General features: G+C 61.2%; 80 protein-coding genes and 3 pseudogenes. 33 read left to right on the top strand and 50 right to left on the bottom strand.

Annotation, left to right across the window (positions count from 1 at the left end; genetic code table 11):
- Positions 1-36: 36 nt before the first annotated feature.
- Together CXY73_RS09255 and CXY73_RS09250 are read left to right on the top strand one after the other, a co-directional pair.
- Positions 37-2,010 (top strand): hypothetical protein, encoded by a 1,974-nt coding sequence (locus CXY73_RS09255; RefSeq protein ID WP_255411375.1) that lies wholly within the window; start codon positions 37-39, stop codon positions 2,008-2,010.
- The gene (locus CXY73_RS09250; RefSeq protein ID WP_104177560.1) at positions 1,997-2,722 is read left to right on the top strand and encodes a M48 family metallopeptidase; all 726 of its coding nucleotides are present in this window, start codon (positions 1,997-1,999) and stop codon (positions 2,720-2,722) included. Before CXY73_RS09255 ends, CXY73_RS09250 begins: the two co-directional genes overlap by 14 nt.
- A gap of 87 nt (positions 2,723-2,809) precedes the next feature.
- On the opposite strand, the gene CXY73_RS09245 is transcribed toward CXY73_RS09250, so the two are convergent.
- The gene (locus tag CXY73_RS09245; RefSeq protein ID WP_104177559.1) at positions 2,810-3,406 is read right to left on the bottom strand and encodes a hypothetical protein; all 597 of its coding nucleotides are present in this window, start codon (positions 3,404-3,406) and stop codon (positions 2,810-2,812) included.
- A gap of 674 nt (positions 3,407-4,080) precedes the next feature.
- Here CXY73_RS09245 and CXY73_RS09240 point away from each other — a divergent pair.
- Positions 4,081-4,509 carry a prevent-host-death protein gene (locus CXY73_RS09240; RefSeq protein WP_104177558.1) on the top strand — a complete coding sequence of 143 codons (429 nt, stop codon included), beginning with the start codon at positions 4,081-4,083 and terminating at the stop codon, positions 4,507-4,509.
- Positions 4,510-4,627: 118 nt separating this feature from the next.
- Here CXY73_RS09240 and trpS read toward each other — a convergent pair whose 3' ends face one another.
- Positions 4,628-5,650 (bottom strand): tryptophan--tRNA ligase, encoded by a 1,023-nt coding sequence (trpS, locus tag CXY73_RS09235; RefSeq protein WP_104177557.1) that lies wholly within the window; start codon positions 5,648-5,650, stop codon positions 4,628-4,630.
- Positions 5,651-6,562: 912 nt separating this feature from the next.
- Between trpS and CXY73_RS09230 the strand changes: the two genes are divergently transcribed.
- Positions 6,563-7,093 (top strand): hypothetical protein, encoded by a 531-nt coding sequence (locus tag CXY73_RS09230; protein ID WP_104177556.1) that lies wholly within the window; start codon positions 6,563-6,565, stop codon positions 7,091-7,093.
- Between the two features lie 1,021 nt (positions 7,094-8,114).
- Here CXY73_RS09230 and CXY73_RS09225 read toward each other — a convergent pair.
- From CXY73_RS09225 to CXY73_RS09185, 8 genes and pseudogenes are all read right to left on the bottom strand, one after another.
- A complete protein-coding gene (locus CXY73_RS09225; protein ID WP_104177555.1) occupies positions 8,115-8,735 on the bottom strand; it encodes a bifunctional 4-hydroxy-2-oxoglutarate aldolase/2-dehydro-3-deoxy-phosphogluconate aldolase in 621 nt (206 codons plus the stop codon).
- Positions 8,732-9,457, bottom strand: a complete 726-nt coding sequence (locus CXY73_RS09220; RefSeq protein ID WP_104177554.1) for a creatininase family protein — start codon at positions 9,455-9,457, stop codon at positions 8,732-8,734. Before CXY73_RS09220 ends, CXY73_RS09225 begins: the two co-directional genes overlap by 4 nt.
- Positions 9,458-9,465: 8 nt before the next feature.
- Positions 9,466-10,380 carry a phosphotriesterase gene (locus CXY73_RS09215; protein ID WP_104177553.1) on the bottom strand — a complete coding sequence of 305 codons (915 nt, stop codon included), beginning with the start codon at positions 10,378-10,380 and terminating at the stop codon, positions 9,466-9,468.
- 20 nt (positions 10,381-10,400) lie between these two features.
- Complete coding sequence (locus CXY73_RS09210) at positions 10,401-11,693, bottom strand: PTS ascorbate transporter subunit IIC (RefSeq protein ID WP_104177552.1); 1,293 nt, start codon at positions 11,691-11,693, stop codon at positions 10,401-10,403.
- Positions 11,694-11,698: 5 nt separating this feature from the next.
- The gene (locus tag CXY73_RS09205) at positions 11,699-11,986 is read right to left on the bottom strand and encodes a PTS sugar transporter subunit IIB (RefSeq protein WP_104177551.1); all 288 of its coding nucleotides are present in this window, start codon (positions 11,984-11,986) and stop codon (positions 11,699-11,701) included.
- Positions 11,987-12,021: 35 nt separating this feature from the next.
- A complete protein-coding gene (locus CXY73_RS09200) occupies positions 12,022-12,462 on the bottom strand; it encodes a PTS sugar transporter subunit IIA (RefSeq protein ID WP_104177550.1) in 441 nt (146 codons plus the stop codon).
- A 29-nt stretch (positions 12,463-12,491) separates the two neighbouring features.
- Positions 12,492-13,217, bottom strand: a complete 726-nt coding sequence (locus CXY73_RS09195) for a GntR family transcriptional regulator (RefSeq protein WP_104177549.1) — start codon at positions 13,215-13,217, stop codon at positions 12,492-12,494.
- A gap of 326 nt (positions 13,218-13,543) precedes the next feature.
- Positions 13,544-13,881, bottom strand: a pseudogene (locus CXY73_RS09185) (integrase core domain-containing protein); the annotation flags it as partial.
- Positions 13,882-13,948: 67 nt separating this feature from the next.
- On the opposite strand from CXY73_RS09185, the gene CXY73_RS09180 reads away from it, so the two are divergent.
- From CXY73_RS09180 to CXY73_RS09100, 17 genes are all read left to right on the top strand, one after another.
- On the top strand, positions 13,949-14,254 hold the full coding sequence (locus CXY73_RS09180; RefSeq protein WP_158254087.1) for an integrase core domain-containing protein: 306 nt from the start codon (positions 13,949-13,951) through the stop codon (positions 14,252-14,254).
- A 479-nt stretch (positions 14,255-14,733) separates the two neighbouring features.
- Positions 14,734-15,630 carry an ABC transporter substrate-binding protein gene (locus CXY73_RS09175; RefSeq protein ID WP_233198241.1) on the top strand — a complete coding sequence of 299 codons (897 nt, stop codon included), beginning with the start codon at positions 14,734-14,736 and terminating at the stop codon, positions 15,628-15,630.
- Positions 15,631-15,667: 37 nt separating this feature from the next.
- Positions 15,668-16,516: an ABC transporter ATP-binding protein gene (locus tag CXY73_RS09170; protein ID WP_104177546.1), complete on the top strand. Its 849-nt coding sequence runs from the start codon at positions 15,668-15,670 to the stop codon at positions 16,514-16,516.
- Entirely contained in the window at positions 16,509-17,291 is a 783-nt protein-coding gene (locus CXY73_RS09165) for an ABC transporter permease (RefSeq protein WP_158254086.1), read from the top strand. Before CXY73_RS09170 ends, CXY73_RS09165 begins: the two co-directional genes overlap by 8 nt.
- Complete coding sequence (locus tag CXY73_RS09160; RefSeq protein ID WP_104177544.1) at positions 17,284-18,123, top strand: ABC transporter permease; 840 nt, start codon at positions 17,284-17,286, stop codon at positions 18,121-18,123. The genes CXY73_RS09165 and CXY73_RS09160 overlap by 8 nt, the downstream gene beginning before the upstream one ends.
- Entirely contained in the window at positions 18,123-18,797 is a 675-nt protein-coding gene (locus tag CXY73_RS09155; RefSeq protein WP_104177543.1) for an isochorismatase family protein, read from the top strand. The genes CXY73_RS09160 and CXY73_RS09155 overlap by 1 nt, the downstream gene beginning before the upstream one ends.
- 463 nt (positions 18,798-19,260) lie before the next feature.
- Positions 19,261-19,974, top strand: coding sequence for a GntR family transcriptional regulator (locus tag CXY73_RS09150; protein WP_104177542.1), 714 nt, complete (start codon positions 19,261-19,263; stop codon positions 19,972-19,974).
- The gene (locus tag CXY73_RS09145; protein WP_104177541.1) at positions 19,971-20,690 is read left to right on the top strand and encodes an SDR family NAD(P)-dependent oxidoreductase; all 720 of its coding nucleotides are present in this window, start codon (positions 19,971-19,973) and stop codon (positions 20,688-20,690) included. The genes CXY73_RS09150 and CXY73_RS09145 overlap by 4 nt, the downstream gene beginning before the upstream one ends.
- Positions 20,691-20,830: 140 nt before the next feature.
- Entirely contained in the window at positions 20,831-22,069 is a 1,239-nt protein-coding gene (locus tag CXY73_RS09140) for a Rieske 2Fe-2S domain-containing protein (RefSeq protein ID WP_158254085.1), read from the top strand.
- Complete coding sequence (locus CXY73_RS09135; protein ID WP_104177539.1) at positions 22,066-22,584, top strand: 3-phenylpropionate/cinnamic acid dioxygenase subunit beta; 519 nt, start codon at positions 22,066-22,068, stop codon at positions 22,582-22,584. Before CXY73_RS09140 ends, CXY73_RS09135 begins: the two co-directional genes overlap by 4 nt.
- Complete coding sequence (locus tag CXY73_RS09130; RefSeq protein WP_104177538.1) at positions 22,581-22,781, top strand: ferredoxin; 201 nt, start codon at positions 22,581-22,583, stop codon at positions 22,779-22,781. Before CXY73_RS09135 ends, CXY73_RS09130 begins: the two co-directional genes overlap by 4 nt.
- 104 nt (positions 22,782-22,885) lie before the next feature.
- On the top strand, positions 22,886-23,869 hold the full coding sequence (locus CXY73_RS09125; RefSeq protein ID WP_104177537.1) for an ABC transporter substrate-binding protein: 984 nt from the start codon (positions 22,886-22,888) through the stop codon (positions 23,867-23,869).
- Between the two features lie 5 nt (positions 23,870-23,874).
- Positions 23,875-24,738, top strand: a complete 864-nt coding sequence (locus CXY73_RS09120) for an ABC transporter permease (RefSeq protein ID WP_104177536.1) — start codon at positions 23,875-23,877, stop codon at positions 24,736-24,738.
- Positions 24,739-24,869: 131 nt separating this feature from the next.
- Positions 24,870-25,607, top strand: coding sequence for an ABC transporter permease (locus CXY73_RS09115; protein WP_199185322.1), 738 nt, complete (start codon positions 24,870-24,872; stop codon positions 25,605-25,607).
- A 13-nt stretch (positions 25,608-25,620) separates the two neighbouring features.
- Entirely contained in the window at positions 25,621-26,421 is an 801-nt protein-coding gene (locus tag CXY73_RS09110) for an ABC transporter ATP-binding protein (protein ID WP_104177534.1), read from the top strand.
- Entirely contained in the window at positions 26,414-27,337 is a 924-nt protein-coding gene (locus tag CXY73_RS09105; RefSeq protein ID WP_104177533.1) for an alpha/beta hydrolase, read from the top strand. The genes CXY73_RS09110 and CXY73_RS09105 overlap by 8 nt, the downstream gene beginning before the upstream one ends.
- Positions 27,338-27,412: 75 nt before the next feature.
- Positions 27,413-28,840 carry an NAD-dependent succinate-semialdehyde dehydrogenase gene (locus tag CXY73_RS09100; RefSeq protein WP_104177532.1) on the top strand — a complete coding sequence of 476 codons (1,428 nt, stop codon included), beginning with the start codon at positions 27,413-27,415 and terminating at the stop codon, positions 28,838-28,840.
- A 288-nt stretch (positions 28,841-29,128) separates the two neighbouring features.
- On the opposite strand, the gene CXY73_RS09095 is transcribed toward CXY73_RS09100, so the two are convergent.
- The 9 genes from CXY73_RS09095 to CXY73_RS09055 form a co-directional block, all read right to left on the bottom strand.
- A complete protein-coding gene (locus CXY73_RS09095; RefSeq protein WP_104177531.1) occupies positions 29,129-30,649 on the bottom strand; it encodes an aldehyde dehydrogenase family protein in 1,521 nt (506 codons plus the stop codon).
- A 40-nt stretch (positions 30,650-30,689) separates the two neighbouring features.
- Positions 30,690-32,372: a thiamine pyrophosphate-binding protein gene (locus tag CXY73_RS09090; RefSeq protein WP_104177530.1), complete on the bottom strand. Its 1,683-nt coding sequence runs from the start codon at positions 32,370-32,372 to the stop codon at positions 30,690-30,692.
- A 16-nt stretch (positions 32,373-32,388) separates the two neighbouring features.
- Positions 32,389-33,237, bottom strand: a complete 849-nt coding sequence (locus CXY73_RS09085; RefSeq protein WP_158254084.1) for a VOC family protein — start codon at positions 33,235-33,237, stop codon at positions 32,389-32,391.
- Between the two features lie 33 nt (positions 33,238-33,270).
- Complete coding sequence (locus CXY73_RS09080) at positions 33,271-34,233, bottom strand: ornithine cyclodeaminase family protein (protein ID WP_158254083.1); 963 nt, start codon at positions 34,231-34,233, stop codon at positions 33,271-33,273.
- An 8-nt stretch (positions 34,234-34,241) separates the two neighbouring features.
- Positions 34,242-35,255, bottom strand: a complete 1,014-nt coding sequence (locus CXY73_RS09075) for a dihydrodipicolinate synthase family protein (protein WP_146071708.1) — start codon at positions 35,253-35,255, stop codon at positions 34,242-34,244.
- Entirely contained in the window at positions 35,255-35,920 is a 666-nt protein-coding gene (locus tag CXY73_RS09070) for a DUF4286 family protein (protein WP_104177526.1), read from the bottom strand. Before CXY73_RS09070 ends, CXY73_RS09075 begins: the two co-directional genes overlap by 1 nt.
- Positions 35,917-36,492: an amino acid synthesis family protein gene (locus tag CXY73_RS09065; protein WP_158254082.1), complete on the bottom strand. Its 576-nt coding sequence runs from the start codon at positions 36,490-36,492 to the stop codon at positions 35,917-35,919. Before CXY73_RS09065 ends, CXY73_RS09070 begins: the two co-directional genes overlap by 4 nt.
- A 70-nt stretch (positions 36,493-36,562) precedes the next feature.
- A complete protein-coding gene (locus CXY73_RS09060; protein WP_104177524.1) occupies positions 36,563-37,747 on the bottom strand; it encodes an amidohydrolase family protein in 1,185 nt (394 codons plus the stop codon).
- A complete protein-coding gene (locus tag CXY73_RS09055) occupies positions 37,744-38,910 on the bottom strand; it encodes an NAD(P)/FAD-dependent oxidoreductase (RefSeq protein WP_158254081.1) in 1,167 nt (388 codons plus the stop codon). Before CXY73_RS09055 ends, CXY73_RS09060 begins: the two co-directional genes overlap by 4 nt.
- Positions 38,911-39,357: 447 nt before the next feature.
- Here CXY73_RS09055 and CXY73_RS23545 point away from each other — a divergent pair.
- Together CXY73_RS23545 and CXY73_RS09040 are read left to right on the top strand one after the other, a co-directional pair.
- Positions 39,358-40,770 (top strand): annotated as a pseudogene (locus tag CXY73_RS23545) (IS3 family transposase).
- A gap of 365 nt (positions 40,771-41,135) precedes the next feature.
- Positions 41,136-42,224: pseudogene (locus CXY73_RS09040) on the top strand (IS1380 family transposase); the annotation flags it as partial.
- An 85-nt stretch (positions 42,225-42,309) separates the two neighbouring features.
- Here CXY73_RS09040 and CXY73_RS21540 read toward each other — a convergent pair.
- Positions 42,310-42,540 (bottom strand): GNAT family N-acetyltransferase, encoded by a 231-nt coding sequence (locus CXY73_RS21540; RefSeq protein ID WP_146071706.1) that lies wholly within the window; start codon positions 42,538-42,540, stop codon positions 42,310-42,312.
- A gap of 149 nt (positions 42,541-42,689) precedes the next feature.
- Between CXY73_RS21540 and CXY73_RS09035 the strand changes: the two genes are divergently transcribed.
- Positions 42,690-43,013: a hypothetical protein gene (locus tag CXY73_RS09035; RefSeq protein WP_104177521.1), complete on the top strand. Its 324-nt coding sequence runs from the start codon at positions 42,690-42,692 to the stop codon at positions 43,011-43,013.
- Positions 43,014-43,170: 157 nt separating this feature from the next.
- On the opposite strand, the gene CXY73_RS09030 is transcribed toward CXY73_RS09035, so the two are convergent.
- On the bottom strand, positions 43,171-44,565 hold the full coding sequence (locus CXY73_RS09030) for an IS1380 family transposase (RefSeq protein ID WP_104177520.1): 1,395 nt from the start codon (positions 44,563-44,565) through the stop codon (positions 43,171-43,173).
- A gap of 88 nt (positions 44,566-44,653) precedes the next feature.
- The gene (locus CXY73_RS09025; protein ID WP_104177519.1) at positions 44,654-45,118 is read right to left on the bottom strand and encodes a GMC family oxidoreductase N-terminal domain-containing protein; all 465 of its coding nucleotides are present in this window, start codon (positions 45,116-45,118) and stop codon (positions 44,654-44,656) included.
- A 166-nt stretch (positions 45,119-45,284) separates the two neighbouring features.
- Here CXY73_RS09025 and CXY73_RS09020 point away from each other — a divergent pair, with 166 nt between their 5' ends.
- The 7 genes from CXY73_RS09020 (at position 45,285) to CXY73_RS08995 (ending at position 53,365) form a co-directional block, all read left to right on the top strand.
- A complete protein-coding gene (locus tag CXY73_RS09020) occupies positions 45,285-45,947 on the top strand; it encodes a TetR/AcrR family transcriptional regulator (RefSeq protein WP_104177518.1) in 663 nt (220 codons plus the stop codon).
- Positions 45,948-46,469: 522 nt separating this feature from the next.
- On the top strand, positions 46,470-47,678 hold the full coding sequence (locus CXY73_RS09015) for an ATP-binding protein (RefSeq protein ID WP_369831230.1): 1,209 nt from the start codon (positions 46,470-46,472) through the stop codon (positions 47,676-47,678).
- Positions 47,679-48,105: 427 nt separating this feature from the next.
- Entirely contained in the window at positions 48,106-49,308 is a 1,203-nt protein-coding gene (argE, locus tag CXY73_RS09010; RefSeq protein WP_233198238.1) for an acetylornithine deacetylase, read from the top strand.
- A gap of 38 nt (positions 49,309-49,346) precedes the next feature.
- A complete protein-coding gene (locus tag CXY73_RS09005; protein WP_104177563.1) occupies positions 49,347-50,660 on the top strand; it encodes an MFS transporter in 1,314 nt (437 codons plus the stop codon).
- 502 nt (positions 50,661-51,162) lie between these two features.
- Positions 51,163-52,122: an ABC transporter ATP-binding protein gene (locus CXY73_RS09000; protein WP_369831229.1), complete on the top strand. Its 960-nt coding sequence runs from the start codon at positions 51,163-51,165 to the stop codon at positions 52,120-52,122.
- Between the two features lies 1 nt (position 52,123).
- On the top strand, positions 52,124-52,288 hold the full coding sequence (locus CXY73_RS22750; protein ID WP_233198237.1) for a hypothetical protein: 165 nt from the start codon (positions 52,124-52,126) through the stop codon (positions 52,286-52,288).
- A gap of 57 nt (positions 52,289-52,345) precedes the next feature.
- Positions 52,346-53,365 (top strand): ABC transporter permease, encoded by a 1,020-nt coding sequence (locus CXY73_RS08995; protein WP_233198236.1) that lies wholly within the window; start codon positions 52,346-52,348, stop codon positions 53,363-53,365.
- Between the two features lie 174 nt (positions 53,366-53,539).
- Here the strand turns inward: CXY73_RS08995 and CXY73_RS21955 are convergent, their stop codons facing one another.
- The gene (locus tag CXY73_RS21955) at positions 53,540-53,926 is read right to left on the bottom strand and encodes a hypothetical protein (RefSeq protein ID WP_158254080.1); all 387 of its coding nucleotides are present in this window, start codon (positions 53,924-53,926) and stop codon (positions 53,540-53,542) included.
- Positions 53,927-54,124: 198 nt separating this feature from the next.
- The gene (locus CXY73_RS21535; protein ID WP_146071705.1) at positions 54,125-54,949 is read right to left on the bottom strand and encodes a hypothetical protein; all 825 of its coding nucleotides are present in this window, start codon (positions 54,947-54,949) and stop codon (positions 54,125-54,127) included.
- 642 nt (positions 54,950-55,591) lie between these two features.
- On the opposite strand from CXY73_RS21535, the gene CXY73_RS08980 reads away from it, so the two are divergent.
- Positions 55,592-56,740, top strand: coding sequence for a hypothetical protein (locus tag CXY73_RS08980; protein WP_146071704.1), 1,149 nt, complete (start codon positions 55,592-55,594; stop codon positions 56,738-56,740).
- A gap of 139 nt (positions 56,741-56,879) precedes the next feature.
- On the opposite strand, the gene CXY73_RS08975 is transcribed toward CXY73_RS08980, so the two are convergent.
- From CXY73_RS08975 to CXY73_RS08850, 26 genes are all read right to left on the bottom strand, one after another.
- The gene (locus CXY73_RS08975) at positions 56,880-57,224 is read right to left on the bottom strand and encodes an HPF/RaiA family ribosome-associated protein (RefSeq protein ID WP_104177513.1); all 345 of its coding nucleotides are present in this window, start codon (positions 57,222-57,224) and stop codon (positions 56,880-56,882) included.
- Between the two features lie 26 nt (positions 57,225-57,250).
- Positions 57,251-58,423, bottom strand: coding sequence for a serine hydrolase domain-containing protein (locus CXY73_RS08970; protein WP_104177512.1), 1,173 nt, complete (start codon positions 58,421-58,423; stop codon positions 57,251-57,253).
- Positions 58,424-58,425: 2 nt separating this feature from the next.
- Positions 58,426-60,087, bottom strand: coding sequence for an ABC transporter ATP-binding protein (locus CXY73_RS08965; RefSeq protein ID WP_104177511.1), 1,662 nt, complete (start codon positions 60,085-60,087; stop codon positions 58,426-58,428).
- Complete coding sequence (locus CXY73_RS08960; RefSeq protein WP_104177510.1) at positions 60,084-60,956, bottom strand: ABC transporter permease; 873 nt, start codon at positions 60,954-60,956, stop codon at positions 60,084-60,086. Before CXY73_RS08960 ends, CXY73_RS08965 begins: the two co-directional genes overlap by 4 nt.
- On the bottom strand, positions 60,953-61,909 hold the full coding sequence (locus CXY73_RS08955) for an ABC transporter permease (RefSeq protein ID WP_104177509.1): 957 nt from the start codon (positions 61,907-61,909) through the stop codon (positions 60,953-60,955). The genes CXY73_RS08960 and CXY73_RS08955 overlap by 4 nt, the downstream gene beginning before the upstream one ends.
- Positions 61,909-63,429, bottom strand: coding sequence for an ABC transporter substrate-binding protein (locus tag CXY73_RS08950; RefSeq protein ID WP_104177561.1), 1,521 nt, complete (start codon positions 63,427-63,429; stop codon positions 61,909-61,911). The genes CXY73_RS08955 and CXY73_RS08950 overlap by 1 nt, the downstream gene beginning before the upstream one ends.
- Before the next feature lie 163 nt (positions 63,430-63,592).
- Positions 63,593-64,048 carry a thioesterase family protein gene (locus CXY73_RS08945; protein ID WP_104177508.1) on the bottom strand — a complete coding sequence of 152 codons (456 nt, stop codon included), beginning with the start codon at positions 64,046-64,048 and terminating at the stop codon, positions 63,593-63,595.
- The gene (locus CXY73_RS08940; protein WP_104177507.1) at positions 64,045-65,022 is read right to left on the bottom strand and encodes a 3-hydroxyacyl-CoA dehydrogenase NAD-binding domain-containing protein; all 978 of its coding nucleotides are present in this window, start codon (positions 65,020-65,022) and stop codon (positions 64,045-64,047) included. The genes CXY73_RS08945 and CXY73_RS08940 overlap by 4 nt, the downstream gene beginning before the upstream one ends.
- A gap of 4 nt (positions 65,023-65,026) precedes the next feature.
- A complete protein-coding gene (locus tag CXY73_RS08935) occupies positions 65,027-65,914 on the bottom strand; it encodes a 3-keto-5-aminohexanoate cleavage protein (RefSeq protein WP_104177506.1) in 888 nt (295 codons plus the stop codon).
- A gap of 40 nt (positions 65,915-65,954) precedes the next feature.
- Positions 65,955-66,842 (bottom strand): TetR/AcrR family transcriptional regulator, encoded by an 888-nt coding sequence (locus CXY73_RS08930; protein WP_104177505.1) that lies wholly within the window; start codon positions 66,840-66,842, stop codon positions 65,955-65,957.
- Positions 66,843-67,873: 1,031 nt separating this feature from the next.
- Complete coding sequence (locus CXY73_RS22745) at positions 67,874-68,197, bottom strand: VOC family protein (protein WP_233198235.1); 324 nt, start codon at positions 68,195-68,197, stop codon at positions 67,874-67,876.
- Between the two features lie 30 nt (positions 68,198-68,227).
- Entirely contained in the window at positions 68,228-68,590 is a 363-nt protein-coding gene (locus CXY73_RS22740; RefSeq protein ID WP_233198234.1) for a VOC family protein, read from the bottom strand.
- Between the two features lie 41 nt (positions 68,591-68,631).
- Positions 68,632-69,087, bottom strand: coding sequence for a hypothetical protein (locus CXY73_RS21530; RefSeq protein WP_146071703.1), 456 nt, complete (start codon positions 69,085-69,087; stop codon positions 68,632-68,634).
- A 14-nt stretch (positions 69,088-69,101) separates the two neighbouring features.
- Positions 69,102-69,911 carry an ABC transporter permease gene (locus tag CXY73_RS08910; RefSeq protein WP_158254078.1) on the bottom strand — a complete coding sequence of 270 codons (810 nt, stop codon included), beginning with the start codon at positions 69,909-69,911 and terminating at the stop codon, positions 69,102-69,104.
- A complete protein-coding gene (locus CXY73_RS08905; RefSeq protein WP_104177501.1) occupies positions 69,911-70,702 on the bottom strand; it encodes an ABC transporter ATP-binding protein in 792 nt (263 codons plus the stop codon). Before CXY73_RS08905 ends, CXY73_RS08910 begins: the two co-directional genes overlap by 1 nt.
- The gene (locus tag CXY73_RS08900) at positions 70,699-71,790 is read right to left on the bottom strand and encodes an ABC transporter substrate-binding protein (protein ID WP_158254077.1); all 1,092 of its coding nucleotides are present in this window, start codon (positions 71,788-71,790) and stop codon (positions 70,699-70,701) included. The genes CXY73_RS08905 and CXY73_RS08900 overlap by 4 nt, the downstream gene beginning before the upstream one ends.
- A gap of 102 nt (positions 71,791-71,892) precedes the next feature.
- Positions 71,893-72,498, bottom strand: a complete 606-nt coding sequence (locus tag CXY73_RS08895; protein WP_104177499.1) for a helix-turn-helix domain-containing protein — start codon at positions 72,496-72,498, stop codon at positions 71,893-71,895.
- A 99-nt stretch (positions 72,499-72,597) separates the two neighbouring features.
- Positions 72,598-72,825, bottom strand: coding sequence for a hypothetical protein (locus CXY73_RS08890; RefSeq protein WP_104177498.1), 228 nt, complete (start codon positions 72,823-72,825; stop codon positions 72,598-72,600).
- A complete protein-coding gene (gene fdxA / locus CXY73_RS08885; RefSeq protein ID WP_104177497.1) occupies positions 72,822-73,154 on the bottom strand; it encodes a ferredoxin in 333 nt (110 codons plus the stop codon). The genes CXY73_RS08890 and fdxA overlap by 4 nt, the downstream gene beginning before the upstream one ends.
- A 1-nt stretch (position 73,155) precedes the next feature.
- Positions 73,156-74,589 carry an aldehyde dehydrogenase family protein gene (locus CXY73_RS08880; RefSeq protein WP_104177496.1) on the bottom strand — a complete coding sequence of 478 codons (1,434 nt, stop codon included), beginning with the start codon at positions 74,587-74,589 and terminating at the stop codon, positions 73,156-73,158.
- 26 nt (positions 74,590-74,615) lie between these two features.
- Complete coding sequence (locus CXY73_RS08875) at positions 74,616-75,389, bottom strand: SDR family oxidoreductase (protein ID WP_104177495.1); 774 nt, start codon at positions 75,387-75,389, stop codon at positions 74,616-74,618.
- A complete protein-coding gene (locus CXY73_RS08870) occupies positions 75,389-76,315 on the bottom strand; it encodes a dihydrodipicolinate synthase family protein (protein WP_104177494.1) in 927 nt (308 codons plus the stop codon). Before CXY73_RS08870 ends, CXY73_RS08875 begins: the two co-directional genes overlap by 1 nt.
- The gene (locus CXY73_RS08865) at positions 76,312-77,112 is read right to left on the bottom strand and encodes an enoyl-CoA hydratase-related protein (protein WP_104177493.1); all 801 of its coding nucleotides are present in this window, start codon (positions 77,110-77,112) and stop codon (positions 76,312-76,314) included. Before CXY73_RS08865 ends, CXY73_RS08870 begins: the two co-directional genes overlap by 4 nt.
- On the bottom strand, positions 77,109-78,302 hold the full coding sequence (locus tag CXY73_RS08860) for a CaiB/BaiF CoA-transferase family protein (protein WP_104177492.1): 1,194 nt from the start codon (positions 78,300-78,302) through the stop codon (positions 77,109-77,111). Before CXY73_RS08860 ends, CXY73_RS08865 begins: the two co-directional genes overlap by 4 nt.
- Positions 78,299-79,663 carry an FAD-dependent oxidoreductase gene (locus CXY73_RS08855; RefSeq protein ID WP_104177491.1) on the bottom strand — a complete coding sequence of 455 codons (1,365 nt, stop codon included), beginning with the start codon at positions 79,661-79,663 and terminating at the stop codon, positions 78,299-78,301. The genes CXY73_RS08860 and CXY73_RS08855 overlap by 4 nt, the downstream gene beginning before the upstream one ends.
- 11 nt (positions 79,664-79,674) lie before the next feature.
- Complete coding sequence (locus CXY73_RS08850) at positions 79,675-80,973, bottom strand: MFS transporter (protein WP_104177490.1); 1,299 nt, start codon at positions 80,971-80,973, stop codon at positions 79,675-79,677.
- A 526-nt stretch (positions 80,974-81,499) separates the two neighbouring features.
- Here CXY73_RS08850 and CXY73_RS22735 point away from each other — a divergent pair.
- Positions 81,500-81,574: a hypothetical protein gene (locus CXY73_RS22735; protein ID WP_233198243.1), complete on the top strand. Its 75-nt coding sequence runs from the start codon at positions 81,500-81,502 to the stop codon at positions 81,572-81,574.
- Positions 81,575-82,130 lie beyond the last annotated feature (556 nt).

Here is an 82,130-nt window from a genome sequence, read left to right as displayed (position 1 = left end):
TGATTCCTTGCCTCATGAGCCGAGCATATTCAACACGTGTCTCGGCCATCGGCAGCGCGCCGGTGCCCTTTTTCCGGGTTCTTGAATTGTCTTTCATCGCTATTCCTAAACGTTAGGTGTTGCGACGTTGGCTGGAATACGCCGCTTCTGCCGGGCGCCATGTTTATTGGCTTCACGGGTACACCTCTGTTGAAGGCCGATAAGACCACCAGCATCGAGACGTTTGGGAGCTTCATCCACACGTATAAGTTCGATGAGGCGGTGGCCGACGGTGTTGTGCTCGACCTTCGCTATGAGGCCCGCAACATTGATCAGGCGCTCACCAGCCACGCTCAGGTTGACCAGTGGTTTGATGTCAAGACTCAGGGTATGACTGACCTCACCAAGGCGGAGCTCAAAAAGCGGTGGGGCACCATGCAGAAGGTTGTCAGTGCCGAGCCGCGCTCAAAGCGGATTGTTCAGGACGTCTTGCTCGACATGGAACTTCGCCCCCGGCTCATGGATGCGCGCGGTAACGCCATGCTGGTCGGCTCCAGCATCTATCAGGCGTGCAAGTTTTACGAGATGTTTGTTCAGGCGGGTTTCAAGGGCAAGGTGGCCATCGTCACCAGCTATGTGCCGTCGGCCAGCGACATCGCCAAGGAAGACGGCGGTCATGGTGCTACCGAGAATCTGCACCAGTACGAGATTTACCGGCAGATGCTTGCCGATTACTTCGACGAACCGGCCGACAAGGCAGTGCTTCGTGTTGAAGAGTTTGAGAAAGACGTCAAGCGTCGCTTCAAAGAGGAACCGGGCCAGATGCGGCTTCTCATCGTCGTAGACAAGCTGCTGACCGGGTTTGATGCGCCGTCCGCCACGTATCTCTACATCGACAAGAAGATGCGTGATCACGGACTCTTTCAGGCCATTTGTCGGGTCAACCGTCTCGATGGCGATGATAAGGAATACGGCTACATCGTCGACTACCAGGACCTCTTCAACTCTCTCGAAGGGGCCATTACGGACTACACGTCGGGGGCGCTCGACGGCTATGAGAAGAAGGACATCGAAGGGCTGCTGAAGAACCGGACGGTTCAGGAGCGCAAGGATCTCGATGAGGCGCTGGAGCGCATCCGGGCGTTGTGTGAGCCCGTCGCGCCGCCGAAGGAGACCCTGCAATATCAGCACTACTTCTGCGCGAAGAATGCAGGTGACCCTGATCAGCTCAAGAAGAATGAGCCTAAGCGCGTTGAACTGTATAAGTCGGTGAGCAGCCTCGTTCGGGCTTTTGGAGTTATCGCCAATGACTTGGTAGCCGCCGGCTATACGGATCATCAGGCGGCCTCCATCAAGAAGGAGGTCACTCATTATGTTGCTGTGCGCGACGAAGTGAAACTTGGTGCCGGCGAAAACGTCGACTTCAAACAGTTCGAAGCGGGCATGCGCTTCTTGCTGGACACTTACATTCAGGCCGGCAACTCCGAAGTCGTGGCGAACTTTGAGGACGTCGGGCTGGTCGAGCTCATCGTCAATCAGGGTATGGCTGCCCTTGACGTGTTGCCTCCCGGCATCAAGAAAAACAAGGATGCTGCTGCCGAGACCATCGTGAATAACGTGCGGAAGACGATCGTAGACGAGCACGCCATGAACCCGAAGTACTACGAAACGATGTCGTCATTGCTCGACGCGTTGATTGAGCAGCGGCGTGAGCAAGCCATCGAATACAAGGAATACCTTGAAGGGCTGATTGCTTTGGCGACTAAGGTCGGCACGAAGGAATCGGACACGGTGTACCCGGAGTGGGCGAAGAACGGTGCGCAGAAGGCACTCGTCGACTTCGGTTGGGCGGATACCACGACGGTCATTCAGCTCGATGCTGCGATCAATGTTTCCAAGCCTCATGACTGGGTTGGCAACAAGATGAAGGAAAAAGTTGTCGCCATCGCGATCAGGAAAGTTATCCCGACGGACTTTGATCGCTTTGACGAACTCTTCGATCTGGTGAGAGCTCGCGATGAGTACCGGTAGCGACTACCTGACTGTCGCCGGGATCAACGTCGACGTCGTCTACAAGAAGATCAAGAACATGCACATCTCGGTTTACCCGCCGATGGGCCGGGTTCGGGTGGCTGCGCCGGAGCGTCTCGATGAGGACGCCATCCGTTTGGCAGTTGTGCAGCGTCTGCCCTGGATCAAGAAGCAGCGGGAGCAGCTTCAATCCGCCGAGCGCCAGTCCGAACGGGAGATGCTCACGGGGGAATCTCACTACGTCTGGGGCCAACGGTTGCGGCTCGCACTGGTGGAGACCACCGGACGCCCGCACGTCGATATTGCAGGGTCCAAGCTCCGGCTCACCGTGCGCGCGGGGGCCGACGAGGCTGAACGCCGAAAGCTTCTCGAGTCCTGGTATCGCAAGCAGATTAAGGCAGCCATACCGCCTCTGATCGAGAAATGGGAAACCATAATTGGTCGTGAAGTGAGTAACTGGATTGTCCGTCGCATGAAGACAAAATGGGGCACCTGCAATCCGGACACGGCCCGACTCTGGTTCAACATCGAGCTGGCGAAGAAAGCGCCGGGGTGCCTCGAGTACATCGTGGTACACGAGATGACCCACTTACTCGAACGCACCCACAACGATCGTTTTGTTGACTTGATGGACAAGAACCTGCCCAACTGGCGCGCGCTCCGCGACGAACTCAACGGGGCACCACTGGCGGACGAAGACTGGTTGACCTAAGGGTCGGAGAGACTGGACGGGTTATCCGTGACCTCACAGCCAGTGTGTGCAGGTCCAGAGCATCAGATGCGCGCTGCTGGCGATTCTTCAGCCTCTCACTCGGGAGATGAGGAGTTCGGCCATTCGTGCCTCGGTGATGCCCCACGACCTGAGGGTGCTGTGCAGGAGTCGTTCCATTCGCTCGGGGAGCCGTTTGTCGCGGAGGAGTCGTGACGTTTCAATGAGGCCGAACGCAGCGGAGACGAGCTGAACGGAATGCTCGTGGAGCCCAGCGTGCATGGTCGGGTCGACAAGATCGGATTGACCGGTTGCAGACAGCGACTCACGGAGCCATTTCTCGGTCAGGTAAACCCAGATCTGCAGCGGCCTGGCACCTGGAGTTTCCGGCTGGGTGGCCTCGCGAAGTATTCGCAAGGCGGCCATGGCAACCACATCAGTCGATGCGGATATGGCCAGTTTTCGGAAATAGAAGACGAGATCGGGAAGACCCTTCATATTGGGCCGGACCTCGTAGACAAACGGAATTCCAGCAATGGCCTCCTCGAGGAATCTCGTTATGACTGCGTCGAGCGTGTGGCTCGGCCCAATCGGAAATCCGGAGTTGGCGGGTAATTCGTCGAGGATGTCCTGCGCGCTGGTTTTGAGAATGCCCCGCGCGTAAAAAACGTGGGCAACGGCCGTCATCGAGTCCGAGTGAATCGCCTGCTCGTGCCAATCCCAATGTTCTGGGGCATTCGTTGGGTCCGCACTTCCACTCCCTGTCGGGGTTGTCGGATGAAACATGGGTACCACCGCCTTCGGAACTGGTCAGTCCAGTCCTCAACGAATACCCTGCGGCGGGTTTTCGGTGACAACGGAATGTTCGACAGATTGATCCACCAGATCGGCCTTTTGTGCTAATTCCTGGAGTGCCAGTTGCGCCCATCAACGCAGCTTGCGGACGGACCGGGGCGTGGTCACTGATCGACGCGCTGCCCACTTCAACGCGGCGGAACCTCGAAGCGTATACGACCGTATAGCATACGGAATTTACGGGAATCAGCCCCATTTCCGCTGCTGCATCGGGAATGGAGACTCGGTTTGCGCGTCCGAGTGAGCAGGCTGGTGCTGACTGCGATCTTGCAATCAGGTGCGGGGCAGGGTTGTCACGCCATGGATGGTTGAGGGAGCCGCCGGCCGTGGCTTCATGACTGCGACCGTGATGGCCTCGACTTTTCAAGCAGGATTGGAGCACAGCGGCCGCGTCCTAGGTGGAGTGGGGCGCGAGGTCAGCCCCGGTCGACGGTTGAACTCGGCGGTGCAAGCGGTACCGTGAATCTGACGCCCATATGGGCGACCAGACCGAATGAGAGATTCCAATGCCCCTTGTCCCCGATTACGGCACCTTCACGGAGGTGCGCACACACCTACACCTCAAGGAGGTGCTGGACGCGTCCGCTCGTGGCCAGACGGTGACGATGCAACGCGGCGGACTCGTTTCCGTGGTCATGTCGGCGGAGTTGCTCCGAACACATCTTTTTCGTGTCGTCTCGCCGCGGTTACGTGTCAGCAGGGATGACAGCGACCGCACAACGGCACTGATGGAGGGCCGTCCTTTCGTGTCCGAGGGCATTGACGCGGACGGGGCCCTCGCGGACCTTGTGCTTTCTCTTCGGGAGTATGCCAACGATTGGGAGGACCGTTTGGGGTTCGCGTCAAATCATTCCGGCAACTGGGGTCTTATTCAGCTCATCACGTTATCCACGGATGAGCAGCTTGTCGAATGGCTTGAGCGCGGCGGCGAGTAACGTCTTGGGGAACTGCGAGAAGGACGAACGCTTTCTTTCTGCGGGACGGAGAGGGCGGCGACCCGCAGAAAGAATGCAGCAGGAAATTCGGGATGGTTCACGGGCCCGCATGGGGAAATCAGTAGCGGGTGCCCATGACGGTTCTCACTTCGTCCAGCGTCGTTGCAGCAATACTGTTGGCACGATCATTGCCGCGTCGAAGCACCTCGGCAGCCAGCCCCGAATCCTGCGCGAGTTCGGCACGTCGCGCTCGAAGTGGAGCAAGAAAGCTATTGACAGCATCGGTGGTTAGGCGCTTCAGGTCACCGCTGCCTTGGCCTCCGATCTGCGCTGCGATCTCCTCCGGCTGTTTGCCGAAGCAGAGCGCAGCCGTCGACAGGAGTGCTGAGACCCCGCGTCTAGTCTGCGGATCAAAAGAGATCAGACGGTCACTGTCGGTGATAGTTTTCCGGATGGCTGCCGCGGTTTCATCCTCGGTCATAGACAGGGCGATCGCGTTTCCGTAGCTTTTGGACATCTTGCGACCGTCCAGCCCGGGGATCTCTGGCGACGCTGTGATCAGTGCGTCGGGTACCGGGAAAACATCTCCATAGCGCTCGTTGAATCTGCGCGCGATCACACGTGTCATCTCCACATGGGGCAGGTTGTCTTTTCCGACAGGGACGAGGTTCCCCTTGCAGAACAGGATGTCAGCGGCCTGGTGCACGGGGTATGTCAGAAGAAGACCACTCAGGGCTCGATTCGAGGAGGCAAGTTCCGACTTCACGGTCGGATTTCGACGTAGCTCGGCGTCCGTCACGAGACTCAGAAACGGGATGATCAACTGGTTCAGGGCCGGCACTGACGAATGCGTAAAAATCGTCGTTGCTTCCGGATCTAGGCCCGCAGCGAGGTAGTCGAGGACGGCGCTGTAGACGTTCTGTTGAACGTTCGCCATTGTGTCCCGGTCGGTGATGACCTGATAGTCAGCCAAGACCAGAAACGTTTCGACCCCGGCCTGTTGAAGCCTGACTCGTTCAATGATGGTGCCGAAATAGTGGCCGAGGTGAAGCAGGCCGGTTGGTCGCTCGCCGGTGAGCACGCGATAATGCTCCGGATGGGCGTCAATGTCTCGGGCGATGATAGCCGAACGCTCGGCCATGGTCGTAAGGGATTCCACTTTGCACTCCTTAAAATAGGAGGGCTGTACGAAGTCCTGACCTGAGGTTCACGGGCGGCGTACAGCCCGTGAACATGGTTCAACCGGCTGCTAGCGCAGCCACCACCACCATGAGGAACGGTTGAGAGTCATTCCAGGAGCATAGCCGAGTGGCAACGGCAAGGATTACCCAGTTCACGCGTTCCGAATAAGCCACAACGTTGGACATGACGTTGGTGGAGTTTGTCACTCTTCCCAATCTCGGCCGGAACATGCTCTCGAGAGTTACTCACGGCCTCTGCGGTGACTGTCATCGGCGAAGTAGCCGAAGAACGCGTTGTTGAGGAGGATTCTGTAGTTGCTTTCGTTGCTGTAACTCAGGCAGAGCACGACGAATCCAGTAGGGCCGTGCGCACAACCGGCACGCTCGCACGGGAGTTGTGTGACTGCTTGACGGCCACACCCGAGGAATCGACTCCGATTCCGGTGTCGCGTGAATTTTCGCTTCCGTGAGTGCCCGGGCACGGTGACGCGATTGGTGCGATTGGTGCGACTGAGCACCAGGGCCGGCGTGGTTCAGCACCACTTCGATTGGCTACACCGGCAGTAATACAGTCTGGATTGAGCAGCGCTGCGACAGTTGGCGTGAGCGGGCCTCACCTGAACGCGGGTCGGTCTGCAAGGGTGTTCGTTAGCTTCCGGACGTTCGCGCCTCTCGGACCATGAAGCTGCGGTCCAGCGATTGATGCGTCGGCCCAGACTCGAGTCCTCATCACGCGCTGCAATTCATGCCGCTGCCCCGCAGCGTGGCGATCGTGATCCCGAATTCACCCGACAGGTCCCGACGGGGTGTCGGTGGGAGGTGCCATGCTGGCCATGGCGGCGGGATACCGCTCCGAATGCCGAGGAGGGCACATGACCAGAGAGACCACCAACCCGAAAGACGAATCCGAAACCGACGAACTAACCCAATGGGACCCAGCGAGTGACGCCGACGGGTACACCTTGGATGACGTTCGCCCCAAGGACTGGTTCCTCGACACGGTGCTCAACTTCGTGCACGGATTCAACGATGAGACTCCGGGCGGCTTCGTCGGACTGACCGTGACGAGCAACGGGGTGTTGGTGTCCGGCCTCGCGATCAGCCGTGCCGAGTGGATCACCGTGATGGTCGAGCTGTACAAGCAGGCCGGCGCGGACGAGACGGCAGATCACGTCAGGACGCTGTTCACACAGGCACATGATGGAGTGCTGGATCAGGCGAAGGCGCGCGACGAAGCTGATCTGCCTTCTCTCGCTCGCGGATTCCTTCACATGAAGGACGTTCGTATCGGTGTTGGCAACGTGACCACTCAGGTGCCGCTGTGGCGTGGGTCGCTCGCAGATATCAGTGGGTGGTCTCTCGGGTCGTGGAATCCCAAGCAGGACGAAGACGGTGACGAGTAGCGCGCCTCGGAGCGGGCGGACTGGGGGTTCGGGAAGATGAGCCCTATGGGTCTATTCCGCAGCAGTCCATCCCCGCCAAGCGAACGGCGCAGGCGCGTGGCGCTGCTGAACGCCGAGGCGGACATACAGCGCGAAGTAGCTGCAGAGCGAGCACGGTCCCGCCCATTCGTTGCCGCGCACCTGCTTGCCACCGCCGGTGACAATGCAGATCGCATCACTACTAAGGCTCAGTTCGCAGCCCTCTGCGGCGTCGCACCGATATAAGCATCCTCCGGAACATGGCAGCGACTCCGTCTCTCGCGCGGTGGTGACCGGCAAGCCAACGCAGCCCCGCACCGCATCGTGCTGCTTCGCAAATGCCACAAGGAACCCCGCACAATGGCTTTTATCGCTCGAGGAACCGATGAAGGCCTTTCCGACCGCGACATCGTCCGTCGCCGCAAACGCAACGTCGCCAACGAAATATTCGCATTGCTCACCCAGAATCCCAACTTCGCGCTGCCCATCAGACCCCTACCCGCGACTACGCCGACTCGAGAGAGGACAACGAGCTGTCGTGGATCTGGAAGTCGCCTTCAGCGCATGGCTCGACGACCCAACTCGACACCCCAAGGCGGCACAAAAAGTTGTTTGACAACAATAGGAGCATCCACTCAGCGAGACGTGACCCTAGTAGGTCGGATACCACGTCTCACAACCCGAGGGCGGCGAGACACATTGACGAGACAGATCGCCCATGCACGATTGTGGAGAGCGCGGCAGAACGCCTTCCGTCCGGTGACCGGGATCGGGGCATCATTGTCCAGGGGCGACAGATCAGTCGGCGTGTCTCGAAACGCGTGTTTTTACTGGCATTACCATTCTTGTAAGCAAGGACGGTTGCCAGACATTAGGAGGCGTCGATGGGAAGCTGAAAGCGTCGAAGCAAGCAAGGAACTGTCAATTTAGCGTGTACCCCACTGGGCATTTCAATCGAACGACCTCGGGAAAAACAGACAACAACACTGCGAAACACCGCCACTTATCGTTGCGCATCAAGGGCTAGCTCTCGTAGGACGAACTGAATCTGTTCGCGTGACGGAGGTGCCTCGCCGAACAGCGATGAGCCGAGCCCGACATAGTCGACCCCGTGAGATAATATCTCGCCCATGTTCGCGATGGAGACACCGCCGACGCCCATGATTGGTACGTCGCCGAGCGGCGCACGAACGTCCTTGATGTAGCTCGCAGGGAGCTGCCCGATCGGGAACACCTTCACGATATCCGCCTTGTTTCGGACGGCCGTGTAAATCTCGCTTGGAGTGTAAGCGCCAGGAACGACGAGCAAGCCCGCCGCATGGCACAGGTCGACGACGCTCCGGTCGAGGACAATGGGCGACAATACGAACCGGCAACCCAGATCGATGGCCGCCTGAGCGTCCGCGACGTCGAGCACGGTGCCGGCCCCGATCGCGAGCTGCGGATGCTCTCCTGCATAGCGTTCAATGTCACTAAAGTTGGCGCTGTTACGCGTGATCTCCACCGCGATGCCCAAGCGTTCGTCTGCGATCGTTTGTACTACGGCGTCCGCGAGTTCGACGGCCACGTCGCGCAGAATCACCGTGGCGCGTGGGTAGGTTGCCACGGTTAGTTGCGAAGTCATCGCCGCGCCCCGTTGATGATCTGAACAGCATCTTCAACGAATCGATCAAGCATGACCCTCCCCTTCGCGGCAGTGGCTAGGGTGGCGTCTCCGAACACACCGCTCTTGCTGATGTTTCCGAGCTGTTCAGCCCCGTACTCGTACGCATCGGATGCGTCTGGATATTCCCGCACGGCTTTTGTCATATCGACGAGGTCTGGGTGCGAGGCGAGCATGAGGGATGTCTCGAATTCGCAGGCGTGGATCATGCCGTGCCAGGTGCCGGACTCGCAGTTGCTGCGTCGCACGTCGTCGAGGTCGGGATAGAAGAGTCGCACGACGGGAAATGTGGAGTGCGCCGCGTACTCTCGAACCACGAACTTCATGGATGTCTTGTTCGAGTCATGGCCATCGACGAGCACAAGCATCCCGAACCCACTGCGCTCTGCGCTCTCGATAACATCGGCGAGCAGCGCCTCAAGGGTGCGGTGGCCCACGGTGATGGTGCCAGGAAGGTCCTGCCACACCCAGGAGTACCCGAACGGGATGGATGGCAGGATTACGCCATCAACCCGTTCGGCGATGCGCATCGCATACGCCTCGGCAAGTTGGATGTCGGTGCCGAGCGGCAAGTGGTGGCCGTGCTGTTCGGTTGCGCCGAGCGGCAAGATCGCGATGGGTGTGCTGGAAAGTCGAGCCTCGACCTCGTCACGTGTCATATCTGCAAGCAGGTACTTTGTCACGATAACTCCTAGAACTTCCCTAGCCATGCGGCCGGATTCTCGTGGAAGATCTTGTGGACGATATCTTCTGGGATGCCCTCTTCGATGAGTCGCGGGACGAAGATCTGTTTGATGAAGCGGAACCCGGGGCCACCGCCGTAGCCTTCGAGATAGCTTTTTCGGCCCATGTCGCCGGAGATCACGAGCTTGTCCGCAAAGCCGTGGTCGATGACGTTCCGTACCAGGTCGACACGCACGCTGTCTGGGTAGTACTTCACTTTCCCGGGTCCGTCGAACTCGATATAGGCACCCCGCTCCAGCATTTGGAGGTGGTATCGAGGGTCAGCGTTTCGGTCGGAGTGGCCAACGACGACGGTCTCGAGACCAACGCCCTCCCCCTCAATGATGTCGAGCATTTCCATACCCATGGTCCCCGCCTCTGTGTGCAGCCAGATGGGGGCACCCGTCTCCAATGATGCTCGCGCAAGCGCAATCGTCGTCTTCCGTTCCAGCGGGTGTACGAGGTTGTACCAGGACCCGCCCTTGATGAGACCGGCCTTGGCGTCTGAACCATCCATGCCAACGGTAATGTCCTTCACCATGCGCTCGACAAGGAAGTCGATCGGCACGACCTGCACCCAGTCTGGGTAGTAGACGTGCTTGTTAAAGCCCGTGAGTCCGAGCACGTTGACACCTGAGTCAATCGCAAGCTGCTTCAGCATCCGGCCGTCACGGCCGTAGTCGAGTGGTGACCCGTCTACGACCGTTCCGCCGCCCACCGATTTGAAGAGTTTGAGCTCATACAGCGAAGCCTCATAACTAGTGAGCTCGAGATCGCGGTCCTGCTGCGAGGCTGGTGGGCTGCACCACAGGTGCTCGTGCGGGTATGTAAAGCCGAGCTTCTCCGGCTCGATGTCGCCCAGAACTGTGCGGATCTTTCCCATGATGTTCTCTCTTTCTTGTATCAGACGCCGAAGAGCAGGCCGACGGCTCGCATGAGTGCGACGACGAGTATCGCGTCTGGCGACGCGAACCACAGCCCGACAATGCCGTAGTCGCCGAGCCCGATCAGCGGGTATGCGAGTGCAACGATGAATTGGAATAGGAAACCGAGTAGGAACCCGGCAATGATGGCGCCCCTGCGCCCGCCGTAGGCATTACCGAAGACACCGGCCGCTGCTCCCATGAAGAACAGGCCGATGACTGACGGCAACACGACGACCGACAAAAAGCCCGAGACGACTGTGGCGAGCGTTCCGCCGATGAGGGCCATCAGGAATCCGATTGTCGTCGCGTTGGGCGCGAATGAGTAGAAGACCGGGATGTCAAGCGCGGGTTTGGCTCCGGGCACGATCTTTTCGCTGAAACCCTTGAAGGCCGGAACGAGCTCGCCGAGGAACATGCGTACGCCCTGCAACAGGATGAGGATGCCGACAACGAAGGTCAGCGCCTGTGTCAGCACCATGATTGCTACCGGTTTGCCACCGCTGACCTCGGTGAGCACGCCTGGGCTCGTGAACGCGGCCGTGACAGCGAATACAATGACCATGACCATGCTCATGAGCACCGACATTTCCTTCAGAAAGTCCCACTTCTCGCTGATCTGGATATCTTCTGTGGTTTTCAGCGGCCTCTGAACTCTTGTTCGCCCTCCGGGCATGTTGCCCAGCTTTCCACCGATCCAACCACTGAGCCAGATGAGTGATGAGCCGTAGAATCCCAAAGCCACGTTGTCGTTGCCCGTTACCTTTCGCACAAATGGTTGTGCAAGTGCGGGGAACACCACCGAAGCGAGGCCTTGGATGACTGAGCCGATACCAATGGCGAGCCAACCAGATACGCCCATCTGGTCCAAGGTGATAGCGATCGTCGCTGCCATGGAGAACATCATGTGGCCGGTAAGGAAGATGTACTTCAGTGGCGTGACTCTGGCCAGCAGCACGTTGATGAGAAAGCCGAACACGAGAATGAGCGATGTCTCGAAGCCGAGCACCGTCTGAACGGCCGCCGCAATGGCGTTGTCTTCGGCGACGACCCCATCGAGGCCAAAGGCGTCCTGAAACATTGTACTGAACACCAAGAGGCTCGCCACGATTATTCCCGCGCCTGCTTGCAGGATCATGAAGCCGAGAACCGTCTTTAGCGTGCCCTTGACGACGGCCGATGCCGACTTGCGCAGCGCTATCAATCCGACGAGTGCGATAAAGCCGATGATGAACGCAGGTGTCGATAGAAAGCTGGTGATGAAATCAAGCATGCTCGCTAACCCTTTTCTGATCCGGTCGACTTGATGAGCTCGAGCAGCTTGGCCTCGATCTCGGCCTTGTCGAGGATGTTCTTGATTCCGACCACGGGGACCGTGATGCCATCGAGCGACTTGACGATCTCGTTCGATCCAAAGATCGCGTCACAGTTTTGGCCGTGGACGCTTGAGATGTCGAGTGCCTCGCCCTCGATAGCGATTCCGTGCTTCGCACCAATGGATTGAAGCTCCATGAGCAGCATCAGGCTGGTGCCGAAGCCCATGCCGCAGGTCGTAATGATCTTCATTGTTCATTCCTCCAGGTTGTGATGAGCTTCATTGTTCAGTTCTGCAAGTCGGTGAAGAGCGCGGTGACTGCAGCGGTGTCCTCGGTAGTGAGAAGCGTGTTGACTGCCTCAGGATCCATCAGCACTCGCGACAGGCGCTTCAGCAGATCGATGTGCGAATGGTTATCGCTGCCGACGAGCGGGATCACGAGACGAACGGGGTCGTTCTCTGGGTGACCGAACTCGACCGGCTGCGCCAAACGAAGCACAGCGAGGCCATCGCGAATCGCGCCGGCCTCGGGGCGAGCATGTGGCATCGCAATACCGGGTACCAGCACGATGTACGGGCCGAGGTCGCGGAACGCGTCGATCATCGCCTCCGAATAGCGGGGTTCCGCAATACCGTCATTAACGAGCAGCTGCCCCGCCGCACGGATGGCATCATCCGGCGTCAGCGAGCCATCATCGAGGCTGACACGTACATTACTGAGGTGCATGGTTGTCCTAACCTGTCCTTGCCTGTTCTCTACCTACGCTTCCGTAGCGCTCCTGCGAGCGTCGCGTGGTACTTGTACTTGTCGCCCCGGGCGGCCATATCGACGACCTCAAACGGCACGTTGCCCCGAAGTAGTGTCACCCGTCGCACGTTCAGTAATGCCGACCCCTCCGGCACCTCCAGCAGTGAGGCTTCGGTTGCAGTCGCTTCACGGGCGCCTATCGTTTCCTCACCACCAGCGAGCGATAGTCCGTAGCGGTCGGTGAGTTCGTCGTAAAGCGATTCAGCAGGCAGACCGCGTTCGACGAGGTCTGGCACATACCGCTCCCGCAGGGTGTTCACAATCAACGCGATAGGCGCGCCCTTTACCAACTGCAGTCGTGAGATCACCACGACAAGTTCATCAGCGCTCAGTCGAAGTTCTTGCGCGATACGACGTGATGGTTTGTCGCGCCCAATGCTGAGTAGTCGACTCGAGGACTCGACGCCGCGACGTGCCATCTCCGCTTTCCAGCTATATACCCGGCCGACGTCTTGAGCCTCTGGATGATCGCGGATGGTCGTACCGCGTCCCTGTCGCTTCTCGAGCACGCCACTCTGAACGAGGTTCTCAATCGCGCGACGAACTGTGGCACGACTCACGCTGAATTCATGCTCTAGCTCTGGCTCAGGGGGGAGCATCTCACCGATCTGCATCCGGTTGATTCGGTCGAGGAGCGACTCCTGCACCTTGCGGTAAAGCGGCGTCTGTGCCATGCGTCCCTCGATCTAAACAAACGTATCTTTGATGCTTTTTAAGGTAACTCATACGTATGTTTAATGTCAATCAATCGCGTTAACTAATAAAACCTCCGCGGTAGCTGTATTCAAGGCCTAACGTGAAAACCTCCGAATCTTGTGGTCGTGTTTTGAAGTTCTTGGTTGGCGGCACCGGCTGGGTTTATGTCGTGGATTTCGTGGCATGTTGTTGTCGGCGGTAGCGCGTCGCTCTGCTCCAGCCGATAAGTCGGGCTGCTTGCCCCGCTGTCTTTCCTGAGGCTCGCGACTGCGGAGTTTTCAAGGCGGATGAGGCCAGTGGGAGTTTAGGCGGCTAGTTCGAGGCGGTCATTCTTGGTGGGTTTGTCGGCTGGTTTGTTGATCCAGGCCGTCTCGGGAATGGACAGGATCTTTGGTGCCTGGGTTGTGCTGAATCGCTCTGGGAAGCGCGCGCGGCGTCCAGCGTCGCTGCTCGTTCGATGGCTTTCGCTGCTGCGAGGCCGTAGTGAACGTCGGCGGGGGTGTTGAGTCCGATTCCGGAGTGGCGATGTTCGTGGTTGTAGCCGTCGACGAAAGCGGCCATGAACGTCTTCGCGTCGGTGAGGGAGCCGAAGCGTTCGGGGAAAGTCGGAGCGAATTTGAGGGTCTTGAACCACGCCTCGCTATTATGCCGAATTCGGGATAACAGATTATGCCGAATTCGGGATAACAGCGAAGCGCACTTAAAGACTTTGAAGTATCGGACCGAGTTTCCCGACGAGTTCGAAAGCCTCGCCGTTGTGCGCTCATTCTGCACCGATTTCTACGGCTGGTACAATCACGAACATCGCCATTCGGGTATCGGGATGCACACCCCGTTCAACCTGCACCACGGCCGCGCACCCGCCATCCACCACGCCCGTGGCTGTATTCTCACAATCGCTTACGACTCGCACCCGGAACGCTTCGTCCTGTACCACCCGCTGCCCCCAACGTTCCCGACAGCGTCCTGGATCAACGGACCCGAGAAAGAAGGAATGAACTCAATGACCGGCTAAAGAAACTGACTCATATACGTTGACATCTTCCGCTCCGCTCTTGTGTTGGCGGCGGTTGATTGTGGCATCAACCGAGCCGCTAGCGCACCTAAAGTTATGGTTGCTGTTTCCTCATAGGCGTGCGCCTGATAGCGGACTGTGGTTCCTTCGTCGAGTCGCTAGTTTCGGATAGATGAACATCGGGACGATGATGCGTCGGCTTCTGATATCGGGCCTCTCGCCAACTATGAATCACGAGATGCCGCGACAATTAGGTGAATACAGTTGACAGATTTCTCCGAAGTTCGATAAGTTCTGTGAAACAGGCGACGAGGAGGCCACCTATGAAGTCGATGCGTGTAGCTGTATTTGGAAGTGTTGCATTGCTCGCGCTATCGGGTTGTAGTGCGGTCGGCGACGCAGGCGAGACTGTCAGTGGATCATCGACGTGTGCGGACGTTGACCTCAGTGAGGCGCCGGCCGAGTCTACGATTATTCGCATGGGCCATGGCGCCGCCGCAGAGGAGCCTTTCTGGCTCATGACTGCCGGCGGGAGCACAAGTCAGTATGACGGTGTGTGGTATGACATGGAGCTGTCCCCATTCCGAGGTACTGCCGAACGACTCACTGCCTATCAAGCGGGTGGCCTCGATGCGATCGTGATCAGTCCGCAGGCGCAGATTATCGGGACGGCTCGAGGCGCGCTCGATCTCTATAGCATTTCGACGATCATGCGCGAGGCAGAGCCGGACTCCTTCAGTACGAGCGCGGTGGTACTCGAGGACTCAGGGATCAGTTCGCTTGACGACCTCAAGGGGGCGGCTATCGCCATCGTCGACGAAGGCTCGCAACCCGATTTTATCGCACGTCAGGGTCTGCGTGAGGCGGACCTCGACCCCGCAACCGACGCAGAGTTCGTTGTTCTTCCATACCCGTCCCAGGCGGAGGCCCTGCACAATGGCTTGATTGACGTCGCGGTTCTGCCCGAGCCGTTCTACACGTTGGCGCTCAGTGAGGGAGGAGTGAAACCGCTCTTCGATGCAGCCGATCTGACCGACTTTGCGTACGACCTCCTGACGATCTCGTTCGACAGGAAGTTTGTGGAGGACAACATTGGTGCGGTATGTGCCTGGGCGGCTGATTACGCCGCCTCCATGGACGCCTACATTGCCGACCCCCAGGCCGGAAAGCGCGTCTTGGTCGGCAGTGATTTCGTCACGCTTCCAGAGGATGTCTACCTCCGCTCCACCGAGTACGCGCGTCCCGCCGGCGGCGTTGTCGACGCTGAGGGCACTGCACAGATGATGGAGGCCATGATCGAATTCGGCGTGGTCGAGGAATCCGATCGGATCGATGTCGGGACGCTCATTCGTGACGGCGTCACATTGGGACACTGAGTTGCGTTCACTCACAGCAGCATTGGAAAGGACCCTCATGGAACGGGCTCATGCCGACGACCTCACGGAAGTGGCAGCGGGGCTAACGCACTCTCTCGATGAGCTGAGCGTCTCGGTGACCGATCTCACTAAAGTTTTTCGCCGCGGTAACCGCGAAGTTACCGCCCTCGATGGGGTGAACTTCACAGCAAGACCGGGCGAATTCGTCACAGTGCTGGGCCCTTCAGGATGTGGTAAGTCCACCCTGCTCCATATTCTTGGCGGATTCGAGTCCGCAAGCACAGGAAGCGTTGAGGTGTTCGGCAAGTCCGTCACGGGGCCCGGCAGAGAACGGGGAATGGTCTTCCAGAGCGCCACACTGTTTCCTTGGTGGACTATCCAACGCAATGTCGCTTGGCCGCTCGAAGTCGGGGGCATGGGACGCAAGGCTAGTCGCGCTCGCGCAGACGACCTTCTCGAACTCGTCGGATTGACCGGATTCGGGGATGCATACCCCGGAGAGCTCTCCGGCGGGATGCAGCAGCGTGCGGGTATTGCGCGCACCCTGTCGCTCGAACCCCAAGTGTTGCTCATGGACGAGCCATTCGGAGCGCTGGATGCGCAGACGCGCGAACTCATGCAGGAGGAGCTAAATCGGATATGGCAGGCGTCCGGCACGACTGTGGTGTTCATTACGCATGACATCTACGAAGCCGTTTTCCTCGGCGACCGGGTTCTGGTCATGAGCGGTCGTCCTGGGCGTATCGTCGCCGATATCTCGATCGACCTGCCCCGCCCCCGCGGTCACGATGTCAAAGGCAGTCCGGAATTCTCGGACTATCACGCGAGATTGTGGAACCTGCTGCGGGACGAGGCGATCGCATCGGAGTTCCTCTCCCGTGATTGACGCGATCCTCGACCGCAAGTGGCTCGCCTCGCTGCTTTTCGCACTGTTGCTCATCATTTTGTGGCAGTGCATGGACGTGTTCGAGTTGCTTCCGTCGTACGTCTTGAGTCCGTGGGACATCCTGGACGCGCTCGTCGCTACGACGGTGGACGGCACGTTGCCGCTGGCGAGCGTGCAGAGCGTTTTGCTGCAGCTGAGTGGTTTCGCGGTGGGCGCGATAGCGGGCGTAGTGCTCGGGCTCACAGCCGGCGTAAGCCGGTGGGCCGAGGACTTCATCGATCCGGTCGTCTCGCTCACCTACCCGTTGCCCAAGATCGCACTTTTCCCGGTGGTAGTCATCTGGTTCGGATACACCGATTTTTCTCGAGCCCTCGTTATCGCCACATCCTGCTTCTTCCCCGTGTTCGTCAATGCGTATGCCGGTACTCGTAGCATCGAGCCGCGGCTTCTGTGGGTCGCGCGTAATGCTGATGCTGGCAAAGCGCGCATATTTCTGCAAGTGATCCTCCGCGCTGCGATGCCTGCTGTGAGCAACGGCATCCGCATCAGCCTTGCGCTGTCTTTCATCCTCACTTATGCAACTGAAACGCTAGGAGCCAGCGCAGGAGGGTTGGGGAACATGATCGAAGATGGATTCAACGACCTCCAATACGGACCGCTCTGGGCAGGCATCGTCGCGTTCGCGATACTCGGACTAGTCGCCGACCGAATTTGGGGTCGGCTGTCGGCCCTGTGGACTCGAGGACAGTTAGTGGAGGCGATGGGTCGTGTCTGAGAAAGTCATCGATCGCGTCACCTCGACGACCGGTCAAGAGCCATCAACCCCGTCGGGCTATCGCGCGGCCGAGTCGCAGCGGCGCTGGGCGCGGCGTGCGCGCCGTACCGTCGCCGTCCTGCTTCCCTTCGTCGTATGGTGGACCTTAGCCGAGATCGCCAACAACAGGCTCTTTCCCGGACCTATCGAGGTGATCGCGACGCTCGTCGACGTCACCGCCGATGGCACGATCTGGTTCCACGCTCAGCAGACGGCGCAACGTGGCCTCACTGGCCTTGCGATCGCCGTGGTAGGAGGCGTCTTTCTGGGCGTGGGAATGGCCTCCGTGCGGTGGATGGATTCGGTCCTCGAACCTCTCGTGTCGGCGACCTATCCCATCCCGAAGCTGGCACTGTTCCCGCTCTTGGTTCTTGCTCTCGGTTTCGGCGCCGAGTCGAAGATCGTCATGGTCACCCTGGAGTGTGCATACCCTGTGATCCTCACCACATACGCAGCGACCCGGGGAGTCGACAAACACTATTTGTGGCTCGCCCGTAACGTTGGTGCAGGGCCTCTGGCGCGTTTCGGAATCATCATGCGCGCCACGAGCACGTCGATGGTGGCAACCCTGCGGATGGCGCTACCCATCATGCTTGTCATCATGGTCGTCACAGAACTGATCAGTGAGAGCCGCGGACTCGGGTATCTCCTCCGACGCGCCAGCTCCGATTTCGACCCGGAGCTAACCATGGCCGTCGTGCTGCTGCTAGCCATCGTCGGGTTCGTGCTCGACCGGCTCGTCGTGCTTCTCGGCGACTTCGTAGGCCGCTGGGCCGGAAAGGTGCAATTGTGATGCGATCCGCGCTAGGAAACCTGACTAGGATCCCCGAGGAGGACGTCAGGGCGTTGCGGAAGATGTGGAGCGGCGAGATTCCAGCGCCGCGACCGCTCGGTCAACGGCCAGCGCTTCTCATCGTAGACATGACGGAAGGGTTCGTCCGCGACGAGTTCCCGACGGGATGGGCAGCGACCGGCGAGCCCTGCGCGCAAGCCATTGCACGGCTGAGAGCTTCCGCCAAACTCGCCGGGCTACCGGTCCTTTACACCGTCAGCGCCGAAATGGGCCATAGCGCCCAGATCGGTGACTGGCTCAAGCGCGACGAGCCGACCATGTTCCCCTTCGACCGGGCCGGGCGACACCACGACGTTGTGCAAGAGCTCGCACCCGCAGAGGATGACATCGTCTTCGTCAAGCCGAAACCCTCGGCGTTCTTCGGCACGCAGTTGGAATCAATACTCAACGCCTTGAAAACGGACTGCGTGATCATCACCGGGATGACGACCAGTGGATGCGTGCGCGCAACGGTGAACGACGGATTCATGCTCAACCGTCGGGTAATCGTGCCGGTGGAGTGCGTCGCCGACCGATCACAGCTCTCGCATGAGGTGGAGCTCTTCGACATGGGCGCAAAGTATGCCGATGTCGTAGAACTCGACTCACTCCTTGCTGCCATCGACGCGTTATGAACCATCTTCCTCAAGAACCGACTCCGAGACCGGCTACGATGACAGCCAAATCACGAGGTCGTGGCCGCGAGCACGGTGAACTCACCCGGTTGAAGACGGTGCCGACTCCGGTCCGGTGACAGCTCACGAAGTACGCAGAGAGTCCACCCGGAGCAATGCCGAGAGCGGCCTGCCCGGCAAGAATAGACTCGCCACAGGCGAATAGCGCTTAACAACTCCCGGGTCGAGGTCTTGAAAGAACTAGGCGCGACCGGGTGGGCAGAAATGAAGATGATTGAAACCGACGGAGGAGTGACATAAGCAAGCGAACAACAGGATGACCGTGTAGTCCTTGCACGGGTGTAATCGGAATGCCCGATCCTGATGGGACCGCACAAATCCTAGCCGAGAGAGGATTCCAACGCTTTGTCAATCGCGGATAACAATATTCAGACAGATCCCGCTGAAGGTGTATTCTGCATACATGTCACGTCGCCCCGATTTAAACGGTATTAGTATCACGCGCGTCCTCTCCGACCGACGGATCACGGCCGACTACATTGCCGACGCTATCCGAGATGCCATCAATTCTGGATCCCTCGGAGACGGCGCCGTTCTGAACCAGGCTGACCTCGCGACGTACTTCGGAGTGTCGCGGGTACCGGTCCGAGAAGCTATGCGGCAGCTCCAAGCTGAGAGCCTCATCGACTCACGTGCGCACCAACAGGCCGTGGTTCGTGGTCTAGACATTGACCGGCTGGTCGAGGTCTATACGCTCCGCTCGGTGTTGGAAGGCTGGCTGATCGAGCAGGCGATACCCAACATTACCTCGCAACAAATCGAGAAGGCACGGGAATTGAACGCGGAACTCGAGATCGAACAGTCCCACGCGCGATGGCTAGAAATTAATGCGGCGTTCCACCGGGAACTATACGAGCCCTCGGGAGCCTTGATTACGCTGGAATTGCTCGACCAACTACGCGCTCGCGCAGAACGGTATGCCCGGATGTGGAGCCAAGGAACCGGAATTCACCGACCCGCCGAGACCTGTCAGGAGCACAACACAATCCTCGATCTCGTAGAGAGTGGTGCCGTTGCCGAGGCGAAGGACGCAATCCAAGAGCACGTCCTGCACACTCGAGATCGCGTCGTTCACTACGGCGTGTCGCTCGGACTAAAGAATCTCGAACTCGCATGACGCGCTCTGACGATTTCGTGGAGAAAACTATCGTCGTAACCGGTGGAGCGGGCGGAATCGGCGGAGGAGTCGTGCGAGCTCTTCGTGCTCGCGGGGCCACGGTTGCTGTTCTCGACATCGCGCAGTCGAGCGATGCGACCCTCTCGATCACGTGCGATGTCACTGAAGCGCGCGATGTTGCTGCGGGGATGCGCAGAGTGCGCTCGGAGTTTGGGGATCCCGAGCTATTAGTTTGTGCGGCGGGAGTCGTGAAGGAGTTTCCTTTCGAAGACCTCGAACTGGAGGAGTGGCAACGCGTGATCGATGTCTCACTCACGAGCGTGTATCTGATCACCCGTGAAATGTTGCCCGGTATGGTACGCCGTGGCGGAGGAGCGGTCGTGACGATGTCGAGTGGATGGGGGCGAAAAGGCTATCCGTTCGGGTCAAACTATGCGGCTGCGAAGAGCGGTGTTGAGGCACTCTCGAAATCATTAGCCCTTGAGTACGCGCTCCGCGGCGTCCGTGTCAACAGTGTCGCGCCGGGCCCGGTCAAGACTGCGATGATTCAAGACAATCCCGCCTTCGATGAGCACAAGAAGGCCGCGGCTATTCCCATGGGCCGGCTGGGTGAGATCGACGATATAGTCGCACCGATCCTCTTCCTTCTGGGCGAAGAATCAGCTTATATCACCGGTCAAGTTCTGCACGTTAACGGTGGATTACTAATGCCGTAAGAGTCTTCATTGAATCTTTACTGGCAGAAAAAAGCAGAAAGTGTATTCTGTGTACTATGCCTCAAAATAGCAATGACAGGCGGATGGGCGTCACAGAACGTCTCCGCAATACAGTAGAACCCGAGCAAGGTTGGGTCCCGATGTTCGTCTACTCGGATCCGGACGTGTATGAGCTCGAACTTGAGCGCGTCTTCCCTCACACCTGGCTGTTCCTCGCCCACGCGTCGGAGCTCTCAGGGCCCGGTTCTTTCGTGGTACGCGACATGGGAGAGCAGTCCGTGATTGTTGGCCGTGGAGACGACGACGTTGTGCGCGTGTTCCTGAATTCGTGTCGGCACCGGGGAATGAAGCTCGCGTGCGAAGACTTCGGCCAGGTCGACATGTGGCGGTGCCAGTATCACGGGTTCACTTACGGATCGAAGGGCGATTTCATGGGCACACTGCTCGGCGCCCCGTTCGAGCGCCAGGCGTATCCACAAGGGCTCGATCGGAAAGCGCTGAGTTTGATCGAGGCGAGGGTGGAGACCTATCAAGGGCTGATCTTCGCCACTTGGGACAAGAAAATCGCCCCTTTGTCCGATTTTCTGGGCGATGTGCGGTGGTACCTCGATCTCCTCTTCGGTCGTGCCGAGATGGAGGTCGTTGGCGTGCCTCAGAAGTGGGTGGTGCCATCCGGATGGAAGCTGCCCGCTGACAACTTCACATCCGACGCTTACCACACAGCCACGGCACACTCGTTTATGGCCCGGCTCAATCTCACGAAAGGGGTCGACTTCGGCCGTGACGGTTATCACGTCGCGCCCGATAATGGCCACGGGCTCGGAATCGGAACCCATTCCGACGACGAGTCATACTTTCCGCCGGAATTGCAGGAAGAATACCGCAGTAGATTAAGCGAAGAGCAGTACGAATTGCTTAGTCATTTGAAGAATCTGCACGGGAACGTGTTCCCTCACATGTCTTTCCTGCAACCTAACTTCATCGACATCGACGGCAAGAAGGTGAGCGGTCTGATGCTGCGAGTCTGGCAGCCTATCGGTCCAGACAAGCTGCAGGTCTGGTCGTGGCACCTGATCGAGAAGAACGGTCCGGATTGGTGGAAGAAGGCCGCTAAGGCCGCCTACGTGCAGACCTTCGGCTCATCCGGGATGTTCGACCAGGACGACACGGAGAACTGGGAAGCTCAAACACGGAATTCAAACACCGCGCTGGCGCGAGACGAGGAGATCATGCTTCATTACGGCATGGGACTGGGAATGGAGCCGTTGACCGAATTCCCAGGCCCCGGACATGTCTTCGACGGAAAGTTTTCTGAGGCGGCCGGCCGGAAATATTGGCGCACTTGGCTGGACTTGGTTCTGAAGGAGCCGGAGAAATGACGCGCTCGGCCATACAAGTTGACCTCGAGACCCGGCTCGAGATCTCCGATTTCCTCGTGCAAGAGGCGGAGTACCTTGACGATCGGCAGTATGAAGAGTGGCTCACGATCTTCGCTCCGGACATTCACTACACCGCACCGATCCGGGTCCACCGGAAGTCGCCAGCTTCCGATATCGTCGACGACATCGGCCACTTCGACGACGACTTCGCCTCGCTGACCATGCGGGTCAAAAGATTGCGCACCGATGTCGCATGGGCGGAGGATCCGCCGTCGCACACCCGTCGCCTGATCACCAATATCAGAATTCGTCTGACGGATATAGCTGACGAACTGGATGTCCGATCCAATCTTCTGATGTTTCGAAGCCGCGGCGACCGTGGTTCCTATGACCTAATCGCCGGAGAACGTCAGGACCGTTTCCGCAGGATTGGACAGGAGTGGAAGATCGCCCGCCGACGGGCGATCCTCGACCAGTCCTCTCTCGGCACGAAGAATCTCGGAGTATTCCTATGATCGACGTGACGATTGATCTGAGCAGGTGCCAGGGCTACGGTAACTGCGTGTCTGCGGCCCCTGAGGTCTTCGATATTAACGACGAAGGGCATGCTTTCCTGCTCATGTCCGACATCGGCGAGGAACGCCTGACCGAGGTCCAGGCTGCAGTAAAAGTGTGCCCAGTGGCCGCGATCAGCGTGGCAATGCGCGCTTAAACTCAGCTCACTAACGTGGTCGATTGACTTACTAGTGAGATAGTGACTACTGTATACACGTACTAGTTTTATGCTCCTTTACAAAGAAGTTACGGAGGCAACAAATGGTCACAGCAAATAAGACCCGCACCAACGCCGGCCGAGCTGCGCTGGCTGCGATAGCGTCAGCTGCGCTCCTGCTCGCCGGTTGCGCCCAATCCGACGTTGAGGTAAAGACGCCAGCAACGGCTGAAGGTGCCCTGGAACAGACGTCAGTCAAGTTCGGGATCCTTCCGACTCCAGACTACGTAGCGATCCAAATCGCACTCGATCAGGGATTCTTCGAAGACGAAGGGATCGCGGCGACCACAGAGGTTATGAGTCCCGGCGGAGCGATTCCGGCAGTACTCGGCGGCAGCTTGGACGTCGTCGGTGTCAACTGGGTCGGATATTTGCAGGCCGTCAGTCAGGGTATTGAGATCTCTGCGGTCGCTGAGGCGGATCGAGGTGGGCCCGGCTATGCCGAGATCATGGTTCTCGAGGACTCGCCAATTAAAACGTTGGCCGACCTCGATGGTAAAAAGGTTGGCGTAGTTGTAACACCGGGTAACTGTGATCAGATTCCGTTGGCAGCCCTGGCGAATTCTGGCTCTGATGCCCAGCCGGATTTCGTGACCATTGCTATTCCCGACATGCCGGGCAACGTGCAACGTGGTGGCATCGACGCCGCATGCGTCCCCGAACCCACGCTCAGTGCGATGAAGGCAGCTGGCGGATTCCGGTCAATTAATGATCTCTTCTCGGGAGACTACGAACAGTTTCCGATCGTCGGATTTACCACGTCGGAGAAATATGCGTCCGCCAATCCGAATACCGTAGCGGCTGTGAAGCGTGCGCTTCAGAAGGCGACGGATTTGGCGCGGACCGATCCCGACATAGTCCGCGTAGCCATTCTGCAGTACACGCAAATCCCGGAGGCTGCGGCGGCAAACATGACGCTGCCGTCGTATCCGGAGGAGTCCGATTTCTCGAAGCTTCAAATCGTCGTAGACGTTCTGGGCGACACCGGTCTGGTGCCGAACGCGACCATCCCGGGTGCAGATAAGTAGCCCCCGTGCAATCCCTTGGTAGTGGAGTCGACACCCTCGACCGGCGGAAGCCGGAGGGTGTCGGCTCCGAGGCATCCTCTTCCCGCAAAGGAAAGCGTCGCATCAGTACGAAGCTCGTCTACGGCGTCTCGGGGGCGATCGGATTTCTCCTGATCGCCGAGATGGTCTCGAGACTCGGCATCGTCGACGAAAAATACCTTCCCCATGCGTCAACCGTCATCGTGCGCGCATTGCAGCTCATCGTCGACCCGGTGTTCCTGCAAGAGGTCGGCTGGACGCTATGGGGATGGGCACTGTCCCTCGTCCTCGCCGCTGTGATTGCGATTCCGGCGGGCGTGGCGCTAGCGTCATCAAAGCTGGCGTACGCTGCCAGCTCGTCAGTCATCAACGCGCTCCGTCCCATTCCTGCCGTCGCACTCATCCCATTGGCGATTTTAGTGTGGGGGCAGGGCACCGAGATGAAAGTAATGCTCACGACCTTCGGCATTATTTGGCCAGTACTTTTTAATACCATCTATGGGGTTCGGGACGTCGATCCGGTCGTGAAAGAGACCGCACGGAGCTTCGGGATCCCACGTTTTGCGATCCTGAAAGAAGTTGTCCTACCGAGCGCCGCACCGTTCATTTTGACAGGAATACGGATCGCCGCGAGCCTCGGCCTCGTAATCATCGTCGGTGCCGAGCTTGTAGCCGGCGCTACATCAGGCATTGGGTCCTTCATCCTCCAAGCGAGTAGTGCGGGTGACGACGTCGCCACCGTTCTTGCGGGGGCTATTTGGGCTGGAGTGCTCGGTTTGGCGATCAATGGCATCCTGAGCTTGGTCGATCGTCGATTTTTTCGCTGGGTACGGCGCGGAACGGAGAACTAATGGCGTCAATATTGTCGGGAACCGCATCACGTGCCGTTCGTCCACCCGCGTCGGGCGCGCCCAAACTCCAAAACGAGTTCATGTCTGGGGCCAAGTTCGTAATCATCAGGATCGCCGCCCCGGTCATTCTCGTGGTGCTGTGGCAGATCGCAGCTGTTGCGGGCGATTCGCTTTATTTCCCCCCGCCCTCGGAGATCGCGGTACGGATGTACGAGCTGTGGTTTTCCGGACCGTCACCCTGGTTTGTCACGCCGGCACTTGTGGCAGATATCGGCTCAAGCCTGGGACGGATGTTTGCGGGGTGGGGCATCGCTGTCGTCCTCGGCGTGGCCCTCGGAATTGCGATTGGACGGTCCCGGGTGGTGTCGCAGCTCGTCGACCCGATAGTCCACTTCTTGCGGTCGACCCCCGGTCCCGCACTGATCCCGGTGTTCCTCATCCTTCTCGGTACCGACAATCTGATGCGCATCTCTTTGATTGCATTCGGTTCTATTTGGCCTGTTCTCTTGAACAGCATCGACGGCGTCCGCGCGATCGACTCGACTCAGCTTGAGACGGGTCGCGCTTTCGGCCTGCCGTGGCGCGCGCGGATCTTCCGAATTGTGATCCCTGCCGCGATGCCCAAGATATTTGCTGGGATTCAGGTGTCGCTCGCTGTCGCCCTCGTTTTGATGGTGATCAGCGAACTTACCGTTTCTACCGACGGGATCGGGCATCAACTCCTTACTGCGCAACAGACATTCGCCCTGACGGACATGTGGGCGGGCATTGCCCTGCTTGCAATTCTGGGCTATCTACTGAATCTCGGCTTTACCGTGATCGAACGGCGCGTCCTCCGTTGGTATCGCGGCGCCCGCCAGCACGACTAACCCTCGGAGACCCATGACGACCACAGCCCCATTACTCGACATCAAAAATTTGCACCATGCGTATGGTCCAGGAAGCATCGCGATCGACGACGTGACCTTCAGCGTGAACAACGGTAAGTTCACATCGATCGTGGGTCCTTCAGGATGTGGAAAGACGACTCTCATGAAGTCGATCGCGGGCCTACTCTCGTTCACGAGCGGGCAGGTCAATCTCCTCGGCCAGGATGTCACGGAGGTCCCTTCCGACCTCGCCATGGTGTTCCAGGATTACAGCCGGTCACTTTTTCCGTGGTTGAAGATCGGAGCGAATGTCGAACTGCCGCTGCGTTACCGGGGACTGGACGTTAAGGAACGTGAGCAGCGGACTCAGGAAAGTCTCGAGGCCGTCGGGCTCGGTAACAAGGCTGACAAGTACCCGTGGGAGCTGTCCGGTGGTATGCAGCAGCGGGCAGCGATCGCCCGTGCGCTCGCGTTTCATCCGAAGCTTTTGTTGATGGATGAACCGTTTGCTTCCGTCGATGCCCAAACACGAGCAGACCTCGAAGATCTAGTTGGACACGTCCACAGGACGCTGGGAATGACAATTTTGTTCGTGACACACGACATTGACGAAGCGGTCTACTTGGCGGACGAGGTTCTCGTGCTCTCGAAATCGCCGAGCAGGGTCGTGGAGCGCATCGCGGTTGACCTCCCCGCTGAGCGCGACCAGGTCACGACGAAGGAGTCGAGCGCGTTCGTGACCCTTCGATCTCAAGTCGCCCGGCTCATTCGTCACGCGCCGGATAGCGAGAGCGTCGGCGCCGCGAATGAGTGATATCAAGGCTACTGTGGGCCGCGAAATTGTAAGCGGCCTGTACTACGAAGTTTTGGGTGATGGTTCGGGGTACCCATATCCCGTACTCTTCATCCACGGTGGAGCATCCTTCGGAACGACGTGGCGATCTTCCTTTGACGGTGGCGCAGGGTGGGCGGACCGGCTCGCCGCTGATGGGTACGAATGCTGGGTTACCGACTGGCCTGGTTCCGGTCGTTCCGGCTACCGTGACCTTCTGACACTTGACTACCAAGACGTGGTCGACGGCTACATTCGGCTTGTCAGAGATATCATCGGACGTCCCGTAGTAGTCATGCCCCATTCGATGGGAGGAGCGGTCGCCTGGCGACTCATCGAGGAGATCCCCGAACTTATCGCCGGAGTCGTTGGGATCGCGTGCGCGTACCCGGCGAATATCCAACAAAAATCGGAGGTCACGAGCGATGATGGCAACGTGGTGCACTTGACCTTCGTCGACACAGGGGTGTCGTTCGAAGTGGATCGGCGCACGCCCTACACCTACGGTGATAGTTACATCAACGATCAGGCCATCGCAGGAAGTACGCAATTCGACCCTGAATGGCTGCCAATTCTGAAGGCCGGGGTTGGCTCAATGTCTCCCCGGATGCTTCTGCAACGAGTGGGTGCGATCCCGGGCATGCCCGTAATTGAGAGTGTCAAGGGATTCGAAGGAAAGCGCATCCGATTGCTGGCCGGAAGCGAAGATCCTGCACACACCCTCGAACTCGAGCGGCGGACCGCCCAACTCCTCACCTCATGGGGAGCGGACGCGGAAGTGGTATGGCTAGCGGACGAGGGGCTTGAGGGCAATGGCCACTATCTTCCGAGGGAACGCAACTACCTCGAAGTCCTAGACATCGTGACGAAACAGCTCGACTGTATCGTCGCCCGCTGAACCGTACCTTTCTGTGGCAGCTGTGCCCTCAGAATCCAATGAGCGTTGCGCTCACACACGAAAAGAGAATGATCAGTGCCCTATATTGCAGACCTCTTCATCGATGGTGTCTGGAGAGCGGGCGGCGACAACACCCGTTTCCCCGTCATCGACCCGTCCGACGGATCAACGATCGCTGATTTCGCGATCGCGACCGAAAGCGATTGCATGGCCGCGGTCGATGCAGCAGCAGCAGCCCAGCTTTCGTGGGCAGCAACATCTCCCCGAGAGAGGAGCGAGCTGTTGCGGTCTGCGTACGACATTCTCACCGACGAAGTCGACTATTTCGCAGAAATCATGGTGCGCGAGAACGGAAAGTCGTGGTCAGACGCCCTCGGGGAGGCGAACTACGCCAAGGAGTTCTTCCGGTGGTTCGCCGAAGAAGCGGTCCGTATCCCCGGCGAATACCGGCTCTCGCCAGCTGGCGACAAGCGCATCCTCGTCGACCGGCAGCCGATTGGTGTGTCCCTCCTCATCACGCCCTGGAACTTTCCCGCAGCGATGGCGACTCGCAAACTCGCCCCTGCCCTCGCGGCCGGATGTACCACGCTTCTGAAGCCTGCTCGCGAGACGCCGCTGACCGCCGCGTACGTGGTCGAGGTGTTGCGCCGTGTCGGCGTTCCGAATGGCGTGGTCAACCTCGTTACTCCGGTGCCGACTGGGCCGCTGGTGGCAAAAATAATAGCGCGTCCCGAAGTACGAAAACTGTCATTCACCGGATCCACCGAGGTCGGACGCGATCTGCTCCGGGAGTGTGCGGAGTCGGTGGTGAGTGCATCGATGGAACTCGGAGGTAATGCTCCGGTGATCGTGCTCCCGGGCGCCGACATGGACGCCACGATTGAGGGTTCAATGCTTGCAAAAATGCGTAATGGCGGCTCGGCCTGTACCGCTGCGAATCGGTTCTACGTGCACTCGTCTCTTCACGATAACTTCGTGGAACGGATGTCGGCAGAGCTGAGCGCAATGAAAGTCGGGCCAGGTCTGGACCGTTCCAACAGTCTCGGCGCCCTCGTCTCCGTGGGGGAGCGCGACAAGGTGGCTGCTCTGGTCGAATCCGCCGTGGCTGACGGCGCAACCATTATGACCGGGGGACGCAAGTCGGATCGGGGGGCCTTCTACGACGCGACTCTGGTCGTCGGTGTACGGCACGGGTCACAGATCAACGCCAACGAGATATTTGGGCCAGTTACCGCTGTCGTGAAATACGACGATGTCGATGACGCCATCCGGATGGCGAACGACACGATTTACGGCCTCATGGCCTACGTCTTTGGTGAAGAGCGGGAGGCTATCGCAGTGGCTCATTGTTTGGAGTACGGCATGGTCGCCGTGAATCGCGGGGTACTCAGCGACCCCGCCGCGCCGTTCGGTGGTGTGAAGCAGAGTGGACTCGGTCGGGAAGGTAGTTCAGAAGGAATTCTCGAATTCCTTGAGGAAAAATACATCGCGCTGAACAGCTGACCTCACGTCTTTGCCCGCTTGCCAGCAGATTACCGGTTAGGCGCGTGCTGAGCTCCAGACCGTCGGAGAAGGCGGGGACTTCGCTGGTCGTGCCGCAGGCGATGGCTCCGGTGGGAGGGTGACTGATGGCAACTGAACTGCTCAGGAAGGTTGGCGGCCCTCCGTTTTGCACGGGGCCGCCAACCGGTGATACATCGGCGTCAACAGGAACTACACACGCCGCAGGACTCAATCGGTTGGAATGCCGGCGGGATGTGTATCTATATATCGATGCGGCGTCTTCGGGCGTCAGCGCTTGGCTATCAGCCGTTCGAAGGCGACACCGGGGTCACTAAGCCGGGTGTGTACGACCTTGGATTCCAGGAAGGAAAGGAGTTCATCAGCGGACTCTTCTCGGCCGATGCCGCTGTTCCGAGTACCGCCGAAGGGTGTGCCGAAGTAGTGGCGGGACGAGTCGTTGATCCACACGTATCCGGCGTCGAGCCGATCAGCGGTGCGGTGCGCGAGGGAGAGGTCTCGGGTCCACACCGAGGCTGTGAGGCCAAGGTCAGTGCCGTTGGCGAGGTCGAGCATTTCCTCATATCCGTCGAATCGCATGACGGCGATCACCGGGCCGAAGATCTCTTCGCTGGCGATGCGCATGTCCTTTCGCACGCTACCGAACATGGTAGGGCGCAGATAGAAACCGCCGTCGGGAGCGCCGTCGGGTCGTTCTCCGCCCGTGAGGAGTTCGGCACCCTCCTGTAAGCCGCTATCGATGTAGCTCTGTACCCGTTCGTAGTGCTGGCGGCTGACCAGCGGTCCCATATCGTTAGTTTCGTCATAAGCCGCCCCAACGTGGTATTCGCTGACGCGGGCTGCAAGCTTGGACGTGAACTCGTCGTACAGGGTGCTATGCACCAAGACTCTGGAATTCGAGCCGCAGGACTGTCCCTGAGAGACATTGAAATTCATGCCGAAGATCGCGCCCTCGACTGCCTCGTCGACATCGGCGTCGGGCATGATCACCATAGCGTTCTTGCCGCCGAGCTCCAGCGTCACGTATTTGACGTGACCAGATTCGGCCGCGCGGCGCTGGATGGTGAGACCTGTGCCTACGCTGCCAGTGAAGGCGAGTCTTTTGACTCTCGGGTCGGTGACTAACGAGTCGCCGACCTCGGCTCCGCCGGTCACGATGTTGACAACTCCTGGTGGAAAGGCCTCGTTGTACAGCTCGGCCAGGAGCAACGCGGAGAGCGAGGCCTGCGGCGCCGGCTTCATGACGAGGGTGTTTCCCGTTATCAGTGAGGGCAGCGGTCGGGTGATCGCGAACATCGCGGGGTGGTTGTAGGCGGTAATCCTACCGACTACGCCATAGGGTTTGCTGGCCGTGTAGTGGAGGTTGCCGGGGCTTGCAGGGATGACTTGACCGTTCATAGCGGCGGCGAGTGGCGGCCAGCCCGCGACGTAGTTGAGCGCGAGATCGACGTCGAGTCGCATCTGTTGCACTGGGTTACCGCAATCGATCGCGTCGAGCATGGCGAGATCCTCGCGGTGTTCCGCGACGAGTTGGGCGAAGCGCTTGAACGCTTTACTGCGCCCTGCCACCCCGAGGGCGTCCCATGCAGGCTGAGCAGCGCGTGCGGCCGAGACGGCGCGCTGCACGTCTTCAGCACCGCCCTCGGGCACTTCGGCCAGGTCCTCGCCAGTGTTGGGGTTGACGGTGATGACTCGTTGCCCGCTCTGCGACTCTACGAGTGCGCCGTCGATGAGCATGCGAAAGCGGCGGCCGTCGACATACTGTTTGACGGGGTCCGGGATGATGTCCATGGTGTTGTCTCCTTCGAACAGGTGGCGTTTATCGTGTGGACTAGAAGCCGGGGGTGAGCACGTCCAGGAGCGCCGGCTTGCCGCTGCGGACGATTCGCAATGCTGCTTCGAGTTCTTGTCGGAGGTGTGCGACGTCGGAGATTGGCCCGGAGGCCCAGACTCCAAATGACGCAGCCATCGCTCGCAGATCGACCGCTGGCTCGCTCAACCCTGCGCCGACACAACGTTTTGTGGGAACACGATCTCGGTTGGCCCCGATCCGTGTCGCGTGTTCGACTGTGTTGCCATATTGCCGGTTGTTATTCACCACAATTAAGGTCGGGGTGCTGTATTTGGCGGCGGTCCAGAGGGCGGATGGCAAGAAGAGGAGATCGCCGTCTGCCTGGATGTCAACGGCGATTGTCTCCGGTCCGAGCGCAATGGACGCGCCGATCGTCGCGGGTACGCCGTAGCCGAGGCCACCGCCGCTGTGCCAGCCGAGATATTGCCGGGGTTGGTCCAGACGCCAGGTGCGGTGCTCCAGCCGTTGATTCGTTCCGTTGGCGAGCACGTAGCGGTCGGAGCGGAGTGCTTCCCCAACCTCGTAGAGCAAGCGGTCAAGCGGTACGAGGCCCTCTCGAGTGCTGGTTGCAGCGCTCGAACGCCAGTCCGCACGGGTGTCACTTACCATTGCTGCCACGTTTTTAGTGCGATGTGTGAGGATCGCGGTCGAGACCGGCTCCGCCCGCAGCTCGGCTAGCAGCGCCGCGATAACGCTGTCTGCGGATGCAGCGACGGTTTCACCGCGGACGAGCAGTTGGTAATCCTGCGCCCACCCGCGCAATCGCATCCCGCTCAGCGTTACATTGATAACGGTCGCCGACGTCTGCTGAAGGGACACCGGGAGATTGTCGACATCAAGGGCGAGCACCAAGTCTGCTCTCTCAAGCATTTCAGGCATTCCGGTCGCGCAGAGAGGGTGTGTCGTCGAGAATGCGTGCCGCACGCCGGTGTCGATCACGGCTGCGCCGAGCGCGTCCGCTAGGGCTGCTAGGGCAGCGAAGTTTTCATCGCTCTCGCCTGCAAATCCCGCGAGGATGATGGGAAATTTTGCTTCGCGCATCAGCGCTGCGATGTGCCGAACCGTGTCTCTGGCGGCAGCCGGCGGAGCGGGAGTGTCGAATTCGGAGATCATGGGATCGACGAAATCTGCCGGGACTAAGTTTTCCTGTAGATCGACGTCGTAGCAGAGATATACCGGCCCGCCGGGCGTGCTGGTGGCCGCGCGCAGCCCGCGCACGAAACTGTCAGGCACCGAATACAGGTCGTGCGGCTCGTTGTCCCATACGACGAAATCACGGACCGCGCTACCTTGAACGGATGCCGTATGGATCCAATCGATCCACGGGCGCCGGGTCCGCAGGGACTTCGGTCCTGTTCCTCCGAAAAGGAGCATCGGGGCGCGGTCTCGCCAGGCGTTGTAAATCGACATCGCAGCGTTCTGCAATCCGACTACGTCGTGCAGGAGAACGCCCATCGGCTCACCGAGTGCCTTGACGTATCCCTGTGCCACGCCGACCGCGATTGCTTCATGAAGGCACAGGATGAGTTCAGGTGCGTCGGGTTCGTGAATGAGGGAATCATGGATGCCGCGAAATGAGGCACCTGGGTTGAAGGCGACGTGGCGAATACCCGCCTGCCTCATCAGATCAACGATGACGCTGGAACCATACCGTGTTGTCATATCGCGCCACCTGCTGTCATTCGAGGAAGCTCTCGGGCGGCGTCGGGCCCCAGATGTTGATCGTCTTCGTCATTCGGTCTCCGCCTTGCCAACGAATCGGCTCGGTCTCCCAGCCGGTCCTGATGTGCGCCATGTCGGCGAAAAGTTCGAACCGAAGACCCGATGAGGGGTCGCGGACGTAAGTGAAGTAGCTGGTGCCTGGCCGATGTTTGCCGGGGCCGTATTCCGCCTTGTATCCGGCGGCATCGAGGTGGTCGAGGATCGGCTGGTACGCGTGCCATCCAGCGAGTTCGAAGCCCAGATGATGGAGGTCGGTGCGCGGTGCGCGGCGCAGTCCCACGTTGTGATGCTCGGTGTTCGTACGCAGGAAGAAGAAGTCATCCCCGATCTGCTCCGATAGAGCCATACCGAATGCATGTCGGTAGAACTCCGACGAGAGCACGGGGTCAGGTGTCCGAGCATTGACATGGCCGAGCCGACGCGGACGATAAGCTGACACTTCGGGCTTATCGATAATGAATTCGGCAGCGGGCTCAATTGCCACCCGCAGGCCGGTCGGATCGACCAGCTGCACTCCGCCGGTCTCCGTTCGCGTTCCGCCCAAGTTCTTGACCAAGGTATCAGCGTCGAAGTCCTCGGTCAGAGTGAAGACCACATTCAGGAATTGGAGACTATCTGCCTTGCGGATTTCGAGAGCACTTTGACCGTTCGGCCCATAGTCACCGAGGGTGTCCGCGAAGATGCGACCGTTCTCAGTTCGGACTCTAAAATCAAAGCCATCCGTCAAGAACGCGACTGTCTTGTCGGGGTCAGGGACCCCGACAACGACACGCGTCAGGACAGGACGATATGCAAACTCGGTCAAAATATCTCCTCAACTTCGTTGGTTGTGGCCGACTTAGGCAAGGGAGGGCACCCGTTTGAGACTCGCCAGTTCGCCGAGCTCCCGTCCCACCCCGCTCTCGCGCGCACTGGCGACGAGCTCCGCGGCTAGCACGAGGTCCTGGATCGCGGTACCGACGGATTTGAATGTCAGCAGGTCACGATCACTGTCGATGGTGGCACCCGACCACTCGCTCATGGCGAAGATCCTGTCTCGATCCAGTACACCGGCGGCGATCGCAGCAGCCACGTCGCCGGACTCCGCGATGACCTGTTCGGGATCGTCAACGAGGAGTGCGGCGGAGCGAGCAAATGTCGCGATGTCGAGTTCTCGAAGGTCGGGACGGGTGGAGCCAATCGAAAGGACGGTTGCTCCTCGCGCGAATTTCATGCCCTCAATCACGGGCTCTTTCGACTTCGTGCAGAGCATCGAGACTTCACTCGTCATGATCACGCCCGCCGGATCGGCAGCCGGTTTAACCGTTATCCCAAGTTCCGCGCTCATTCGATCAGCGAACTCATCACGGTGCTCCGGTGAACGGCTGTATACGGTCACCGATTCGAGCGGCCAGCAGTGGGCTAAAGCCCTGAGGTGGCCGGCCGCCTCGAACCCCGTCCCGATGAGGCCTACATGTGAGGCACCGTTTGGGTGGAGGAGACCTGCGGCGACCGCAGTGGTGGCCGCGGTTCGGAGTTGCGTCACCTCAGCGGCGTCGACCAAGGCAATCAACTCACCGGTCTGCTGTGAATAGAGTGCGAGAAGGTATCGATTGCCGACGCCGCGTGCAAGAGTCATGATCTTGACGCCGACGTAATCCCCGACGGCGGCGGGCATCATCCGGAAGAAACCGTTGGGAAGATCGATGTCGTAGCGGTGAGGCAGCCGATAGTGGCCCGATGCCTGGGCATCGAGCACCGTGCGTGCGGCTCGTGCCGCGACATCTTGGGAGCAGAGCAAACGAACGTCGTCACTGCTCAAGAATAAAGTCATTGCACGCGTCCGGTATAGAAGTCATCGTCGTTCGCTGGGAGGTCGAACCCCGAGGCAGCAAGGCCAGCTCGAAGGGACTTCATCTGTCCGGGTGCGAGACGCATGTGGGGCATCCGCACAAGTCCGCCGTTGAAGCCATTGAGCCAACCGAGGTACTTCCACCCGTTGCGGTGAATGAGGTTGGCCCCGGCGAATGAAGCGTGGAACGCGCCCTTGGCCTCGCGCGCCGCGTTGTAGCTCCAGAAGATATCCATCGCGTCGTCGAATCGGTCCTCTGCCAAGGCCGCCATGACCCGCGGTACCCGGTCTCCGAACGACTCGTAGGCGCTCGTACCCCACCAGCGCGTACCGAATTCGCGCGCCTGCACGGGAATCTGCTGCTCCATGGGGTTCTCGACGATCACATAAGGACTGCACAGCTCATGTACTTGGGTCAATGCCGACATTACGGCGGAACCGCCACCTTCATACTTCAGCGCGACGGCTGTGTCGATTTGCACCATTTCTTTGAGTGCGTCGAGCGGGAAGCCGGCCGTGTGCAACGGCTTGAATCCCCAAGCGCTCGTCGCGAAGAGAATCATTGCCAGATCTGTGTTGTCGGTCACATGGCGGGTGTGTTCCACAATGTCGGCCGAGGACTTGGGCCGGAAGGATTGCGGGTACGAAAGCAGACCCGCCTCAGCACCGAGGGCCTCCGCGAGCTGTGCAGCCTCTATCGCCTGCTCGACCGTGTCGAAACTGAGGTGTGCGACGATCTTGAAGCCGGCTGGCGCTTCATCGACCGCGATCTCTAAGAAACGCTTGTACTCCGCGAAAGTGGTGCCGCTCTCAGAAGCGACGAGTGTGCCCCAAAATCCGAGCTCGGCACCACGGCGAATGTCGTGGCGGATGCCCGCCTCATTCAATCCGGAGAAGTCGGCATTAAAGGACGGCAAGGTGACATTACAGCCTCCTCGCCATTCCGATCGAGCGCGGTCTTTTGCTTCGGCGCGAGAATAGGGAAGGGCCATTAGCTGTGCTCCTTGGAGGTCGAGAATGCGTAGTGAATTGGGAAATAGTTCCAGCGCCCGCTGTCGAACCACGGACGGCTTGCGAGTTCGTCACGCAACGGCGTGTCTCGTGCAGCGGCGCGCTCGGGCGCATCCAGCGTGGCGAGGTCTTGGATCTCGTGCAGCGCGAAGTGGGTCCAAGGACGCCCCTCTGCACCGGGTCGTGTCTTGTAGCGACGGATTCGTTGCCAACCAGGAACTTTCATTAGTAAAGGGACGTGCTCACCCTGGTACCAGGCTTCGAAGTCGCCCTCCTCGGACACGGGGACTTCGAATGCGACGACGAAGAGAACTCCTGCAGCACGAGGATCGGTCTCGCCCGTATCTGAGATGAGGTCGGCCGTGTACCGGGTGAACCCGGTGACATTCTCGAGCATATGAGCAGTACGTGCACTGGGCTCTTGCTTGATGCGGCCGTACTCGGCTGTATCGAGGGCGGCCATGTCATCCAGAAAGTAGACAGCGAGATACCGTGGGCCGTCTCCATGCTGCTCGTACCTCACCGCGTTCGCGAAACCAGGGACATCCAATCGGACCGGGATGTGCTCCGACTCGTACCAGTCGCGGAAGTCGCTCTCTTCCCCCACGGGCGGATGCATCTGAGAGAACAACATGCCAGCGGTCATCGGAGACCATCCCCAATCGCATCCGCCTTGGCGAGGCCGCCCACACGACTGTGGACCCGGCCGCGCGTCGCGAGTGCGGCGATGACGGCGATCTCGTCGGGGCGCGGGCCTCCAGAGAGCGTCACCGAGATGGTGTCGTAGAACTCGCGTACGAACAGCGCCTTCTTATACGCGAGCGGCACGTCGAGAGTTGATCCGGCGGCGCCGACTTTTGTGGTCGAGGTGACCCAGCCGGTGCCGCCGATACCCTCGCGCATTGCATCACCGAATGGTGTTGTGAGGCAGGCGACCCCGTGTTCTTGCTCTCCGGATGTGCCGACAATTGCTCCCTTGCCACAGCTCTCCGCGGTTCGACCACCAAGTGCCGCGAGGCAGCGGGCGACAAGTTCCCGGGAGAGTTCGACGCTGAAATCGATGAGGTCATCGAGGTTCTCGGCGTAGCCCCCCGCGTACGGATTTGAGATCACGGCTGCAACCGCAGCTTTCACAAGCGGCTCCTCTACCTTTGGGCCTCCGTCTGTGTTGATCTCCTGGACGACGGTGACCCAGTTGCGGACTTCAGGTTTACTCACGACGGCATTCCCTACTTTCAGTGAATTATAGACAACAGTATACAGTATGCAAGGTTGAACGATTGGTGATTCAATGACCTGTAGGTGCTTCGAGGCCGTTTACAAGCACCTGTCGACGGGCGGTCGGAGTATTGCGGCTCCTCGTGTAACGCAGGACTCCCCCAATGATGGCAGCCGAGATCCCCGGCACGTCGCCAGCCTCGAGGGCGCCAACCCAGTCCTCGCCGGCCGATCCGAGAGGGGCATCCACGACGAGCAAATCAGCGGGACGTCCGACCTCAAGACGCCCAGCATCGAGACCGTACACCGTCCCTACATTGCCCGTGGTCGCAGCGATTGCCTGTTGCCATTTCAAACCCCCGAGTGACACGAGCTCGGCCATGAGGTGCAAGAGGGCGAGCGGCACGACTCCGGTGCCGGTCGGAGTGTCGCTGGCGATCAGGAGGCGGGCCTCCTGATCGTGATCGCGAGCGAGCCGACAGATATCCAACGACGAACGCAAGTTCCCTGCCATCACGAGCTGAAGTGCGATGTCGCCACCCTCGACGACGAGTCGTTTGTTATCTTCCTTGGACATCGCCGTTGGCCCTCCGTTGGCGTGGAAGGACACGTTAGGGTTCATGGCTAAGAGCGCATCCGCGTCAATGCGCTCGAGCGTTCCCGGAATCGATCCGCCGCCGGTGTGCATCGTGACGACGATGCCAGCGGCACGTGCATCGCGAACGAGCGGTACATAGCCCATCGGTGATGAAAACGCTCCGAAACCGCCTTTCGCAAGCCAGACACCTTGTTCTCGTAGGAAGCGAAAGTCCTCAGCTGTCAAACCCGGCTCCAAGATCACTGAGCCGGCATGGACTGTCATCCCACCCGGGTGGAAGTGCTCAAAAGAGCGTTGCGCCGCGATGGCGAGAGCCTTAACTCCTTCAGGATCGGTTGGCCGACCTGGGACATGTACCTCGCTTGCGCTCAACGCGCGCGTGACTCCTCCGTGTGTGTAACTTTCCAGGAATCCGACCGTTTGCTGCCGTGGAGTGAAGTCGCCGAAGGTTGTGTGGACGTGCGAGTCGATGAGACCAGGGACGACGCCGGCACCGCGCGCGTCCACGATCGTTTCATGTTCGTCGCGGTTCACGTCCGAACTGGGGCCGATCCAACTGATCTGCCCGGCATCGCAGACAATGGCATCCCCGGCCAATGGAGTTCCGGCGAGATCACCAGTGTGGCTTCGACCGATTGAGACGATTGCGATACTCATGCTGCCTGCTTTCTTTTTAGCTCCTGTGACATGCGAATACGGAGGTGTGCCATCGCGCGTGGTATGCCGTAGGTCTGTCCACCTATGATTTGACCATCGAGATACGAGGCGACTGCGTACTTCTCGGCATCTATGGCGCCGTCGGTAAATTCGATTCGATCACCGAGGAGCGGAAGTCCGACCGACTGCAGACGAACACCACAGTGATCCGACCAGAAGCTCGGCAGGGAGGCGAAGGCAGGGGCCTGCTCGCCGTGCAGCAGCGTCCGGGCGGCTGCGGCACCTTGCTCTATGGCGTTCGCCCAGTGTTCGATCCGCATCGAACGCCCGGCAAAGGTGGGGTTCGGCCACCGAGCGATGTCGCCCGCGGCCACCACACCGTTTCCACCGATCACTGAGCATCTTTCGTCGCACAGCACGCCGTCTTCGATTGCGAGGCCGCTGCCAGCGAACCATTCCACGTTGGGGACACTGCCAATGGCGACGACCATAACATCGAACTCCAGCACGCCGCCGTCATCGAGATGGGCGGTCCCCCGCTCACGATCCATGGAGATGACTCTCCGCCCGACGGTCGAAGTGATTCCATCGCGAGCGAGGAGGCGAGCGCAGGTGGCTGAGACGATCGGGCCCGCAGCGCTGAGCGGTTCAAGCAGACCTACTGTTGTGACATTGCAGCCGAGCGATCGAGCTGACGTGGCGACCTCAATACCGATGAAACCGTTGCCAACGATGAGAACGCGGGTGCCTGAACGCAGACAGGCTCGCAGTCGTAGTGCGTCGTCGAGGCTGCGCAGAGTCAAGACACGCTCGCCATCGGGTTCGAAGCCAGCGAGCACCCGCGCTCTCACTCCCGTGGCGATGACCAGGCCATCAAATGAAATCTCCTCGGACCCCGTCCGCACCCGTCGTTGGCTAAGGTCCAGACCCGTCGCGGGAGTGCCGAGTTTCCAGTCGATATCGAGGTCATCCAGATCATGAAGGGCGATCTCGTCAACCGTCTTGGATCCAACCAGAATGTCCTTCGATAATGGAGGCCGATCATAAGGGCGACAGATTTCCTCGCCGACGATCGTGATGTGCCCGTCGTACCCATCCTCGCGTAACGCCTTAGCAGCGCTGGTCCCAGCAAGGGACGCACCCACGATGGTGATGTTCTTCATCGAGCAAACCACTCCTTCGTGCATATTCATCCGAGCCGGGTGGCCCCTTAGGAAATACTGTATACACGTTTTAGGAATCATGTCAACGCCATAGGCGTCAGTTTCGAGTCGCCATGCAATTGATACCAAGATCAGCTAAAGCATGCAAAACGTTTACAGACCACCTAGCCTGTCGCCTGCCCTGAATATGGGGCCACTCGGCGAGTCGTGCCGGTAGGTCCTCGAGCTAGCTGTTTGATCATCGCGTCAGCATTCTTTCGACGTGGAGGTCATCGGCTGTGGGATTCAGGAAGGTCAGTGTGAATGAGATCAGGGAAGTGCTGCGCGGTGTTCGGCAACCTGAATCTTGTGGGTGCCACCCTCCCTGTCATCCTTGTGTAGGGCACCGGGATCGTCGTGAATAGTGTCGTAGAAGGCGGGGAAGGAGTTCCCTTGACGAACGCAGTGATGACAGGACTCAGCTCGACCGGGCAGGCTGTAGGGATGGACGATGTTCCCGATCCCCAGGTTCCCGAGCGTGCTCGGCGGCGGACCTACATGGCCAAGTACAAACGCGACATTCTCACCGAGTACGACAGCCTTGATCGGCAGGGCCGCGGTGCTTTGCTCCGCCGGGAAAAGCTGTATACCTCATTACTCAGCTCGTGGCGTGACCAGCGTGACCAGCGAGACACGGGGGTGCTGGCTGCTTTGGCGCGGCCGGCGGGAGCGCCGCCGGCCAGTACATCAGGGAAGGACGCGGCCCGGCTACTAAAAGAGAATCTCCGGCTGTCGGGCGAGTTGGATACGGCACGGCAGGTGATCGCGATCCAGGGAAAACTCTCGGCTCTGTTGAATTAACTCTCGACCAACAGCAGCGCGCCGAACACCGAGAAATGATCGACGCCACCATCACCGCCCTCGTCCCGCTCGTGGGCACGCGGGATGCATGCTTAGCAGTAGGCAGGTCGAGGGCGACGCACTACCGCCGTCATCCCCGGTCGCCACGGGCGCCTTCAGCGCCTCGGCCGCGGCCGGAACCGACCAAGCAGCCGCGCGCACTGACCGAGCTGGAACGTGCTGCCGTGCTCAAGGTGCTGCGCTCGAGTCGGTTCGTGGACAAAGCACCGGCAGAGATCCAGGCGATCCTCCTCGACGAGGGCATCTACCTCTGCTCGGTAGCGACGATGTATCGTCTGCTCCGCGCCCACGGTGAGACCGGTGAGCGTCGTGCCCAGGCCGAGCACCCGGCACGCGTCAAGCCTGAACTCATCGCCACAGGCCCCAATATGACCTGGTCGTGGGACATATCGAAAATCAAGGGCCCAGCCACATGGTCGTACTTTCACTTGTATACGATTGTCGACATTTACTCTCGGTACGTCGTCGGTTGGATGGTCGCGACCTGCAGAATCCGCTGAGCTGGCCGAGCGGCTCCTGTTCGACACGATCGAGAAGCAAAACATTCGTCGAGATCAGCTGACCATCCACTCCGACAACGGCTCCTCGATGGCCTCGAAACCCGTCGCGTTTCTGCTCGCTGACCTGGGTGTGACCACGTCGCACTCCCGCCCACATACAAGTAACGACAATCCCTTTAGCGAGTCGCATTTCACAATTCTGAAGTACCGGCCCGAGTTCCCCGACCGGTTCTATAGCCTCGCCGAGGCACGCTCATTCTGCAGCGAATTCTACGACTGGTACAACGGTGAACATCGTCATTCGGGTATCGGAATGCATACCCCGTTCAACGTTCACCACGGCCGCGCACCCGCCATTCAGCACGCCCGCGCCCGGGTCCTCACAACCGCATATACCGCCCACCCCGAGCGCTTCGTGCGGCATCACCCGCAGCCACCCACGTTCCCAACGACGACCTGAATCAACGAACCCGAGAAGGAAGGAACGAACTCAATGACCGGCTAAAGAAACTGACTCATAAAGATTGACATCTTCCGCCAACGGCGCCCATGAACGTTGCGGAAGGACACGTCGACGACTCCCGACGCAGCTAGGTTGACAGGCGATTCGCAACCTCCGATACGGCCAGCATCAAGAGCGTATACGACCGTATATTATACGGAAGTTACGAAATACCCACCGTCCGTGCTGGTAGGCCTGCCTAAGCCTGAATCCACCGATCGGGATTGGGATCTAGCGGCGCGTTAAACAGAGAATGCCTTTCTTATCAGGGAAAATTGTACTTACCACAGAACAATTCGCTGATTCAGAGGGACATCTCGTAGATGCAAGTTTCGCACACCACCCGCGCCGTGGCCCACGTCTTCGACGATTCCAACCTCGTGTCTTCTGCGGGTTTGGTACCCGCGATGAAACTGGCCGAGAAAGCTGGTCTGCGGCGGCTGGCCGACAAATGGTTGAGCGTCCCCACCGACAAGGGCGCGAACGCCGGCCTGAAGATCGCGTCGCTGGTCGCCGGGATGGTGGCCGATGCGGAGGCCATTGACGACATGGCCGTGTTGCGCCACGGCGGAATGCGCAAGCTCTTCGCCCACCTTTACGCGCCGTCGACGCTCGGGTCGTTCCTGCGCGCGTTCACGTTCGGCCATGTGCGCCAGCTCGACGCCGTCGCGTCCCGTTTCCTGATCAACCTCGCCGCCCTGAGCCCGCTGATCAGCCCGGAACCTGACGACTATGTGTTCCTGGACGTGGACGACACCATCATCGAGGTCCACGGGAACCAGAAACAAGGAGCCAGCTTCGGCTACTCCGGGGTCCGCGGGCTCAACGCGATCCTCGCGACTGTGAAGACGGTCACCGGCGCGCCGATCATCCTCGCCCAGCGCCTGCGCCGGGGTGCTGCCTCGTCCCCGCACGGTGCGACCCGGTTGATCCGGGACGCCCTCGCCACTCTCCGCCGCCTGCCTGGGATGAGCGCCGCCCGGATCCTGTTCCGCGCCGATTCCGCGTTCTATACCTTCGCGTCCATCCACGCCGCTCTGGCTGGCGGCGCGGACGTCTCCGTCACGGCCCGCCTCGATTCCGCCGTCAGGAAGCGCATCACGGCCATCCCGGCGACCGGGTGGACGCCGATCAAGTACACCCATGCGATCTACGACGAGGACACCCGAACCTGGATCTCCAACGCTGAAGTCGCCGAGATTCCCTACAGTGCATTCACCTCACGGAAGAAGTCCGACCACATCCCCGGCCGCCTCGTCGTGCGCCGCATTCCGGAACTGAACAAGCACAAACTCGCCGGCCAGGCCACGCTCTTCGACCTGCACCGCTTCCACGCGTTCTTCACCACCAGCACCCTGGGCACGGTCACCGCGGACAAAACCCACCGCGCCCACGCCCTTGCCAGTTCGGTGAAATGACCCAAGCGATGTCAGCCACGAGACTTGCCCCGTCGTCGTCGACGGTTGCCTGCACGAATCCCACCGGTCTCCCTACGTCTCACTTAATGACAATCCAGTTCAACCACCACTGCGAACCATCATCAGAGTGCCCAACGGCCTGCGCGGCATAGCGTTTTTCCAACACCGTCAGAGACGGTATTTCTCCGCCGGTATATTCATAGAGCGAAGGGTCTGCCAGAACCTCGATCATCGCAGGCACATGCTCCACCGACAGCGGTTCCAACAAAAGTCGCACAGAAATAATCGGTTCAGTTGTGGGCCAATCCATTCCTTGAGAATGGCAGAGTCCTGAGATCTGCGTAAGCCGAACGCTCATCGGTCGCACGCGTGGCCTCGTCATCCCGAATTCTGACGGCATTCGGACAGCGGGAGGGCTGAAATCTCGGTGACAGAGGATCGGGATAACTAAGGAGTGCCATGCGACGATTTCCGCTCGCTTTTCTGCCGCTGATTCTGCTGCTCCCTGGATGCTCCGGGTCCTTCGCTGGCGGGTATGACCGTGTCGTCGGCGAGAGTGACGCTTGGGGTGTTAGCGTCGCAGATCCGAGGGTCGATTCGCTCGGTGAATGTCACGCCGACCCAAGCGTGGAAACTGCGGTCCTGAGCATGGACATGCCGTCGTCTGCCTATGGCTTGCGGCTCGTACCGGGGTCAACCGAAACCGATGCTCTGCGTCTGGCTGACTGCCTCGCCGATGCCCGCACCAGCGACACAATAACTATCAGTTCACCAGCTCAGTAGCCGGCCCTGCTAAACCTCATTCCACCGACCGGCTGAGGTTGGGAGTCGTTTTCTGATTTGAGGGACTGCCGGCCGCTGGGGCGTGCTTGAGTGGTGAGCCTCGCTGCTCGTGGTGTTCCACTTGGCTTCCAGGTCGGGCCGGGTCGGGGCGTGCGGGTCAGGTCGGGGTTGGGCTTGGTGGTGCGAAGGCGTGGTCGAAGAGGTGGGTCCAGCCGGTTGCCCAGGTCCAGTTCTCGGGCAGGTGCAGTGTGATGCGCTGGGCTGAGGAGGCGATCCTCGCGGGGATGTTGATCAGTTTCCGGCGGATGGTAGCGGTCGTGGCCCGGGCCAGACCGGTGCCGGCGGTCGCCGCGGCGGCGCGGGTGAGGTTGAAGGCGATCACGGCCAGGACCAGCCATGCCGCGTTGGCAGCGAACACGCCGGAGGGCATGTGGGCCAGAGCGCTGCCCTTCAAATCGGCGTTGACGAGCTCGATCGCCGCGTGGGCGCGGTGGGTTTTGTCCGCTGCGACCGTGCCCAGGGTGCTGGTGGTGAAGAACGCGTGGAAGCGGTACAGGTCGAAGAGCGTGGTCTGGCCGGCGAGTTTGTGCTTGTTCAACTCGGGGATCCGGCGCACGATGAGCCGGCCGCTGATGTGGTCCGACTTCTTTCGTGAGGTGAACGCGGTGTAGGGAATCTCGGCGACTTCAGCGTTGGAGAGCCACGTCCGAGTGTCCTCGTCGTAGATCGCATGGGTGTACTTGATCGGCGTCCACCCGGTCGCCGGGATGGCCGCGATGCGCTTGCGCACTGCGGAATCGAGGCGGGCGGTGACGGAGACGTCCGCACCGCCGGCCAGGGCGGCGCGGATGGCCGCGAAGTTGTAGAACGCGGAATCGGCGCGGAACAGGATCCGGGCGGCGCTCATCTCGGGCAAGCGGCGGATGGTCGCGAGGGCGTCACTGATCAGCCGGGTCGCGCCGTGCGGGGACGAACACGCGCCCCGGCGCAGGCGTTGCGCGAGAATGATCGGGGCGCCGGTGACCGTTTTTAGTGTTGCGAGGAGCGCGTTCAAACCCCGCACCCCGGAGTACCCGAAGCTGGCGCCTTGCTTCTGGTTCCCGTGGACCTCGATGATGGTGTCGTCCACGTCCAGGAACACATAGTCGTCAGGTTCCGGGCTGATCAGCGGGCTCAGGGCGGCGAGGTTGATCAGGAACCGGGACGCGACAGCGTCGAGCTGGCGCACATGGCCGAACGTGAACGCGCGCAGGAACGACCCGAGCGTCGACGGCGCGTAAAGGTGGGCGAAGAGCTTCCGCATCCCGCCGTGGCGCAACACGGCCATGTCGTCAATGGCCTCCGCATCGGCCACCATCCCGGCGACCAGCGACGCGATCTTCAGGCCGGCGTTCGCGCCCTTGTCGGTGGGGACGCTCAACCATTTGTCGGCCAGCCGCCGCAGACCAGCTTTCTCGGCCAGTTTCATCGCGGGTACCAAACCCGCAGAAGACACGAGGTTGGAATCGTCGAAGACGTGGGCCACGGCGCGGGTGGTGTGCGAAACTTGCATCTACGAGATGTCCCTCTGAATCAGCGAATTGTTCTGTGGTAAGTACAATTTTCCCTGATAAGAAAGGCATTCTCTGTTTAACGCGCCGCTAGATCCCAATCCCGATCGGTGGACTGAGGCTTAACGGTCCTCCCGCGCCGCGGGTGGGCGAGGCTCCAAGTTCGTGGTCCTCGATCTCGCGGTAGGCGTCCAGGACGTTGTCCCATGCCCAACGGTCGTCAGTGACCTTGGCCACCGAGTCCCAGTAATGCTGCCGGGCACGGTCGTACTGCAGGCCGTTCAGTGAGGTGGAACCTCCGGCGACCCTACCGCGCTGCCAGGAATCTTTGAACTCGGAATTCTGTGGTGTGCGTGGGTTGTAATAAAAGGAGTGTTTCTTGCCCCCGTAGAGGAAAAAGAAGCCCTTCGGGATATGGATCATCGGGTCCCAATCGGGGCCACCGCTTTCCAGGACCAACACCGATCCTGGCGTTTTCCTGCTAAGCCTATCCGCGAGGGTCGCTCCTGCCGCTCCTGCGCCGACGATGATGTAGTCGAAAATGCCGGTGTCCATTGCTTACCTCCGTCGAGTCAGTCAGTTCAATGCCATACCGGCTGAATGACTGACGATTCCCAGCCAGTGCGGCTGGGTCACGATATCGGGTTGTAGTCCGGAGTTTAGCCTAAAACGTATAAATGTGTACGTTTTTCTTAGTGTCGTTTCCAAGTAGATTAGAACGATGGTGGAGACCGGGCGATCGCGAGCCCCACGTAGAGACCAACAGCGGAATCGCGAGGCCCTCATCGCTGCCGGCTTCGAAGTCTTCGCTGAAAGCGGGATCAACGCTCCCCTTAATGCAATCGCCAAGCGGGCTGGAGTCAGTGGTGCGACCCTGTACCGCCACTTTTCCGACCGTCACAAGCTCATCGAGGCCGTGCTTTTAGTCAATCTCATCCAGCATGAGGAGGTCATCAGCAATGCGATGGCGGCAGACACCGGTTGGGATGGCTTGATGGCTTATGTGAGCTGGTTGTGGGAGGAGCAGCTTAAGAATGTCGGCTACCTGAGCGCACTCCGTGAAATTGCCGCTGGCCAGAGTCCTGAAGTTGACCGCCTTCGTGATTTCATCACCGAGGGTTTCACATCGCTGGTACGGCGAGCGAAGTCTGAGGGACGAATCCGTGCTGACCGCTGGGCCGAGGATCTCCTCCTGCTCATCTATCTCAACGAACAACTTGTCATATTGCCCGAAGAAGAGGCCCGAGCAGCCTCCCGCCGCCTTCTCGAGCTCGCGGTGGCTAGCATCACTGCCGAGCCTCAGATGCGCACCGACACAGAGCCGTCCGATGTTCAAATACTACGGAAGCATCTGCTCCACCGTCTCGCTGGACACTCACAGTGACTATGGATCAGGAGGTGAACTGATTGCACAGTGCACCGATTGCATCGTTCCTGGACTCCCGCATCGACATTGCACATCTGGATGGCTGTCTCGCCCTGGCAGGTGCGGAAGATGTCAACCTTTATGAGTCAGTTTCTTTAGCCGGTCATTAAGTTCGTTTTCTCCTTCTCGAGTTCGTTGATCCAGGTCGTCGTCGGGAACGTGGGTGGCTGCGGGTGCTACCGAACCAAGCGCTCAGGGTACTCGGTATATGCCGTCGTGAGGACGCGTGCGCGGGCGTACTGAATGGCCAGCACCCCCGCCGAGCTGAACGCTGAACGGGGTATGCATTCCTATACCCGAATGACGCAAGCGATGCACTGGGTCGTCGAAACGGTAAAGTATGAGTGTCTAAAACAGTAAATTATAAGGTTCCGAAACAGTAAAGTATGAGGTCTTGGAATGGTAATCTAGGCTGATGGATTACTCGCCGCGTATCGTTGATGCCGAACTGACTGCACTGCTCGATGGGCTTCCCGCTATATAGCTCTCGACGGGCCCAAAGCTGTCGGTAAGACGGCCACGGCCTCGCGCAGGGCCGCATCTGTCATCCAATTCGACGACCCTGACCAGCTCGCATTGCTCCAGGCTGACCGTGAGCGGATAGCTCGGTTGCCACGGCCTGTCTTATTGGATGAGTGGCAGATGTATCCAGCGATTTGGGACACCGTTCGTCGGGGCGTTGACTACGATTCACGGCCCGGTCAGTACATCCTGGCCGGAAGTGCGAGCCCGGCGATGGCACCTGCGCACTCCGGTGCCGGCCGCATCGTGCACCTGCGGATGAGGCCCATGGCTTTCTCCGAACGACAGCTCACCCGGCCAACCGTGTCACTGGGGGATCTTCTGTCGGATGAGCCCGCAGCAATAGCTGGCGAAAGCCCATTGACGCTCGTGGACTATGCGTCTGAGATAACGCGGTCCGGGTTTCCGGCGATTCGACTTCAGACGGAGACGAACAGGGCGGCGACACTCGACGGCTATCTCGCGGCAGTCGTTGAACACGATTTTCCCGAGGCCGGTTACACAGTGAGGCGGCCAGCAACTCTTCGAGCGTGGTTGGCGGCTTACGCGGCAGCCAGCTCTACGACGGCCAGTTACGACAGCATCATCCGTGCGGCGACTCCGGGCGAGGCAACCAAACCTTCAAAAGCCACGGCGCAGGATTACCGGGAAGTGCTCACGAAACTGTGGCTGTTGGATCAGATTCCGGGTTGGCTACCGAGCAGGAATCGTCTCAACGGGTTGGGGCAAGCGCCCAAGCACCAGCTGGCAGACCCCGCATTGGCGGCGCGCCTTCTGCGCGTGTCAGCAGAAGCGCTCATCAGCAAGGCAGACATTGGCCCGGCTGAGCTGCGGGATGGGCCGATGCTCGGTGCTTTGTTTGAATCCTTGGTCACTCTCAGCGCTCGAGTCTATGCGCAAGCCTCGGGGGCAGCTGTTTATCATTTGCGCACCCACGGAGGAGAGCGTGAAGTGGATCTCATTATTGAGCGACCAGACGGTCGGGTGGTGGCGCTTGAGATCAAGCTGTCGGGGACCGTTGACGACAAGGACACCCGGCATCTGAGGTGGCTGGCCGGTGAGATTGGCCCCGACCTCGTGGATGCGGCGGTCATCACTACGGGGAAAGTGGCGTACCGGCGAGCTGATGGCATCGCAGTCATTCCGTTGGCTCTGCTCGGCCCGTGAAAACCGGGCGGCAGAGGGCGGTATCGGCCCTGGGCCGAGTCTTCGGCGAAAGCGGGCAGGCTGTCGCTTGAGTCGGGGAGTGCACGAATGGCTGGCATCGATCTGGACAGCAGGACTGTCTTGATTGCGCGCGGCCGGTATGCGCCGGCCGAGCTTCGGACCGATCACCGACAGTCCGGCCGGTCGAGGGGAAAGATGGTTCTCACGCCCCCAGATCATTCGAGTGACGTTCGTCTGGAATGTGTCACAGGTGACGGTCGCTACGTACGTGCCGGGCGGGACTGGCCATAAAGGTACCGTCTGTTTGTGTCTGTTTGTGTCCAACGCCCGCCCTGGGCGAGCGGCTGCTCTTCCGCGCGCTGCTACTCTCAGCCGTGTTCGCGTAATTCTGCTTCGTGCACCTGGGTATTGGCTAGCTCGTACCCCTTTGAAAGGTTTTCCCATCACTCGCTCCGTCGTTCTCGCGCCCACCACCCTGGCGTGGATCACCCGCCTGATCGCCTGTGACACCACCAGCCGCAATTCCAACCAAGAACTGATTGACGTCATCGACGCGGAGCTGCGGGGGCAGGGGCTCGAGCCGGTCCTCGTGCCTAACTCCGATGGTACGAAGGCCAATCTCGTGGTCACGATCCCGGCGCACGATGGGTCGACGACGGGTGGCGTGATGCTTGCTGGCCACACCGATGTGGTGCCCGTGGATGGGCAGTCGTGGAGCAGCGACCCGTTCATCGCTGAGGTGCGCGAGAACCGGCTTTATGGCCGGGGCGCTGCCGACATGAAGGCGTTCAGCGGTGTCATTCTGGCGTTGTTGCCGGAGTTTCTGGCACGGCCGCTGGCGATGCCGCTGCACCTCGCCTGGACCTACGACGAAGAGGTGGGATGCCACGGGGCCATCACCCTGCTGGCCGACCTGGCCGCGCGGGGTATCCGACCGGACATCTGTGTGGTGGGGGAACCGACCAGCATGCGGGCGGTGTCGGCGCACAAGAGCAGCCACCTGTATCGGGTGAGTTTCACCGGGCTGGCCTCGCACTCCTCCAACACCCCCAATGGCGTCAACGCCATCGAGTATGCGGCCCGGGCCATCGCGTTTATTCGCTCGATCGCCGACGAGCACCGAGTCAACGGACCCTTCGATGCAAGCTTCGAGGTGCCGTACACAACCATCAACGTGGGCACGATTTCGGGCGGAGCGGCCGTGAACATGGTTGCCGAGCGCTGCGATTTCGAATTCGAATTTCGCGCGATTCCGGGAGTGTCCACCGCCGCGATCTTCTCCCGCATCGAAGACTTCTTGCTCGGGGAGCTACGCACCGCGATGCGGGCCGAACATGCAACCGCCGATGTGTCGTTCGCTCCGATCGGCGCCGTTCCCGCCCTGAGCGCGGCCGGAACTGGCGCCGCGTTGCAGCTGGTGCATGATCTCACCGGAACGAGCTCGGAGGAGACCGTCGGCTACGGCACCGAGGGCGGCCTGTTTCAACTGGCTGGAATCGACACCGTGGTCTGTGGCCCCGGCAGCATCCGTCAGGGTCACACCGCCAACGAGTACATCGACCTGGCGCAAATCAGCGCCTGTGAAGATTTCATGCGCGCACTCGCTAGGCACCTCGCGCACCAGCACTGACCTAATCACACAACCGCTTTCGAACAGAAAGAATGTCCATGAGCAACGCGTCAGCAGTCCCCGCTGTTTCCGGCACGCCCAAAATGGATGGTCCGGCTCTGGCTGAGCGGCGGCGACAGGCCCGCAAGGCGGTTGTGGCTGCATCGATTGGTAACGGGCTGGAATGGTTTGACGTGATCGTCTACGGCAGCTTCGCCGTGACCATCGCGAAGTTGTTCTTCCCCACGGCCGATGAGACGGCGTCGTTGCTGCTGGCCTTTGCGTCGTTCGGCGTGTCATTTATCGTGCGGCCGCTCGGTGGCATCCTGATCGGGCGTTACGCGGATCGTGCTGGGCGTAGGGCGGGCATGCTCGTGTCCATCTCGGTGATGTTTCTCGGCACCCTTTTGATCGTGCTGGCTCCCACGGCCGCCATGATCGGGGTGACTGCGGCCGTGATCATTCTCGTGGCTCGGTTGCTGACGGGCTTTGCCGCGGGCGGGGAATTCGGCACCGCGACCGCGTTCCTGATCGAGTACGCCCCGAACCGCAAGGCGTTCTACGGCAGTTGGCAGGTGGCCACGCAGGGCGCGGCGATATTGCTGGCCGGGCTGTTTGGTTTTGTCCTGAACAACTACCTGAGCCAGCAGAGCTTGGAAAGCTGGGGCTGGCGTGTTCCGTTCATCTTCGCGCTACTGATCGGGCCAGTGGGTTGGTACATCCGCTCAAAGATGCAGGACACCCCAGAATTTCTGACCATGACGCCGTCGACGTCACCGCTGAAGGAGACCTTCATCGCGAACGGCGGACGCCTCTGGACAATGGTGGGCGTCGTGGCGCTTGCGTCGGTGAGTGTGTATATCGCACTGTTCATGCCCACCTACGCCATCATCAATCTGGGCATGCCCACCGCCGCGGCATTCGTCTCCACGCTGGTCTTCGGCGTGATCATGAGTGTCGGCTCGCCATTCATCGGCAAGCTCGCCGACCGTGTGGGGCCGGCCCGAGTGATGACCTGGGCCGCCGCGGGAACCCTCGTACTCGGCGTTCCCCTGTTCATACTGCTGAACCAATCGCCCAACCTTGTGACCATGATCGGCATCGAGCTGGTTCTCGGCGTGCTGGGCGCGGCGTACTTCGCGCCGCTGCCGGCGATCATGTCGGCCATGTTCCCCGTGCAGATCCGCACGACGGGACTCTCGCTCGGTTACAACATCGGCGTGACGGTGTTCGGCGGGTTCGCACCGTTCATTCTCACGTTCCTCATCAGCACCACCGGGTCACTGCTCGTGCCGGGGTACTACCTCGTGGCGATTGCAGCCCTGTCGCTTGGGAGCATCGTGGTGTCACGGCGCGTGTTCCAGCAGCGATAGCCCGGTCCGTCATTTCAGAATGTTGCGCGGCGGTGTCCCTGTCCGGCCTGTGACGTCGGCCCTCTTCCGACCGTCGGTTCTTGATTGCTTGAAAAGGATACCCAGACTTTACTTTTCAAGTAAATACTGGCTTCCGAGGGAGCCAGTGGTGGTGCCGGTGACGGCCATCACACCAAACCATGAATCGTGTCTTTCAGAGCCACCCTTGGCGTGCTTGAGAGCCACCTCAATTTGTTGCCCCAATTAGAAACTTTCAATAGTGAACTAAGAATGTTCCTGCGGTTGGATTTTTGGTGCCGCCGCCGCTCTCGGCTTGAGCGTTGTTGCTGTGATGGGGGAGGATGGGAACACAAGCACATGGGGGAAATTTGCGTTTCATGAGTATGTCCAGGGTTACTATCGCTGCTGTTCGGCGGGGTGGAGTTCACTGTTTGCTAGGGCTGAGGCTGCGAGTAAGCCCTCGAGAACAAGAACAGACGCCCGTACTGGCGGTGGTGTTGTGATGGAGACGGTCCCGGTAGCGCCCGTGATTTCTGTCGGAGAACCACTTGTTCATATTGAGCATTTTCGGATGGATTTTGCCGGCAGCACGGTCGTTGAGGATCTTTCTTTCGATGTGAGGCGGGGGGAGACGTTTGGTTTCCTCGGTTCTAACGGGTCGGGTAAGACCACCACGCTTCGGGCGTTGCTGGGGATTTATTTGCCGACTGCGGGGGTTCTTCATATTGATGGGCGCCCGTTCACGCCGGAGGCGGGCAGTCGTCTGGGCTATCTGCCGGAGGAGCGGGGGTTGTATAAGAAGGAATCCGTCCTGACTGTGATGACGTACTTCGGTCAGCTCAAAGGGTTGAGTAAGAAGGCTGCGGTGTCCTGGTCGATGAATTATCTTGCGCGGGTGGGTTTGGAAGATAAGGCGAAGGCCCGCGTCGACAATCTCTCTGGCGGGCAGCAGCAGAAGGTCCAGCTCGGCGTCACGATCATGAACGACCCGGAGCTACTGATCTTGGATGAGCCGACGAAGGGGTTTGACCCGGTGAATCGGCGCCTGCTGATGGACATCATGGAGGAGCAGAAGCGGGCGGGGGCGACGGTGTTGATGGTGACGCATCAGATGGAGGAAGTGGAGCGGTTGTGCGACAGGGTGATCCTGCTCAAGGGCGGCCGTGCGGAAGCCTATGGGACGATTCCTGAGGTGCAGAATCAGTACGGCGGGACCATGATCCGCATCGGTTACTCCGGTGACATACCGGATTCACCGCATTACGACATCAGTGTCCGTGACCGTAACTATGCCGAATTGACCCTCACCGGCACCGGCACCAAGACTGTTGATGAGGCCCTGATTTTGCGTGACCTCGTCGACGCGGGAGTCCTGGTGCGCAGCTTCACGACGAGCAAGCTCTCGCTCGAGGAGATCTTCGTGAGTGTGTATGGCGAGCAGAACGAAATGGTCGGTGCCTGAGATGGGACGAAGCAACCTCCGCACCGTCATCAGCTTCGAAGTCAGCCGCACCCTGGGTAAGAGAAAGTTTTGGTTCATCACCTTGTTGGTGCCGATCGCGATTGGCATCGTCATTGCCTTGGTGAGCCTGGGGAACTCGATGGCCGCGAGCACTATCAACGCCTGATCCGACGCAAAAATCACCTTCACCTACAGTGACGCGTCCGGGTACGTCGACCCCGCCGTGGCCACGGCGCTAGGCGGCACGATCATCACCGATGATGCGGCGGCGATCGCTGCAGTGAAGTCCGGGGATGGGGACGCCCATTTTGTGTATCCGGCTGACCCGGCTAAAACAGCCACTCAGGTGTATGGGGTTGATAAGGGCCTGTTCGGCAATGGCGAGTACGACGGTGTCGCAACCCAGGTCTTGAGTATCAGCGCTCAGGACCAAATCGGGGATCCGGCATTGACAGCGTTGGCCCAGGGCAACATCTCCGTGACGTCGACCACCTTCACCGACGGGGAAGAAACGGCCGGGTTCATGGGCATGATCCCGCCGTTGATCTTCGTGGCCATCTTCTTCCTCGTCTTCATGCTGCTCTCCAACCAAATGCTCACCAGCACGTTGGAAGAGAAAGAAAACCGGGTCACGGAGATGATCCTGACCACGTTGAATCCCACCGCGCTGATCAGCGGGAAGATCATTTCCCTGTTCATCGTCGGGTTTGTTCAGGTACTCGTATTCCTAGTTCCAGTGCTGGTGGCGTATGTGTTCTTCCGCACGCCGCTAAACCTTCCAGAGATTGACCTGTCCAGCTTCACTTTCGACCCCGTACAGATGATCATCGGCGCCCTGCTGGCTCTGGGCGGGTTCGCTTTATTCACCGGCACGCTGGTCGCAATCGGAGCGGTCATGCCCACCGCGAAAGACGCCGGTAGCTGGTTCTCCGCATTGATCGTCCTGATGATCGTCCCGCTTTACGCCCTCTCGCTGGTCATGTCAGACCCAAACAGCCCCGTCGTGCAGATGTTCACGTATTTCCCGTATTCGGCGCCGATCACCGCGATGCTTCGCAACGCGTTTGGTTCTCTTGCCGGCTGGGAAGCCGCCATCGTCATCACGGAACTGTTCCTCCTGAGCGCTATCGTGCTGCAGCTGGCCGTGCGGCTGTTCCGGTATGGGTCCATCGAATACACGAACAAAGTGTCCTTCAAGACTGTATTCTCTCGGCCGAAAGCAGTCGGGGTGGGACGCCGGTAACAACTGCCGCTGCGATAGTGCGGGGCGACCCAAGTGCTCAAGCTGATGACCGGCCGCAGCAGGAAGATACGAAGGATTGTGCGCCAGCAGCAGTTGAGACCGAACATAGCGCGAAAGCACGGCGCCTGACTAGTAGGAGTAGTGGAACGAAGACGTCCGCTAAGCCTCGTTCCGCTACGAGCGTGATCGCAGCAGACGATAGCGAACCCCGAACCAGGCGACGGCGAACACCGTTATGCCGAGGCAGGCCAGGCCGGCGGCAAACACGCCGCTGTTGACCAGGTACGCGCCGAGCACGGTATTCATGACGAGAAGTACCGGGAAGGAGTCAGCACGAGCGTTGACCGTCAGATCCGGCTCGTTGCTGTCTGGTGGGCCCTCAACCATGCGCCGCTCGATCGACTTGCGCATCTGCAGTGACCCTATACCGGCTGCAACGATGAGTAGGCCGTATAGGACTGGGGGTATCCACGCGAGTTGCTCAGGCAGGACGTGCGCCACAGCCCACACGCAGATCAGAGCAAGCACGCCGCCGCTGAGGAACCAGGTCCTAGGCCGCATAAAATTTGCCTTCCCGTAGTGGCGCCGCCTGCCGACACCAGCTCTAGTCTGCCAGCCGACCAGACAACCCATAGGTTTCGACCAGAAAGGCCCGGCGATCAGACCCGTCTGCGATTACAGAAGGGGCGAATTCAACCGCTCGTCGCAACACTCGATTTTTGTGAGGTGTTGTACGTGTGGTCGAAGTATGAACCGTCTTTAGCGGCGGTGTCGGAGCATTTCGATTACTGACTTCGGGTCATCGGCTGCGAGTCGAATTTCGGTGATGGTGTGCTCCGGGGCGCGGCGTCTGCCCGTGAGTGTGATTGGTTGGGCGGATAGCAGCTGAATGCTGACGGAGCATCCGTTCGCGTTAGCGAGTCGCACGAGTGATCCGTCGACCAGGGGATAGGTCGCTATGCCGTCGTTTATCACTGTTGCGTTGCGGATGTTTGCGAAGTAGATAGTAGCGACGGTGTGGGTGCCATTGCGAAGTACGAGTGCTGTATTCGTGGCATAGTGCGGATGCTGCCAGCGTATGGCGATCACGCCGAAGAGGAGGATGAGTGCGTACAGGCTCAGCAACGTCACCGCGCTGGCCAGCGAAGGCGAAGGAATGACGAGGTGAAGGACGACAATCTCGATCATCGTGGCGACGGCGAAAGCGATCGGAGTCGCCAAAGTGCCTCGCGTTGAAACGATGGCAGTTCCGTTTTCTGGAACCCGGGGAGGGCGACGTGTCACGACTCGAGCGACCGCAGTTACAAGACCGACTTCTGCGACTATCGCCTTATGCACGGGGGCCGGCGGCAAGGACGCCGCGATACTCCTCCAACCAGCAAGCAACGGGATACCGCGCTTTCGTAAGATGAGCCCGGTGATCAGAAGCGTGATCCAGACAACGTCCAGTTCGGCTAAAGCGAGTACTTGAGCGACATCCGGATGCCCTGCCGCGTAAGCGCTGGCCCCGGCAAGAGCAAGACAAACTATGGCCAAGATCGCGAATCGTGTTTGTACCGTTCCAACGACCGTGTTCCCACCCATGGTTCGACTCTAAAGGGCGCGGGGAGAACACGGGTGAGAAACGTGTCCCCGCCCCGAGCAAAGTTCGCAAAGGAGCTGACGTCGTGGGTTCGTCACCCAACGCCCGCACCCGCAAGCCGCACCGCTACCGCGACGATTTGCGTGAACGGAACAACGCCACAGCGCTGACGGGGAACACGACTAAGCCTCCCGCGCAGAAAAGAGCAATCCACTCTCCGGTGGCCAAGCTCACCCACAGTCCGGTTGCGAGAATTGTCAGGCTGTAGAAAATTCCGAAAATTCAAATTCGACGTTGCATTGAGGTGATCTGAGCGGTGGACATGCCCTCAGGCTACTGGGCGCCCACAGAACATGCCATGCCGGGCCGAACGAAACGTCGTGGCCCAGAGAATGAATCCCACAAGCCGGACCTCCAGCGCACCAGAGCGACTGACGCTGTCGGCGGCGCGGCTGGTTTCGCGGCCCTTCCCACCGCTCGGTCGAGATAGTCCACAATGTCGTCGGGCAGGCGCACCGCAATCTGTCGGCTCATACTGCCAGCATATCATTTAGGGATTCATTCAGGTGTGTCGTACTCGCCGGTGCTGTTTGTCGAGGAAAGCACAGTTCACCAGGCAAAATGGCTGCTGCTAGGCTGACCGCATGTTACGCCGCAGTCTGATCAATCCGACCGTTTTGCTCGCGATCGTGGTCCTCAGCGGATGCACTGCGGGGCCTCAGGTAGAAACGTCAGCGTCAGGATCAGTCCCACCAACACCGGTGGCAGCGAGCGGTTACGCCTGCGACGACATTGCTGTCCTTGATGATGTGGCGCCCGTTTTCGTCACCGCCGACGGAACTGCGCCGACCCCGGTAGCCGCGTTCCAGCCAGCGGCTAACCTCACCGAGTACGCCGTGCCAGCCCTGGGGGGTCTGTCCTGCTCTTGGCGGGTTGGTCCCGCGGTCGGCAATCCGATGCAGAACCCCGTCGGTTCCGACTGGGCGTACGTCAGCGTCGAGGTCGTTCCCGGCGGCGCCGACTCCTGGGCGCCCTACAAGGTGGGCGACACCTTCTCGCTCGGCGACGGCCCCTCCGACGCCCCGATGACCATCGAAGGCATTGAAGCGGCGACCGGGTGCGGCGTCGAACCCGGCTGCTTCATCAGCGCACCGGTCGGCGATGCCTGGGTCGAAATCGTGTTGAGCACGAACTGGAACCAACGCGACGGTTGGTATTTCTCCGGGCTGACGCCCGACGCGATCCTGGCGCAGATGCAGCCGCTCGCGGCATCCGTTTTCACCGCTCTGACGGATGCTCAGCCCGGCCAATTGGTCTGGTCAGCGGTCGATCTGGTCGAACGCGAACCCGACTGCACCGGCGCGCTCGGGTCGCAGGGCATAGCCACGGCCCTCGGCGTCGACTCGCTCGACTACGAAGTCTGGTCCGTAACAAACAGCGGCTCGACTTCCTTCGAGAGCTACGTGGCGCAGCAGTCTGGGGTATTCCGCTGCTCCGTGCAGGTCGACGGCGTCCCGGTCGACTTGGCGGCCGCCGGCCTCCTGGGTACGTCCGTCACGGTCGGCTACGACCTTGCCGGACTCGTCGACACGATGGTCTCTACGCCAGACAGCCAGGCTCTGCCGACGGTTGCGCTGAAGGGCGCGGTCGAGGGTGAGCACGCCGTGCAGATCTGCACCGACATCACGCATTTCTGCATCGTGATCTTCTCACTCGGACAATCGGCCTACCAGGTCGAGTCGAACAGCGACACGGTGGCGGTCGCCGAAGCGATCATCGCCCACACCCGCTAACTGCCCAGCGCCGCCGGCGCGCCGTGGGACTGTGCGTTTCCGTCTTACGTTGCAATTTCCACGCCGGTGTCATCGCACTGAGGCGTCAAACCGCTAGGCCGGGTGGCGCGCTGCGTATCCCTCGAGCGCGTCACCCGGCCTAGATGACCTCGCCCATCGGGAGGTTGCCCTTACGGGCATCTAACTTTCCGAAGTGGCTCACCAGCAGGCTCTTCATCTTGTGCAAGGCGCCAGTCAGGGCTTCCTCCACGGCGTTGGCGTTTTCGGTGACGACGACGGGCGTGCCGCCGGCTGGGCGGGCCTCGAGCGTGCACTTGATGTCGTCGGCGCTGCTGCGGCCGGCGGTGCCATCGGAGAGGTGAACCTCAACCCGAGTCAGGCGTTCGCCGTAGCGCGAAAGGGACTCTTCGACGATCATTTCGAGCGCGCCAGCGACCCGTTCGGTGCCGTCGACGTTGCTGTCGGTATTGACGATGACCTGCATAATCACTCCTTCAATTGCGTACAACTTCAGGCTAGCCCTCCCTGATCCGAACCCCCTCCGCGGACCAGGCCGGGCAGTACCACCAGCAGCTCTTTCACACGGGTGTCGAAGTTCTCGGCGAGCATCTCGTTGGTCAGAAAAGAGAAGCCGAGGCTCTGCTCTGGCCAGGCGCCGTGCAGGCTGCCGCCCGCCCCGGAATGCCCGAAAGCCGACGCCTCCGGCCCGTAGGTACCGATCAGGTCGGCCAGCTCGAAACCGAGGCCGAAGCGCAGCGGCCGGTCGTTGATCGCATCGATACCCTCAGACCAGGTCTCGGTCGCCGCCGCGAGCGTGCCCGACGACACGAGTGATCCCAGCCGGGAGTACAGCGCGGCCATCCCATCGGCCGTCGCGATTCCGCCGCCGGCTGCCAGCTCTCCGCGATGCAGTTCGGGGGTGTTGGCGCGCAGGGACGTTCCGAGCAGAGTCTTGGAATACATCCGCTCCACTATTTTGCGTCGCTCCGGGTCGGTCAGGTAGGTACTGATCGCATAGCCCTCGGCTCGAAACATCGGAGCCACGCGCGATTCCAACGCGTCAGGGAGCCCCAAATAGATGTCGAGGTCGAACGGCCGCGCAATGAGCTCGTCGATCAGCTGCCCGGCACTCTGACCGGTCACCCGCCGAAAGATCTCGTTCATCAGGTAGCCGTAGGTGATGGCGTGATAGGCGACGCGGGTTCCAGGCTCCCACAGCGGTGCCTGCGCGCCGAGCGCGACGGCGTTGGCAGCGTTGTCGAGGTCGGCCCACTCCCCCGACGGTTCCGGGTCGACGTAGACCAGACCGACCGTGTGACTGAGTACCTGCGCCACGGTCACGCGTTCCTTGCCGGCGGCGGCGAATTCGGGCCAGTAGTGCGCAACCGTGCGGTGCACATCAAGCAGGCCACGGTCGACCAGCAGCGCGGCCACGGCGGCTACGACTCCTTTGGTGCCCGAGAACATCACGGCCAGCGTCTGTGGGCCCCAGCCGGTGGCGATTGCGTCGGTCGGTTCGGCGCGTTGTTCCGTGCTGCCGCCGTACAGGCGCACGAGCGGATGCCCGTTTCGATACACGCAGAACGCCATCCCGCCGCGGGACCGGTCGACCAGCTCGGTGAAGACCCGCACTAGCCGGTCGAAGCCAGGCAGATCGCCGTCATTGTGCGCCTGAACCGACACGGTTACAACGTCGGAACGTGGGTCAGCAGCTCGCGGGTGTAGCTGTGTTGCGGGTTCTCGAGCACTTCGTCGGTTGGTCCGATGTCGACGATGCGGCCGGCGTGCAGCACGGCCAGACGCTGGGAGATGTGGCGGGCAAGCGCGATGTTGTGGGTGACGAACACCATCGCCATCCCGGTTTCCACCTGCAGGGTGCGCAGCAGGTCGATGATTGAGGCCTGCACCGACACGTCGAGCGCGCTCGTGACCTCATCGCATACCAGCACGGAGGGGGCATTCACTAGTGCGCGGGCGATCGCGGCGCGCTGACGTTCACCTCCGCTGAGCTGGCCCGGCCGTCGGTCGATGAATGACGCGGCAAGCTGCACCTGATCGAGCGCCTCTAACACGAGGGCCCGACGTTCCTTGCGACTGAAGGTTCCCGACATATACAAGGGAACCGCGACCGATTCGCCGATGGTGCGACGCGGGTTGAGCGAGGACAGCGGCGACTGGAACACGTACTGGATGCGGTGGCGTTCCTCGGCGCTGCGCTGCCGCGTTCCGGGTTGCAGGGTCGTTCCGGCGAGGCTGACCGAGCCGGTGTAGCTGTCATTCAGCCCGGCGATGCAGCGGGCGGCCGTGGTCTTGCCCGAGCCGGATTCCCCGAGCAGCATGAGCGATTCGCCCCGACCGAGCTCGAAGTCGATCCCGTTGAGCACCGCGTTGCTGCCGTAGGACAGCCGCAGGTCGGCAACCGACAGCAGACTGGTCGAAGCGACGATGGGCGCCGTCAGGCGAGCGGATGCCGCCCGCTCCCGGCTGATGATCGGCATGGCTCCGGTCACCGCCTCGACCGCCCCGATGTGGTGGCGCCCGGCCAGGTCGGGCACGGCGTTCAGCAGCTTGCGGGTATAGGCGTGCTGCGGGTCGTGCAAAACCTGGTCGCTCGGACCTTGCTCCACGATGCGGCCGGCGAGCATGACGGCGACCTCATCGGCCACCTCCGACACCACGGCGAGGTCGTGCGTGATGTACAGCCCGGCGACGGCATGGGTCGTGACCAGCTGATGGATCGTCTGCAGCACGAGGGCCTGCGTGGTGACGTCCAGCCCGGTGGTGGGTTCGTCCATCACCATGACTTCGGGGCGAAAGGCGAACGCCATGGCGATGCCCACGCGCTGCTGCTGCCCACCGGAGAGCTCGTGCGGCCAGCGCCGCTGGTAAGCGGCATCGTTCGGCAGCCCGACGTCGGTGAGCACTTCGGCCAGCCGTTCCCGGCGAGCCTGCTCCGACGCGCCGTAGCCGTGTACGCGCAGCACCTCCATGATCTGAGTACCGATGCGCATAGCCGGGTTCAGCGACAGGGCTGGGTCCTGCGGAACATAGGAGATGGAGCCACCGCGCAAACCGCGCCGACCGGCATCCGCCAGCGCCAACAGGTCGGTGCCATCAGAGAGTTCAACGGTGCCGCCGACGTGCGCGAGTCCGGTGCGAAAGTAGCCGAGGCAGGCTAGCCCGGCCGTGGTCTTGCCGGAGCCGGATTCGCCGACGAGGGCGAGCATCCGTCCCCGCTGCAGCGTGAAGGAGACGCTGTGCAAAATTTCCTTGCCGAGGGTAGTGGCCACACGCAGGTCGGTGGCCTGCAGCGCTACCTCGGTCTGCTGCTCGATCAGTGTGCTCATTTGCTTTCCTCCACGGTGGCCGAGGCGCGCGCGACGGCGTCGGTGATCAGGTTGCTGCCGACGGTCAGAATGGCGATGGCGAGCACCGGCAGAATAACGCCCCACGGCTGCAGGGTCAGGGCGATGCGGTTCTCGTTGATCATCAGGCCCCAGTCAGCGGTCGGCGGCTGCATGCCCAGGCCGAGAAAGGACAGCGATGCGATCGCCGCGATCGAATAGGTCATCCGCAGGCCGAGCTCGACCATCAGCGGGCCGGTGATGTTGGGCAGCACATCCTTCAGCAGAATCTTCCAGCGCGGCACCGCGTACATTTCCGAGGCTCGAATAAAGTCCTCAGTGATGACGGCGGATGCCGCCGAGCGCGTCACGCGGGCAATCCGCGGCGCGTGGGTGATGCCGATGACCAGCACCACCACCCAGCCCTGTGGGCCGAGCACGGTGATGGCGAGCAGGGCGAAGACTAGCTGCGGCAGGGCCAGCAGCACATCGTTGCCGCGCATGATGATGCTGTCGAGTTTGCCACCCTGGTAGGCGGCGAGCATGCCGGCGGCGGTTCCGAGCAGCATGCCGAGAGCGGTGGCGAGGGCGGCGAAGACCAGCAGAGTCAGGCCGCCGTCCAGGAAGCGGCTGAGAATGTCGCGACCGAGGTTGTCGGTGCCGAAGACTCCATCGGGCTGAAACGGGCGCCCGGTGAATTCGGTGCTGGTGTACCCGGTGAGCCAAGGCAGCAGCAGGGGGCCGGCGACGGCGACGAGCACGATGATTCCGGTGAACGCGAGGCCGATCCTGGCCTGGCGCTGACGGATGATGCGGCGCAGCAGTCCGGGCGGCGCAGCAATCGTCTCGGTGGGAGTGTCAATCGTGGTCATCGGATTCCTCCCGTGCGCAATTTCGGATTGGTCACAATGCCGACGATGTCGGCAAAGAGGTTGACCACGACGTAGACGGCGGCGATCAGCATGGCGAGGGCCTGCACGACCTGCACGTCCCGGTTGGTCACTGCGTCGACGAGCGCCTGGCCCACGCCTGGGTAGCGGAATAGAAACTCGACGACGACGATGCCGCCGGCGAGCCAGGCGAGCTGAATGGCTACGACCTGGGCGACCGGTGCGATCGCGTGCGGCAGGGCATGCCGCCAGATGACCTGGCGTTCGGGAACGCCCTTGAGCCGGGCCATTTCGACGTAGCCGGAGTCGAGCACCTCGATCATCGTGGTGCGCATCATGCGAATGATGTAGGGCATGACGACGAGCACGAGGGTCAGCACCGGCAGAATCAGCTGGCTCGGGTAGTCCCAGACCTGCTCGCCGGGCGGGGCCATCGTCACGGAGGGCAACACAGTGAACACGGTGGTGGAGAACAGGGTCACGAGCGCGATGCCGATCACGAAGTCGGGCAGCGCGGCGAGCACGAGCGAGATTCCGGTGGCGGCGTGGTCGCCGGCCTTGCCGCGGCGCAGGGCGCTGTAGGTGCCAACAAGGATTCCGACTGGAATGCTGATTGCGGCCGCAGCGACCATGAGTACGAGCGAAGCGGCAATGCGATCACCAAGCAGAGCGGCCACCGACCCGCCGGACGCAGCGGAGACGCCGAAGTCGCCGACGAACAGACCGCCGAGCCAATGCAGATAGCGCTGCGCAAACGGATCGTTGAGGTTCATCTGCTCGCGCAGGGCCTCCAGCCGTTCAGGAGTGGCCTGCTGGCCGAGAATGGCCTGGGCCGGGTCGCCCGGCAGCAGCAGGGTCGCCACGAAGACCAGCATCGAGACGACGAGCAAAATGACCGCGCTGATCGAGAGACGGCGAAGAATGAGACCGAGCATCAGTGCTGCCCGCCCATCCACACACGACGAAACTCGAATCCGGACAGCGGCAGGCCGGTGCCGTTGGGCACGAGACCTCCTACGTAACGTTGGTAGGCATCCGCTTGGTTGGGGTAGCCCCAGATGATGTAACCGCCTTCGTCATATTCGATGGTCTGCGCCTCGGTGATCAGCTCGTTGCGTTGGGTCGGGTCAATGGTCGATTTCGCCTGTTCGACCAGTTCGAGGAAGCGGGGGTTAGCCCAGTGCGTTTCGTTGTAGGGCGAGGTCGGCAGCGAGCCGCTGTCGACCTGTGGCAGAAAGTTTCGGGTGTACCAGAAGTCCTGTGCGAAATCCCACTGCAGGTAGTCGTCACCGAAGAAGGTGGTCGTGTCGACCCGGCGAATGGTCACGGTGATACCCGCGGCGCGGGCCTGCTGGGCAAAGACCTGCGCCGCTTCGACGACACCGGCCTGGATCGGCGCCGTGACCAGTTCCACCTCGAGCCCGTCGGGGTAGCCAGCCTCTGCCAGCAGTTCCTTGGCGCGATCGATGTCCTGCACGCGTTGCGGCAGGTTCTCAGCGTAGCCGGGGTCGTACAGACCGTACATGTCGTTGCCGACGGTGCCGTGGCCGCTGAGCACCTGTTCGACCATTTCTTCCCGGTCGACGACCAGTCGAAAGGCCTGGCGCACTCGCACGTCGTCGAACGGGGCACGGTCGACACGCATGGTGAACGGCAGCCACATGCCGGTTTCCGAGTTGAGAATATCCACCCGCGGGTCGGTTTTGAGCACCTCGAGCAGGGCCAGGGGAACCTGTCCGATGGCGTCGACCTGGGTGGACAACAGTGCGTTGATCAGGGCGTTGTCGTCGCTGAAGTTCAGAATGCGCAGCTCGTCGAGGTATGGCTCGTTATCCTGCCAATAGTTTTTATTGCGGGTGAAGACGCTGCGTTGCCCGGCGGTGAACGATTCGTATCGGAACGGTCCGGTGCCCACTGGGTTCTGCGGGTCGTAGTCGTCCGGCACGATGCCGAGCGAATATTGCCCGAGCGAGTCGTCGAAGGTCGCAGTGGGCGTGTTGAGCCGAAATTCCAGCAGGTAGTCATCGAGCACGACGACTTCGTCGAGAATGGTCAGGCTTGAAGCCCCCGACTTCGGATTCTCCGGGTCCGTGATGCGGGCAAAGGTCGAGGCCACGTCGCGGCCGGTCATCAGATGACCGTTGTGAAAGGTCACCCCCTGGCGCAGGCGCACGGTCCAGGTCTTGGCATCGGCAGAGGGCGTGGCCGAGAGCGCGAGCAAGGGCTTGAGGTCGAAGTTCTCGTCCCGGTAGAGCAGAGCCTCGTAGAGGTTGACGACGCGGGCGATGTCGGTGGTGCCGACCGGAATGTGCGCGTCGAGGGTGTCCGCCGCTCCGCCGCCGACCAGGCCGACTCGCAGAATGCCACCGCGCTGGGGTGGTCCGGTGAGCGCCGGCAGCTGGGCGACCGCCGTACCGCCACACGCGGTCAACAGTGCGCCTACGCCGATCGCCATGCCGCCACCGAGAACGTGGCGACGAGAGAAGAAGCGGGCGGATGCCGCGGAGAGCGCCGAGCGGGCGGTGCCCGGCGAATTCGGACCAAGTGAAGAGATAGACATGGGACTCTTTTTCGGTTGCAGAACGTGAAACGGCAGCTGACGGCTGGCTGGTCAGGGGTTAGAGCGAAACGGTGCGACCGATCCAGTCCGGTGCGGCGGTGGAACCGGGCAGCTGGTGGTCGCTGATCGCGGTCGCCACGGGCGCGGGGAACGGCGTGGTGCGGCCGGTTCCGGCATCAACGTGCAGGGCGAGCAGCTCTTCGGTGGCGATCAGGGTGTTGCCGGAGCGCATCTCGTGCGCGAGGTGCAGCTTCTTTGCTCCGGCGCCGACGACGGTGCTGGTGATCGTCAGGTCGGCGCCCTCTCCCGTTTCGGCCAGATAGCGTACGTGCGCTTCAACCGTATAGAGGGAGCATCCGCTAAAGGAACGGTAGGCCGCGTCGAGGCCGAGGCCATCCATGACCTGGTCGGTGGCGAAGCCGAAGGCGAGCACGTAATACGCCTCGGAGAGGTGGCCGTTGTAGTCGATCCAGTCCGGCTGCACGGTGCAGTGGTAGGAATCGAGCACGCTCATGCGCGGCGTCCCTTGATTTCGTCGATCACGTTACGCACGGCGATGATGGCGGCGTCGCGTTCAATGATGAGGTCGTTGACCGAGCGCTCTTCGGCGGCGTCGACGCCGGCGATGACGGCTTCACGCAGGTCGTCGGTGAGTTCGGGGGCTTCGAGCCGGGTCCACGGCGATTTCAGCGACGGGCCGAAGTGTTCCAGCATGTGGCGCATGCCGCCCTGGCCGCCGGCGAGGTGGAAGGTGGTCATCGGGCCGTGGATCGGCCAGCGCAGTCCGGGGCCGTCGGTGATCGAGCGGTCGATCTGCTCGACGGTCGCTTCGCCGTTGTCGATCATGTGCAGGGCCTCGCGCCAGAGCGCTTCCTGGAGGCGGTTGGCGATGAAGCCGGGCACCTCACGGTCCATCTTGATCACGGATTTGCCGATGTACTCGTAGAAGTCGGCGGCCCATTGCACTGCGGCGGTGCTCGTGGCCTCGCCACCGACCACCTCGACCAGCGGAATCAGATACGGCGGGTTGAACGGATGCCCGACCACCAGCCGACTCGGATTCGCGGCCCGGGTGGCCATATCGGTCATGCTGTAACCCGAGGTGGATGAGGCGATCACGACACCGTCGGCGGTGGCCGCGTCGATGTCGGCCAGCAGGTTCTGCTTGAGTTCGAGCACCTCAGGGGCGCTTTCCTGCACGAAACCCACGCCGGCGACGGCCTCAGCAATGTCCGTGTGCACGGTGAAGTTGCCGGGCGATGCGTCCGGGTGAAGGCCCAGCAGGGTCAGCGCCGGCCAGGCGGCGTCGATGAGCTGACGCACCTTGGGTGCGGCGTCTGGAGCCGGGTCCCAGACCCGCACGTGGTAGCCCTTGGCGAGGTAGTAGGCGGCCCAGCCGGCACCGATGGTTCCGGCGCCGATACAGGCGATGGTGCGCACATCGGCGACGTTGCCGCGGACGTCCGTTTCACTGGTGATGTCGGTCATGGTGCTAGGCCTTTCGGTCGAGCTGAAGAATGTCGCGGGCTTCGTCGGGAGTGGCGACGCTTTTGCCGAGGTCGTGCACGATGGCAATGGCCCGTTCGGTCAGTTGCACGTTGGTGGCTTTGACCCCCTTGCTGAGGTAAAGGTTGTCCTCCAGGCCCACTCGCACGTGGCCGCCGAGCAGCACCGACTGGGCGACCCAGGGCATCTGATTGCGGCCGATCCCGAACGAGGTGAAGTTCGCGCCAGCCGGCAGCATGTTGACCATGGCCTGCAGCAGGCCGGGATCGGCCGGGGCGCCGTAGGGAATGCCCATGCACAGTTGGTATAGCGGCGGCGGGGTGATCAGGCCTTCCGCTACGAGAACGTTGGCAAACCAGAGGTTTCCGGTGTCGAAGATCTCCATTTCGGGCTTGACGCCGAGCTCCTGGATGCGGGCGGCACCCTCGCGCAGCATGTCCGGGGTGGAGATGTAGACGTTGCTACCCTCACCGAAGTTGAGCGTGCCCATGTCGATCGTGCAGATCTCCGGGCGCAGCTCCTCGACGTGGGCGAGCCGTTCGAGGCCACTGACCAGGTCGGTGCCCGGCAGCTGTCGGGTCGGGTTCGACGGGTCGAGCACCAGGTCGCCGCCCATACCGGCGGTCAGATTGATGACCGGGTCGACGTCGCTCACTTTGATCAGGCGCACGACCTCGCGGTACAGGGCCACATCGCGTGAGCTTTGCTTCGTCACGATGTCGCGAACATGAATATGCACAACGGATGCCCCGGCGCGGGCCGCCGCCACGGCATCCGCTGCAATCTCGCCGGGAGTGACCGGAACGTGTTCGCTCTTGCCCGTGGTGTCACCGGCGCCGGTGACGGCGCAGGTGACGATGACCTTCTTGTTCATGTGGAGCTCATTTCTGTAGTCCTGTACATGGTGGGGCGGTTCAGGAAGTTGGGGTCACGACCGTGCGGTCGATGAATTTTGTGATTTGCGCATACATCTGATCCGAAGTCAGCATTCCGGTCAGCACCTTGATGATCAGGCCGTCGATGAGTGCGGTGAGGTGTTGGGTGAGCTCGTCTGCATCGACCGAGATGAAGCATCCGCTGTGCTGCCCGTCGACGATGATGTCGTGCACGGTCTGCGACCAGCGGCGGTAACTCTGCGCGTGCCCTTCCCGCCCGGTCGGGTCTACGGCGGCTTCGGCCCAGGTCTGCAGCCAAATCGACATCTCGGCGCGGCCCCGCTCTCCGGCTGGCAGTTGTAGAAAGGCCAGGCGTTTGAGCCGGTCGACCGGGTTGGCAAAAAGGTGCAACTCGGCGATTTGGCGGTCGAAGGCGAGTTTGACGGAGAAGCGCAGCGTTTCGGCGAAGATCTCACGCTTGGTGCGAAAGTAATAGTGCACGGTGCTGTCACTCGTGCCGCTTGCCGCGGCGATATCAGCAATGCGCACCGAGGAATAGCCGCGCTCGGCGAACAACCACCACGCCTTTTCGACGATGTTCCTGCGCTTCTGGGCGTGGCCGCTGTCTTCGCGGTGCCGGGTCGGCAGAATCGTCGCGGCCGGCACGGCTGACACCCCCCTGGCATCGTCGGTGCCCGACAACAGCCAGTTCACGGTCACACCGGCGGCAGTGGCGAGCTGGGTCAGCTCATCCGGGCGAAACCGGCGGGTGCCCTTGAGCGCCTTGGACAGCTTCGTTTCGTCGATGCCGATATGGCGGGCGACGTCGCGCTGGGCGAGGCCGGAATCATGAATGGCAGTGCGCACCCGCACCAGGAGTGCCGCACGGTATTCGGCCTGGGTGGCGCCCTCTTCTTGCGATTGCATTTGACCAACACTAACCCAACCTTGCGATTCACGCAGTTCTCGGCGACAGGAATTGCGACTCACGGATGCGTCTGGGAGACTCCGGCAGTCGCCAAGACTTTGGCCGGAGCCTCCGCTGGACAGCATCTTGCAGTAAGCGGAACGGCCGATCCTTCTTGGCGCCCGGATCTCGTTGGGGAGACCTATGCGCAGCTCGTGACCGTCGAGACTGCCAATCACAGCCTCGAACTGGCGTCGAAGGGCTGGCGCGAGTCAGCGAACGCACAGCTCAACATTATCGACAAGGTCATCACCCATCTCGTTGACCGCTGAGGAACAATCGGTGCGTTCAGTGGTGGATCCCCTTTTCGGACGAATCCGATGTCACGCTCGACGTTCGGCTTACGGGCACGACGTTTCGAGGGCCGCGTCGGCAATCCGAGCCAAGCAGGCTCGAATTAAGGCTGCGGGATCAGAAAGTGCGCGACGGCTGTCAGGGCCAGGATTACCGGCACGGCGAAGACGGTACTTCGGGACATACCGCCCAGCCACCGGTTTGCTCTGGGCCGAAGCAGCAGCCCGGCGATGACAGTCGCGAGCAGCGCGAAGAGGATACCTGCGCTAATCAGCGATACACGAAAAGGCCCAACCGGGCAGGACCGGCTGCGCCATCCAAAGCACTAGCAAGCCCAGAAGGACGACGCAAGCTGCGACTACAGGTGAGCGCGTGGCGCCGCGTGTCTTGTTGGGCATGTCGCCAGACTATCGATCAGGCACTCCTGTTGCACGACGACCACGGCGTCGCCCTCTCTGTCAACCTTGTATGAAGCATCGGACTGATCATGCTCCGCGCGGCCCCGCCAATCATCGCCAGCCTGCAGATGTGGACCGCGCGCCCCGACGCAACGGAGTTGCGCGCGAACCGTGAGGAAATCGAGGGGTTGATGCGGGCGCCGGCCCATGACGCGCCCGAAGAGGCGCCAGCCAGCTCTTCGAAGTGACGGCATGCCCAACGATCTGGTCGTCACCACGAACTGAACGTACGCCAAGTCTCACCATCGGGCTGTAGACATCATCTGCGTCAGCGCGACGCGCTTGTTGGAGCCGACTCTGGACGTTATCCAGGCGTGAGGGCGCAAAAACTCACTGCCTTCGATATCGGCGCGCACCACCCAAGGGTCAGCGCCCTGCCCAATGTCAGCGTCGGCTGTGCCCAAAACCCTCAGCCGGGCCACCTCTGCCGCTTGGTCGTGACCGAGATACGGTCGCAGGTCGAGACGGACGCGGGTCCACGCTGTTATGTCGGGCACGCGAATGAACTCCAGATGCGGACCGACACCCGCTGCCGACCGCAGCCTCGCCAGATCATCGGTCACCTCTTGCAGGGTCCAATCGAGCGCCTCGTTTCAGAACCGGGCCATGGCCCGAATATCCGCACAACTGACGACCACCGCAGCGATCGGCCCGGTGTCCTGGTAGATCTGTCGAGGCTCCTGCAGGCGCGCGACCAATTCCGACTGATGGGCCGCAGGGGTGGTGGCGACCTCGAGGTGTGCGCGGTACTTCAAAGTTTCTGGATCTGGGACGGAGACGACATCGACGGAGACGGCGACCGGGTTAGGCAAGACAAATCCCAGGGGTTCAACGTTGGTCACACCCGGCCCCTCACTGGACGTTCCCCAATCGAGCGCTTCTGCCCAGAACCGGCCAAAGTACTTGGTGGGCAACTGCCCGACGCGAGATGCCCGACGGGCATTGATATTACCCACAGGAACACGCCAGCGACGGGGTTATTTGGAACCTCGGGTGATTATCTCAAAATTACCGCGACTGTTGGTTGCGGCACAATCCAGTCGGTCTCGTTGGCTCGCATCCACGGAAGTGGCAGTAATTCTGCCATAGTGACCTTTGCTATTACGCCCTGAGCATCCACCAGAACGGACAAGTCAGGACCGTAGGTACTGAATAACTCCCGGCACACTCCGCAGGGATTGACGACCTGCGGAATGCCAGTGTCCGCGTTCATGCATACCGCGACCGCGCTGCTGAGGTGGGTCTCGCCGGCCATTCGAGCATTTGCTATGGCAGACGATTCTGCACAGATATTCACTCGCTTCGACCCCAGGTGCAACCCGAGGTAGATCGTCCCCGATGCTCCGCGGATCGCGGATGCGACTCGATGATTGTCGGCATGATGGGACGCGAGCAGAGTTCTAGATGCAGCGTGGTAGAGGTCAATATCGAGTGTTTCAAGAGCAGTGTTCATAGAGTGCCTACCTTCTAGCTGTCTTCCGCTGGTTTCCAGCGCACGATGAGGCGTTCCGCGGTGGCGACCACCGAGAAGAGAGAGATCGACAATACGGAGGCTGCCAGCATGACGACGTACAGCAGTGGAGTGTCGTAACTGTAGGTGGTTTGGATGATGAGGTAGCCGAGACCTTGTTGCGAGCCGATCCATTCGGCGATGATCGCGCCGATGAAGGCGCTGCCGGCCGCGATCTTGAGTGCAGAAAACAGGAATGGCAGGCACGCATAGGCGCGAATGTTGGTGAGCGTTTCGGTCTTGCTGGCGGAGAGGACCTGCATGAGTTCGATGGACTGGCGATCCGCTGATCGCAGTCCTTTGACCATGTTCACGAGAGTCGGGAAAAAGCAGACCAACGCAGCAACGGCAATCTTCGAAGTGAATCCGCTTCCCATCATTATCACGAGCACCGGGGCGATGGCAACCACCGGGATAGTGTGCGCAATGATCGCCATCGGCATCACCATGCGTTCGGCCGACCGCCAGTACATGAAGGTAACCGCCAGCAGAATTGCCACGGAGTTACCTAGCAGGAAACCCATGACCGCTTCAAAGATCGTCGGCCACATATGAGTCAGCACGAGCGGATAATTGCTTATCATCGCGCCCACCACGTCGCTCGGCGCCGGGAAAATATAGACAGGGATGGAGAACGCTGTAGTCAGTATCTGGGCGACGATCACGAGGACGACGATCCCGGCGATGGGTACGAGCCGGTGGCCACCGCGCCGACGTTTTCGGCTCGGTTCCGCTTGTCGCGTGGCGACAGGGCTAATGACGGCCATTAGCATACCTCCAGAACACGCCGCAGATGTGCGGCCACGTTTGTGAACTTCATGGAATCTCGAATGCTCAGTTCTCGAGGCTGCGGTAGATCGATCGTCACGACCTCCTGCACGCGCCCCGGGTTTGCCGCCAAAAGGATGACCTGCTCAGACAAGAACGCGGCTTCGGCGATCGAGTGTGTAACAAAGACGATCGTGGTCCGGGTGGTCCGCCAGATCCGCAGCAATTCACCGTTCAAGTGATCGCGGGTGATCTCATCCAGCGCCCCGAACGGCTCGTCCATCAGTAGAATCTTCGGCTTACAGATCAGGGCTCGCGCGATCGCGACGCGCTGGCGCATACCACCGGACAATTCATGGGGAAATGCCAGCTCCCGCCCTTCCAGTCCCACGAGCTTCAGAAGCTCGTGCGGGTCGGCGTGGTCGGTGATGCTGCCTCCCCCTCCCACCTGGAGCGGCAAAAGTATATTGTCTAAAACATTGCGCCAGGGCAGCAGCGTCGCATCCTGGAAGACAAATCCAATTTTCCGTGTGGTCCGGGCTTCGCGCGGGCTCTGGCCAAAGAGGTTGACTGTCCCCTCCGTCGGTTGTATCAGGTCGGAGATTACCCGGAGCAGGGTGGATTTTCCGCAGCCCGACGGGCCGAGCAGCGACGTGAAGCTTCCGGCCGGGAATACGGCGCTCAGCCCCTCGATCGCGGTGACCGTTGCCCGGTTGCTTTCAAAAGTCACTGTGACGTCGCTCACCCGCAGCTCGTCGATTTCGGTTACCGTCGCCGTTACAACGGTCATTGTTCGTCACTCATTTTCACCCGAGTGTCCTTGGTCTCGTCCAGGATGGTTGTATCGATGACATCGTCCAGCGCAGGAACAGCGTTCGGGAACAGGCCGAGAGATTCCCACGTATCGAGCTGTTTAGCCCACACGTCGGGGTCCATGCTGCCCCAAGGCACTCGAGTGCCTGAACTCTCAGCTTCATAGGTGTGTCCAATGGTGATACCGTCGGCAATGATCCCCGCGTCCAGCCCAGGGGCGAGCGCGGCCACAGCTGCGGCGGCTTCATCCAGATTGGCGTAGGCATATTCCCATCCCCGCGAGGTGACTTCGAGATACGTCTCAAGCGTTTCGGGCTTGTCGGCCAGAGTCGATTCGGTCGCGTAGTACACCCGGGGATACAGCTGCACGCCGGCGTCCCACAGCGCCATCTCGAAGTAGTCCTTATTGACTTCGCCGAGGGTGCGTCCGATTGAGGCCGTTGTCGCCCAACCCGTCCACACGTCAACGGCACCGGTTGTGAGCGGCGTGATCTCGGACCCCACAACCTGCACGGTCACGTCGGACGGATCAATGTCGTTAGCGGCCAGCACTGCTTGGAGCAGCACTTGGCCGGTCGCCTGGACACCGACCGTCTTGCCGATCAGATCGTGTGGTTCCGTTACGGCGTTTTCCGCAAGGGAGAAGAACGTGTACGGATGTTTCTGGAGTCCCGCAGCGAATGCCTGCACCGGGATGCCCTGCGATCGTGCCAGCATCAAACTCGGGCTGGAAGACAGCTGTCCGATGTCGCTGGCCCCGCTGGACACGAGCGCGACACCGTCCAGGCTGGGACCGCCTGCGTTGATCTTAAGGTCGATTCCCGCCTCCTCGTACCAACCCTTCGAGAGAGCAACAGCCTCACCTGCGATTCCGTCATCAATCAGCCACCCCAACTGCAGTGACAGCGGCGTCAGTTCTGCAGGAGAATCGCCGGCGGGAACGTCGGGCGCTGTTGAACTGCAGGAGGAGAGAATAAGCGAGAGGGAGGCCGCGGCGACAGCGGCGGCTACGACGCGGCGAGATAAACTCCGGCGCTGCGCGTTGGGTAAACGAATAGTAGACATGAAGCTCCTCATTGAACTTTACGGGACCGAAAATCGTCGCGGCAGGCACGCTGCCGCGAGGGAATCGATCGGAATGATGGGAAGAGCCTGGGTGGAGCGGCCTCACCGAGCGGGAGGGGTGCTCACCCAGACTGCTACGCATGACTCTTCGTAGCGGTTGACGTACCAGTGCGGCACGGTGGAGGCATAGGTGATCGAATCGCCCGCCTCCAGGATGTGACGTTCTCCGTCAAGATAAATGTCGATCTTGCCGGAAAGGATGATTCCGAATTCCTCCCCGCTGTGGCGGAAGGGCGTTTCGCTTGTGTTGTGCCCCGGGGGGCTCACAATCCACTGCGCCTCGAGGAGGCCGTTTTGATCCGGGGTCAGCAGCTCGTGGGCTGCTTCGCCCACGGACTCCCGGGTGACACCTTTCAGATTGCGCCGACCTGTGCCGCGCACGACGGGCGATGCTGGTCCCTCGTGGCCGAGGAAGAACCGGCCCACCGGGATTTCGAGGCCGTGGGCCAACTGCGCCAGCGTGATAAACGACGGGTTGGCCTTGCCACGTTCGATCTGACTCACGATCGCCGGGCTCAGCCCGGCGTCCTCGGCCAACTGCGCCAGAGTCATTCCCTTTTCCTTGCGCAGGGAATGCACCAGAGTTCCGACCGCCGCCAGCAGTCCATTCAGCGAAGCTGAGGGGACCCCCGTTTTGGTATCAGTCATCGGTACATCCTTGTCAAATGGAGAGTGAATATAAGAATATTGAAAATATCGACGTTGTCAACGCAAATATTTATTATGGTGAAAATATAACCTGAATCGTCACCTTTCTTCCATCGTTACCTCCCGGGACAAGGCGCGGAGCCGCCAGCAGTTGATGAGAATCAGACCGGCATTGAGCGCTACGCCGGGCACGGCCCCGATCAGGCTGTTGTAGCCAATCAGGACCACGCAGGCGGCAATGTTCAAGGTGTGCAGACGCCGCGCCTGCGGTTGCGCGAGTGAGACCATGATGAGGGCAGAGCCTACCCAGCCGATGGCGTCGATCAAGCTAGTCCTCCCTGATTCTGCGGAGAGAGCCCCGCGATGTATGGATGGTCCCGGCCGGTGTTCCCGAGTGGGGCGGCGCCCTGGGGCGAGCCCAATTCGCTGAAGAATTCGACGTTGGCTCGCGTGTACTTCGCCCATTCATCGGGTACGTCGTCGACGTAGAAGATGGCCTCCACGGGGCAGACCGGATCGCAGGCTCCGCAGTCGACGCACTCGTCCGGGTGGATATACAGCGACCGCTCGCCCTCATAGATGCAGTCCACCGGGCAGGCCTCGATGCAGGCCTTATCCTTAACGTCCACGCACGGCTGGGCGATGACAAATGTCATCTCACACCCCGGTGTAGACGGTCTTGCCCCAGGTGAAGAAGTCCAGCGCGGTGCGGCCTTGTTCCCGGAAAGTGTTCGTGGAGGAGTCTTTTACGCCACCGAACGGCACGTTCAGGTCCAGACCCGCCGTCGGACGGTTGATCTTGATGACGCCGGCCTGGGCGCGCTGGGCAAAATCGCTGGAGCGGGCGAGGCTGTCGGTGCAGATTCCGGCGGTGAGGCCGTAGCGCGAGTCGTTGATGGCGGCGAGGCCGGACTCGTAGTCCGGAACCTCCAGGGCAGCGATGACCGGGCCGAAGATCTCGTCGCGCACGGCGGGATCGTCGTGCGCGATATCGGTGAGCACCGTCGGGGTGAAGTATAGGCCGTTGTCGGCGGCGGCGCCGTGCAGGGCGGTCGCGCCGCGGCCGAGCGCGTCGCGAACGGCGCCCTCGTTCTGCTCCAGCTGACCGTCGCTGACCACGACGCCCATTTTGGTGGCAGCGTCGAGACCGTCGCCGGGTGCGTAGGAACCGGCCTGCGCCACGAGCTCCTCGAGGAATGCAGAGCGGATGCCCGGTGTAACGTACACCCGCGATGTCGCCGTGCACGCCTGCCCGGTGAGGGCGAAGCCGCCGGCGGCGACGACCTGGGCGGCCTTGCGGGGGTCGGCATCGTCGAGGACGAGCACGCCATTTTTGCCGCCCATTTCGAGCTGCACGCGGGCGCGACGCTCACTCATAACCTGGTGCAGGCCCAGACCGACGGCCGTGGATCCGGTGAACGACAGCCCGGCAACGCGGGTGTCGCGGGCGAGGGCGGATCCGATGATGCGTCCTTTGCCGTGTACGATGTTGAGCACTCCGGCCGGCAGGCCGGCGTCGGCCAGAGCCCGGGCGAGGTGCGTGGCCGACATCGGTGTCATTTCGGCAGGCTTGAGGATAACGGCGTTGCCGCTGATCAGCGCCGGGGCGGTCTTCCACGCAGGAATGGCGATCGGGAAGTTCCACGGCGTGATCAGGCCGACGACGCCGAGGGGCTCCCGGCGGGTGTAGATCGAGGTGTTCGGGAGTCCGCTTGGCAAGACGTCCCCGGTCGGCGCCCAGCCGAGCGATCCGAAGAAGCGCATCACGTCGATGGCGCGCGTGACCTCGCCCATCGCCTCGGCAATTGTCTTGCCCTCTTCACGCACGAGGTCTTCGGCAATAGCGCGCTTGCGCTCCTGCAGCAGCGTGCCGGCGGTGATCAGGATGGCGCCGCGGGTGGGTAGTGGCAGGGCGGCCCAGGCGGCGTGGGCCGATTCGGCGGCGACGATGGCGTCGTCGAGGGCCTCGAGGCTTGAGCTCGGCGAGACGACCGCGACCTGGCCAGGACGCGCCGGGTTCATTCTCTCGACGTCGGCTCCGCCGAGCCATTCGCCGTTGATCAAGTTCTGTGCAATTGCTGAGTTACTCATGGGGATTCCTTCGTTTGGGTCGATGTCTAGAGGCCGCGAACGAGGCCGCCGTCGCAGCGCAGGGCCACTCCGGTGATGTAGGAGGCCGGTCCACTGCACAGGAAGGCCGCCGCGGCGCCGAACTCCGCCGGGTCGCCGTAGCGACGGGCGGGAATACCGATGCGTGATTCCTGCTGGATCGCTTCAACTGTCGCGCCCCGCCGTTTTGCTGCTGCGTGATCGAGTTCGCCTACCCGGTCTGTGTCGATTCGACCGGGAAGGAGCAGATTGACCGTCACCTCGTCCAGGGCCACTTCGGCCGCCAGGGTCTTGAGGTAGCCGGCTAGCGCCGCCCGGCCGATGTTGGAGACGGCCAGGTTGGGCAGCGGGGCGACGACTCCGCTTGAGCCGAGGGCGAGGATGCGCCCCCAGCGCCGGGATCGCATGCCGGGCAACGCCCGGCTGATCAACGCGTGGTGCGGCTTGACGAGCAGGTCGAAGGCCGACGCCATGTCCTCGCTACTCAGCGCCGCGGCGGCCCCTGGCTTGGGTCCTGGGCCGTTGAGCACGAGGATGTCGATGGGGCCGAAGGCCGCGACGGTGCCGTCGAATGCTGCGTCGACACCCTCCTCGGTGCCCAGGTCTACCGCGATGCCAATCGCACTCGGCAGCGCGTCTGCAATCTCCTTGGCGCGGTCAGCCCGCCGACCGGTGATGACGACGTTCGCGCCCTCCCCGGCCAGTGCGGTGGCGACGGCGAGGCCGAGGCCACCGGTGGACGCGGCAACGAGCGCCGTCTTTCCCTGCAGTTTGAGATCCATCAGTTACTCCCGGGGTATGCTGCGGCAGCTTCGCGCAGGTGAATAAGCATCGAGGCGCGCAGGCTCTCCGGATATTCCGCGGCGGGGGGCCGCACACCGGATTCCTTGATCAAGCCCCGCTGGCGGAAGCATTCCTTGCGCAGGGCCAGGGCGATCCTGGCCTGCTGCTCGAAGTTGATCAACGGCAGCACAGGCAGGAGCGCGTCGCGCGCCGCCTCGTACCCCGAGCTCGTCCACGCCTTCACGCAGGCGATGAGTGCCTCCGGGTAGGAGAATCCCGTCATCGCGCCGGCGGCGCCGGACACCAGCTCGTCGAGCAGCCCCTGGCCTCCCAAACCGCCGAACACAGGAACATCAAGGGCCGCGCTGAGGACGGCAATGGCCACCGGTGTCGGCGGCGCCTCGGCCTTGAGCGCAGTGACGAACGCACAGGAGGAGACCACCGAGATCAGTGCCGGCGTCGGAATGCTGACTCCGCTGGCCAGAGGGTAGTCCTGCAACACGATGAACGCGCCCGTCGCCTCGTGGATGGCCTGCAGGTGGTGGGTCACGACGCGAGGGTTCGCGGAGTTGACCTGCACCATCACGGCGGCGATTCGATCGGCGGCGGCGGCCTGGGCCACCAGCACCTCCTCGATCGCCGGCTGGGTGGCCAGGGCGGAGATGCCGACGACGAGCGGGAGGGTCGTGGACTCGGTCACAATCTCGAGGACCAGTTCCCGCTCCGGGGCGGAGAGCGCGGCGGCTTCACCGAAGACTCCGAGGACAGTCAGGCCGGTCGCGCCGATGGCTTCATAGTGCTCCGCCAACATGGCGAGACTGTCGACGTCGACGTCGAACGTGCTGCCCTGGAAGGGCGTTGCGAGCACGCCCCACACACCGGGTGTGAACGACCGGCGCGCGAACGCGGTCTGCTGCCCGGTCATTTTCCGGGCCAAACGGGTCGACGCTTCTCTTGGAAGGCCAGAACGCCTTCGGCCGAGTCGCTGCTGTCGAGCGAATCCATCAGAGCGGGCAGCCGAACCCGGCGGGCGTCCTGAGCGGACAGATGCGTGGTGCGGGTCACCATCTGCTTGACCGCGCGCACGGAGGTCGGGGCGCAGGACAGGATCTGCTGAACCCAGCGGTCAACGGCTGCGTCCAGTTCAGCGCCGGGAACCACCTCGTTGACGAGGCCCAGGTCCGACATTTCGGCGGCTGGCGCCTTGCGCCCGGTCAGGAGCAGCCCCATGGCCTGAGTGTAGGGAATCTTCCGCACGAGTTGGCTGATTCCGCCGTCGAGGGCCAGCCGACCCACGCGCGGTTCGGTCAGGCCGAACTGGGCGGACTCGGCGGCTACAACGATATCGGCGCCGAGCACCATTTCCATGCCGCCACCGAGTGCGTAGCCGTTAACTCGGGCGATGACGGGGATATCCAAGGTAGTGCGCAGGCTAAGGCCGCCGAATCCGTTCGGGTCGAGGTCGGCCCAGTACTGCAGGCCGGTCTTGTCCACCGCCGCGGCGGACATGTCGGCACCCACGCAGAACGCGCGGTCCCCGGCGCCAGTCAGAACGACGACGCGAATGTCGCAGTCGTTTTCAATCTGATCCCAAATCTCGTTGAGCCGGGTGGTGGTGGTCTCGTCGACGGCATTCATCACCTGCGGACGGTTGATCGTCACGGTGGCCACGTGGTTCTCGATCTCCAGCACAACCCCGTCGCTGTGCAGCGCCGCACTCATCGCAGCACGCCCAGTTCCTGCAGCCGTGCGATGGCCGCCTCGTCGTATCCGTTTTCCTGCAGCACTTCCACGTTGTGCTCTCCGAGGCGCGGTGCGCTGCGGCGGATTGTCGGCGGCGTGGCCGACAGCCGAATAGGGGCGTTGAGCATGCGCACCTTTCCCACGGTCGGATGCTCGGCCTCGACGATCATCTGGTTCGCCGTGGTCTGTTCGTCGGCCAGCGCCTGCTCCAGGGTGTGTACCGGAGCGTTGAGCAGGCCTTCGTTCTCGAGTCGCTCGCCCCAGTATGCGGTCGTGTTGGTGGCAATTTTGTCCCTGAAGATGCTCTGGAGCGCGGGCTTGTGTTCGAACTGCTGCTCGAGCGTGACGAATTCGGGCCGCAGGCTCAGGTCCTCATCCAACTCGAGGGCAAGCGAGATGTGCCGCAGCGGGTCTTCGGTGAAGCCGCCGACCATGGTGATGGCGCCATCCATCGTCGCGTAGACGCCGCTGAGCGGCATGGCGCCCCAGTTGACCTCGTAGCCGCGGTTGAGTTGCATGCATGCCTCCTGCATCTGCATGTGCAGCATCGAGTCGTACATGGTGACCTCAACCTTTTGGCCGACACCGGATTCGTCGCGGGTGCGCAGTGCCAACAGGATCCCCTGCATCAGGTGCATGCCGGTCGTGTAGTCACACAGCGTGGTCGGGTAGACGGAGAGGGGGGAATCCGCGGATTCCCGGCGCCACATCACACCGGAGTAGGCCTGGGCGATGACGTCCTGGCCGCCCTTGTGCGCGTAGGGGCCCTCCGTGCCGAATCCGGTGCCGGAGGCCCAGATGAGGCCGGGGTTGATCTTCTTGAGTTCCTCGTAGCCGAAACCCATCCGCTCCATCACTCCGGCGCGAAAGTTGCTGACGACGACGTCCGCGTCGACCAGGAGCTGATGCAGAACCTCGCGGCCCTCCTCCTTGCGGGTGTCTATGGACAGGCTGCGCTTGTTGCGGTTGATTGCGAGGAAGATCGGGTTGTCCTGACCGTCCTTGTCCGGGAAGGAGTTGCGGGAGATGTCACCCGTGACTGGTCGTTCGATTTTGATGATGTCGGCGCCGAAGTCACCGAGCAGCTGGGTACAGCACGGCCCCATGTACACCTGGGTGAAGTCGACGATGGTGACGCCGGAAAGCGGCATCGAGGCGGGGGCGGTCATACCTGGGCCAGCGCATCCGAGTCGAGGGTGGCGTTGGCGGACGGGACGTCTCCCGGGTCGGCACCGTGCTTGTGCATTTCGCGCTGAATGTTGGCGACCGGCACGTCGCGAGCGAGCACGCCCTGGTCCACGGCGAGCGCGGCGGCCGCGCCGACGGCCTGTCCCATGGCCATGCAGGGCGGGATCTCGCGGGACATCTTCTGAGCCTCTGGCGTGGCGGAGTAATGCCGTCCGGCAACGAGCAGCTGGTCGACCTCCTTGGGCAGGAGTGACCGATAGGGGTAGTAGTAGTCGCGGCCGCGGGCTACGGAGTCCGCGAAGTGGCGCCGCGAGGTGACATCTTCCTTGGTCATGACGTATTCCCCCTGCAGGAGCCGGGTCTGGCGCACGCCCATCTGCTGGGCGACGTCGACGATGTAGATATTTTCAAAGCCAGGCAAGTTCGTCTTGACGAAGTCGACCGCCTCGGTGATGCGGTCGCGGGCGGCGAACTCGGCTTTCGTCATGTCTTCCGGATCAACACCGTCGAATCCGGTCATGTGCGGGGCGTTGCACCAGACCACGCCGGGGATCGGAGTCTTGAGCCACCACAGCTCCCACGCGCCGCCGAGCAGGCGTTTCACCTGACGGTTGATCGCGCGGGCTTCCTTGGGGTGGTCCTGCTCGTACTGTTCGGCGGCGACGGTGTCGACGCCGCCCAGGCGGAAGACGAGGGTGGTCAGGTAGCTGTCGTGGGCGTAGCTTGCCCCGGCCCGCGAGGCCACGTCAATGTCGCCCGTGGTGTCGATGACCACGTCGGCCATGAACGCCTGCGGGCCCGATTTGGTCTCGCAAATGACACCTTTCATGACGCCGTTGTCGACGATCGGCCGGGAAAACCAGGAGTGCAGGCGCAGGTTTACGCCGGCCTCGCGGACGAGGTCATTGGAGACGCGCTTCCAGCCGTCCGGGTCGAATGCGGCCGCGTAGCAGACCGGCTTCGGGTTGCTGTGTGAGTGGAAGTCGAAGAGGCCAAAGCGGCCCCACTTGTTCCAGGTGTCGGTCGCAGCGTGGCGGTCCTCTTCCGGCGGAACGACGGCCAGTCCGATGCTTTCGAGCCGGTCGACGTATTCACTGACGATACCGGTGACGGTGATCTCCGGGCCGTTGATCATGTCGTCCAGGACCAGGACCATGCCGCCGGAGGCGAGGCCGCCGAGCGCGGAGTAGCGCTCCAGCAGGGTGACACTGGCGCCGCTGCGCGCGGCGGTGACGGCGGCGGCGACGCCGGCCGGGCCGCCGCCGACCACGAGGATGTCGGAGCGGGAGATGACGGGCGCCGTGAGGTCGGTCGTATTTGTACGCAGGTCGAGAGTAGTCATATTGAGTGTCCTTACTTTCCAACGAACAGGCCGTTGGAGCGGCGGGCGAGCAGGTAGAAAATGATGCTGAGGATGGAGAGCACGGCGACGTAGACGGGGAAGACCCAGTTGAGGTCGACGGATTGCAGCCAGACGAGGAGGTAGGACGCGGTACCGCCGAAGAGAGCGACACCGATTCCGTAGCCGAGTGAGACGCCCGTTCCGCGGCAGCTCTTGGGCATGAGTGACGAGGAGACGACGTTGTAGAGCGTCATGTTCAGCACCAGCACGATCGATCCGCCGAGGAGCACCGCAGCGAAGCCGACGATGCCCGGCTCAGCGTAGAGCAGCATCAGGAAGACGGAGGGGATGGCGAGGATGCGGGTGGTCAGGAACCACTTCGACATGGCCTTGCCGTCGACAAGCCGGCCGATGACCCAACTGCCGATGACGAGGATGACGCCGAGCACGGTGGTCAGGGCGAAGACGGTGGTGGGGTCTTCCTTGAAGTTGCCGCGGGCTGCGCTGGGGAGGCCGACGTTCCAGGCGTAGTTGTAGGCCTGTGCAGCTCCGACGACGAAAATGATGGCGAGAACGCTGAGCCAGTGCTTGCGCACCTCGGTCCAGACCTTCTTCAGTGAATTCGTCGCGAGTTCCTCGGTGGTCATCGTCTCCGGGAGGGAACGGCGCAGGTAAACGACGACGAGGCCGAAGATCGCGCCGATGATGAACGGCACCCGCCAACCCCAGTCGGCCATGACCTCGCCGCCGAGGAGCAGGCTGGTGAGGAAGCTCGTCAGGGAGGCGAGCAGGATGCCGATGCTGACGTAGAACGACATCAGCCCGGCGACCATGCCTTCACGACCAATGGGAGCCAGTTCCACGGCGTGCGCGGTGGACAAGGGCGCCTCGATGCCAGTGGAGATGCCCTGCACGACGCGGCACAGCAGCAGGATGATGCCGGCCCAGGACCCGATCTGCTCGTACGTGGGCGAGACGGCGATGACCGCGGTGGTCAGCGCCATCATCGAAATCGACAAGAGCATGACCCGGCGCCGACCGATCCGGTCGGCGAGCGTACCCATGAGCACTCCGCCGAGGGGACGGAATGCGAAGCCGACCGCGAAGACCGCAAGGGCGCTCAGGGTCGCCGTGAGGGGATCCTCGGAGGGAAAGAATTTCGGGCCGATAAACGCCGAGAGGAGACCGAAAATCATCCAGTCAAACCACTCCAAGGTATTGCCGAGGCCAAGGCCGATCAGACCTCGGCGAACGTCAGGAGACAGCTGGGATCGTGTGGGTGCATCGTCTTTGACTGCAGTGGTGAGCATAGTTGCTTCCGTCTCTGACGCCACCATTGGCGCGTGAGGGTGCTGACATTCGCCGTGACGAGGTCACGTCGACTAATTCCTTTCGGTTGTTGGGGACGGCCGCTAGGGTCGGCCTCACCAGAGGGTGTTGACCCGGAGTGCTACGCATGGCTCTTCGCAGACTTTCCAGTGCGCGTTTGCGGAGAACTGCCGGAAAACCGACTCCTACAATGTTGGCAGTGCACTTGAGAACTAAGCACAACTATATTGAATAAATTGACGAAGTCAATGAATTTATTCATTATGGTGAAGAAATGCCACTCGTTGAGCAAGCACCGACGCACTCTCTGCGCACGAGAGGCGGGACTGCCCCCGGTTTGGTTGACCTCTTGATGTTGAGCGCGTCTGCCGCTCGCCTGAGGTCTCTTAGGTGGCGATGGTGTGGGCACAATTGTCGCTGGTTGCGGTCACGTAGCCTGAGCTATTCCAGGCGCGGGAGAAGTACGGAGTCAAAGTCCACCGGCGAGGCGAACGCACCACCGCGCAGATCGCTGAACTCTTCAGCGTGGCCAGGTCCACGGTCTACCGCGCGATCCAACGCGCCGGGGACATCACCGTCTAAGCGTTCGTTGTGCAGACGAGTATGGGGAACATGACACGGAGACGTGCCGATGTCGTAGTGACAAGACTCTTCGTAGCCCACAGGTCGCGAGACTGCCAGAAGTTTCGAATGGTTGTTGCGTGTCGACGCTGTTGGCTGCTGCTCGCGCGTTCGTTGCCGCCGGATGGCGGAGGCCATCGCGGTGCTGACATAGCGCATGTCAACACTCCCGTGAATTCGTTTGCCGCGTAATTTTGGGCGATATCGTCTCTGACGTAATAAGCATCCCGAAAGAGCTGTCGGCGGAGAGGGTGAGTTCCGCCAACCAGACCGGGTTCACGCTGGGCGAGCGACCGCCATGGAATTTGAAGTAGAGGGGCATGGCGGGGTGTACCCATATTGAACTGCGACCATGTCCCGTCTCAGAGGCATCTTTCCAGGACACCAGGAAGCTTTCGCCACGGCGAAGCTTGCGGACAATCACGATCTGAATGTGCCCTACGTGATGCTCCTATAGTTGTCAATTGTTTTTTTGGATGGCTTTTTGCTTGTGGAGCCAGTCCCGAAATTGGTTAGC

Source organism: Cryobacterium sp. Y50 (genome assembly GCF_002929805.1).
Lineage (GTDB): Bacteria > Actinomycetota > Actinomycetes > Actinomycetales > Microbacteriaceae > Cryobacterium.
This window is presented reverse-complemented; position numbering and strand designations above follow the sequence as displayed.

Excerpts from the sequence above, each read along its gene's own strand:
- CXY73_RS09250 (WP_104177560.1), top strand. The coding sequence starts at position 1,997 with ATGAGTACCGGTAGCGACTACCTGACTGTCGCCGGGATCAACGTCGAC.
- CXY73_RS09245 (WP_104177559.1), bottom strand. The coding sequence starts at position 3,406 with ATGACGGCCGTTGCCCACGTTTTTTACGCGCGGGGCATTCTCAAAACC.
- CXY73_RS09240 (WP_104177558.1), top strand. The coding sequence starts at position 4,081 with ATGCCCCTTGTCCCCGATTACGGCACCTTCACGGAGGTGCGCACACAC.
- trpS (WP_104177557.1), bottom strand. The coding sequence starts at position 5,650 with ATGGCCGAGCGTTCGGCTATCATCGCCCGAGACATTGACGCCCATCCG.
- CXY73_RS09230 (WP_104177556.1), top strand. The coding sequence starts at position 6,563 with ATGACCAGAGAGACCACCAACCCGAAAGACGAATCCGAAACCGACGAA.
- CXY73_RS09225 (WP_104177555.1), bottom strand. The coding sequence starts at position 8,735 with ATGACTTCGCAACTAACCGTGGCAACCTACCCACGCGCCACGGTGATT.
- CXY73_RS09215 (WP_104177553.1), bottom strand. The coding sequence starts at position 10,380 with ATGGGAAAGATCCGCACAGTTCTGGGCGACATCGAGCCGGAGAAGCTC.
- CXY73_RS09210 (WP_104177552.1), bottom strand. The coding sequence starts at position 11,693 with ATGCTTGATTTCATCACCAGCTTTCTATCGACACCTGCGTTCATCATC.
- CXY73_RS09205 (WP_104177551.1), bottom strand. The coding sequence starts at position 11,986 with ATGAAGATCATTACGACCTGCGGCATGGGCTTCGGCACCAGCCTGATG.
- CXY73_RS09200 (WP_104177550.1), bottom strand. The coding sequence starts at position 12,462 with ATGCACCTCAGTAATGTACGTGTCAGCCTCGATGATGGCTCGCTGACG.
- CXY73_RS09195 (WP_104177549.1), bottom strand. The coding sequence starts at position 13,217 with ATGGCACAGACGCCGCTTTACCGCAAGGTGCAGGAGTCGCTCCTCGAC.
- CXY73_RS09175 (WP_233198241.1), top strand. The coding sequence starts at position 14,734 with ATGGGCCATGGCGCCGCCGCAGAGGAGCCTTTCTGGCTCATGACTGCC.
- CXY73_RS09170 (WP_104177546.1), top strand. The coding sequence starts at position 15,668 with ATGGAACGGGCTCATGCCGACGACCTCACGGAAGTGGCAGCGGGGCTA.
- CXY73_RS09155 (WP_104177543.1), top strand. The coding sequence starts at position 18,123 with ATGCGATCCGCGCTAGGAAACCTGACTAGGATCCCCGAGGAGGACGTC.
- CXY73_RS09150 (WP_104177542.1), top strand. The coding sequence starts at position 19,261 with ATGTCACGTCGCCCCGATTTAAACGGTATTAGTATCACGCGCGTCCTC.
- CXY73_RS09145 (WP_104177541.1), top strand. The coding sequence starts at position 19,971 with ATGACGCGCTCTGACGATTTCGTGGAGAAAACTATCGTCGTAACCGGT.
- CXY73_RS09140 (WP_158254085.1), top strand. The coding sequence starts at position 20,831 with ATGTTCGTCTACTCGGATCCGGACGTGTATGAGCTCGAACTTGAGCGC.
- CXY73_RS09135 (WP_104177539.1), top strand. The coding sequence starts at position 22,066 with ATGACGCGCTCGGCCATACAAGTTGACCTCGAGACCCGGCTCGAGATC.
- CXY73_RS09130 (WP_104177538.1), top strand. The coding sequence starts at position 22,581 with ATGATCGACGTGACGATTGATCTGAGCAGGTGCCAGGGCTACGGTAAC.
- CXY73_RS09125 (WP_104177537.1), top strand. The coding sequence starts at position 22,886 with ATGGTCACAGCAAATAAGACCCGCACCAACGCCGGCCGAGCTGCGCTG.
- CXY73_RS09110 (WP_104177534.1), top strand. The coding sequence starts at position 25,621 with ATGACGACCACAGCCCCATTACTCGACATCAAAAATTTGCACCATGCG.
- CXY73_RS09105 (WP_104177533.1), top strand. The coding sequence starts at position 26,414 with ATGAGTGATATCAAGGCTACTGTGGGCCGCGAAATTGTAAGCGGCCTG.
- CXY73_RS09095 (WP_104177531.1), bottom strand. The coding sequence starts at position 30,649 with ATGGACATCATCCCGGACCCCGTCAAACAGTATGTCGACGGCCGCCGC.
- CXY73_RS09090 (WP_104177530.1), bottom strand. The coding sequence starts at position 32,372 with ATGACAACACGGTATGGTTCCAGCGTCATCGTTGATCTGATGAGGCAG.
- CXY73_RS09075 (WP_146071708.1), bottom strand. The coding sequence starts at position 35,255 with ATGGCCCTTCCCTATTCTCGCGCCGAAGCAAAAGACCGCGCTCGATCG.
- CXY73_RS09070 (WP_104177526.1), bottom strand. The coding sequence starts at position 35,920 with ATGACCGCTGGCATGTTGTTCTCTCAGATGCATCCGCCCGTGGGGGAA.
- CXY73_RS09060 (WP_104177524.1), bottom strand. The coding sequence starts at position 37,747 with ATGAGTATCGCAATCGTCTCAATCGGTCGAAGCCACACTGGTGATCTC.
- CXY73_RS09055 (WP_158254081.1), bottom strand. The coding sequence starts at position 38,910 with ATGAAGAACATCACCATCGTGGGTGCGTCCCTTGCTGGGACCAGCGCT.
- CXY73_RS21540 (WP_146071706.1), bottom strand. The coding sequence starts at position 42,540 with ATGGATTGGCCCACAACTGAACCGATTATTTCTGTGCGACTTTTGTTG.
- CXY73_RS09035 (WP_104177521.1), top strand. The coding sequence starts at position 42,690 with ATGCGACGATTTCCGCTCGCTTTTCTGCCGCTGATTCTGCTGCTCCCT.
- CXY73_RS09030 (WP_104177520.1), bottom strand. The coding sequence starts at position 44,565 with ATGCAAGTTTCGCACACCACCCGCGCCGTGGCCCACGTCTTCGACGAT.
- CXY73_RS09025 (WP_104177519.1), bottom strand. The coding sequence starts at position 45,118 with ATGGACACCGGCATTTTCGACTACATCATCGTCGGCGCAGGAGCGGCA.
- CXY73_RS09020 (WP_104177518.1), top strand. The coding sequence starts at position 45,285 with ATGGTGGAGACCGGGCGATCGCGAGCCCCACGTAGAGACCAACAGCGG.
- CXY73_RS09005 (WP_104177563.1), top strand. The coding sequence starts at position 49,347 with ATGAGCAACGCGTCAGCAGTCCCCGCTGTTTCCGGCACGCCCAAAATG.
- CXY73_RS09000 (WP_369831229.1), top strand. The coding sequence starts at position 51,163 with ATGGAGACGGTCCCGGTAGCGCCCGTGATTTCTGTCGGAGAACCACTT.
- CXY73_RS22750 (WP_233198237.1), top strand. The coding sequence starts at position 52,124 with ATGGGACGAAGCAACCTCCGCACCGTCATCAGCTTCGAAGTCAGCCGC.
- CXY73_RS21955 (WP_158254080.1), bottom strand. The coding sequence starts at position 53,926 with ATGCGGCCTAGGACCTGGTTCCTCAGCGGCGGCGTGCTTGCTCTGATC.
- CXY73_RS21535 (WP_146071705.1), bottom strand. The coding sequence starts at position 54,949 with ATGGGTGGGAACACGGTCGTTGGAACGGTACAAACACGATTCGCGATC.
- CXY73_RS08980 (WP_146071704.1), top strand. The coding sequence starts at position 55,592 with ATGTTACGCCGCAGTCTGATCAATCCGACCGTTTTGCTCGCGATCGTG.
- CXY73_RS08975 (WP_104177513.1), bottom strand. The coding sequence starts at position 57,224 with ATGCAGGTCATCGTCAATACCGACAGCAACGTCGACGGCACCGAACGG.
- CXY73_RS08965 (WP_104177511.1), bottom strand. The coding sequence starts at position 60,087 with ATGAGCACACTGATCGAGCAGCAGACCGAGGTAGCGCTGCAGGCCACC.
- CXY73_RS08960 (WP_104177510.1), bottom strand. The coding sequence starts at position 60,956 with ATGACCACGATTGACACTCCCACCGAGACGATTGCTGCGCCGCCCGGA.
- CXY73_RS08955 (WP_104177509.1), bottom strand. The coding sequence starts at position 61,909 with ATGCTCGGTCTCATTCTTCGCCGTCTCTCGATCAGCGCGGTCATTTTG.
- CXY73_RS08950 (WP_104177561.1), bottom strand. The coding sequence starts at position 63,429 with ATGGCGATCGGCGTAGGCGCACTGTTGACCGCGTGTGGCGGTACGGCG.
- CXY73_RS08945 (WP_104177508.1), bottom strand. The coding sequence starts at position 64,048 with ATGAGCGTGCTCGATTCCTACCACTGCACCGTGCAGCCGGACTGGATC.
- CXY73_RS08940 (WP_104177507.1), bottom strand. The coding sequence starts at position 65,022 with ATGACCGACATCACCAGTGAAACGGACGTCCGCGGCAACGTCGCCGAT.
- CXY73_RS08935 (WP_104177506.1), bottom strand. The coding sequence starts at position 65,914 with ATGAACAAGAAGGTCATCGTCACCTGCGCCGTCACCGGCGCCGGTGAC.
- CXY73_RS08930 (WP_104177505.1), bottom strand. The coding sequence starts at position 66,842 with ATGCAATCGCAAGAAGAGGGCGCCACCCAGGCCGAATACCGTGCGGCA.
- CXY73_RS21530 (WP_146071703.1), bottom strand. The coding sequence starts at position 69,087 with ATGAACACTGCTCTTGAAACACTCGATATTGACCTCTACCACGCTGCA.
- CXY73_RS08910 (WP_158254078.1), bottom strand. The coding sequence starts at position 69,911 with ATGGCCGTCATTAGCCCTGTCGCCACGCGACAAGCGGAACCGAGCCGA.
- CXY73_RS08905 (WP_104177501.1), bottom strand. The coding sequence starts at position 70,702 with ATGACCGTTGTAACGGCGACGGTAACCGAAATCGACGAGCTGCGGGTG.
- CXY73_RS08900 (WP_158254077.1), bottom strand. The coding sequence starts at position 71,790 with ATGTCTACTATTCGTTTACCCAACGCGCAGCGCCGGAGTTTATCTCGC.
- CXY73_RS08895 (WP_104177499.1), bottom strand. The coding sequence starts at position 72,498 with ATGACTGATACCAAAACGGGGGTCCCCTCAGCTTCGCTGAATGGACTG.
- fdxA (WP_104177497.1), bottom strand. The coding sequence starts at position 73,154 with ATGACATTTGTCATCGCCCAGCCGTGCGTGGACGTTAAGGATAAGGCC.
- CXY73_RS08880 (WP_104177496.1), bottom strand. The coding sequence starts at position 74,589 with ATGAGTAACTCAGCAATTGCACAGAACTTGATCAACGGCGAATGGCTC.
- CXY73_RS08875 (WP_104177495.1), bottom strand. The coding sequence starts at position 75,389 with ATGGATCTCAAACTGCAGGGAAAGACGGCGCTCGTTGCCGCGTCCACC.
- CXY73_RS08870 (WP_104177494.1), bottom strand. The coding sequence starts at position 76,315 with ATGACCGGGCAGCAGACCGCGTTCGCGCGCCGGTCGTTCACACCCGGT.
- CXY73_RS08865 (WP_104177493.1), bottom strand. The coding sequence starts at position 77,112 with ATGAGTGCGGCGCTGCACAGCGACGGGGTTGTGCTGGAGATCGAGAAC.
- CXY73_RS08860 (WP_104177492.1), bottom strand. The coding sequence starts at position 78,302 with ATGACCGCCCCCGCCTCGATGCCGCTTTCCGGCGTCACCATCGTCGAC.
- CXY73_RS08855 (WP_104177491.1), bottom strand. The coding sequence starts at position 79,663 with ATGACTACTCTCGACCTGCGTACAAATACGACCGACCTCACGGCGCCC.
- CXY73_RS08850 (WP_104177490.1), bottom strand. The coding sequence starts at position 80,973 with ATGCTCACCACTGCAGTCAAAGACGATGCACCCACACGATCCCAGCTG.